We start from the raw sequence: 115,343 nt of genomic DNA on the forward strand, positions 1-115,343 counted from the left end.
AGTGCAGTGTAAAATGTCGTATTTTACATGTGTCTATTTATTGGGGGCTTGACCACAGGCACCGAATTAAACCGCCTTCCTCTGAATATACATCAATCCACTCACAAAAAAGATGATGAAGCCAAACGTAATAGCGTAGATGATGGATTCGAATGAGACGAAAAAGCCTCCCCAGGAGCCTTCTTCTTTTGGGATCATTGTAAGGAATGGTTGGACCCATGGGTAGTAGGGTGCATATGTTTCTGAATTCGCAACAAGTATATTTGGCATTGTGAAGAAAACGTTAAACGCAAGTGGTGCTGCAAAACTTGACCAAGCCATTGAAACTAAAAGCATAATGGCAGCTAATGGTAGTGTTGAAATCCATCCCCCGAGAATACTTTTAACAATGATCTCCATAGGAAATGGATCTGTAAATCCTTTCGCAAGTCCAACTACTATCCAGCCTCCCATAAAAATAAGTTGATTAAGAGCAATTAACAGCATCACAAATAGAAACTTTGACATATACACATGTGTACGTTTTACAGGTAAGCTTAATAGCTGTTTCCACCCACCATTTTTATGTTCGTAACGACAGATAAAGCTTGTGAAAACGCCTATAATTAAAGGTAAAAATAAAATAGTGTGCATCGGTGTCATGATGAGTAACGTTAGTGACCATTCATTTGCTGCTTCCTCGATTGGTGGATTAGCGGCTAGAGCGGCGACTGTTGCAAGAAATGGACTAACAAACAATAAAAGCCACACATGAGTTTTTCGCATTTTCAGAATTTCTGATTGTAGTAGATGAATAAACATTATTTCACATCCCTTTTTTCAAAATCGATCATTCCTATTAAAAGGATGATGATTCCGAGCGTTGTTCCTGCTGTTACATACCAAATCGGCTCATGCTCACCAAATAATAAAGGCCATTTCCAGATCACCCAATCAGGAGCATAAAAAGCAAACATTGAAAAAACAGCTCCGAAAATGCCAACGCTCAATGATACTGCTTGATTTTCGATCGTAATAGACAACCATATTTGAAGAGCTAAAATCGGTAAACCAGCTAAAAGTGGATAAAAGCTATTTCTCAAAATATCTGTTAGGGGCATGCCTGAATCGAATCCAAGACCAAGTCCTAATAAAATGGTTCCAACAAACAATAAAATTGAAGAAATTAACAGCATCATAAATGTCACGAAAAATTTCGATGAAAACACAATTCGGCGTTTTATAGGTAAGCTGAGCAGTTGTTTCCATGAGCTTTGCTGGTGCTCAATGGTGGCAATTTGTGATGCTAAAATGGTTATCCCAAGAAGAAGGGCAGGGCAAACAAACATATTCACGTTTGCAATCAAATCCTGCCAGACGTTTTGGCTATTTTCTACTAAATAATCATAGCGAACACCGTAATTCACCATCTGCATGGCAATCACACCAAATGGTCCTAGAAAAACAAGGAACCAAAACCATTTTCGCTTAATTTTTAATAAATCAGCTTGAAAGACTGTTAGCATGTTTCAGACCTCCCGCACTTGTTAGGTCGAGGAAAATATCTTCTAATGATTTACGTTTTTCCTCTACACGATAAATCGAGTGACCACCTGTAACAAGTAGTTTTATCATTGCAGCAATTTTTTCATCAGACATATCGTGAGAAATTAATCGATCTTCTACAACCTCAGTTAAAATACCCTTTGATAAAAGAAGTGCTTTCGCTTTTTTCGTATCTTGAACTTTTACTGTAATTTCAGCTTTTGCCTTACTACGAAGGTTTTCAATTGAATCCTGAAAAATCATTTTTCCGTTTGAAATAATTCCAACTTGTGATGCCATTTGATCAATTTCACTAAGAAGATGACTGGAAATTAGTATCGTAATTCCAAATTTTGTAGGCATTTTTTTAATTAAATCGCGAATTTCATGAATGCCTGAAGGATCAAGTCCATTTGTTGGTTCATCTAATATAAGTAATTCTGGATTTCCTAATAAAGCAGACGCAATTCCAAGACGTTGCTTCATCCCAAGTGAATATCCCTTCACAGCTCGGTCGGCGTCCTTCGTTAAACGAACAATTGATAATACCTCGTCAATACGACTCTTCGGAACCTGAAGGATTCTGCGAAGTGCTTCTAAATTCTCTCGTGCTGTTAAATGTCCATAATAAGATGGAGATTCTACTAAAGAACCAATTTTCTTAAGTGCTTTGATTTTATTAGCTTTTGCATCTTCACCAAACAATTCAATACGGCCACTTGTTGGTTTCATTAACCCGAGCAACATACGAATCGTTGTTGTTTTTCCCGCACCATTTGGACCAAGAAATCCGTAAATTTCTCCTTTATTAATCGATAAATTGACTTTGTCTACAACTGATTTTCCTTTAAATTGCTTTGTTAAATTATTTGTTTTAATAATTTCATTCATGATTAATCACCTCAAGTTAAAGCTTAGACGGCTAGGGTTAAAATGAGGTATTTGTTTTGTTTAAATTTTGTTTAAAATTTCCTTTACATAAGAAAAAACACCCAATAAGCAGGTGTTTTACACTTTTTTATGATGTTTTATTGTAATCGTTGTTCCTTGATCACCAGTTTCAATCGACCAAGTTAACTTCATTTCCTTTACCATCACATCAACAATTGTTAAGCCGATTCGGGCACCTTGTTTTTCACTTTTTTCATTAAAACCTTTGCCTTTATCTATGATCACAAGTTTATCAGCATTTTCTTCACTAATAAGAGAAATTTCAATATATTTCCCCTCTGCTGCATGGCGAATCACGTTTTGAAGAAGATTATCTAAAATTCGCTCCATCCACTGTGGATCAATATCCCAGTATATCTGTTCAGGAATTGTGTTAAGCTGAATAGCAAAATTTTTCTCCTCAAAAACTGGATACCACTGGGCAATTATTTTTCTAATAAAACGATTTAGTTCTGTTTTTTCTGGATGAAATGGATATTTTTTTGAAGATAAAAGTGTGTACGATAATAAGTTATCAATAAGACTACCAAGATAATCAATTTTGTGATCGATAGAAGATAGTGCTTCAATTCCTTTAATTGTTTTGACTTCTTCCTTCACATGATCTAGCTGAGCTCGAATTGTTGTTAGTGGAGTTCGCAGATCATGTGATAAATTGGCGATAAGGTTTTTGCGCAATTCCTCTTGCTTTTGTTCACGCTGATTGCTTTGCTCTAATTCCTGAATCATTTTGTTAAAGCTATCCTCAAGCTGACCAATTTCATCTGTTTTTGAAACAATTACCGTTTGAGGAATACCATTATCACCTTTATTTTCCATAGCATGTGAAAGTCGAAGTAGTCTTTTATGAATGCTTTTGAAAAATAACCATGATAGAAAAATGAATAGAAGTAGTATAAGGATGTTTACAAAAATAAAGATATATGTGTAATGGTCGCCTAAACGTTGAATTGGTGGTTCAAGTAAAATTCGGTCAACTTTAATGACCATAAATCCATTGTTCGGGTTGTTTTCAAAAAAGGCAACAACTGTGAACGGATCTGCATCATAGGCGTCCTTCATAAACTGAATGGTGTAAGAAGAAGACCATTTTTCAGGAAGTTTATTCTCAACAGAATAAGTGTCACGAGTGACCCCATCTGAATCAACCCAAAATAGCTCTGCTTCAGGATGCTTTTTTTTGATGCTTTGTAACTTATCACGTATTTCATTTTCGTTTTCCTCTGATAAAGATTTTGCCTCTTTATGCCACATCTCCTCTAAATCTATAGAGCCTGAAAATGATGATTTCTTCGCAGGATCTTCTACAACTAGTGCTGGAATATAAACTAGTAACGAGATAAAAGGGACGGAGATCGGGAGGATTGCCATAGCTAAAAAAATGATCATCAAGTATTTAAATTGTAATGATTTTATCCATTTCCATTTCATGCTTTCACCCGGTAACCAATTCCACGAATGGTTTCGATAATTTCTGGCTTGGAAGGATTGAGCTCAATTTTTTCTCTAAGAAAGCGAATATGTACCATTAAGGTTTTGTCTCCTTCGATATAGGGCTCCTTCCATACACCCTCATAAAGTTGCTCCTTCGTTAAAATTTGGTTAAGGTGCTGTAAAAAGAAGGCGAATATATGGTGCTGCTTTCCTGTTAGAAGTATTTCTTCACCAGTCTTGGTATTCGTTATCACATGATTAGTGGTATCTATTTCTAGATGCTTAATTTGCTTTTTTGTTGTGGTTTCTTTATTAAATCTACGTAATAAAACTTCGATTCTTTTTGTGAGCTCCTGTGGATGAAAGGGCTTTGTCATATAATCATCTGCAAACTCTAAACCCTCAAGCTTATCTTCAAGAGTAGAACGTGCTGATAACATAATGATCGGAATATCACGGCCGTTTCTCTTTATCCTCTTCCCAATCGAGAAACCATCCAGCCCAGGTAGCATCACATCCAAAATCACAATAGAAAATTTGCTCAAATCACTAGGCAAATCAATACCTGACGTTAACCAACTCACATCATAACCTTCAGCAACTAACTCGCGCTCAACCCACTGACCAATCTCCTGATCATCTTCAATATATAATATCGAGTTCACTTTTACAGCACCGCCCTTATTTATTTCGGGCGGTGCCTGTCACCACCCGGAATTTGTCGAAGAAATTGACCGATTCGTATTCGTATCTATTTTGATAGTACTTGGAAATTTGGTGCCTGTCACTACCCGGTTTTTGTCGAATGGTAGTATCTTGACGAGAAGTCTGATTTCAAATATATTTAAAGCGAAAAACATATATTGGAAGGGAAAGGTGATTAAGATCAAGTTATCAGTAGTAGATTGTTGTTTGAGGATAAAGTCAATAAAGGGTCAGCTTTTTGCCCTGGAGAAAAGTAGTTTGAAAGTTTCAAGTTATAGCCCGCAAAATTCTTCCTGCATTTGCTGTTGTAATAGATAGGATGGGAAGAAAACCACGTAATTTATCACCTCTATATTTTTATCACATCGTTTGTCGTGGAAATCGCCGCGATCCGCTTTTTATGGATGAAAAAGATATTCAAGCCTTCATATTTATTCTCAGAAGAATTCATGAAAGATTCCCCTTTGAAATTGCTTCCTTTTGTTTGATGACAAATCATTATCATCTTCAATTAAAATCTCAGGAACACTCCATCTCGAAAATTATGGCACTTATTAATAAACAGTATGCGAATTACTATAACACACGATATAACCTTACTGGACATGTGTTTGAGAAAAGGTTTTATGATAGCGTTATTCTTGCTAAAAAAGGAATGCTGGAGGTTTCTCGGTATATACACCTGAATCCTGTTGAGGCAAATATTGTGATGAGACCAGAGGATTATCTTTGGAGTAGCTATCATTTGTTTTTTATAAACGATGAGGAATATGATTATTTGCCGTTTTTTAATCCGGGGATTTTATTAGACGAAATGGAAGGGGAGACGTTAGAAGAAAGGAGGGAGGAGTTTCGTATTTTTCATGGTCCAAGGGATATTGAGTTTGATATTTATAAAAATGATTTATGAAACCAATAGATAGTAGTAATGAATGTGGCGTGAAAAAGAGAATTTAATTAAAAGAATAAATAAGTAGTTTCTAGTCAAAAGTGTGGTTACACAAGAGCTAATTAAACTAATGTCTTCACATGTGAATGCCACATTTTCTCGGATACTTGATAGATAGTGTTCATAGGGACTACTGGTTTTTTATTCTCTAGGATAATTGCGGGGACATAATTAATGCTTAAGATAAATTAAATGAGATATACATAGGTAATTGAAATAGCTAAAAAGATGATCTAAACTATAGTGATTTAATTCTACTTCACTTCATGCTTTTTCACCCCCTCAATGAATAGCTTTTCCCAAGCTCCTTAATATAGCTGTTTTTTGAAGGGGGGTGATTTCTTCGCCAGTTTGAGTTTTCGTGGATGACATGAAATTTTTACATCTATTTCTAAGTGATTTAATTGTTCTAACCTGCTACCACACAGCGGTCAAACCTTCTAAAAGTAATTCATCTCGTTTTATTAACTCTTTTGGTAGAAAGGTCTTTGTAACATTTAATTATTTGCAATCTAAATTCCTTCAGGCTTGTCTTCAATTGATGATTCGGCTGATATTTTAATAATTGGAACAGTAGGATTCACTCTTTTGATTCTCTTCCCTTAGGAATATCTAATCTAGGAAGCGACGTCTAAGGTAACAAGATTATAAGCTTCAAAAGTTTTTGGTGAATTTGGGTTTTCTGTTAACCAAATAAACACTATAGCTTTTCTCTCTCTCAATTTCTTCTCACATCACTCGTCTTTTTCTTTATCGTTTCTATGAAGAGAATTTTTATTATTTTTTCATTATTATGTGGATATGCAAGATATCTTGTATTTTGTCGAATTAATATCGAAATCTTAAATTGCAATATTATATTGTGCGATAATTTGTGGGGGGTTTGGAGTTAAATTATTAGATACTGGTCAAAAAATTTTTCTCTTCATTTTTAATAATAAAAAGTAGATTTTATATGAATAAAATTACCATTATGATTATTTATAGATAATTAGAGATCATTTGTTTTAAGGATTATAGTCAAAAAGTTGCAAAGAGATCAACAATTAATGTTATCTAAATATATTATTAAGAGAATAGTTTTAGAATTTTTTTCTACATTATGTTAATAAAAGTGAAGTTAAGTTAATTTGGCGTTATTTGTCAAATGAACAACATTTCACAATATTTAAATATAAAATGGTGAATTTTAGTTCTATTTACACTTGTGTAAAAACTTGCTAATATAAGATAGATTTTACAATTAAGGGCTACTTTGTAACTATTTAGAAATGAGGTGATAGTCAATAAAAAGAATTATATTCACATTATTGTTTGTTGTTAGTTTTTGTGTTGCTGTTTATTCAGTTTATATTTTATTTGTGAATTATAATAAGTATCAGCAATCTGCAGGTAAATATGAAGATGTCAAGAAGTTATATGAGGAAGCCAATGTAAATGAAGTGAATACTAGTAAGCAAGAGAATTTGAAAGAGATTAATAGTGACTATGTAGGGTGGATTAGCATTGCTAATACAAATGTTAATTATCCTGTTGTACAAGGGATTGATAACTTTTTTTATCTATCACATAACTTCTATAAAGAAGAGGATTTTGTTGGGTCTATATTCTTAGATGAGAGAAATTCATTAAACCCAGTTGATCAACATCTGATTCTCTATGGACATAATATGAAAGATCGAAGTATGTTTGGGTCATTGAGGAATTATTTAGATGAGGAGTTTTATCGAAGTCATAAGTTTATAACTTTTGATCTCCTAGATACTACATACGAGTGGGAAGTATTTTCAATTTATAAAACGGAAGATGTAGATTGGATGAAAACATCTTTTGAAAAGGATTCAGACTTTGAAAAATTCGTCAATAACCTTAAGCAGCAATCGATTGTTCCTATTGAAGTAGAAGTGAAGAAGGAAGATCGAATTCTAACATTATCGACTTGTACAAATGCAACAGAAACTGAACGTGTGATTGTTCATGCGAAGTTAAAATAGTTGGGGGACAAATGAATACATGAAAAATAAGTGGACTTTATCTTTATTTATTGCTGTTATATTATGTTTATTTTTACCACAAAATCAGATCGTACAAGCTGAGGGAAACTTCTCAAATCTAGATGTTACAGTATCAACAGATAAAGAAAGCTATGATGTTGGGGATGAAATTGTCTACACACTCGATATAGCGAATTTAGTTGGCAGCAAAGGGAAAGATATTGTAGTAACGACTACTTTACCAGAAGGGCTTGTAGTTGAAAGTACAGATGCTGAATTAATTGATAACAAACTAGTTTGGGATATTAATAGTATTGAAGAGTTTGGGAGTGTGATAGTTAGCTTTACAGCAAAAGTGACAGAAGCAACTCCAACGGCTCCGCCTATTGACCCTGAAATTGAAGATCCTAAGGAAGATGAGAAAGAAGAAAAAAATGAAGATAAAAAGGAACAACAGAAAGATGACGCACAAGATGAGGCACCAATCGTTGTAGAAAAAGTTGGCAATGATAAGGATGGTGCATCAAAGGACAAGGATCCTTCACTTTCACCTCAAACAGGCGATAGTACAAATCTTATGATTTATATCGTTGCTCTTATTTTGTCCATCTTAGTAATGTTTATTGCGTATAGAGAACTCAAAAAGAAACGTTTGAAAAAGGAAGTAACGTTCTTAGTCGTATTAGCCATGCTTATTCCTTCTTTTTCTCTAGCAAATGCAGAGGAACAAAAAGAAATCATTGAAAAAACACATAAGATTGTTATCGATGGTGAGGAATATGAATTAACGACAACTGTTGAAGCGGTGTTAGATGTTGATACGACGTTAATGTTGAAAGCTAGTAGAAGTTTTGGTTTTTCTACGCTGAAATGGAATGCTGTTGAAGGTGCTGGTTATCAAGTTAAAAGAGGATTAACTCCTAGTAACTTAGATGTTATCGCAGAAAATGTGACTCAAAATTCTTATGTTGATGAGTCAAGTAAAGCAGATGAAACTTATTACTATTTAGTAACTGCCCAAAAAGATGGCAAGGAAATGTATCGTTCTACTTTAGTTATGGTGAAACCGTTTGTTGATCGTGATGAAGATGGGATTGCTGATGAAGAGGAAGCTGTTTATCAAACAGATGCAGATAATCCAGATACAGATGGAGATCTTTTGAAGGATGGAGAAGAGGTATACATTCATCAGACAAATCCAATTAAGAAAGATACGGATGAAGATGGCTTATCAGATGATTATGAGTTAAATGTTACAAAAACGGATCCTAATCTAGTTGATACTGATAATAATGGTACAAGCGATGCAAATGAAGATGTTGACCAAGATACGTTATCGAACCAAAAGGAACAAGAGCTTAATACTGATCCATATAAAGATGACACTGATCTTGATGATATAACAGATCAAGTTGAGATCAATAAAGGAACTGATCCTACAAAGTATGATACGGATGAAGATAATCTAAGTGATTCCCAAGAGGTTCCATTAGGATTTGATCCGACAAAACAGGATACTGATGGAAATGGAATAATTGATGGGAATGAAGTAATCCCGGTTCAAACAGAACCAAATAAATTTAATACAAATGAGTTTGTTGTTCCTTCCGTTACCATTCATTCAGCGGCTGAAGACGGTATGTCAACGACAATTACTAGCCTAGAGGGCGATGCAGTTTTAAATGACCAGATTCCAGGGTATATTGGACCTGCATATGAATTTAACTCAGATGTACAATTTTCTAATGCAGAAATGACGTTTACTTATGATGAATCTGTTGTTTCTGAAGACTTTAAACCGGAAATCTTCTATTATAATGAGGATTTAAAGCGTTTAGAAAGATTAGAAAATCAAGTTCATAATCCTGAAAATAATACAGTCACTACTACCGTTGAACATTTTAGTAAGTATATCTTGCTAAATGGACAAAAGTGGGATGAAGTGTGGGAAAAGGAAATAAGACCTCCAGATCTAGATGACAGTGGAAAGGTTAAAAATTTAGATGTTGTATTTTCAATTGACTCTTCAGGTAGTATGTCTTCCATGGATCCACAGGAACTAAGGAAATATGCTACGAAAAATTTTGTTGATGCATTAAGAGATACGGATCGCTCTGCTGTTGTTGATTTTGATGATGATGGCCGAATCACAATTGATCTTACAATCGAGAAGGAAAAAGTAAAAATGAAGATTGATGAGATTGATTCAAGTGGTGGAACTAATCTATACGATGGAATAAAAACGGCAGTTGATGCATTTGATGAACAATCCAAGGACCATACCAAGTATGTTATCTTTTTAACAGATGGTGATGGTTATTGGAATGAAGATGCTTTGGAATATGCTAAACAAGAAGGCGTTATTATCTATACAATCGGCTTAGGTAATGGAGTTAACAGAACCTTACTAGAGCGTATTGCAACTGAAACACAAGGTAAATATTATTTTGCAACGGATGCTAATCAATTAGACGAAGTATTAAAGGATACTGCTGGTGACACAGTAGACTATACGAAAGATGAAGATTTGGATGGTATACCTGATTATCTTGAAGAAGGTGGTTTATTAAGATCAGGTGAAGGAAAGACGTTTTTTGATAATACTAAAGATACTGATGGCGATGGATTAATGGACGGTGCTCAAGATATTGATTCTGATGGTGATGGATTAAATGACGGAGAGGAAATGACTACATTCTATGATGAAATAGATGATAAGATTTACTTCAAAATGTTTTCAGATCCATTACTAGTAGACTCAGATCGTGATGGACTAAATGATAAAGATGAAAAGCAAGACGAGAGAATGAAATATAATATTACTGCAAAACATTCACTCATGTTTAGTAAGCTTTCTTATGTTGACTTAGAAGGTAACATTGCTAGTGGTGTTTACTATGTGCCTGCAATGGCCTATCAACCAGATGATAAGGGTGCAGAAATTCGAAGTCACTTCCCTAGAAAATATGCGGATCCAGTTAGTGAGTTAACAGGTTGGAATTTAATAGCTGCAGACGATAATGACGCATTTACAGGTTTTAGTGCTATAGCATTACAACATACATCTAGTAACGAAATTGTGATTGCATATAGAGGGTCAGATTCTTTTGAAGATAAAACGGATCTAATTACAGATTGGTTATTTACAAATGTAGCGGGTAATTTATTTGGAGCATTTGACGATCAAGCAAATAAAGCGGTTGAATTTGCTGCGGAAGTAATACTAGATAATCCTGATTCTAAAATATATGTTACGGGACATTCTCTTGGAGGATGGCTTGCGCAGATAGCATCTTATCGATTACAAGAAAACACAGTTGATGAAATTTATTCTGATTTACCTTGGAACGAGAAGAAGAAAGAAAAAATTGAATCAGCACTTAACGATGGTAATTATGTTCTAACTAGAACATTTAACGCTGCACCTTTCTTTGGACCGAATGCTTTGCATGATCTAGGAAGTGATATTGCAACGTCAGTAACTCCAGTAGTCCCATGGGCTACAGTTAATGGTGATAATTATAATTCTAAAGTTTATAATCATCAAATGTCCTTTGATATTCTTCATGTAATAGATCACTATATGGACGCTGAAAAATTAGGAAAAGAGTTTGGAGCCTATGATTATGATGGAAAAGATTACAATGATTTTGATTATGAGTTTTTAACTAAAATTACTAAGTTATATGAAGACGAAAAATGGGATTATTCTGAAACGTATTGGGATTTACTGTTATACCAATATAAATTGACGTTCAAGGATTTCTTAGATGAACTAGCTGAAACTGATACACAAATAGCTAAAGAGAAGGAAGAATTCTTTGACGCTGCTGGTGAAGCGGCAGAAGCACATTCTTTAAATAATTTTTATGATTATCTTCATGATATAAGAGTGAATGAAGGTATTTAGATAATTGCTTTTTGAATGTGAAAGAATAAATTAATTCAAAAGTTAGGGCGAAGGAAACCCGCCCTAACTCTTTTTTATTAGGGGGAATACTTATTAAAGTTGTTTATATATACCTTATATGTAATATTACTTTCATCCCTTTTTACTTTTTTCTATCCTTAGTAGAGGGCTGGAGAAGTATATTGATTTATCCAAAAGAAAATTCATATAGTTATGTAATAGAAAGTTATTTCCAGGCATTAATACCTAATATAGTATTATTTTTAGTATTAATGATCTTTAGTCGAAAATGGAAACTAAATAAAAAAATTAATATTGCTTCATTTATAACTATATCGGGTATTCTCCTGTTGCTAACATTCTTAGATTTATTCTAGTTCTGAGTGGTGCCTGTCACCACCCGGAATTTGTCGAATGAAAGCATCTTGACTATTTACTCAAACTTACCATATTCTTGTAGCGAAAAAGATAGGCGGAGAATTGATGGTTCGTGTTAATTTTAGTTTTGTAAAGTATGTGTTTTTATCAAGTATATATCTTGAAATAAGTTTAGTAGACTTGATGCGGTTTATTTTATTAAGGGCAGCAAATGTAAGCTTTTATAAGAAATTAAGGAAAGTATTGTATGGGGAGAAAACCTAGAATCTAGGGGCCTCATTATTTTACCATCGTTTGTCGTGGGAACCGCCGCGATCCCTTTTTAATCGATAACAGAGATTTTCACACCTGCTTTTATATCCTCAAAAAACTCTATGAGAAATATCCTTACGAAATTGCATCCTATTGTTTAATGACAAATCATTATCATCTCCAGCTTCGATCACAACAACATTCCATTTCTAAAATCATGGCACTCACCAATAAAAAATGCGTGAATTATTATAATATTCGTTACAACCTTACTGGTCATGTATTCGAAAAGCGTTTTTTGATTCTGTTATTGTTTCAAATAAATCTAAGGTGGAAGTATGTGGATATATTCATTTATATCCAGTTGAAGCAAAAATGGTAGAATTCCCTGAGAACTATCCATGGAGTAGCTATGACCTGTTTTTAAGACGCAAAAAGAAACCTTAAGCTCTGCCCTCTTTCTATCCACACAACCTTTTAAATGAGATGGAAGGGAGGTCGACAGGAAAAAAGGAGCAGTTTTTTCGTGTCTGTCACGCCCCGAAAAATGACGAAATTGCAATTCGTAAATAGGTGAAAAAATAAGTAGCTACATAGGTAGCTACTTATTTTTTTGGTTCTATTCGACAAAATTCGGGTGGTGACAGGCACCGTTTACGAAGCAGAATGATACTGCTTAGGAACAGGGATTCCTTGTACTAGTCGGAATTTCAGTGATTTATGTACGTTCTTTTTAGTTTCGAAGCTTACAAGAGGGCTGTCATAGATGTACTTGTATGCTTCTCTCATACGGTTGAAGTATTTTGTTGTGTATGGTACCCATAGAACAGTTTTCATACTCTTGTGAAAGTGAAGCGCATCGTCTTCTGTGATTTGGTCAAGGCGTCTCAGCTTTGACAGGGAAAGCTTAATTTTAATTGCGAAAACAATTTGCATAGGAATGAATAATGCGAATAAAAGTCCAAATAAACCACCAACTACTGCTTCCATCATTGATAACCACCTTTATCTTTTTAAATGGCTTTTTTCTGGTAGGTGTTGTTATAGTGAAATGCAGCGAACTCACTTCTACGGAAATAACCGTTAATAACAACAAGCTATGGAAAAAGCTCTCTATATAGTTCTTATCGACTATAAAATGAAAATTTTTAGGGTTTTTGTAAAAAATTGAAACAAAAAATCTATATTAATATATATTTTTAGGACGAAAATCAGTCGTAATTTTAGCCTCTAATGCGGAAGTCCTTTCAACAAATTCCTCAAATGTTTATAACTGGTAAAATATCGACTTTCTTTCCCATAAAATAAAAATCGATTCTTTTTTACAATTTTTTGGTATGGTATAATTTACGTTATAAGTATGATAAAAGTATTAGGAATTTTTGATTAGGGGAGAAGGAGTGGGAGAATGAGTTTTATCAATAATAGAAAAAAGAAAGTTCAAAATGAACAGCCTGATTTCATAGATTTAAATGAAAATGATACGCAACAGAAAATAGACGAAACTATTCTTGAAAAACAATCGAGTACGAAAATGAAACCTACCATATTTGATCAGATGGCAGATGAACAATCTGCATCTAGTACAGAACCAATCACATGGGATCCTGAGCCTTTTACAGAGAATAACCCAGTCCCAAACCCTCGCAACGACCATGAAAAAATAAATGAAATTGAAGACGATCATAATGAAGATATCCACTTAAACGAACAAGATGATCGTGAAACCTTAAAACAAACCTCTGAAGACGTAACAACTTTTAATGAAGTGAAAAACGAAAATACATCAAATACATCTGAATCTATTGATCAGAATCAGAATTTAGCTGGAATGGATGGAGTTAAGACTGAGATTACTGGTTTAAATTCGTTGATCCAAGATAGCTTTGGTTCGGTAGATAAGCAATTAAATAAGTTAAGTAATGATTTTGAGACAAAATTAAAGTACGATCAGCATAAAGATAAGGTTATTGATAATTTACATAAAGAATTACAAATGTATAAGGATAATAGTTTTCAAGAAAGATTAACGCCTATTATTATGGACTTAATTTTATCTATTGATCGTACGGGTAAAATTCTCAAAGGTCTTCCACAAGATGAAGAATTTAAGAAGTTCATCAAAGTGATCAAAGAATCAATTATGGACCTGGAAGATATTCTTTATAAGCAAGGTGTTGAGGCGTATGAAGAAGAAGGGGAGACGTTTGATTCAAATCGTCAAAAAGTTGTGAAAACTGTTAAAACGGATCAACCTGAGCTAGATAAGCAAATTGCAGAACGTCTAGGCAAAGGCTATGAAAGAGAAGAACGAATTATGCGCAAAGAATTAGTAACTGTTTATGTATACGAAGAAGCTAGTAATCAATAGAATGATAAAATTTTAGGAGTGTTTATTTATGTCAAAAAAAGTTTACGGAATAGATTTAGGAACAACGTATTCATGTATTGCTTATATGGATGAGCATAACAAAGCAGTCGTTTTAAGAAACTCAAATGGAAATTTAACAACACCTTCAGTTGTGTTTTTTGAGGATGAAGGAGATACAACAAATATTGTCGTAGGAGAAGCTGCTAAAGAGAGCGGAAAACTATATCCAAATGATGTTGTTTCTTTTATTAAACGCCAAATGGGAACAGATTACGAATTTTTCAATAAAGAAGAAAAATATCGTGCAGAGGAAATCTCAGCATTAATTCTAAGAAAGCTTGTTAAAGATGCTGAAGACAATGTTGGTGAAGAGGTTAAAGATGTAGTTATTACAGTACCAGCTTATTTTGGAATCAACGAACGTGAAGCAACAAAGCGTGCAGGAGAAATTGCTGGGTTAAACGTGATCGATATTATCAATGAGCCAACAGCTGCTGCAGTTGCATACGGAATTTCTCGTGATACAACAAAGCGAGTATTGGTTTATGACTTAGGTGGCGGAACATTTGATGTTACGTTAATTGAAATTACGCCTAACTCGATCGAAGTTGTTGTAACAGGTGGAGATCATAACTTAGGTGGTAAGAACTGGGATGACGCGATCATTAATTATTTAGTTGATCAATATCATGAGCAAACTGGGAACACTGATGATATTTTAGAAGATCCAGAAACAGCGAAAGATCTAGAAGTAAGTGCTGAAAATGCAAAGAAAACATTAAGTGATCGTAAAAAAGCTCCAATTCGTTTTGTACATGGCACAGAAAGCGTTCGTGTTGAGTTAACGAGAGAGAAATTTGAAGAAATTACAGAAATTTTAAATGATCGTACGGTTGAATTAACAAAGCTAATGCTAGAAGATGCAAAGAAAAAGGGTGAAGGAAAAGACTCGTTTGATGAAATCATCTTAGTTGGTGGATCAACACGTATGCCACAAATTGAAGCACGTATTATTCAAGAATTTGGTGTTCAACCAATCAAATTTGACCCTGATGAAGCGGTTGCAAAAGGTGCAACGATTTATGGTATGGAAAAATCGGTTCGTGATTGGGTGCAATCAAAGAAAGAGGAAGTTGGCGGAACAGATACACCTCTTACAGTCGAGCAGGAAGAACAAATTACTCAAGAAGCAGAGCAGCTTTTCCGAATTAGCTCAAGCACAGTCAAACAAATAGCTGAAACAAAAATTATAAATGTAAGTAGTAAGAGCTTTGGTATTGTTGCAAGAGTTGAGGAAAACGGTGAAAGTGTTGATCGTGTTGTTAACCTTATTTTTAAAAATGATGCACTACCTAAAGAGCATACTTCCAGATTTGGTACAGTTGAACCTAACCAAGAAGATGTATTGATCCAAATTATGGAGAATGAATTTTCAGATGAGCTTCTAAAGGAATATGATGCAAACAAGCTTGGTGAAGCAACCTTACTGTTACCATCAGGGTTATCTGAGGGATCTCCAATTGATATTACTTTTACATTAAATGAAAATGGTCGTCTTGATGTTAAAGGTGTTGAAGTAACAAATAACGGTGAAATCAATACAACGATTGAAACAACATCCGTTATTAGTGAGGAACAAGTAGTGGAAGCTAAAGAAAAATCAAAAGCTCTTGTTGTAATGTAAGAAAGGGTTTTAAAGGAGATTCGTATTAGTATGTCATCATATAGCTTAGGAATTGACTTAGGAACAACATATTCGGTCATGGCGATTGTTGATGAATCCGGTCGCCCTACTGTCATAAAAAATCTTGAAGGAAAAGCAACAACACCATCTGTTATCTATTTTGGTGATGAAAGTCCAATTGTTGGTGATGAGGCAAAGGATCAGCAAGCATTTGGATCAGTTGAAGTTGCGTCATTCTTTAAAAGAGTGATGGGTGATCCTCATTTCACCTATGATTTTAATGGGAAAACGTATGACACAATTGAACTTTCATCTCTTATTTTACAAAAACTAAAATCAGATGCAGAAGAAGAGCTTGGACAAGAGATTAAAAATGCAGTGATAACAGTACCGGCTTATTTTAATAATAGCCAGAGAGAAGCAACGATAAAGGCAGGGGAGCTTGCTGGATTTCATGTTTTACGTATTATTAATGAACCAACAGCTGCAGCGATTGCTTATGGATTAAATGAAGTAAAAGATACCAGAAATATAATGGTTTATGATTTGGGTGGTGGTACCTTTGATGTGACCATCGCTAATATAAATGAAGATGAAATTAAAGTGTTGTCGACAAATGGAGATCATTCTTTAGGTGGGAAGGATTGGGATGACCGTCTTGCTGCACATTTCTGTGAGCAGTTTGAACTAGAGCATGCTATGGATCCTTTGGAAGATGAAGATGCTTTAAATGAAATTTTAGTAGATTGTGAGAATGCTAAAAAGAATTTAACAGATTTATCGAAGTTGAATTTATCAATTGTGTACAAAGGTAATAAAAGCACGTTTGAATTAACACGTGAATCCTTTGAAAATCTTACAAGTGACTTAATCGAGAGAACATGGGATTTGGCTGGTTTAGCACTTTCTGATGGAAACCTTTCATGGAATGACATTGATGATGTGATCCTAGTCGGTGGTTCAACTAAAATGCCAATGGTTTCTGCTTTTATTGAGCAACAAATCGGTAAACCGCCTTTAAAAGGGTTAAATGTTGATGAAGTAGTAGCTTGTGGGGCTGCGATCCAGGCTAAAATTGAAATGGACAAGCTAAACCCTAAAATTACTTATTCTTTAGGAGCTTCTTATAAAAAAGTGCAAGATGTGATGAGTCATACTTTGGGCATGGTGGCAATAAATGAGGAGTACACACAATATGTAACTAGTAAAATTATTCCTAAAAATAAGCCTATTCCAATTACAGAGCAAAGACCATATCAACTAAAAACATCAGCTCATAATGAAAATACTCTTGAAGTGTATGTAACACAAGGTGAAAGTAATCTGCCTTTAGAATGTAATATTCTCGGTAAATATACTGTTTCAAATATTAAGCATATTCCACAAGATGCTGTTTCGATCGATGTTGCTTATTCATATGACGAAAATGGTGTTGTTGCAGTGACAGCGGTTCAGAAAGAAACGGGTAAGACCCTAAATGTTATAAAAGAACCTGTCCCAGATGACATTTCATGGATGGGAAGACCACCTGTTGAAGAAGTGAATATGGTTGAACCGATATCAGTAGTGATTGCAATTGATTTGTCAGGTAGTATGGCTGGTACTCCACTTAAAAAGGCAAGAGCTGCGGCAGCTGATTTTGTGAGCAAAATGGATTTAAGTTATACGCACATTAGTATTATGGGTTTTGCTAATAAAGTTCGGGTAACAGAGCCACTTTCACAGGATCAATCTAGGCTTGAAGCAGGTATTGAACAACTTCAAAGCCTTTATGACAGAACATCACTTGGAATTGGCAATAATGCAGAACCATTTACAGAGTCATTTAAATTGCTTCAACCAAGAGTTGGCGTGCGCTATGTGATTGTTTTAACTGATGGTGTTTGGTATGACCAAGATCATGCAATCAAAATGGCAAAAAGATGTGAACGTGAGGGTATGGAGATTATTGCAATAGGCTTTGGAAAAGCAGATTCAAGGTTTCTTGGAAAAATAGCTACATCTGATGAAAATGCTCTTTTCACCAACGTTAATGAGCTACAACAATCATTCTCAAAAATCGCACAAGAAATTAATACAAAGGTTTCTGCACTAACTTTTTCGAAAAAGTAAAATCTCCTTTTAGAAGAACGTTATACAAAAATCATACAAATAAATTTACTAAATAAGTAGGAGGAGTAGTTATTTGCTCCTCCCTTTTTTAAAATCTGGTAGGTAGGAATAACAACTTACCTGTTATATCACTTTCCGAGAAGTCTAGATAAAGAGGTGAAAACATAAATGGAAAGTAGACCAAATTTTTATCTCTTATTAGATTTACCATATGATCCTCCAGAAGAAAATGAAGTGGTCATTAAACAGGCATTAGATAAGAAGAAAATTGAGTGGGGTAAAAAAAGAAATCATCCACGTGATGCGCAAAAGATCAAGTATTACTTAGGCTTGTCAGAGCAAATCTTAGATGTGATGTTAGATGAAGATAAACGAAAAGAAGAAGCTACTGAAGCTAAGGAAATAGCTCATAAAGAGAGATTAAAGAAAGAAAAGGCAATAAATAAAAGAGTAGATGGAGTTATTAAAGTACTTTCAGCAAAAGGATATATAACAAAAGTAGAATTAGCTTCTGTTGAAAAAGACACAAAAGTTGCTAAAGATCTTATTTTAAAAAGAATCAATGTTCCGATAAAGGATGATAAAGATGGTCCAACTACATCCTCCACAAGCAGTAAACAAGATGTGCTTAATCCAGAGAAAATAAAACAAATCCTTCATTTACTCGATCAATTAGATATCGAGGCTAAAATTGGTTCTATCCCAACTTTATACGATTTATTAGAGCAACCTACGACGGCAGATATTAAAACTTTATCCAAATTATCACAGGAGCTGTATCAACGCTATCAGAACAAAGGTGTTAGTACAGATGCAGCAGAATATAAAAAACAGCTGTATTCTATTGCGAATGGAATTTTCAAAAATGATAGTGAACGAACAAAATATGATAACTCTCTTCAAGAAAAGCGATTTGAAACAGTTGTTGAGTATATAAAAATTGCTTCCATTCATGGGAAAATTGATTATACCGTTTATAAGGAATTAGTGAAAGAAGCTGTTAATGAAGGTTTAGGTCAAGATGTGGCAAAGGATAAAATTAAGAGTTATTGCCAGCAAAATGGAATTCTTCTTCTTACTAGTAATATTTCAAAAGAAACAGAGTTAGATCTGCATCAATGCCATTTTTGTGGTGTTGTTAATGTGAAAAACTCTTCACATTGCAAAGGTTGTGGCTATTCGTTACGAAACAAATGTAGTCACTGCCAAGGATTAATAGAAAGTGGTTCAACTCATTGTACAAGCTGTGGTCAGTCTGTTATGGGGTTAGTTTATCACGATAAATTACTTAAAGAGGGCTACTATGCTCTTTCTAGGAAAAATATTATTCTCGCCGAGGAATGCTTTTTAAAGGCTGAATACAATTTTAAAAGCCAAGAAGTGATAGTAGCTCAACAAAAGGTTTCAGCATATAAGAAGGATATTCAACAGCAAATTAAAAAAATCGAAGCTGAGATGAAGAGAAAACACTACTATCAAGCAGAAAAAGAGCTTCTTTTGTTAAAAAAACTTAACCGTGAAGCAGTAGAGAGCATCCATTTTGAACGGGAAATTACGACTAAATTATCAATTGCCGAAAATTATCTAAAACAAGCCTCTGCAGCTAAAGATCTAAAAAGTGCTGCTTCTTATTATATAGAGGCATTAGATTGTAGTGCAGATTGTCAAAGAGCTCGTGAAAAACTAAATCAGTTACCACCAGATCCAGCTGAAAAGCTAGAATGTAGGCTTACTTCTGAAGCTATCGCTTTATCATGGGTACCTTCACCATCAACAGGGGAACTGGTGTATCGAATTATTCGTAAAGAAGGAGCTGCTCCAACACATACCCAGGATGGTGTTATGATCGGAGAAACTAGTTCCAATTCGTTCACAGATAAAGATACTGAAGCAGGAAAGCAATATTTTTATGCCCTTATTACAAAAAGACTGTCAGCCATAGCAAAAGCAATGACTCATGGAGATCCAATTATGAGAATGCTTGAAGTGGAGAATTTATCTGCAAAACCTGAAAACGGAGCAATTAAGATTACATGGAAAGCTCCTTTAAAAACAAAAATAGAAGTGTGGAAGAAAGAAAATGGTATTCCTCTTAAAAGAGGCGATGGAACTAAGCTAAATGGCGTAAAAGTAAATGAAGTGCTTGATCAAGATGTATCAGGTGACAAACAGTATGGTTATCTTGTGATTTGTCAGTATGAAGATGTTAATGGCAAGTTTATTTTGTCCAATGGAAAATCTGTTCTCACGATGGCGTTGAACATAGAGCCGATTGTTAATATTCTAGTAAAATACCAAAATCAAAAAGCTCTTATTAAAAATAACAATGTCATGGAAGGCGAACAAATTGTCTATATCTCACAAGCTCCTTTTACCGGGTTTAAACTAGGAGATTTTTATCTATACGAACAACTTAAAGGTGAAATGAACGGGAACATGCAACAACCTGTTTTGAGTAATGATTGGACTGAAATTTCTCTTACGGCTAATCGCCCAACGTATTTATTACCGGTATCAAAGCTTGGCAATGCTGCAGTTATCGGACAACAAAGAGTATTAAAACATATTAGAGATGTTTCTGAAATCAGTAGCACAACTGATGATAAAGGTGATTTGTATTTAAAATGGAATTGGCCAAAGGATGTTGAGCAAGTACTTGTTGTATATAGCGAAAAAGAATATCCAACAGATCCTAGGGATGCTGAATCAGTGCAACGTCATTGTTCAAAAGTATCTTATGAGGCATTTAATGGCTATAAAATAGATTCTATCAAAGCTTTTGATCATCTTTTTATTACAATTTATGTTGGGGAAGAACTAAACGGTCAGACAATTTACTCAGAAGGAACGCGTTATTTTTATACAAATGCAAAACCAATCGAGATCCAATATCGAGTGGAGTCAAAGGGATTCCTAAAGAAGAAAAATGTGATCACGATCAACAGCTCAGATATCACAGTAGGATCACCAGAGCTAATAGTAGTAAAACAGCAAGGAAGGCAACCACTTTCGAAAGATGATGGTACAGAGATTTATGTTATTCCAGAAGGAACAGATCTATCAAAATATGAAATTGATTTAACAGCTCATATGGACCGGAATGCGTATTTCAAACTGTTTTATGCTAATCAAAATGATCGAACTAGATTTTTATTAGAATCAATAGGTGAACTTACAACAGGTAAATAGGAGGAAAACAATGGCTACATTTAAAAGGGCATATGTATGTCCATATTGCTTTAACAAACATAAAATCGACGAAGTGAAATTTCGATGTGCTGACGAGAAGTGTGTAGAGGATGATGAACAATACTCTACATATTGGGAATATAATTACCGATTAAAGCTTCCAACTGTTACAGAACCAGAGATTAAAAGATCAGGGCTTTCCTGGTTAAAACCTTCTATGCCAGATCATGAAAATTGTCGATCATGCAGTACAACAACGTCTATTCGAATCTGTCCAACATGTCACTCAACACTGCCTAGCACCATTAGTGATTATGAGGATTATATTATTGCAGTTATAGGAGCAAAGCAAGCAGGTAAAAGTCATTATATTGCTGTTTTAATTGACGAAATTCAGAATAAAATTGGTAATGCTTATAATTGCTATTTGAAACCGGAAAATGATGAAACGATTCAACGATATAATCGCCAATTCAGAGACCCACTGTATAAAAATAAAACAACACTTGATGTAACACAATCAGCACGTGTAAATGCTGATGTGAAAAAGCCATTATTATTTACCCTTTCTTTTTCAGGAGAAGGAGTTTTTGGGACAAAGGTGATTACGTTAGCGTTATTTGATGCAGCTGGTGAGGATCTTAAAGAAGAGAAAAATATGCTAAAGCATACAAGATATATTTGTAACTCGGCAGGAGTCATTTGTCTTCTTGATCCATTACAATTACCGAATATTCGTGAGCAATTAAAAGCACAGTCACCAGATATTAACTTGCCACATCAAGATACAGAAAATGATGTTAATGATGTGCTTGTAAGAACAACGAACCTTATTCGAAATACCTTACAGATTAAAATGAAAAAGAAAATTGATATTCCAATGGCTTTAAGTTTTTCAAAAATTGATGCAATCCAACCTTTACTCGATCCTAGCAGTAAGTTAAAGCAAAATGGAAGACACACTGATACAAATGCCTTTGATGTGATTGATTTCCAAAGTGTGAATAATGAAATGAAATCATTAGTTCAAGGTTGGTCCAAAGGAAACATTACAGCCCTATTAGATCATAACTATAAAGATCATGCATTTTTTGGACTTTCGGCTTTAGGAAATAATCCAGGACAAAATATGAAAGTGGAGAGTGTTGAACCTTACCGAGTGGAAGATCCATTTTTATGGTTGTTATGGAAAAATGGAATCATTAAAAGTACGGAAAAAAGGGGGTAATCAAATGACCTATTTTCAGCATTATTACACCTCTGCCAAATCGGGCTTTGGAGGGGTATCAGGATTTCAGACTTATTCTGCTTCGGAAGGATTAGTTGAGCAAGATATTGAGGAGATTGAAAAATATAGTAAATATAATCGACCAGACAATATGCCTGCACAGCCAGAGAATGAATCTATGGCGAACTATCCAAAGGCCTTTACCTTTTTAAAACTTCCTAGTGGGAGATTTGGGCTAGCTTTTACCCAATATACTGGAAAAGATTATTCGGGCCGATTTGGTAATTCTTTTAGTCATACTATTGTTAGTGATGAAGATTACTTTCCTTTTTACCCTTTTCAACTGTATCAATCATCGATCTATAGAAATCGATTAACAGAAGAAGAAGAAAACATATCAAGTAGACCAGAGCCTTTACCAACACTTGAAAAAGTAACAATAGCTTCTGATTTATCTTTTGATAACATCCATGCTTTTCTTAAAGAAGAAAACCGGATTGTAGTACTAAAGAAAATGATCAATATCATTTTAAACTATGAGGAACATGGTAAAAGAATCTTAATTGTTGATGAAAAAGAACATGTACCAATGTGGTTAGCTGCAATACAGATGGCCTTTCCTGTTCGTTTGGCACACCATTTAACTTTTACAAGCTATACCTATGATCCTCTTCAAAGTAATGCATTTATAAATGCTACGTTACAGGAGGGGACAAGCTATCGAAATAATGAATCGATGTTAAATCACCAGTTTCATGTGTTTGATGTCCATTTTAATCGATATAGTCAGGTTGAAAAAATGTACTTATACACTGAATTTGTTACCTCACAAATGCTTGAAAATTGGAATGGACTACAACCTTTCTTTACGTTTTTAGAGAAAACAAATTATCAAAAGGTGAATGAGGAAATAGACGGTGCTGTTTCATTGTTTAAATTTATGAATGGCATGTCCATTAACAAAGAAGAATTACGATCAGCCATTTCTTTTGCTGATACATATTGTAACCAATCTCTTCAACAACAAATTGTTGAAACACTAAGAGATAATTTCTATTTTGATATTGAAAAGTGGCAAAATCTAATAGATGGACTTGATTTAGGATTAGCTAAATCGATGAGTCGTTTTCTATTTAATACTGTTTATATTGCAAGAAATCAAGAAAATAGTCGATTTGCATTTAAGTTTTTCTTTGATTCGTTTAATAAGCTTATGCTTAAAGCGGACCATGCAATGCTTAGTGAAACAATTGCTTATTTCCACCATATCAAAGCAATGAATCACCAAAATGGGGAGTTTCAAAAGTGGGCTTTGGGGTCGAATTTAAATGATGTTTTTTTACCACTTAGTAAAGAATCACATGAAGAAAAAATCAAGTTCTATGTATCAAATGTTTTTCAGCACTTAGCTGAGCTGAATGCAGGTGTGGAACACATTCAAAAAGAGCATTCACAATTTGTTCTACCGTTATTAGATAAAATGTTTACTAGTCAATCTAGAGATCACTATGTACAAATGCTGTTAAAAGAATATCCTAGTTATACTGAGAGATTTCTAGTTTACTTATCTAAGAAATATTCAAATGAAGTAGATTCCATTCTATTAGACGCAATTGAGAAAAATAGCTATAAACCAGGCGCAATTTTCACAACTAAAGAGGGATTACTTATCTTAAAAAGAGTAGCTGAGAAAGCATTAGAAGAGTCAAGATCACCAGCAACAACCCTTCTAAATTGGTATTCAAGTATATTAAAACCTGCATCGATTCCGACAAAAACAATAGCGGAGCTTGTTTGTACGGTCATAGAAAAAATCGAGATTATAGGTGAAAGAGATCGATTATTTGAACAAGCTGAAAAATTATTAAATTCGGAACTTATTGACTATCCGAGTAAACAGTACTTGGGGAGATTTATTATCTCTATTGAAAGAAGTATTCCATTAGATGATCGATACAAACAGCATATTCATTTACTTACAAGCATGAAGAAAGTAAAAGATAACGTAACAATTACAAACAATGCAAATATCTTCAATTTAATAGAGTTTGCCGAAGGATTAAAAGTAAAACAAAATGAAATACAGATAAAATTAATCACAAGAGATCTTAAGCATCTCTCATCTTCGAAATATCAAGAATATATGGTATGGATTTTACCATTACTTGCAAAGAGAAATGAAATAAGTGCGTCAATTATTCAATCTCTTGCACCGCTTAATTTGGTCGAGGATTTATGGATGGCTATTGAAAGATTACTAGAAGATAAGAAGGTAGATAAAAAACAAGCACCAATCTTAATTGAATCGTTTTTTACCTATTATCTTCACATTATTAAACATACTATTGACGATGGTAATGAACCAATCTATCATGAGTCAATTATTGTTTATTTAAAAGATAATAAATCCGTTGTTAAGCATTTAAATGAACAATTTCTTAAAAAGAAGAAATATCAAAAAGAATGGGATTTATTAAAGGACAAAATAGTCGAAGATCGTAATCTGCTTTCAAAAGTAAAAAACATTTTATCATTTAAGAAGTAGGAGGTCTTGTTACATATGGATACATATCTAGAAAAAGGCTTCCGTGTCCTAAATGGAATAGTCTTCATACTGTCTGTGTTAATATGGCAATTTAAGTTTGAATCATTTGCTATAAATAGTCTACTTGGTCTTGTTATCCCTGCATTTTTTATTTTAATGTGGGGACATGACAAAGTGAGACGATCATTTATATCATCAATTAGTTTTGCACTTATTGTGTTATCACTTACTATCCTCCCGCTTAATATGGACTACATATTATATAGTTTAGGGACTGTAGTAATGATCGTTATAGCATCTTTTATTCTACGACCAACATTAGAGTATATTGGAATCTGTCTTTATCTATTTTTTGGATTTTATCTATTCTTTTTCGTCCAATATGTCGGAGGGATAAAAGGATTATTTACGAGTGAAATACTTGCTTTGTTAAATCAATCTTATTATTCATTTGAATGGTTACCAACAATCATGAGTGCTAAGTGGGCTATTTTAATTATTGCTTATGCGATTTATTTAGCAAAAGCAGCTTTAACAAAAGAGTTTATTCGGATGAAACTTTTTCATATCGTGATGAGTGTTATTTCATTTCCGTTCCTGTTATTACCTCTGATTATTAGTGGTTATATTTACGCTTTATACAAGCATGTATTTAGTTATGCTACTATTTTCAGAAATACTGTTAAGGTTGAAAAAAATATATTATCAACATCAAGTCAACCTGCTTATGAAAAATATATTTTTAAGAAAGCATTTGTTGATGCAAAAAATGTTATGCAAACAGCTTTCAAAACAAATAGGCTACACGTGAAAGAAATTTATCATTCTATTAAAAAAAATAAGAATACTTATGGAAAAGCAATTCATTTATTTTTAAGTATTATTTCCTACTCTGCTATTTTTGCGACATTTACAGTAGGCAACGCTTTGATTGCAATTAGTGCAGCTATACACTTCTCTTTGTTAGCAATCTATAGTGCTCCTGTATTCGCCTTTTGGACTATTGTTTACTATGGTGACCAGACATATAGAAAAATCAATAATATTTCAACTGTATGTTCTACCTGCTATCATCATTCTGCTCTACCAACATACCATTGTCCTAGCTGCCAAACTGCACATACATTGATGGTTCCAAGTAAATTTGGAACTTTAAAAAGAAAATGTCAATGTGGACATAAAATCTCAACCTCGATCTTTAATGGTAGAAGTCAGCTAGATGCTAGTTGTCACACTTGTTCTACTCCTATTTATAGTAGTGAAGCAACAACATTACAAATACCTGTTATTGGTGGTACATCAGCAGGGAAAACAAGCTTTGTCATGTCATCGATGGCTTCTTTAATTAATGAATCAGAAAGTAAAGATTGGACATTTCGATACCCAAAAGCTGAGTTTAAAGATAGTATTGAAGCTTTTTATAGAAACCAGAGTGTTGGTGTTCGTCCAATAAAAACGCAAAGTCGTACACCAGAAGCACAATATGTAGGTATTACGACAAAAAAATCAAAGATTGAAAAAATTCTTTATCTTTATGATCCTTCTGGAGAAACATTTGAAACAAGTGGTGATTTCAAAAAACAGCGATATCTGGAACATTATGATGGTCTTGTGTTTGTTATTGATCCGTTTTCAATTGCAAATGTGAGAGAAAGATATCAACGAGAATATAACGTGAATGCTGTTAATCCTAGTTTTGCGGACTTTGAAAATATATTTGATCGTTTTCTAATTGAACTGCAAGAGAGTTATGGTATTAAAGCACATGAGAAGATTACTAAACCAATTGCGATCGTTGTGAATAAAATTGATCAAGTGTTAAAAAATGAAGTCGGAACAGAAACAGCTAAGCAACTTGCAGCAACAAGAGATGATATGAAAAATATATCAGATGCTACACATTTTCTATGTAAGGAATTCTTGGCAAGCGTCGGAATGAACAATTTCTTGAGAAAGGTTGATAACAAGCTATCAAATTATCAATTTTTTGCTTATAGCTCACATAAGAAGGAGCAAACGGTTGATCATACATCAGAGCCATTGCTATGGCTATTAGGTGAACTTCATAAGGATTTAAAAATTATTAATGATGGAAAGTAGTGTGAGAGATGCTATTAATTAAAAAATATTACTTTCAAGCCATTTGCTACTTAATCGTCATTCTGCTTCTACTTTTTAGTTGGTACCTCTTAAAATCTGAAATTCAAATGGCTTTTAAAGCTGTGTGGAATCTTTATAGTGGACAAACAGTATCAAGTTCTTCTAGTTTGCAAGCATTTAATGAAATGATTCAACAAGAAGTTACAGAAGAAAACCAAGAAGAAGGTCGAGCTGAACTTAAGCATATAGGATCTTTAGAAGTTACAACTGAAGGGGCAAATGTAAGAACCTCAACTGAAGTAAAAGATGAAACAGTTGCTTTTGTTGCTGCTAAGGGAGACCAATTCTACTATTATGAAGAACAAAACAGTGATGGTACCATTTGGTATAAAATAATTAATCAAGAAACACAGGAACAATTTTGGATTAGCTCAAAAACAGTTAAGATAATTGAGTAAGGCTCTTGAAAGATTGTTGCTATGTAATCAAAATATACAGTAGTAACAGTGGATTTTCGCATATAAAGCTACCTGAAGAAAAGATGCCACTAGACTTACTACTGTGCTGATTTCTCGAGTATATAAAAGCAACAAAGTTTGCGAAAATAACCTTGAGTGACAATAAAAATAAATGTGGCTAACCCCTAAAACAGAAAATGTATATTAAGCTGTTTAGGGGTTTTTGTAAATGAAGTATAAATCTAGTATGCCTAGTGACAGGTGTCAATCTAATGGTTACAATAAGTACAAACATACTTTGATTAGGAGATACAACATGATGTCGTCAGAGCCGAAGTGGTTTAAAATTATAATCAGTGTTATGCTTTTGATTGTTTTGAATCAAGTACTTCTTTATATTTTCCAAATGAAAGATATATTTTTACAAGTATCTTATGTGACGATTAATATTTTGACAGTTTTTGTTTTATTAGGATTACTGATTACTCTTAGAAAGACAACGAATGAGCTTAGGAAAAGTAATCAAAAGCTAAATAATATATTTGATTCATTAGATGTGGCAGTATGGGCACACGATTTAAAATCAGATAATCTTTATATTTCTCAGGGGATTGAGCATTTATATGGCTATAATTTAAATGAGTTTTATCATGATCACTATCTGTGGAAAAAAGTAGTCCATCCTGATGATGAAAACATCTTAACAGAAAGAGCAAAGCTTATTGATCAAGGAAAACCTGTGACAAGCATTTACCGAATACTTAGACCTGATGGTGATGTAAGGTGGATTCAAGACAGAGGTATTCCTACTTATGATGATAAAGGTAACTATAATGACTTTTCTGCCGTATTATTTGATATTACTGAACAAAAAGAAGGAGAAGAACGTTACCGTGGAATCGTGGAACTATCTCCAGATTTTATTGCTGTTATTAAAGATTGGAAGTTTAACTTTATCAATGAAGCTGGATGTAGACTTCTTGGTGTAGAAAGTTCTTTAGAGCTTTTTGGTAGATCAATACTAGAGTTTGTTTCTACTGCTGATGTGAGGAAGATCAGTGATGCTCTAACAGAGATGGAAGATAAGGCTAGAGAAATAAATAGATTTGAACTTCAGATCATTCGAATTGATAAAAAGAATGTTGACTTAGAAATGTCAGTCATGAGAATTCCTTATGAAGGAAGATTGGCAACATTAGTAGTAGGAAGAGATATTACAGAACGTAAAAAAGCAGATGAAATCATTCATCATATGGCTTATTACGATACGTTAACAGGACTTCCTAACCGAAATATGTTTAAAGAACATCTAAACAATCGTTTGTTTAATTCAAAGGATGAAAAACTAGCAGTGCTTTTTCTAGATTTAGATCGCTTTAAAGTGATTAATGATACAAAAGGACATTCAACAGGTGATCATGTTCTTCAGCTTGTTGCCAAGCGTTTATCTGAAGCAGTTTCTGATGAAGGATTAGTTTCTCGACAAGGTGGAGATGAGTTCTTAATTTTATTAAATGATGCAACAAACGATAAAATTGAGTGCATTTCAAAGCAAATTATTAACGATTTTTCACAGCCATTATATATAGAAGACGATGAATTCTTTGTTACAACAAGTATTGGTATTAGTATATATCCAGTTGATGGAGAGGATCAGGAAACACTGATCAAAAACGCTGATACAGCGATGTATTTGGCAAAAGATCGTGGGAAAAATAATTATCAATACTATAATCCGAAGCTAAATAACTATTCAACAAGAAGAATGAAATTAGAAGTAGAGCTACGAAAAGCATTGAATAAAGATCAATTAACAATCCATTACCAGCCGCAAGTAGAGCTTAGTACGAAAAAAATAATAGCAGTAGAAGCATTACTACGTTGGAATTCTCCAAAGTATGGAAGTGTTTCACCTGCTGAATTTATTCCAATTGCTGAAGAAACAGGATTAATTGTACCAATTGGTAGATGGGTGCTGCAAAAGGTTAGTGAACAGCAAAAACAATGGAAGAAAGCAGGAATATCTTCATTACGAGTTGCTGTTAACGTATCAGTTCGACAAATGCAGGAAAATTGCTTTGCACAGGATGTGAAGCAGGTGATCAAAGAGCATGACTTAAATCCAGTAGATCTAGAGCTAGAAATCACTGAAAGTATTATGCAAAATATCGAAAATTCAACAATTGTGTTAAATGAGTTGAAAAAGCTTGGTGTGACGTTATCTATTGATGACTTTGGTAAAGGCTATTCATCATTAAGTTATTTGAGGCATTTACCGATCGATACAATTAAAATTGATAAATCATTTGTTGATGATATTTGTGATACATCAAATAATGGATCTATTGCTAAAGCGATTATCGATATGGGTCATAATTTGGGCTTTACGATTGTGGCTGAGGGAATTGAACAAGAAGAACAAGCTGAGTTTCTGAAGGGGAATTCTTGTGAGTATGGACAAGGGTATTTCTTTAGTAAGCCACTGCCAGCTGAGGAAGTTTTTTTGTTGCTGGAAAAGGGATTGGATAGATAGGAAAAGCCTTGAAGAGATCATTATTTTCAAGGCTTTTTGGTTATCGCTTTTTAAAAAACTTGTTTTTAGAGGCCATTTTTGCGGGTAATTTGTTAGGAAGTATTAATTCCGTTTCATTTCGCTGCAGACACTCGCTTTCCGCGGGGAGGAAGTCAAGCCTCCTCGGCTGCGCCTGTGGGGTCTTGACCTTTCCTCTGCACCCGCAGGAGTCGAGTGTCTTCCGCTGCATTCCACTAGTTTATACAATGATCTTTGATGAAACAACCATTCTAGTAAGTTTTTGCTAATTGACTTAAATACCTGTGAAACACTGTGTTTTATCTCTTAAATATCCTTTTTGAATAAGGGATATACCATTTGCTTCAAATCACTAAAGTAACAAATTTTAATATGAACAGTTCTTACTAATCTCTCTGATAACTCATCATCATACCCAAAACAGCTCCAACAATTGCTGGTAGAAGCCAGCCAATTCCGATAGAGAAAAATGGGATATAGGAGAATAATTGATTAATTCCTTCTATATTAATGTTAGCTGCTTTTAATCCATCAACAACACTGATGATTGCTGTTGCGACTAAGCTGTATTGATAAACAATTGGTTTAATTCCAAATGCGTAATCAATAAATGATAATAAAATCAGTACGATTGCTATAGGGTAAATCGTGAATAATAATGGAATGGAAACCGAGATTAGCTGTGATAAACCAAAGTTTGCTATAGCTGTACTAAATAAAGATAATATGAAAATTAATAGCTTATAGCTTAATCTTGGTATAACACTTGATAGATAATTTCCACATGCTGATACTAAACCAACACTTGTTGTTAAACATGCAAATGTAATGGCTAGTGCTAGGACAATTTTCCCTAAAGGCCCAAATAATTCATGTGCAATACCAGATAGAATTGCCCCACCGTTATCTAAATAGCCGAGACTTGAAACACTAGAAGCTCCAATAAAGGCAAGTGATACATACACAAGAACAAGACCTATTGCTGCAATGATGGCTGCTTTTATGCAAACCTTAGCAATATCTATTTTTTCTGTGACACCACGTTCTTTGATAACTGACACAATCACAATTCCGAAAACTAGTGCACCTAAAGTATCAAGTGTTAAATAGCCCTCTAAAAAGCCCTTGAAAAATGCACCCTCGATATAATCTCCCTGAGATTGTTGAAATTTACCAAGTGGTGTTAGAGTAGCTTTTATTGTTAACATTACAAGAATGATCAGTAAAGCGGGAGTTAAAATTTTACCTATTCGATCAACAAGCTTACTTGGGTTAAGAGCAAGCCAAAACGTGATAACAAAAAAGATGATTGAATAGACCAAAAGTGTTAGTTGTGAATTTATTAGTGCTTCTGAAAGAAATGGTGTTATACCAATTTCATAAGCTACTGTAGCAGTTCTTGGAATCCCAAAGAACGGTCCGATTGTTAAATACAAAATAATCGGAAAAATCACTCCGAACATAGGGTGTACTTTGTTACCAATTGTACGAATATCACTACCTGCTAATGCAATAGCCACAATTCCTAAAAAGGGAAGACCGACACCAGTGATTAAAAATCCAATTGTTGCTAACCAAACATGTTCACCAGCTTGTTGTCCTAGTGCTGGGGGAAAAATCATATTACCTGCACCTAAAAATAGCGCAAATAACATTAAACCGATAACAAGGATTTCTTTACCGGATAATTGTTTACTCATATTGTCCTCCTGAAATTTAACTATTGTAAGATATAATTATTATTCTCGTTTTTTCGACACAAAAATCAGTTTAGCACATATTAATCGTGAATTAGTAGAAAAAAATAAATTTTATAAAAACTTCTTCGGTAAAAATGTAAAAATTTTAGTATTTTAGTATAAATTATAAATCAGAAAAATTTTAATAATCAAACATCTTTAACTTAACTAGCAATCAACCTTCTCCCTTGGTATAATTCACCTCATTATACTTAAGGAGATAACAAGAATGTTTAAGAAAAAAGAACTTATATTTATTAGTTTTATGCTTTTTTCCATGTTTTTTGGTGCAGGGAACTTAATTTTTCCTGCATTTTTAGGTCGTTCAGCAGGTGAAGATGTCTGGATTTCGTTAGCCGGATTCATCTTAACGGCAGTTGGACTGCCAATATTAGGCGTAATGGCGGTGGCAAAGGCTGGTAGCTTACACACATTAGCAATGCGTGTTCATCCTGGTTTTGCGTTTCTTTTTCCGTTATTGATTTATGTATCAATAGGACCTGGATTAGCAATACCACGCGCTGGTTCAATTTCATTTGAAATGGGACTTAAACCCTTTTTACCAGAATCTCTAATGAATCAACCATTCATGTTGTTAATGTACACAATCGTATTCTTTGCTATCACACTTTGGTTAAGTCTACAGCCTTCAAAGCTAGTTGATCGATTTGGTAAGCTGCTTACACCAATTTTGCTAGTGATGATTGTAGTGATTTTTGTCAAAGCAGTTTTCACACCGATTGGCTCGTTTGGACAAGCAACAGGAGTGTATGCTAATAATTCATTTTTCCAAGGCTTTTTAGATGGATACTTGACGATGGATGCTTTAGCTGCGCTAGTATTCGGTATTGTTGTCGCAAACACGATTCGCGCAAAAGGTGTAGACAGTCCAAAATTAATTTCAAGATATATGAGTATTGCTGGAATTGGCGCAGGAATTTTACTCGCTTCCATTTATGGGATTTTAGCATATCTTGGCGCTTCTAGTGCTACAATAGGTCAACCAGAAAATGGGGCACAAGTATTAACACTTGTGATGAATTCGTTATTTGGTCAAGGTGGCATCATTATGCTGGGCATGTTATTTACCCTAGCCTGCCTTTGTGTGTGTATCGGACTTATTATTGCATGTAGTCAATACTTTACAGGAATTTTCCCAAAGCTATCTTATAAAAAATGGGCAGTTATTCTAGCAGTACTTAGTCTTCTCGTAGCAAACTTAGGATTAACTCAAATATTAACCGTTTCTGTTCCAATACTAGGAGCAATTTATCCGATTGCAGTTGTGTTGATTACACTTGGATTAATGTCAGCAAAAGTAAGTAAGCAAGTTTACTTGTTCACGATCTTGTTTACAGGAATATTTAGTGTGCTAGAAACAATAAATCTTACATTTTTCGCTGGAGCAATGGATTCAGTTTTAGCTAATGTTCCTCTTTATGATCAGGGAGTAGGGTGGTTAGTGCCTGCAATAGTGGGGGCATTAGTTGGATATGTGTTAAGTACTATTATGAAATCTAGTAGTGATGTTGATTCTGATCTTGCTGCTTAAGTTGTGTGGAGTGAGGGTGTGTGCCCTTGCTCTTTTTTGTAAGGGTTTTGATTAGTCATTTTGTTAGAAGCGTAAACATGGTCGATAAAAGAGGCTGGATGGTTGGAAAGATGTAATTAATGGTTTGCAAGTGATCGAATGGCGTGGAAAAGTGAGAACATGGTCGATAAAAGAGGCTGGATGGTTGGAAAGATGTAATTAATGGTTTGCAAGTGATCGAATGGTGTGGAAAAGTATGGGAATGGTTGATAAAAGAGGCTGAATGGTCGGGAAAATGTAATTAATGGTTTGTAAGTGATCAAATGGCGTGGAAAAATGAGAACATGGTCGATAAAAGAGGCTGGATGGTTGGAAAGATGTAATTAATGGTTTGCAAGTGATCGAATGGCGTGGAAAAGTGAGAACATGGTCGATAAAAGAGGCTGGATGGTTGGAAAGATGTAATTAATGGTTTGCAAGTGATCGAATGGCGTGGAAAAGTGAGAACATGGTCGATAAAAGAGGCTGGATGGTCGGAATAATGTAATTAATGGTTTGCAAGTGATCGAACGGCGTGGAAAAGTGAGAACATGGTCGATAAGAGAGCCCGAATAGTTGATAAATCATTAAATAATGACTGACAAGTTTGTTAACATGACTTAAAGAAATATGGATAGGACGTTATACAAGTAAGCTTTGATTAATAAACCAAATATCAGTTCGTACTCCAATAAAACATGTATAAAATACCACTTACATCTTTGTAAAAATCCACGTTACATATACAATTATGTGTACAATTGTATAAATATGAACCCCTTTAATTACTCACTTCCAACAACCCCCACAATACAAAAAAGCCACCTCAAAAGGTGGCTCATCTTAATCTAGTTCTTAAACCAAACTTAACATTTTCTCTTCTGCATCTTTCGCCACATCAGCAACAATTTTGCCAAGAGATGATGATTTCTTCCCTTTATCTAACCATTTTGCTAATGCCTTGATTGTGCTTGTGAAGTCTTTGATCACGGTTTTGCTGATTGGATCGTAAAGAGATGGGAAATCAGCTGATAGAACTTGCTGCCAAAATTCTTTGTCACATTCATTCCAGCTTGTTTTTGCATGACCCTCTAATATTTCTCGTAAATCGAATAAACAGTTACGGTATTTTCTAACTGTTCCTTCTGCTTTTCCATCTGTTTTTTCTTTGAAAAATGTAACAAGATCTCCAGAATAGAAATTATCAACAGTGTTTGGTGCAAAGCCCAATAGCTCATACACTGGAATGTCTTCTTCATTTACAAGTGGTTTTTGCCTCGTTTCTGATAAAACAATAGGTGTGTAGATTGTGCTTCTATTTTCGCCACCTGTTACAAATGGTGATAATGGAAGACCTAGCTCTTTACGAACTGCGTTAAAATCGGCTGAAACAGGAACACTACCATAATCTTTCTCCACTTGCACATACATATTATATTCTAGTGATTGCAGATAAGTTTCTACCCTTTTTGTTTCACCAGATTCAATTAGTTCTTGAATTGATTTATCCCCTAACAATGGAATTTTAACATCTAACTCTTGTCTAATATCATTTTGTGCATATAAAGCAAAATACGGTGCAGTGCCTTCCTGGAAGGATGCTATTGTATTTTTTAGCTCCACTTGATATGGAATGGTTTGTGTATGAGTATCAACGGTAATAAATGAAATAGCTGATGAATCTAGTTCACTTTCTAGCATATCTTTAAATTCATCAACAAGATTTTTTTCAAAAGTATTAAACGTTAATTCATTATTTGTTTGTGAAATTGATCCAAGAACATTTCCGACTAAAACTGGCTTATTAAGTTCACTATCCTTATACTCATGCCAATCCGTAACCCAGCTAGCTAGCTTTTTCTCAAAGTTCCAACTATCAATGACAATCGCTTCTTGAGAGTGAACAAAGTTCGCTACAGCTGAATCATTCAATACATTGTATTTTAAATTGTAATGAGTAATTTCAGTAGGTTTTTGTGGTCTTTCTTCATTTGTAGTGAGAGCTGTAAGTATTTCTGGAAAGAAATCAACTAAAGCTTGTTCCGTACTGATTTTCTCAGCAGACACTATTTCTTCTAGTTTTTTTGCAGCACGTTTTATACTATCAGGATCTTTGAAAATTCTTACTCCATTAAAATAGTAAAACTGCTCAAATTTTTCTAAAAGGCCTAATGTACCAAACCATGGTACAAAGTTCGGAATATTTTCTTTAAACGTTGACACTGGATATTGCTGCTTCGTGATCACATCTTCAAATAAAATTGCTTCATCACTTTTGTTAACAGCTTGAATAAGCTTTGGTTTTAATGAAGCCCAGGTTGTAGCCATTTCCTTTTCAGATTGAGAAAGTCGTAATTCATTTTCATGAAGAAACCACTCAATTCCCCGGAATCCATTTTCAAATGTGTTAAAAAAGATTAACCAATAATCATATATCGCTTTTTCTGCACCTTTATCTTTAATAGAATGATTTGTCCTATTTTTAAATTCACTATGCAATTGATATAATTGACTTGTTGGAATAGCTTTCTCAATAAAATCTTTTACTTTAATAACAAGAACATGCTTTTGCTGATAAAAGCGCTCTTCTTTCACTTCATGTAACTGTATTATATTTTCTTGCAGCATACAGCATTTTTTATATTTCTTTCCACTACCACACGTACATGGATCATTTCGTTTTATTGACATTACTATCACCTAATCTGTATATGTATTTTTCGTTTATGTATAACAATTGTGATTTTAGTAGAAACTTTACATTTGTTCAAGTGGCTGTTTGTTTGATATAGATTCTGTTGTGAAGAAAGGTTCTATTAATATTGATTTTTTTGTTGTGAATTTTATAATCTGAATTCACTTTCGCCGGAGTGATATATCCAATCCTATCATCAATGGAAAACTATATTGATTTTTAAAATGTTCTCAAAAAGGTTTTGTATTATAAGTGTTTTAACTAGTTTTCACCACGAAAACTATTTCAGTTGATTGGAGCGGAAGGGTGCGAGACTCCTGCGGGAGCAGTGGGACAGGTGAGACCCCGCAGGCGTAAGCGCCGAGGAGGCTCACCGCCCACCCCGCGGAAAGCGAGCAACCCTGCAGCGCAAATCAACCAGCAACATGCTTAATATAAGGGTTTTCAAATAAATCTAACTCAATTCTTTTTCCTACAAGATATCGAGTATTCACAAATTATGATCTTTCAAAAATGAAACCTTCAACAACTTAAAACGTACTATATATTAGTAAGTTTTCTATAGGAGACGATAAGATGAAACAAACAGTGAATTTCTTTATTCAATCATCCGCAGCTCTTTTTTCAACAGTTATCATATGGACAATTGGTTATTTTCCATTAGATCAAAGCTATCTTCTAGCAAGCACATATGCTCTAGGTGGAGGAACAGCAGTCTTCTTTTCCGCCAAAGCATTAACGTTTCAGCAATTTCTAAAGCAAAACCAGCTTACTAGAAAAGAATATCGATATATTAAACAAAATCTAAAAGAAGCAAATCATAAAATCAAAAGATTACGTAAAGCCCTTTTTACGATCAGAAATGTTGCTTCAATTAAGCAAAATCTTGAGATTTACCGAGTGGTAAGTAAAATTTATTCGATTACGAAAAAAGAACCAAAGCGGTTTTATCTTGCAGAGCAGTTTTATTATTCTCATTTAGATTCAATTGTTGAGCTAAGTGAAAAATATGCATTTTTAGCTTCTCAGCCTAAGAAAAATAATGAATTGACGAACTCATTAAATGAAACCCGCAGGACAATATCTGATTTAGAAGAATCACTAGAAAAGGATTTACATGATGTTGTCTCGAAAGATATCAATCAACTGCAATTTGAATTAGATGTTGCAAAGCTCTCACTAAATAAATCAATTAAGAACGATAAATAGGAGGTATGAAGCATGAAAAACAACAATCAAAACGAGCTAGATGATCTTATTTCAAATCCATTTGGACAAGATGAGCTAGTTATGAATAACACAGATTTACCAAAGTCAAAATCAGCAAAATTAATCGATGTGTTACCAGAGGAAAATCGTCAAAAGGCTATACAGCTAGCAGAGCAGATTGATCCAACAAACCAACAGGCAATTGCTTTGTATGGTACTCAGGCTCAATCTAAGCTTATGAATTTTTCGCATTCGATGCTTGATCATGTGCAAAAAAAGGATACGGGTGAAATCGGTGAAATCATTGGTGATCTCATGAAAAAGCTTGAGCAGGTGAGTCCAGATGATTTAAAGACTGAAAAACGTGGCCTTATTTCAAAAATGTTTGGTAAAGTATCAAATTCAATTCAAGAGGTATTAACAAAATACCAAAAAACAGGTGTGCAAATTGACCGAATCAGTGTAAAACTGGATCATTCAAAAAATAGCCTACTAAATGATATTAACATACTTGAGCAGCTCTATGAAAAAAACAAAGAATATTTTCATGGACTTAATATATATATTGCAGCAGGAGAGCTAAAGCTCGAAGAACTAGAAACAAAAACAATTCCAGAGCTTAAGAAAAAGGCAGAATCTACTCAAGATCAAATGGCCTATCAAGAAGTAAATGACTTAATGCAGTTTGCTGATCGATTAGAAAAACGAACTCATGATCTTGTGTTAAGCAGACAAATCACGATGCAAAGTGCACCACAAATTCGCTTAATTCAAAGTGCAAACCAAGCTTTAGTAGAAAAAATTCAATCCTCCATCACAACAGCGATTCCACTTTGGAAGAATCAAGTGGCCATTGCTTTAACATTATTACGTCAAAAAGATGCAGTTGAAGCACAAAAGCTTGTATCAAAAACAACAAATGATTTATTGCTGAAAAATGCTGAAATGCTTAAGGTGAACACATTAGAAACGGCAAGAGAAAACGAACGAGGACTTGTTGATGTTGATACATTGAAAAAAGTGCAGGAGCATTTGGTATCAACACTAGAAGAAACACTTCGTATACAAGCTGAAGGCCGAGCGAAACGCCTTCAAGCTGAACAAGATTTGGCTTTAATGGAAACAGATTTAAAGAAAAAGCTTTCGGGGATGTAGAAATATAAATGGGGTCAGACACCAAGTCTGACCCTTTAATTCTTTACTATTGAAATAGCCTTCTTAAGCAATTCTGTTTTGCGTTCTTGTTTTTGCTCAATATAAATCTCTTTAAATTCTTCTGCAGCTTCCTCTCCGTAAGTAAGCTGTTCAAGCTTCTTTGTTAAGTCTTCATATAGTATGTAAAACTGCTGCTCTGTTTGTTCCTCAATAACCTGACCAGCGGAAGCGTATTTTTGATAAAAATCTACTAAAGAAGTTTTTTCTTGAGTTCTCTCCAAAGTTTGATATTCCTTTTTAGCTTCCTCTAATAAAGAATCAATTTTCACATTCGTATCTTCTTGTAGTTCTTCAAACTTCATTCTGTAATCAGCTTTTATTTCCTCGACTGCTTTTTCATTATTCACAATCGTTAATTCATCAAGTTTTCTATTTGAAAAAACAGAACTTGCAGGTAATGTTAATTCTCTCTCAATCTGTCGTTGTTCAGTATGTTCACTAGAAATCATCTTCTCGTCAATGATTACTTTACTTCCAATTATAGAGATCCCTATAAATAAAAAAGCGAATATCATTAAGCTTCTATTATTCAAAACCTTAACCTCCTCTTATCTCATTATTTTTGTCATTTTTGCAAAGTATTAAACAGATGATCATCAAGTTGGCATAAAGTTTTTTGTGCGATATGATATTGAGTAGATAATGGATAATTTTTCTAGGAGGGTGTAAGATGACAAATTCAGTGAAATTTGATTTGCATACACATCATCAACGTTGTGGACATGCAATTGGTACGATAGAGGATTATGTTAAACAGGCCATACAATATGATTTACAGTATATTGGTATTTCTGACCATTCTCCTTATTTTTATAGTGATGAAGATCATTTATTTCCAACAATAGCTATGCAAAAAAGTGAATTTATTCCTTATATTGAGGAAGTTCTTCGTTTGAAAAAAAAGTATGAAGATAAAATCCATGTATTGCTTGGTGTTGAAAGTGACTTTTTTCCAAAACATATTGATCTATATCGTAACCAATATATTAATCAACCCTTTGATTATATAATTGGCTCTGTACACTATGTTTCTGATGTGAATATCTTTAAAAAAGGACGTTGGGAAGGGCTATCGTCTGCAGAACAAAGAGGTGTGAAAGAAGAGTATTATTCACTAATTGAGCATTCAGCAAAATCTGGTTTGTTTCAAATATTAGGTCATATTGATGCAATGAAGGGATTTTATCCTGCTTTCTCAGAAATCCAAACAGATGTGATAGATAATACGCTAAAAATCATTGGTCAACAGGACGTGGCAATCGAAATAAATACATCTGGAAGTACAAAGGATTGTGGAGGCTGGTACCCTGCAGATGATATTTTAGAACGAGCGTTATTTCATGATGTTTCGGTTACATTTGGCTCTGATGCCCATACACCTGAACGAATTTGTGATGATTTTGAGCAGGTGCAAACAAGATTAAAGGAAATAGGGTATCGTGAATGGGTTTACTTTGTGGAGAAAAAACCAGTAAAAACATCATTATAAAATTGCCTTTAAATATTGATCTAACCTAAGTAGTACCAAAGTTCGACATAATATTTTAATTATCGGCAAATTATGCTAAATTAACTAGACTTTATACCCGTTCATGTAATAGAATGAAATAAAATTGGTCAATTAATTCCGATAATGGCAAACTTGCTGAAAAGTAAGGACGCAAAGCTACGAACCTACGGTAAAAAACTATGGTAGTCGAGCCCCCGAAGAATGGTTATAGAAAAGAGATATCTTTTTCCATTCGGTTAAAGATATCTCTTTTTCTCGTTTACATTAAATAGTAGAAAAAAGTCACTTTTACACAAAATCTATAAAACAACATTGGGTGGGCTAAAGAATGTTAATAAAGGATTTGATCGTGGAGGATAGTTATTTCCATTTTTATCAGCCAATAGTTAATATTGAGCATAATAAGATTATTGGGTATGAAGGATTAATGAGGTCGGAAGTTCATACTAATCCTGAGCAAATTTTTCTACAAGCTAAAAAGGAACAGCAGCTAGTTGAATTAGATTCGCGGTCCATTCAAAAAGCTGCTAAAGCCTATCAAAAAGCAGGCTATCGTATGCAAGATGGGTGTTTGTTCTTAAATGTTTTTCCAACAACACTACTAGATTCAAACTTTCTCATCTTTGTTAAAAAAATTATGATTGATGATCCCCAGCACTGTCAACATTTAGTGTTCGAAATTAGTGAATTAGAAGATATACAGAATCAATCTCGATTGATTGAACGAATTAAGGTGTTAAAGGAACTAGGATTTAGGTTTGCGATAGATGATGTGGGGAAAGGGTATTCTGATTTCCAAACAATTATTGAAATGGAGCCAGATTATATAAAAGTAGATCGATATTTTTCGCAGCAGCTATCACAATTTCCTAAAAAGCAATCTTTTATTCAATTAGTTAATGAATATAGTAAAAGAAATGGTTGTCAGCTTATCTTAGAGGGACTTGAAACGGTTGAGGACCTTGAGATGGCACGACAATTGGGTGTAGAGTTTGGTCAAGGGTATTTGCTTGGAAGACCTGAGCCATTGGTACAACTTAGTTGGGGCACATAGCAAGAAATTTTAAAAAGTCATGACTTCATTTAATACTAGGTCATGACTTTTATCTACATCGTAATATTCTTCTTGTTTTTAAGTTTCTTAGTAACAGCTTTTATAGCCACTACAAATAAAATGACGCCTAAATAAACTAAAAACAACACAATATAACCCCATAGCCCAATGATCGCATCAATAAAATCCATATTTCCTCTATTCGTAATTGCCTGCTGAATTTCAATAGCAAATACTAAAACGAACATAAACGTAAGTGTATATAAAAAGGCTATTAAGTGTATGCCTATCTTAAATTGTGATAGCCACTTTGAGATCATGTAAACAACAGCAAAAGTAATAATTCCGATAATACCCATAATCCAAAAATGCATATCTTTATCAGTAAGCTGTAATCCCAACATATCATTCAACAGCACAATTAAAACATCATGAACATTATTAACAATTTCAGCTAAAAACAAAATAATATCTCTCATATAGTTCCTTTCTGGGGTCAGACCCTTTCATATTTGTCCATGCCTGTGCATAGTTTGTATAAAGTAAGAAGACAGGCAAGCGAGGTGAAGATTGTGAGAAGACGATCAAATAAACTCCCATTAATACTTATCGTAATCGGACTTATCGTACTCATCATTATAGTATTTAAGTTTATACCGAGTCTAGGGGAAAAAGAACCCAGAGATGTTGTTGATGCCTTTTATCATTATGAACAAGAAGGGGACTTTGGAAGTGCATGGGAGCTATTTCATCCTGTGATGCAAAAAAAGTTCACTAAAAATGCCTATGTAACAGAAAGATCACATATCTATATGGGTCATTATGGTGTGAATACATTTTCATATAATATTAACGATGAAAAAGAAATCAAAAGCTTTAAAATGACAAAGGGCTCAGAAGCCTTTCCCACGGCAAATTCCATTTCAGTTGAACAAACCTTTAAAAGTAAATTTGGGACATTTAAAGTGCTTCAAGATGTTTATACGGTTGAAGACGAGGGTGAGTGGAAAATTGTGTGGGATTTTAAGTAGTAGGGGGTCTGACCCCAATCTAGGTATAAATCAAAACCCCTCCACGACACGAAGGGGTCTTTTGACTAAATTCCTTGGAAAATTAAGAAAAAGCCAACTGCGAATAATAATATCAGCAGTAAAATTAGGATTATAGCAATAATAAGGATAATCCAACCAGCTACTTTACGTCCTGTTTTAATAAAATAAATTCCGAGAACAATTGGACCGAATACAAAGCCAAGAATTCCCCAAAGCCATGGGTTCTTACCATGTTTAGGTGCATCGATTGCTAGGAAAATGGCAATCGCAATTGAGAGTATAAATCCAAATGAAAATTCCAAAATGAGTCCCTCCTATATATAATTTCTTTAAAGGATATGGAAGATGTAAGTATTTCATGCATTTTCAATTAAGTTTTTTATAAAATACCAATCTTATTATATATTAAATTAAACTCCCTAAATTGGAAATGGGAAACTTGAAATTTATATATAAACCAAAGAAAAAAAGCCAGTCTACATTGTGTGACTGGCTTTCGATCATTAGTTAGAAGTTGTAGCTGCTGTGTCAGTTGAAATCTCTAAATGCTGCTTCAACTGATTTGATAATGCTAAACGCTCTTCTTCAGCAACAATATAGTAGTAAATCCCACCAATTTTATCTCCTGTACCTTTTACCTGGAATTGCTCAAGATTTTGACTAGCTGCTTTATAGTTCGCTTGAATTTCCCACATTTCATCAAATGTTAAGTTTGTTGTTACATTATCGCGAACAACTCCAAACATATCCCCAAACTTTGTGATTGATGAGATATTGGCACCCTTTTTCATAACGCCTTCGATGATTTGGCGCTGACGTTCTTGACGACCAAAGTCACCTCGAGTATCTTTGTAGCGCATTCTCGTATAAGCTAATGCTTTTTCACCATCTAACGTAATGGTGCCTTCTGGAAAATCATAGCCCCCAGAACTGAAATTTAGTGTGTTATTGACCTCAACTCCACCAACTGCATCAACCGTATCTTTAAAGCTTTCCATATTAATTTTCACAAAATAATCAACTGGAACATCTAAAAAGTTTTCAACAGTTGCAACTGTCATATCGGTTCCACCAAATGCATAAGAATGGTTAATTTTATCTTGTATGCCTTTACCAACAATTTCCGTTCGAGTATCTCGAGGAATACTAACCATTTGTGTTGAATTTGTGTTTGGGTTAACCGTCATAAGAATTAATGAGTCTGAACGACCTTTATCTCCTTCACGCTCATCAACACCCATAAGAAGAATAGAAATAGGGTCTTTTTCTGTAAATGTTACTTTATCAGGTCGTTTGGGAGATTTGTCACGATCTAATTCTTCATGAATGCTAGCAACAGTATCTGTAGCAGATTTATACAAGTAAAACGCATACCCACCTGTACTTAAAACAAGTAATCCGATAATGCTAAGCGTAATCCATAGCCACGTCTTTTTCTTCTTTCTTGCTTCTCTCATTATCTATGTCATCCTTTTTATTTTAATTTTATTTTATGGCTCTGTTAAACTTTGTTGTTGATTTCCACTACAGGCATTTGCTTTCCGCGGGCGGTCCGGGAGCCTCCTCGGCGCAGGAGTCTCATGCCTTTCACTCCATTCACCAAATTGCTAATAATCAACATTAAGCTTTAACATAGCCTATTTTAATTATATTGAATCTATAAAGATTATAGTGCTCTACTACCCAAACTACAATGCTTTTTTTGTAAAATATTGTTTCCAATTATATTACGAAGGAAATTGATGAAAGGTTTCATAATTTGTAGAAATTTGTCTAATGAAATATGTATCTATATGATAAAATAAAAATTATAATTTATTTGACAAAATATAGGAATTTATAGGAGGAAAGACGAATTTGAACAAGCGTCTTGTATCAATATCACTAATTTTCACAGTACTTTTAACACTATTCACCCCATTTTCACAAAAGGTAATTGCATCAACCACTGACAATATCACTTTATTACCTGCTGTAAATACAGAAGATGGTGTACAACTACAATGGGTATCATCTTCATCAGTACAAGGAGATGAACATTTTACTCTTATAAAAAATAATGAGGAAATTCCGTTAGCATCAGTTGAGAAAGTAAACTCGACAGTTGGTGAAATTGGAGAAGTGATAAATACGTATCAATTTCTTGATGAACAGGTTGAGGTAGGTACACATTACACTTACTCTCTTAAAAAAGAAGGTAATAGCACGCTTCAGTCAGGACAAATTGAAGTACTGTATCAAAAGGAAGAGCTTGATTCAGAAATAATAGATCTACAAGTGACAAATATAACAGATAGAGAATTCAAGGCTGAATGGTCTACATTAGAAAACGCTGAAGCTTATCATTTATTAGTAGATGGTAAATTGCTTGGGCAATTTAAGAATGAAGTTTCATATGAAGTAAAAGAATTGGCAGCAGATACTAGTTATACTGTTAGCGTTCGTGCAATCAGTGATGGAGAAATTATATCTGAAATAGCAAAGACAGTTACAACAAAAACAGTAGAAACTTCTGAAGTACCTGTTGTAGAAGAAGAAGCTGAAGTGATTAAGGAAGAAGTAACAGTTTCAAAAGCTTCAGTACCAACTGGAGAAGTAGTATCAATTCCAGATTCATCATTAAAAAGAGCGATAAAAGGTGCTTTGAAATTAACAAGGGATGAAATTTACACATCAGATATGGAGAGCTTAACAACACTCAATGCTTCATATAGAAATGTAAAAGATTTATCAGGATTAGAAACTGCGTTTAATCTTACAAAACTAGATCTTTCTGGAAATGAAATTTCTTCTGCTGTAGAAATTAAACATCTTACACAACTTCAATATGTAGATTTGTCTTATTACTTGGGTTCTGACATTCAATTTTTAGAGCCCCTTACAAATCTAAAAACACTTATTTTAACAGATACAACAGTAACAGATCTTGAACCAATCTCAAGCCTTTCTTTACTAGAAACATTGGATATTAGTTTTGGACAAGTAACAGAATTAAATGATCTAGCATCATTGTCTAGTTTAAAAGATTTAAATATTAGTTATTTAGAAGACCTTGCATCAGTTGAGCCATTACAGAAATTAACACAATTAACAACATTATCGATGTATGGTGACTCATACTTCCGCTTGAAATCAGAGGTTGATCAGCTTGAACGTGAAAACCTTGAAATTTTTCATGATGAATCTTATTATCTATATTTTGATTCAATAAAAGTAAATGAAACTCGTGCTATTTTAAATTGGTCTTATGAAGGAGAAGTTGAAGTTGCATCCTACGAGGTTTTACTAGGGGACAAGTCATTTGAACTTGAAGCAACAGAAAATACTTTAACTGTTAATGATCTAATTGAAAATACCCAATATAATGTGAAAGTTAACGCATATGATAGTGAAGATAAAGTGGTTGGTAGTATTGAAACGACGATTAAAACATTACCAGCTGCTAGCGGTGAGAAGGTAATTTTTAATGATTCTCAGCTTGAAAAAGCAATAAAAGCTCACTTTGGACTAGAACGTGAAATCTATGTAAGTGACATGAAGGAATTAACAGAGCTATCGATTGAACGTAAAAGAATCAAAGATTTAACAGGTTTAGAGCATGCTACAAATTTAAAATATCTTTACGCTTCAAGAAATATAATTGAAGATATTTCATCAATTTCTGGTTTGAAAGCTCTTGAAGGGTTGTACCTTGATGGAAACAAAATAAGTAACTTTTCCGCTTTAAGTGAGTTATCAAATTTAACAACTCTTGGTTTAACAGCAACAGGAATAAAAGATTTAGCAGTTTTATCAGGTATGGAAAAGCTGAATGATCTAGCTTTAGATGAAAATGAATTAACAAGCTTATCAACTTTACCTGCACTACCTAGTCTTGCTTATCTTTCTCTTTATAACAACTTGTTGACAGACGTATCTGGTATTGAAAAATTAGTTAACATAGAGTCTGTATATCTAGATGATAATCCTCTTGAATCTTTAGAGGGGATTAATAACAACTTAAAATTAAACAGTTTAAGTTTAAGTAATACGAGCTTAGATGATATCTCTAATTTATTAAAAGTAGATTCTCTTCAATATGTTTCATTGTACGGTAATGGGATGTTAGATTTAAATGAAGGATCTGAAGCGCGCAAAGTGATTGCTCAACTTGAAGAGTGGGGTGTGTATGTTGAATATGATGATCAAGGTGAAGAAGAATGGTTTGAATCATATTTCAGCTTCATTACAGAAAATTCATTCCATGTACATTGGGATTATTATGGTGAAAAAGAATTAACAACGGTTGAGATTTATGTTAATGGTGATAAAAAAGCAACTGTACCTTTTGAGGATTATGAATTTATAATTGGTGGTTTAACTCCAAGTACAGATTATGAAATTGAAGTTAAGGCATTCAATAGTAGTAATGAGCTTGAATTTACGAGTTCCTTTACAGAAACAACGTGGTCAGAGCCAAGTGGAGATGTTGTTGAATTTAAGGATGAGACACTTAAAGACATAATAAAAGAGCAGCTCGGCATAGATCGTGATCCACAGGTTAGTGATATGGAAAGACTGGATTCAATCTACCTATTTGAAGCAAATGTCTCTGATTTAACAGGTTTAGAGTATGCGGTAAATTTATTTGATTTTAATGTATTCGAAAATACAGAGGTGCTAGACTTATCAGCGCTTAAAGAGTTGAAAAACCTTTATAGCATGAATATTACCAATTCTCAAATAAAAGATTACAAGATATTAGAAGAAATGAATAGTATTCGTTCATTAGCTATAGATGATAATGATCTTAAGGATATCTCCTTTTTAGCTGGTATGAAACAGCTTGAGGATTTAATGTTAATGAATAACAATATTAGTGATATTTCCGCTTTATCGAATTTAACTAAGTTATCTTTTGTTAACCTGGCAAACAATAATATTGAAGACATTCGTCCACTGCTAGGTTCTAAGAATGAAATGTATAGCTTAGATGTTAGTGATAATCCGATCGAAGATATTTCAAGCTTGTCACAATTTGAAAATTTATTTGATTTATATTTAGATGAAACATTAATTGAAGATCTCACACCTTTACTAGAATTATATAGCTTGGAGAGCGTTTCTCTATATAACATTCCAACTCTTGAATTACCAAATAATACAACGAATCAAAGTGTTATCGATGATTTGTTATATTATGGTGTTAAAGTAAATATCGACGTAGACCTCACGCCAGAGTTATACATTGATGAAGTTACTCAGAATTCAATTTCTATTTCTTGGGATCCGATGCTACCAAAAGGTGTTGGTGTGTATAATGTAACATTATATGAGAATGAAGAAATAGTTGAAGAATTCCAACTTGATAGTGTAGAAGCAAGCTACCAATTCACTGAGCTTTCTGCAAATACAAACTACTATGTTGAGGTATTTGTAGCAGAGGAAGTCGAAGAATATTATGGCTATTTATCCGCTGAAATTACAACTCTACCTGTTGAAGGCTCTATAAAAGATGTGAGCATGTATGTTCATAAAACAGAAGGTACACCTGAAGTAGAGGCAATGTTTGATCTTTATGGAATCGATGAGGATAATGAGGATCTATATTTTTATGGGGAGTCTGATGAAGATGGTAAGCTGTGGGATTATACATTAGACGAGCCTATTGATTTATTTTCGCTTCCTGTTGGGAACTATGGAATAACGTTTTTTACAGCAGATGAAGAAGAATTTAGCTTTGAGTTTGAAATAAAAGCTGATGAAGAATATATCAATGAACCGATTCTCTTTTTACTGTATGAAGAGGATGATGCTGTCACACCTCCAAGTAAGTATAATCCTGGAAAAGATTCGGGGAGCACAGATGGTAACAATGGTGAAAATAAAGGAAACTCACCTATTAAAGTAGATGAACCAAAAAAGGATGTTAAAGTAAAGGTAAAACCTGTTGAAAACAAAGAACTTCCTGAAACAGCAACAGATGTCTACAATCTTATGATGATTGGGCTTGTTATTGTTGGTTTCGGTGGCGCAATACTAGTTATTCGTAAACGTAAAAAAATGAATCATGAATAAGTAACACGCGAAGAGGGGCCTTAGCTCCTCTTTTTTTCTTTTGTTGAATTTTCATAGAAAAATCATCGAAGTTACTTAACTTCATTGAATATTTGCCGAAATAAATATAGTATCGTTATAAATATAAAAGATATATCTTTTATAGATTAAGGCTAAGGATAAAGGAGTTTGACTATGGTAGGACAGGAGTTAACACAACATTTACAGCATATGCAGAAACTACTCTCTACCTTAATGAACAGTTATAAAGATTATCAATCTAGAGAGAAACCTGTGGAAAGGCAAGATATTTCTTTATCAAAACATATGATTTATGTATTAGCAATCATTGTTATTGTTATCTTTTCAACCTATACAGTTAGTGCATTTATAATAGAAGCAAGAAAATTCATTCACTATATAGCAGTAGTGCAAATCTTGTTATCGGTTGGCCTTTATACTGTTTTTGTGAAAAAAATAGATAACTCTACATCGAAGGAAAAGAAACCACAACAGGAAAAGAAAGATTCTGAAATACCAATATTTGAACTTGATCAATTACGTTTTCGAATTCTTCAGGAACTAGCAGCATCTCCAATACCACAGAATTATATCTCCCCATTCATGATTTCTAAGATGCTACAGCTCGTTGAAAGTGGCATGTGTATAACGATAGATGAATGTATAGCAAATGTTAAGCTAGAAATGAACAATAAAAAACACGTGGAAGAAATAGAAATAATTCAATATCTACAAATTCATTCCTACCATTAAAAAAACAATGCGTTTTCACTTGGAAATAGTTTGAAGAAACTTGAGAATCATGTATAATTTTAGTAGCAAATGTCGAATATTGGGGGATTTAATAGTGAAGAAGCTTTTTGTCTTAGTCACACTTATTTTGTGTGTAGCAGCAATTATAGTTGGAAACCTTCATTGGAATCAAAAGATCACTGCGCAAGGTGAGAAAGAGACCAGTGCAAAAGTAATAAAGCCAGTGAGGGAAGACGAAAAAATAAAAGCGAACAAGGTCGATGTGTCGAAAATTTCTAGTAATCTGCCTATAGAATTACAAGATAAAATAAAAAGTGCACAAGAAAGTAAGGTACCATTGAGCTTTGTCATTTATGGATCATCAGAGATAGAAAGAAGCTGGTCTGAACAATTTAGTAGTGAGTTAAAGAAAGCCTATGGAGAGGACCTTTTTAATATAAACATATTGACTACTGGTGATAGTACAACACGTGAGTTAGTGAATTCCGAAGGGTATCAGGATGTGAATGAACTAAAACCAGATATTCTATTATTTGAAGCACCGATGCTTAATGATAATGGAGATGTAGGATTTGGTATTGATGAATCTCTTGATAATATTCAGATTATGATAGATTCTTGGTATGAAGCAAATAATAATCTTTTTCTAATGGTACAGCCATCACAGCCATTATACGGTGCAACTTTCTATCCAAGTGAGGTTTCCCAACTACAGGACTACATGGAGAAAAATGATTTCATTTATTTAAATCACTGGGAGAATTGGCCTGAGCTAAATGATGATGCGATGCTAGAATATCTTGAGGATAATGAAGTCAATGAAGAGGGTTATAAAATCTGGGCGGATTATAATGTTAAATATTTTGTTGCTGAGTAAGTACAGGGAAACCTGTGCTTTTTATTATGTTTATATTTGTAAATATAGATTCTGTGATGAATTGAATCATAGTAAAAAATATCATTATTATTGTGAAAAAAATGAATCTAATTACAAAGAACTACTACCATTATATAGGTCTTTTTGATTATAATAGGAATGTTGGTAAATTATTAAATATTTAGGAGGGAAATGTATTGCAAAAATACAAATGGCTGAAGATATTAGCTATCTTTACACTTATTTTTTCTTTATTCAGTCCGTTTGCAGCACCACATACAACAATTGCAGAAGAACTGAATGAAGTAAAGAATTCCATTCAATTATTTCCAGTTGAAGTTGAAAATGGTGTAGCAAACTTAACATGGGTGACAAATCTAGATGAAAATACCCAGTTAGATCGTTTTGAACTAGTGAAAAATGGAGAAACTCTTTCTGTTGATCCTATTGAACTAGAAACAGTTGTGGAAAATAACCGAACAACAACTGTCTATACTTTTTCAGATGAACAGGTGGTTGCTGGTGAAACATATACATACCAAGCGGCTGGTTTACATACTGAAAAAATGTTGAGTAACTCTCAGTCTATTACAATTGAAGAAGACGTAACTTCAGTTGAATCTGATACTCAGCAAAGTACGGAAGATCAACAGGAACCTGTTGATGAAGTAGTGGAAGAACCACAGGAAACAGTTGATAATACAACACAAGAAGTTATTGAGTTTGAGGATTTTTATCTTGAACGACAAATCAGATCTGATTTATCACTGTCAGAAGACGAACCTTTAACAAAGGAAAATCTAGCGACGATTACGAACTTATTTGCTCTAGATTCTCAGATTACTAGTCTTGTAGGTCTTGAGTATGCCGTTAATTTAAGGCAACTAACATTAGCGGAAAATAATCTAGCAGACCTTAGTCCTTTAAGTGGGTTAAAAGAGCTAAAACATTTAGATTTAGAAAACAGTCAAATTACTTCAATTGATGCTCTTAAAGAGTTAGATCTTCAAACATTAATAGTAAGTAATAATCCAATCACATCAATAGATGCGATTTCAGGAATGTCATCATTGAATTATTTATATCTAGATGGCACTAACATAACATCAATTAATAATCTCGAAGGATTAGAAAATTTACAAGAATTATATATCAGTAACATTACAACATTAGATCTTAGTGAAGAGTCAGAAGCATATCAAGTAGTTCAGCAATTACTAAATAGATATGTGCATGTACAATATGATGCTGGTGAAATTCCTATCACACTTGATGTGAAATCTTTTCAACATAATGATAATTCGATTACAGTTTCTTGGTCTTATATAGGTGACAAAGCTTTTGACCATTTTGTTGTAAATGCAAATGGTAGCATGATTGAAACACAGGAAACGGAATACACTTTAACAAATTTAGAAAATGGTGTTAGTTACCCTGTTTCAATTGATGTAGTAGATAAAAATGGTGATACGATCACATCTACTTCACTAAGTGTTGAGCTCGCTCCTACACCTGAAGGGGACATTGTCATTTTTAATGACGAAAATCTTGAACAAGGTGTAAGAAATGCACTAAGCATATTTGAGCGAGATATTTATGCTAGTGATATGGAATCGTTAGACTATCTATCACTTTCATACTCAAATATTAGTGACCTTACCGGTTTAGAATATGCGATTAACCTTAGAGAATTGTATATTTATGATAATCAAATTAAAGATATAACTCCTTTAAAAGGTTTAACGAAACTAGAGTACTTAGATATGGAAATTAATGAGGTTTCCGATATTAGTTCACTAGCAAATTTAACTGAGCTTCATACTTTATGGATTGACCGAAATCCAATAGAAGATATAAGCGTTCTTTCAAACCTTTCAAAGTTACGTACATTATATCTTCATGGAACAAACATCTCTAGTATTGATACTCTATTAGACGTACAGAGTTTAGAATTTGTTACAGTTTATGATAATTATTTGACATTTTCATCAGATTCAGCGGAGCTTGCAGTTGTTAATGAGCTTTTAAAGCGTGGAGTTAATGTGGAATATGATTTTGAGAGTGAACAGGATTATTTCTTTGATCTTGGTCAAGTAACAGCAGATTCTATCTCACTTTACTGGGAAGTATACACTGAGGGTGCAAGCTCGTATGTTGTTTACTTAAACGGTGAAGAAATTGATAACACAGAGAATAATTACTACAATTTTGAAGGTCTTAATCCAAGTACTGAATATCACATCTTAATTGATGTATTAAACAGTAATGGAGAAATAGTGAATTCGATAGATACATATGTGTCTACAGAGGAACAATTAGGTGAAGTAGTTTCATTTAATGATGAACAACTAGCTCAAGCTATTCGTGATGAGCTTGGATTATACAATGAAGAAATTTATGAACATACGTTAGAAGATCTTTATTATTTAAATATTTCAGGCTTAGGAATTACAGATCTAACAGGTTTAGAATTAGCAACCAATTTAGAGACGCTAAATGCTTGGGATAATGAAATAACAGATCTATCACCAATAAAGGACTTAAATAACTTAAATCGTATAGATCTAAGTGATAATAATATAGCTGATATACAGGCATTAAGTGGTCTTGAACTTTTACAGAGTTTATATTTGAGCAACAATCCACTGACTGACATTTCTTTACTATCTAATTTAAGTAATTTAGAAGAATTATCTGTTTCTAACACTGAAATAACAAATATAGATGTTTTGTTAGAGTTAGAAAACTTAACATATGTTGATCTTGAGGAAATAGGAATTACTATTGTTGATGAAGCATATGAAATTCTTCAAGCTTTAATAGATCGAAATGTTCACGTTTCTTATACAGATCCATATGAGAATTTTCCGATTTGGATTAATAAGAAAACAGAAAAATCAATAGAAATTTCTTGGAGCTACTATAATGAAGTATATCCAGAAAGTTTTATTGTGTATTTAAACGGTGAAGTACAAGAAGAGGTATCTGATTGGTACTATGCTTTTAAAGATCTAAAAGATAATACAAATTATGATATTCGCGTTGATGCACTTGATAAAGAAGGAAATGTAATAGCTTCTCACCCGGTTATGATTAAAACAGATGAGGTACCATCTGGTGAAACGGTTACCATTCCTGATAGCGAATTGAGAGACGCAATTGCTGAGGAACTAGGTATATATGGCCGTGATATTTATGAAAGTGATATGGACAAGCTTGAATACTTAAATATTTACTATGCGGAAGGCTTAGAAGAGTTAACAGGTCTTGAGCATGCTGAAAATTTAATATCACTAACCATTTACGAAAGTAATGTAACAAACTTAGATGCGCTCTCAAATTTGGTGAATCTTCGTTATTTAGATTTAGCAAATAATAAAATAAATGACCTTTCAGCTTTAACTAATTTGTCTAATTTAGAAGGTCTTTGGGTAAGCGGTAATCCAATTAAAGATATTCAGCCATTAGCAGGATTAAAGCTATTATCATCAATTGATTTGCATGACACAGAGGTAGCAGATCTTTCAGCACTTCTAGATTTAGAATCATTAAACTGGTTAACTGTTTATGGAGCAGCTCTAGACTTGTCTACTGATTCAGACGATATGTTAGCTATTGATGAGTTAACTTCAAAAGGCGTAGAAGTTCAGTATGAATATCATTCTATCTATATTGATTATACGAATGTTACTGAATACTCAGCGACACTAAACTGGGACTATGAATCTGATGTAGAACGTCTACATGAGTATGAAATCGTCGTAGAAAATATCGAAGAGTCTTTTAAAGTTGATAAGAATACTACATCATTTGAATTAACTGATCTTGATCCTCAATCACCTTATGGTGTAGAAATCAGAGCGTTGGATGAAAATGGTGAAATCCTTGCTTATACTGCAACAATTATTGTCACTCGTAGTGAACCAACTGGTGAGGCAATAGAGTTTGCTGATCAGAACTTAGAAACGGCTCTGAAAAACGAACTTGGAATCACACATAGAGATCTTTATAGTAGTGATTTTGAAGGAGTAACAAATTTAAATCTTTCCTATAATGATATTTCTGATCTTTCAGGAATTGAATATGCGACAGATGTTGAATATTTATCTCTTGATGGAAATGAAATTACTGATCTATCATCACTAGGTTCTCTAGTTTCTATAAGAGATCTATATTTAGATAATAACAATATTGAAGATGTATCGGTTTTGGCTGAGTTAACGAATTTAGAAGGTCTATTCATTGGTCAGAATCCAATTACATCTATTGATGGACTAGAAACATTACAAAATCTAGTTGCATTCTATCTTTATGAAACAGAAGTATCAACAATTGATGTTTTAACAGAATTACCTAACTTAAGAGAAGCAAATGTTTACGGTATCTCAACATTAGATTTATCTAAAGGAACAGACGCAAGAGCTGTTATTAAAGAGTTGATAGACCGCGATGTTATTGTTCATTATTCGTATGAAACATATCTTGATTTAGACGTAATGAACGTAACCGAAAACAGCATGGAGCTTAGCTGGTCTTTCGATAGCATTGCAGAAATACTAGAATATGTTGTCTATGTGGACGGTGAAGAGTTTGCGAGAGTTGAAGATTCATCGTATATCATTGAGGGATTAACACCATCTACTGAATACAAGATTGAAGTAGCTGCTGTTGATGAAGAAGGCTTTGAACTATCATCTCACCTAACATATATTATGACAAATGAACCTCCTGCTTCTGGAGAAGTTGTTACATTCTTAGACGAAAATCTTGAAGCGGCAATAAGAGATACATTATATATCTATGACCGTGACATTATGACGTCAGATATGACAAACTTAACTTATTTATATGCAAGAGATGCTAATATTTCTGATTTATCAGGATTAGAGTTCGCATCTAATTTAACTGATCTTGATCTTGCATTTAATACTTTGTCTTCTATTGAAGCTTTAGAAGATTTGCATTATCTTGAAAGCTTAACACTTTGGGGTAATGAAATAGAAGATTCAACACCAATTGCTAATTTAACGAATCTTACTTACTTAGATTTAGATGAAACGGCTGTTCATTCAGTTGAAGCATTAGTAAATCTAACGAATTTGGAAACTTTATATTTATCTAGCAATAGCATTGAAGATATAGCACCACTACAAAATTTACTAAACCTAAATTACCTATCACTAACAGGTAATCCACTTGATCTAAGTGAAGGATCAGATTCATTAGTAGCTATTAATAGCTTAATGAACCAAGGGACATTCGTAGACTTTGATCAAGAAATAGAAGTTGTTGATCGTTACATTTCAGTTAATGGTGTAACTGATTCAACAGGAACTATTGAGTGGGGAATAGATCTTGCAAATGAAGAGCTAGAATCTGTTGGTTTATATGTAAATGGAGAATATCAAGAGTTACCATTACAAGCATACTCTACATTTACAATTGAAAACTTAGCAGCAAACAGCTGGTACGAAATTATGCTAGAAGTTGTAGATACAAACGGAACTATGTATACAGCGTATACTAGCCTTCAAACAAATCGTGCCGCAGAAGAGGTTGCTAGTGTATCATTTGAGGCTACTACTGGTTCTAAAGAAGATAATCTGTCAGGATTAGAGTTCACGATTGAAGGTATAGAAGCAAGTAATGATGATGTATTCTTTTATGGTGATTTAACAAGTGATGGTTTATTTAGACAAAGCTATCGATCTGTTAGCGAATTTAATTTACCATACGGAACATATGAAGTGATTGTTCATGGGCGTGGAGCTATTCAAGACACGATTCAAGAAGTTATTGTTTCAAAAGAATCGTCAAATCCAATATCTATTAACTTAGAAAAAACTGAAAAAGAAACAGGTTCTGCAACGATTAATGTTGTAGATGAGAATGGACAACCGATTAGTGAATTAGAGTATTTGTCACTTCACAGTTCAACGATTGCAGAAGCATTCAACTATGAAGAAGGTTCATATTACGAATGGGGCATTGAAAATGAAGATGGTGAATACAGCTTTGAAAACTTTGTGTATGCAGATGACTACTATGTAAGCATAGGAGCAGAAACATACAAGGCTTATAATAGCGAGATAGCTATCAATAAAGATCATAACGAGATTACTATTACACTAGAACAAGGCTCAAAAATTGAGCTAGAGGTTGTAGATGCAGATGCAAACTCAAGTCTTGGTGCTTCTTATTATGTATATGGAAATAACTCTTACGCATATGGCGAGGTGTCAGCAGGAAGCTATACAATAGGTGGACTTGAAACAGAAGATCTAACTGTTGAAATTAGCATGACAGGCTATAAAACGGAGATTATTTCTGTAGAAGAATCTGAGTTTGCTGAAGGCTTAGTTAACCTAGGAAAAGTTGAACTGCAAAAAGAAAAGTTTATTGAAGGAAATCTCTTTAAAGAAGATCGAGTAACTTCAGCAACATACGTCTACATTTCTCTTTATGACGAGCAAGGTCAATATGCTGGCTGGACAAGAACAGATGCACAAGGATATTTCAAAATCCGTAATGTTCAAGAAGGTTCGTATATTCTAAAAACAGAGAGCTATGATTCTCCAAACATTGAAGAAGAAGTAAATACAGATGTTGCAACATACAACTTCTACTTACAAGAAAAAGAAGAAGGTCACTTTACAGGTGAAGGAAACTCGTTTGCTTCATCAACCCGTACGGTTGTTCCTGGAAAAACGATCAAATATCGTTATGATTACAAAAACAATGGTGATGAAACAGTTGCTAGTGCAAATGTAAAGTTTGAATTACCAGCTGGTGTTTCAATCATTAAAGAATCTGTCCTTGTTAATGGTGAGCCATACAACTATAACAAAGGGATAGATCTTACAAACATTTCTGCAGGTGCTACAGGTGAAATTACCTTTGAAGCAGAAGTTGCTGCAGATTATGTAAGTTCAGTGGTTTCAGCTAATTCCGTTTTATTAGTAAACGAAAAGGAATTTGTGAAAACAGCTTCAACAAATGTTCTTTTTGTCACAATAAATGCACCTGAAAAAACAGCATCATCTACATTAAAAGTGTACGGTGAAGCGAAATCAGGTGATCATGTTAAAGTTGAGATTTATGATGGAAATGTCAAGCTTGCAACAACTACTGTATCAGGTCGTTGGTGGTATGCAGATATCTCTCTTCCTGTTACAAAAGGTGAAGAAAGCAAACATAACCTATATGCAAAAATTATTGATGGAGAAACATCAAATGCAACGAATCCTATAGAAGTTTCTTATGAACCATCAATTCCAAAAGTTGAAGATGTAACAATCAATGCCGGATGGAATAAGGATATTAAACCAAATCCATATACTGGATTAGCGACATTTGCCATTGTTGAATTCACTCAAATTGATTTTGAAGTGAAATTTGATAAATCAGTTGAAAATGCGAAAATCCATTTTATCGGTGAAGAATATGAATTAACTTCAGAAGATGGCTTATCATTCCAAGGTCATATTCCGGGAGATTGGAGTTCATATGGCGAACAGTTAATGGAGATCGAATTTGATGGAATCAAACTTCCGCTAATGGAGGTTATCGTGTTAATTGATCCATCAGGCTTTGTATTTGAAGGAAGCTTAGATAACAAGCTACCAGGCGTAACAGCTGTTGTTGAGCAAAAGGTAGACAACACATGGAAAAACTGGAACGCACATGACTTTGGTCAAATCAATCCACAGCTAACAAAAGAAGATGGTAAGTATGGTTGGGACGTACCACAAGGGGAATGGCGTGTTATCTTTAGCAAAGATGAATATAATACGTACACTAGCCGTATTGTGACAGTACCACCACCAGAAACAGAATTAAATGTACCATTAGTAAGAACAGAAGATCCTATCGTTACAGGTGTAACACCTGCGATAGATTCTTTGGATGTGGAGGTAAATAGTAAGATTAAGGTTGACTTTGATCGATTAATGAATCAAGAAAACCTTGAAAATAACATCCAGGTTATTCATTCTGCAACAGGTGAAGCAGTAGATGGAGAATTCACATTCGAAAATCTAGCTGGCTATAAAAAGTCACAACGTGCAGATGGTTACTTTGACTATGTTGAGGACACAACAAAACGTCTATCAAGATGGTTTGAATTCACACCAGACCAGCAACTTGAGCAAGGTGCAACATATCAAGTTGTGATCAACGGATCTATTGCCGATTATGCAGGTAAAACAATCGGTGAGGACTATGTAACAACATTTACGACTGTTGTAGCTGAACAACCGACAGACGGAGAAACGCCAACAGACGGAGAGGCACCACCAACTGATGGAGAGGCACCGACACACGGAGGAACACCAACAGATGGTGAAACGCCAACAGACGGAGAAACGCCAACAGACGGTGGAACTCCTATAGCAGAAGAAAAAGAAATTTCACAAAAAGAAGATTTAGTAGTAACTGAAAATGGATATGTATTCAACCAACCTGCTAAATCCATTACAATAAATAAAGAAGTTCTCGAACAACTAGAGGAAAATAGTTCAATTCAACTAACAAACGGATTGGCAAAAGCATCAATCCCAGTTGCTCTCCTGTTAACGAATGGAGATGTAACATTTAGCTTTGGAGAAGTATCAGAGTCAGTTTTAAATGAAAATCGTGATGCATTAAGTGAGCTTTATGATTTCACAATCATCTCTAATGGTGAAGAAATTAGTGAATTTGGAGCAACGCCAATTACGTTAACATTTGAGATTGATCCAAACTTAGTTGAAGATTGGGATTTACTCCATGTGGTCTATATTGACAAAAATGGTGAAATGAAAGAAGCGGTACGAGCAGCCTATAATAAAGATACGAATGAAGTATCTGCACAAGTGACTCATTTTAGTATCTACGGGGTATTTAAAATTGTTGATGGAACACCTCACAATGGTGGAGAGCCAGATAATGGTGAAATTCCAGGTAGTGATAAAACACCAGACAATGGTGAAGCACCGGACAATAGCAAAGTACCGAACAATAGTCAAAACCCAAAAAATGAAGAACAACCAGTTATGAAGCCAGAAGGTGAAAAAGAAGCTGAGCTTCCAAACACAGCTACAAACACATTCAATATGTTAATGTTTGGTCTCGGGATCTTACTCTTGGGGGTTACTGGATTCTTCGCTGTACAAAAACGTAGAAGAGCTTAAAACAGAAGGGACTGGCATCTCTAAGATGTCCAGGCCCTTCTTCACTTCTTAATGGAGAAGATCGATATCTGGAGGGTGAATCATGAAGAAGATTGTATCAATTAGTTTACTAACAACCGCTTTACTAATAGCTACTATTGGTTGCTCGAATGAAGAAGAAGCAACAAATGCTAAAGAAAGTACAGAATTTAAAAAAGAGGTACAGGATTTAAAATTAGAAAATAGCCAGTTGAAGGCTGAGAATGTAAAATTGAAGAAGAAGATTGAGTTGTTGCAGAAGAGTAAGTAAAAAGAAAGTTTGAGAAGAAGTTAAACATAACAGTTATTATTAAGACAATAAAATAGAATAAAAAAATTCGTTATTAATATAAATTTGAGAGAAGATTACGAAATCGGAAATGAATGATCTACACGAAAAAGAGAGGTGTTATTTAGTATTTAATTGTTTGGTAGTAGGCATTTATACCAGGTAATAGACCTACCAATTTTTTGCTTTGTAAGATCTCTGTAATATTATAGTAAGTCTATAAACTCCTATTTTCTATATGAAGACAGTGTTCCCGAAAGTAAACTTTTTCCTTTAGTAAGCCGCACATTAGGGACACAAAAACCAAGGTCAGACTTACTCTAACCTTGGTTTTGTTGTTTAGAAGCTTTTAAATTAGATATTATTGATTAGAAATCTTGCCACGAAACTAATTTTCCATTTTCAAAGTATAGGTAACTTGAAGAATATAATGGATCTCCGTAAACCCACTGGTCAAAAGAACCATATTTATCACCATAATAATTAATTTCATTTGGGTAACCCCAAGATAGTAGAGTTTGTGTTTCTGTCATACCAACTTGGATTTCTTCATTCTTTATTAAATTCCAGATAGATGAAGAGAATTTGTACTTTTTAAATGGGTTTGTTGCAGTATAATAGGCAGATTGATTATATTTATCAACATATCTCATTGTATAATAATATTTTCCAACCTTTATTTTAACATTATAAAAAATAGGGTCTAATGGATCTGTCGTTTTATTCAAGATAATAGCTTCAGATAAGTTATACAGATTCACTTGATTTCCAGCATAATTTTCAATATCTATAGGGTTCCGTAACCAAACCCTATCTTTATCTAATACTTCAGTTAAAGATTTATGAGGAGTTTTGTAGGTGATAGAACTATGATGTTTGATATACTTCCCAGATCCAATTGCATATAAAACACCGTATTTCGTATCTTTTTTTGAGTATACTCCATATTCTTGCCCAGGTTTAGCTGTAGAAACCTTAACTAACTGGGATTTGTTCTTATCAACTCTATAAATATATACTTTTTTAGATAATGTTACTTTACCTACATGTGAAGAAGTTAATTTGATTTTCCCCCAGTTTACATTTGTTATTTTTTCTGCGTTTGCTGTATTTTCAGAAACAGCAAAAATTCCTAAAGTTAATGAGATGATAAAAAACATAGTGAATATCTTTTTCACTAAGATTCCTCCATTATTTGTTATTTTTGTAGATAGGAATATTTTACTCTAGAGGGGTAGGTGTGTCTACTAAATTTATAGTGATAGACTACTTTTTTGGTAGATAACTCGAGGGGATTAAGGATCTCCTTGGTATGTATTAGTAGTAGGTCTTAACAATAAATTTTTCCGAAGTTTTATTAGGTTTTGTTAAAGCTCAATGTTGTTGATTTTTAACTTTTTTAATTGGAGTGAAGAAAATGAGACCCAGCATAGAAAATTGTATCAAAGGGAGATCCCCAAACGCTTACGCTTAGAAGGCTCTCGTACCCTATGAAAAAGGGTCTTGTTTTATGGGAAAGTGAAGGCTTGTAACGAAAATCAACAACAAAGATTAACAAAGCCTAGTTTAAAGAAAAAACCTAAACATAGATCTATTCTCCTTCTAAGGTTTTAATGGGGTAAATATATAAATACTAAGTTAAGATAAATTTAAAAAATTTACAAAATATTAATTTTATGACAGGTAAAATAAGATAAAATGAGTATAAATAGATGGAAGGATAGGTCTCATTAAAGGAGAGGTTAACATGAAAATCAAAAAAGCTATTATTCCTGCTGCAGGGTTAGGAACGCGATTTTTACCAGCAACAAAAGCTCAACCAAAGGAAATGCTACCGATTGTTGACAAACCAACCATTCAATATATTATAGAGGAAGCCGTTGCATCTGGAATTGAAGATATTTTAATTGTAAGTGGGCGAGGTAAACGAGCAATAGAAGACCACTTTGATAAATCTTATGAATTAGAAGAAACATTGGCAAATAAAGGTAAGTGGGATATATTACAAGATATAAAAAACATCTCAGAATTAGCTAATATTCACTACATTAGACAAAAGGAACCAAAAGGCCTTGGTCATGCAATTTATTGTGCTAGAAGGTTCATCGGTCATGAGCCGTTTGCTGTTTTGTTAGGTGATGATATTGTGCAATCTAATACTACCCCTTGCTTAAAACAATTAATCAACGTTTATGACAAATATAATAGTACTGTAGTAGGTGTTCAAAGAATTGAACCATCTGAGGTTTCCAAGTATGGAATTGTGGGATTTGATGAAAAAGAATTGGATAAGGGTATTTACCATGTTAATGATATGGTTGAGAAGCCGATGATTGATGAGGCTCCTTCTAATAGTGCGATTATGGGAAGATACATATTAAGTCCAGAAATACTAGATATTTTAGCTGATCAAACGCCTGGTTCTGGAGGAGAAATACAGCTAACAGATGCATTAAAGAAGCTATCTATTGAACAGAGAATTCTTGCGTATCATTTTCAGGGAGTAAGATATGATGTAGGTGACAAACTGGGTTTCATTAAAGCGACAATAGACTTTTCATTACAGCGTGAAAATTTAAAGTATGATTTAATGAAATATTTAGAACAAGTTGTAGCTAACAAACAACACATATAATACTAATGATTCCTTTGGGAGGGAAGATCTTGAAAATCACTGTTGCGGGTACTGGGTACGTAGGTCTTGTTACAGGAGTTTCCTTAGCAGAAATTGGACATCAAGTAATTTGTTTTGATATAAATGAGCAAAAAGTGAAAGAGCTTCAAGCTGGTCGATCACCAATATATGAACCTGGATTGGAAGAAATGCTTTGTAGTAACATGAACGGAAAACGAATATACTTTACCTCAAATGCAGAATATGCTTATAAGGAGGCCGACTTGATAATTATTGCAGTTGGGACTCCAGAAAATGATGATGGTTCTGCTAATCTATCTTACGTACGTCTAGTAGCAGAGGATATTGCTAAGTATTCAAGACAAGAAGAGATTATTATTGTTACGAAGAGTACTGTTCCGGTAGGTACAAATGAGAAAGTAAAGAAATGGGTAGATGAAGAGTCATCTAAAAGGTTCAAAAAAATACATATTGTTTCTAATCCAGAGTTTTTAAGAGAAGGTTCTGCACTTTATGACACATTTAATGGAGACCGAATAGTTGTTGGAACTGATTGTAAAGAAGTTGCAATGAAGATGGATGAGTTATATGGGCCTCTTAATATTCCTATTATACATACCGATATAGAAAGTTCTGAAATGATAAAATATGCTTCTAATGCTTTTTTAGCGACGAAAATTAGTTTTATAAATGAAATAGCAAATATTTGTGAAAAGGTTGGAGCAAATATTGATGATGTATCAAGAGGGATTGGTATGGATCAGAGAATTGGTCCTAAATTTTTGCAGGCAGGCGTTGGTTATGGTGGCTCTTGTTTTCCAAAAGACACAAAGGCTCTTGTTCAATTAGCAGGTGACGTACATCATCGCTTTCACCTACTCGAAGCTGTTATTAATGTTAATAATAACCAGCCACTACTTCTCATACAAAAGGCAAGAGAGATTGTAGGTACCTTTGAGCATAAGAAAGTTGCTATACTGGGAATTGCATTTAAGCCTAATACAGATGATATTAGAGAATCTGCGTCATTGGTTTTAATTAAAGAACTTATTAATGAAGGAGCAATTATTACTGTATATGATCCGATAGCAACTTATTTAGCAAAACAGGTTTTAGGGGAAAACGTATTGTATAGTTCGTCAATTGACGATGCGATTAATGATGCTGACATTACCTTTATTGCAACTGAATGGAAACAAGTAGTTAATTATCCATTAAATAAATATGTAAGTTTAATGAAGGATCCAATTATTATTGACGGAAGAAACTGTTATCCTTTAGCTTCTATTAGAAAAGAGAACATTACTTATGTCTCCGTAGGAAGGGAAACACTTTATCGGGAAGACAAAATCGTAATCAAATAATCAGTGTAGATTAAGGCTGCCTCTTCAGGCAGTTTTTATTTTGTAATCTAGCATATATATAGGAAAACCAATAAAAAAATAATGATTCGACAGGTTTTTATTAAATTCGCGTTTACTTTTGTGATTAGTTATTATAGTTTTAGTAAGGAAGATTCTTTTGCATGTAAAAATTGGTAAGGGAGCTGACTCCATGTTTAAATTTGATGAGAATGTTTATGAAAGTAATTTACCGATACGATATGTATTTGAAGAAGGAATACAAAATACAGATTACTTAGTAGTTGTATTTTCAGGTTTTAATCCTCCCAATGCTAAACTAGCAAATAGTTATAACTATATAAGAACATTAAGAAACTTGGACTGTAATAAATTATTCATACTAGACAATTATGGTCCTCGAGGAAGTTATTATTTAGGTAATAAAGAAGATTTTCAAGTCGAATCTGCTATTGCATCATTAATTAGTCATTTTTCAATGAAATATGGAATAAAGCAGAGAAATGTGATAACTGCAGGTTCTTCAAAAGGAGGTAGTGCTGCACTTTATTATGGACTTAAATATCACTATGGACATATTATCGCTGGAGCGCCTCAAACAAAAATTGCTGACTATATTCAGAAAAACACAAAAGAAACGTATGAGTATATGCTTGGGGGAAATCCTGGAGAAGAAAACGTTAGAGAGCTTAACGAAATAATCTTTAAACAGATACATATCAATACTTTAACTAAAATATACCTTTTAACAAGTGAAAATGATATCCAGTATAAACGCCATATAGTTCCATTTGTAAATAATATGGATAATTATGGGGTTAGGTATCAGTTAGAAGTAAATAATCAAATTGAAAATCATAATGAGATAGCTGTTCATTTCCCTATGTATTTAATGAAAAATATGTCAAATATTATGTATGGGGTTAACATAAGTAAGCTAGAATTTAAGAAAGAAACTGCAACAAGATGGAAACTAAATGTGGATTATGTTGTCGATGATAATAAAGAAGTTTTAGTGAAAATAGTAGTGAAAAAAAAGAACGAACTTATATCAGAAATACCCGTTAAGGCAGAGACTTACTTTGATGTTAAGAATCTTAAATTAATTGGGTCAATGGTGCTAGATATTTTCTTTGTTATTGAAATAGATGGACAAGCTATTTTTAATTTACCTATGGATAACCTATTTATTAGTAACGGTACTGTACTAGAAGGAGTAGAGTTCTCAATTAAAGAAGATAAAATATATTTTAAAATTAATATAGAAGATTCACCTAGTACTCAGTATGCCTATTATATAAGGAAAAATAATGTTGTAATAGATAAATTGATGTATCAAAATTCCAGGGAACTAATTTATCCACTTAAAGATATAGGGAAATACCAAGTTCATTATTTCATTCGTACTGGTGATGGAGAGAAGTTTAGTGACCGAACAAAAGTGATTAGGTACGATAATTAGATAGAAATAGGAGTGTATGTTGTGAAGAAACCTATAGATCGAGTTAATGAAGCATATTCTGATGTTTTAGGAAATGCATTTGGAGAAAAAGTAAGAAAACGTATCAATTGGATATGTAGTAAAGTCAAGGGACCAAATGTACTTGATGTTGGATGCTCACAAGGGATTGTTTCCATATTACTTGCAAGAGAAGGGAAAAATGTATTAGGTATTGACTTATTACCAGAAGCGATAGAATATGCTAAGGAGGAGTTAGATAAGGAAGCACCTCCAACAAAAGAATTAGTGTATTTTGAAAATGCAAATTTCATTACTTATCCTTATGGAGAAAGAAAATTTGACACCATAATATTTGGAGAGATTCTAGAACATTTAACTGATCCCAAAGAATTTTTAATTCATGCTAAAAATATTCTATCATCAAATGGAAGAATAATCGTCACAGTGCCTTTTGGAATTAATGATTATTTTGACCATAAAGGCACTTATTATCTAGGGGATGTCTTGGAATTAGCTGACGGAGATCTTAAGATTACCGAAATAAAGTTTTTTGGGAAATGGATTGGAGCTATCTTCAAGAAGAATCCTGAAGAATTTGTTACTTTAGACTCGAATCTTATGAGAGAAGCAGAAAAAGCTTTTGAAAAAATTGAAAGAAAAGGTATTGAACAAAAGTTAGATCAGAATAGAGAGTTAGCGACTCTTAAAAATCTGATTAAAGAGAAAGATGTGCAAATAAAGGAACTGGAAGAGCTTAAAGCAAACAGTGTAAATCAACTTACAACTGAAATTGATCGACTAAAGGAAATAACAGAAAACTCCACTTTAGAGGACCGTAAAAGATTAGAAAGTGCAACAAACGCTCTTATAGAAGAAAAGAAGAGTAAAGTTATTCTTCAACAGGAACTAATTGACACTTATAAATATGAAGAGAAATTGATAAAATCCTATAAGAAGCTAAGTAAAAAATATAATGCATTAAGTAAGTCAAAGCTAGGGATTCTAGCTGTTAAGTATTGGCAATTTAAAAAGAGTTTGTTCAGGGGGAAGTAAAAATTGGATATTTCATCAATAGAAAATAGACTATTATTTGTCCAAGAAAAGAGAAGGCAACTATTAGAAAGTATTAACGATGAAAAAGAAATGATTAAGATTTTGGATTCAGGAAAAAAAATTGATGACTTTATGAATTATGTCCGAACTGGTACTACAGATACTATCAGCGGATATTTAGAATACCGTGATGAAGTAGCAGACAAGACATTTTTTGAAGATATAAAGCCAATTCTTGATCAGATTCCTAGTAGTAATGGGAGTCGTTATTATAACAAGCTAAACGTTAATATAGGAATAGTCGCAGATGAATTTTTATATTCATCATATAAAGATATTGCAAACTTCATTTATATAAATAGAGAAAACTATAAAGAGTATAAGGGGAAATTGGATCTTTTTATTTTTGCTAGCACCTGGCGAGGTCTTGACCAAAATTGGGAAGGTGTAGCAAATCTCAATTCTGAAAAGATAAGAAATGATCTTTTTGATATTCTAACTTATTATAAAAAAGATGGAGTTAAGACAATTTTTTATTCAAAAGAAGATCCAGTTAACTATGAACGTTTTATAGAAATTGCTCAGAAATGCGAATATGTATTTACTACTGCAAAGGAAGTTGTATCTACTTATAAAAAAGACTGTGGTCATGAGCGAGTTCATGTTTTAGAATTTGGAGTAAATCCCTTTTATCATAACCCAATAGGCATGAAGAAATTTCCGAAAAAGAAAGAAGTTCTTTTTGCGGGTTCGTGGTATCGGAAATATACCCACCGCCAGGAGGAAACATCGACCATTTTTAATGGAGTGATAGCTGGTGGGAAAGATTTGAAAATTATTGATCGTAACTTTAATCTGAACCATCCCAATTATTTTTTTCCAAAAGCTTATTTGCCATATATTTCTCCGTCTATTTCACATGATTATATACAAAAATTGCATAAACTTTACGACTGGTCAATTAATTTAAATTCAGTCACGTTTAGTGAAACGATGTTTGCGAATAGGGTATTCGAACTTCAGGCACTTGGAAACCTCATTCTTTCGAATTACAGCGTTGGAATTAATAACAAATTTCCTAATGTATTTATTATTAACAACGAGGAAGAAGTTCCGTATATACTAAATCATTATACGGAAGAGGAGTTGTATAAACAACAAAGCTATGGTATCAGAAGAGTTATGTCAAGTGAAACGACATTTGATCGATTAACTTCCATAATGGATCTCGTTGACTTTAAATATGAACCAATAGTTAGAAAAATTGCAGTACTAGCCAAAGAAATTACACCGGACCTTCAGCGTGAGTTTGACAATCAGACATATAAAGATAAATTCTTATTTGAAGAAAATGATTTTTCAGAAGAGATGGTCAATGAATACCAAATGATTACATTCTTCAATCCTGAGTATTCTTATCATGAATTTTATCTAGAAGATATGATTAATGGCTTTAAATACACAGATAGTGACTATATAACAAAGGATAGTTATAAAGATGGTAATGGGTATGTAGAAGGTGCTCAACATGACTTTGTTCGTGAAATGAAAGATAAATACCGTACTGTATTTTGGAGCAGTTCATTCAGTTATGAGACCCTAAAAGATTTAAACGCTCCTACTGTCTTGGAAAACGGCTATAGTGTTGATCCTTTTGAAATAGTTATGAGAAATCAAACGAATATTATCGAAGATAAATTAGAATATAATCTATCAGTTATAGTGCCAGTATATAACAATGGTCACCATTTATTTAATAAATGTTTTATGAGCTTGCGTCGTAGTTCCATGTTTGATCAAATGGAGATCATATTAGTGGATGATGGATCGTCGGACCAAGATACGCTTATGTATATCAACAGAATTTGTAGAGACTACCCAAATGTAAAGAGCTATTTCTTTAAAGACTCGGGTAGTGGAAGTGCCTCGAGAGCTAGGAACAAAGGATTTGAACTTTCTACAGCTAAATATGTCACATATTTAGACCCTGATAATGAAGCTGTAAATGATGGATACAGTAACCTTTATGAAATAATTAAGGAAGATAAATTTGATATGGTTGTTGGAGATATTGTTCGCTTGGATAATGAAAAGAAAATTAAACTACCTTTTCACCGAGTGGCAATGAGGTTCGCTTTAGGTGATGTGATTACAGAACCGAAAAAATTCTTGGTAGATTCAAATTTAAAAGCACAGAGCATACAGGCCTTAATTGTACACCGTGATATTATTGGTAAAAATAATATTAAAATGGTCATGAATGCTGCTGGGCAGGATACATTATTCTTCCATGAACTAATGCTCAATTCAAGTAGTATCAAGACAATTGATTTAGACATCCACATATACTATGCGGCTGTAACTGGATCTGTAACTAATACCATTTCAAAAAGATTTTTCGAAAAGTATCTAGTTCTTGAGCATTATCGAATACCATTCTTAGAAGAACAAGGTTTGATGGATGCATATATTCAAAAACGCTTTAACTACTATTTTAAACACTGGTATATGAAGCGTGTTACTCGAATTAATGAAGAAGAGTTAGAAGCAGCAATTGATAAACTATATGAAATATTCAATTTGTATAAAAATCAACCGAGGTTGTTTGATGATGTTATAGATAAATTTGATAAGCTTTATCAAAAGAGAGATTACAAGGGAATTGTGAACCTTGTTAAAGAAAAAATATAATGATTATCGCTATGGGGTTAAAGCAACAAATGCTTTAACTCAGAGTTTTTAAAAAGGCATTGGGAATGTTTTTATTCCTAATGCCTTTTTTGATTTTCTGTGTCAATTTAATTGAGATATAAGTACATGAGTCCTATGGATTATATAATTCCATTTAATGTTTTCTGGATTTGGTCGATATAAAATAAAAAAATAGAAGGTCTAGGTGTGGAGTATGAAAAAAATTTTATTAATTTTAGTTGTTTGCAGTTTATCATTAAATCCAATATTTACAAATGAAATAAAAGCTACTTCAAATGGAAAGAAAATTTGTATTGATCCTGGTCATCAAAAGAAGTGGAACAATGGAAAAGAGCCTATTGCTCCAGGTTCAAAGATGACAAAAACCAAGGTTTCATCAGGTACACAGGGGGTATTTACAAGTATTCCTGAATACGTATTTACACTCGATATTGGTCTGAAGTTAGAGAAGGAATTGAAAAAACGAGGCTATAATGTATTTTTAACTAGATCAAATCATGATGTGAATTTAAGTAACATTGATAGAGCTAAATTTTGCAATTCAGTAAAGGCAGACTTGACAATAAGAATACATGCTGATGGCAGCACAAATAAGAAAACAAACGGAATACATATTTTGTATCCAGAAGGTTCTTACACAAAAGCAATTAATAAACAAAGTAAAGAAGCTGCAATTAAAATTCTTGAGGAACTAATAAAATCAACAGGTGCGAAAAAGGCTAGTACTGATGGGCTTTCACCAAGATCTGATATTACCGGCTTTAATTGGGCTAAGTATCCTGTTGTTCTTCCGGAATTAGGTTATATGTCTAATGTAAAAGAAGATAAGAAATTAGCTACGCCTGCTTATCGAGAAAAGCTTGTATTGGGAATATCTAACGGAGTAGATAAATATTTTGATCTGAATATTGCAGCAAACCAGAAATACTTTAAAGCAAATAAACATTTACCTATTTATGATAATCGAAGTGGGGAATTAATTGAAGTTGGTAAAGTGTATAAAGGTCAAACGTATCCTATTATTAGCAGTAGCAATTACTGGTACAAAGTGAAATTTGCAAATTATAATGGGTATATTCGCAAATCAAATACAAGACTTGTTACAAATCATAATTTGCGTAACTTAAATGTAAAATTAAAGCCAAGCTCTAATAAGTTTGTAACGATAAAAGGAACGGCTGTAAAGGATAACTCATCGGGGAAACTTGTATCTTTTGTTACACTTCAAAAAGGAATAGAATATCCAATTATAAAAGAATATAGTAAATGGTATCAAATTGAAATACTTGGGAGAATTGGATATGTTGCTAAGTTAGATACACAAAAGCTTAGTGGAGGAAAATAAGCACTACTAAAAACATTTTTTAGAAGGTTCAGTTAACTTTCATAAAAATATTTACTCACTTTGTTTCTTAAGATTTGAATTTATAAAGTATGTTTGATAGTGAGAAATTCATCAATTAATGTATCAACTAATGAATTAAGGGGAAAATGTCGAATAAAGTTAAAAAATCACTAAAAGTATTTATTTTTTAATTGAACACATTATAATAAGTGGTATAATTAGAAATTGGTATTTAGTTAATTGAAAATGAAAAGTTTCCATACGTAAAAGGAAAGTGGGGATTTATAAATGAAAATATGTACAGTAGGGCTAGGTTACATAGGTTTACCTACGTCCATTATGTTTGCAAAACACGATGTTGAGGTAGTAGGAGTTGACGTAAAACCAGAGGTTATTGATTCTTTAAATGCTGGTAAGATTCATATAGAAGAGCCTGGTCTACAGGAAGCGCTAGAAGAAGTTGTCGCAAAAGGCACTTTCAAGGCTGCGTTGCAACCAGAAAAAGCAGATGCGTTTATTGTTGCTGTTCCAACACCAAATAACGATGATGAACATAAATCATGTGATTTGAATTATGTTCTTAGTGCAGTCAAGAATATAATACCATTTCTTAAACAAGGAAATGTGTTAATAGTTGAATCAACAATTGGTCCAAGAAGCATGGACGATTTTGTGAAACCGCTCGTTGAAGAAGCAGGTTTTGAAGTTGGGAAAGACATTTTCCTTGTTCACTGTCCAGAACGTGTACTTCCTGGTCAAATTATGCATGAATTAATATTTAATAACCGTATAGTCGGTGGTATTACATCAGCTTGTACTGAAGCAGGTGCTATGGTATATAGCACATTCGTTCAAGGAGAAATTATCCGTACAGATGCTAAAACAGCAGAAATGTCTAAACTAATGGAAAATACATTCCGTGATGTAAATATTGCATTGGCTAATGAACTAACAAAGGTATGTAATGAATTAGATATTAATGCCTTAGATGTTATTCAAATGGCTAACAAGCATCCACGTGTTAATCTTCATACACCTGGACCTGGAGTTGGTGGACATTGCTTAGCGGTCGATCCTTATTTTATCGTAGCAAAAGCTCCTGAAACAGCTAAGCTTATTAGTTTATCAAGAGAAATTAATGTTTCTATGCCACACTATGTTGTGGAAAATGTAAACTCTCTATTGGAAAATGTAAATGGTAAAGTGGTCACTATATTCGGCTTAACCTATAAAGGAAATGTAGACGATATCCGTGAAAGTCCTGCAATGGAGATACTTGATTTACTTAAAGCAGAGGGTAATTATGAAATCCGTGCATATGATCCGCACGTTGAAAAGGATTTTGTTACAGGTGATTTAGAAGAAGCAGTTCATAACTCTGATTTAGTGCTGATATTAACGGATCATAATGAATTTAGAGAGCTTGACTGGGAAAAACTCGGTGCTATGAGTACAAAACAAATTTTTGATACAAAGAATGTAGTCAAGAATGCAAGTGCTGAATTTAAATACATTAACTTTGGAAATCTGTACAGTGCATTGAAAAAGGAACAGAATAAAATCTACCAGTAATGGTAGGGACATGGACACCCAAAAATAGCGTGTCCATGTTTTGCTTATTTTCTTAAATAAATAAGGCAGCAGGAGTCTATCCTGCTTTTTTATATTATTGAGTTTTAATGGATACAATGGATTATTAAGTGATTAGATGATATTGTTATAATAAATATTAGAGATATATTATTTATTTACGTTAAATTTAAAAAAGTATTGTTTTAAGCTTTGAAAGTGGAAAATTAAACATAGGCTAGGGGAACTTTTTTTATGAATGTACTTAAAAAGTTTTTAACTGAAATGATTGAAAATAAAGATTTAATACGGTATTTAACAGTATTTGATTTGAAATCAAAGGTCGCAAGGACATACTTGGGGATATTATGGTGGGTATTAGATCCTTTACTATATATGGCAATCTTTTATTTACTAGTTCACGTAATCTTAGGGCGGGGTGGTCCAGATTATCCAATAATTCTATTTACAGCTCTAATCCCATTAAAATGGACAACTGCTTGTCTGGTAGATGCTACTACTGCTATATCTGGTAAAGGGAGAATTATTAAGCAAATTTATGTCCCTAAAGTAATATTTGTTATGATTAGGTTACTTGTTAATACTTTCAAATTCGGAATAAGTGCTGTTGTATTAATATTATTTTTACTCTTATATGGGGTACCTTTCCAAATGACGATGTTATATTTCCCTATTATTGTAATTGTGCATGCTTTAGTACTATTGCCTGTAATGGTCATGTTTGCTCATTTAGGAATTTATTTTAAAGATATTAAAAATTTTATGCAATATGTAGCTCGTATGCTTTTGTACCTTTCTCCTGTGTTGTTTACACTGGATTCAGTGCCTAAGAAATTTGTTTCAATTTTCTATTTAAACCCAATGACAACTTTTATTGAATCATACCGTAATGTGCTTATTTATGGTACTGAGCCGATGTGGGGGGCTCTTGGGGTAATTATATTAGTTTCATTTGTCATTTTGTACTTTGCTTTACGTCTGTTATATAAATACGAAAATGAATATGCTAAGGTGATGTAATGAGCGACTCAATTATTGAATTAAAAGATTTATGGGTTTCCTATCCACGCCAGCAAGAAGGACTTATTCGAAACCCATTTAAAAAGAGAGTGAAAAAACCAGATTTTTGGGCTTTAAGAGGTCTAAACTTTGAAGTGAAAAAAGGAGAGGTACTTGGGGTCATAGGTCGTAATGGATCTGGTAAAAGTACTCTTTTAAAAATACTTAGTGGTTTAATTATTCCTGATCAGGGAGAATTTATTCAAAATGGTAAACGACCAATTCTTTTATCATTAGGTGCTGGGTTTGAACAAGATTTAACTGGAATTGAAAATATTTACTTGAATGGGCTCCTTTTAGGACAAACAAAAGAACAGATTGATCAAAAGATGGATGAAATAATTGATTTTTCAGAGTTGGGTGATTTTGTTCATGAACCAGTGCGAACATATTCTTCAGGAATGAGATCTAGACTTGCCTTTGCTATTGCTATTACAATTGACCCGGAAATATTGTTAATTGATGAGGTGCTAGGAGTAGGTGACCAAGCCTTTAGAGAAAAAAGTAAAACAGCTATCTTAGAGAAAATTAAGCAAAATAGAACGGTTATTATTGTTACTCACTCACCTAGTTTAGTTCGTGAACTTTGTGATCGTTGTGTATGGATTCATGTAGGTGAGCAAAAAGCTGTAGGTGAAGCGAACCAAGTGGTTACAGACTACGTGAAATTTATGAATGAGGCTGCCAGAAAGAAATGAATGTTATTATGCTATTATTTAAGGACGTTATCTATGACGCTAGAGTACAAAGAGAAGCAATATCTCTTGCAGAAGCCGGTCATAAGGTAGAGATTATCTGCGTAAAGGAATATGAATTAACCTTACCTAAACTTCATGAAAATCTTAAGGTTGTTAGGTTAACTATATCTACAAAAGCAGTAAAACAAAAGTTAGTAAATTCATCTTCACGTACAAATGCATCTCAGAAAAGAAATATAGTGAAGAGTCTATTGTTTAAGCTTGTACAGAGACCGATTTTGAAGCTCTTAAAGGATTTATGGGCATATGATCAGTTTTACAAAAAATGTACTCAATATATTATTCAACACCAGAAAAAATTTGATGTCATTCACTGTCATGATTTAAACACTCTTTCAGCAGGTGTAAAATTAGCTCATAAATATCAACTATACGTCGTTTACGATTCACATGAATTATTCAATGAAATGGCTGGGAGAAATAAAGTCGATAGAATCTACGGCTATTGGATAGAAAAAAAATTAATGAAAAGAATCAATCATCTTATCGTTGTCAATCCTTACGTCGAAGTAGAATTTAAAAGAATGTATGGAAATACTATAAAGTCGACTGTTATTCAAAACACTCCTATTAATACTTTAGAAGATCATGAAACTCGTAATGTACAAAAGTTAAGAGAAGTTTATGGTATGAATAATGAGGATGTCTTACTTATCTACCAAGGTGGATTGACTCCATTTAGAGGAATTGAGCTGATTATCAAGACTTTAAAACACTTATCAGATAATTATAAACTTGTAATAATGGGCTCTGGTAGATCGTTATTAACCCTCAAGGAGTTAACAGACGAACTTCACTTAGGAGAAAGGGTGTTTTTTCATCCACAGGTACAAGCTTCAGATGTATTGCATTATACAAAACAAGCTGATATCGGCCTTGTAATGTATGAAAATATTAGTAAAAACAACTATTTCTCAACACCTAATAAAATTTTTGAATACCTTCTTGCAGGTATCCCAACGATAGCCTCAAAGCATCCTGGGAAAGAATATATTGTAGAGGTTGAGCAAACAGGAATTTGTACTGATGAAAATCCCTTATCAATAGCTGCAGCTGTAAGGGAGATTATGAGTAACTATGAAAAATATGTGGCTAATTGTCTTTCTAAGCAGGATAAATATAACTGGAATTATGAAAGACAAAAATTACAAAAACTATATCAAGTTATTGAAAGTGAACTATAATTTAAAAGTTAGAGTAAAAGGGAAGCTATTGCTTTCCTTTTTTATTAAATGGAGGGAAAGCTTGTGAAACCTCAGTTATTAGCAAAAGGGTTTCTTTTTACCTTATCTTATCACTATTACCCTGCACAGAATCGTTTGTTAAGGCTCTATCTCGAGAGTGGAAAACCTTTAAATAGAGGACTACAGCTTATTTCAAAAGTAATAAAGTCCAAAAAAAGTGAAGTATTCATAGAGGCAATTCGAAGGTCAATCAGTCTAAGTGATAAGGAAAAACGAATAATCCAAGCTCGTACTTATCTACAGCTAGAATTATATGAGTATGCTTGGAATTCAATCAAGTCAATATCATCAACAGAATCCGATATTTTCATTCTAAAAGAAAAGATACTGTTTCAAATGAGGGATATAGACGAGTATCTAATCTTATTAAAAGAGAAAAAAGAAGGTAGTAGTTTAACCTTAGAAGAAAAACAGGAGCTATTACTATTTGCAAGTCTTAAAGGGAAATGGGAACAGCGACATGATTTAGCCTTACTCTTTAAAATAGAGGAAATAAATCAAACTGGAGAAGTTTTATATCCAAATGAAAATCAAAGTATAGATCAGTACTTAAAGCTTTATTCAGGTATTCATAAATATCAAGCTTTTTCATACTTAATGCAAAAATACGAACTAAATGTTGATGTTTACAAAGAATTAATCCAATTAGCTATAAAAGTTAATGATGATAATACAAGTTCTTTCTTACCTACTTCATCTACATTTATTCATGATCTCTATGCTGCTGAAAATGCGATTTGTAAAAATGATTATCTCTTTGCTTTTAATAAGATTATTGACGCATTTGAAAAAGGTGAAAGATCCTTATATTTGAAAAGTATGTTACTTAAAGTTCTGAAACATCAAGGGACGGGAGCGCAACATCAACAGAAAATAGCAAGAATGATTCAGACGGGCTTCTTAGATATAGTAAATACTGACTTTATTGATGTATTATTAAAACAAGAATCATCTGCATTCTTATTTCAATATGTAAAGGTAGAACAACTAACAATTGAAAAATTCAATGTATTTATAGAGGGACTTGTTAAATCAACATCATCGATTCGGATAAAAGTAATAGAGGCCTTTTTAAATGTTTTATATCACTATGATTATCAACTACCACTTGATAACAAGTCTTTTGAGCTTCTTGAAGAGACCCCTTTAAAAAACCCACTCTATAAGGTTGTAAAAGGTAAGTGGTTAATTGATGAAAATAAAATAGATGAACTTGATTCTGTATTTAATTCTGGAAGAAAAAAATATTGGGTATATATGCAATTAATTGATTATGCTTTTGAAAAGGAAAAATACGGATTATCTTTAATGCTTGCAAACAAAGCAGTGAAAATCCGATCTTTTGACCCTATATTAATTAGAAAGCTCGCAAGTATACATCATCGAATCGGTAATCTACGTGACAAATTAACTTATTTAAAAAAAATTAGGTTTTTATTATTCGGTGCATTTCGTGCAGAATATAAGATAGCAAAAGATGAGATTTTACTATATGAAAAACTGTGGACTTGGGATCGACAAATTGAAAAAATTGATGTCGGAACGGAAATACTTCATGTATTGAATAAATCTTTGCCAGAAGTCAATGGTTATACCATTAGGAGTAAAGAAATTGTTCACCATCAAAAAAACTTAGGTCTGGAGCCGGTAGTTGTAACAAAATATGGTTGGCCAACAAAGCCAAGAGTTACAAGTCTTGAACATGAAATGATTGATGGGATTGATCATTATAGGTTACATTCTCCAAAGAATAGAATAAGATTAAATATTGTTCCTTTAAGTGACTATTTTTCTCAATATGCAGACGAATTCTTAGAATTGATTAGAAAGGTAAAGCCGAAAATAGTTCATGCCGCATCTAATTTTCAAAATGCATTACCTGCACTTATTGTTGCAAAAAAAGCCGGAATACCAAGTGTTTATGAAGTTAGGGGTTTATGGCAGGATTCTACTGCAAGTAAAATTCCAGAGTTTGATGGATCTGATCGCTATTTAATGCAACAAAAATATGAGTTATACTGCTGTGAAATAGCCGATCGAGTAGTTGTTATTGGTGATAGCCTAGCAGCACACCTAGTGAATTTAGGGGTAAACCCGGGGAAAATCGATATTGTACCAAATGGTGTGGATACATCGGTGTTTTACCCACAAGAAAAAAATGTTGAAATTATTCAAAAATATAAGCTAGAACACAAAACCGTTTATGGATTTATTGGCTCGATTACAAAATATGAAGGTCTAAATGATCTACTCTATGCCTTCGCATTATTAAAAAAAGAAAAAAATAATATTCACTTTTTATTAATCGGAGACGGTCCAGCATTACCTCAAATTAGAGAACAAGTAGCAACTCTAAAGCTTACAAATAACGTAAGTATTGTTGGAAGAGTTCCACATACTGAGGTAAAGGATTTCTATTCTGTGATTGACATTTTTCCATTCCCAAGAATTAATGCAAAAGTATGCCGCTTAGTAACACCATTAAAGCCATTTGAGGTAATGGCTATGGGTAAATTAGTAATGGTAAGTAATATTCCAGCTTTAAATGAGATGGTAATCCATGAGGAAACTGGCCTGATGTTTAATGCTGAAGATATACAAGCATTAAAAAGATGCCTTTCTCTAGCTCCCGAATATAAAGAATTAGGAATAGCTAGTCGAGAATGGGTAGTGAAGAATAGAGAGTGGTCAATACTAAGTAAGTTATATATTGATGTATATAAAAAAATTGAACGAAATTAGTTGTAAGACTAGTTGTTTAAAAAGGTTTAGTTAAAGGAATGCTAAGTAAGATATATCTTAGTAACCTGTAACCTTTAAATTGTATATGTTTATTTTATTCTTATGAAAGAGGTAGAAGATTACATGGTTTTTAGTAATTTAGTGTTCCTTTTTTTATTTCTGCCTATTGTTCTTACTGTTTATTTCATTTCGCCTCATAGGCTTAGAAATTCAATTTTATTAATTGCAAGTCTTTTTTTCTATGCTTGGGGAGAACCTAAGTATGTAGCACTAATGCTTTTTTCGGTATTCATGAACTATTTACTTGGTTTATTAGTGGAAGTAGCAACTTCAAAAAGGCGAAAGAAGCTTATTTTATCGTTAGCTGTGATTGGTAACCTTGTAATGCTAGGTTTTTTCAAATATATGAATTTTTTAGTGGCAAATTTAAACGCGCTTTTTAATTTATCAATTGAAATGGAGCCTATTCCATTACCTATAGGGATATCGTTTTTTACCTTTCAAGCAATGAGCTATGTTATAGATGTGTATCGAAGAGATGCACCTGCACAAAGAAATTTGCTAGATCTATCTCTTTATATAGCACTGTTTCCCCAACTGATTGCTGGACCAATCGTTAGATATAATACTGTTGCTGATCAAATAAAGAAGAGAATTACATCCTTCTCAAAATTCTCTGAGGGTGTTAGTCGTTTTATTCTAGGATTAGCTAAAAAGGTTCTTATTGCTAATCCACTTGGTGGTGTGGCTGATGAAATATTCTCTATGCCTGCTGAGAGTTTATCAACAGGAACAGCTTGGATAGGTATAATAGCTTATACATTGCAAATTTACTTTGATTTTTCTGGATATAGTGATATGGCAATAGGGTTAGGCAAGATGTTTGGTTTCGATTTTGAGGAAAATTTCAACTATCCATATATATCGAGAAGTATTTCTGAATTTTGGAGAAGATGGCATATATCATTAGGAACATGGTTTAAAGATTATTTGTATATACCACTTGGGGGTAATCGTGTAAGCACATTTAAGATATACAGAAATCTCCTCATTGTGTGGACGATAACTGGCTTCTGGCATGGTGCAAGCTGGACGTTTATGGCATGGGGATTTTACTATGGTATTATCATATCTCTTGAGAAATTAGGGCTAGAAAAACTTATAAAATCTTTATGGAGACCTTTTCAACACCTTTATGTCATATTGATTTTTATTATAGGATGGGTTTTCTTTAGAGCAGATAATTTTTCATATTCATTTGACTATTTGAGAATTATGTTTGGTGCTGGTGAAGTATTAATCAGTCAAGAAACATTACTCTATATGGCTGATTATTGGATCGTTTTATTATTAGGTGTATTGTTTAGTATGCCTATATATCCCTTTATATCAAAAGCTATTCAAAAATTCACCATGAGAAATAAGGGACTTCAATTTGTAAAAGATATTCTTAGTACATTCATGTATCTTGTATTAATGATTGTAATTGCTATGTATTTAGTAAATTCAACGTATAACCCATTTATTTATTTCAGGTTCTAAAGGGGTTTTCATTTATGAAATTAAAGTATTTATTGCTGCCAACAGTTTTTCTACTCTTTATCTTTGGACTAGGTTTCTTTTCGATTTCAACACCAGATAGAGAAATATCCAAATTAGAAAACCGTGGACTAACCCAATTGCCGGAGCTCACACAGACGTCAATTTTAACTGGAACATACTTTAAAGAATTTGAGGCATATTTTACTGATCAATTCTTTAACCGTGATAAGTGGGTAGAGCTTTATACAATTTGGGAAATGAAAATGGATAAAACATTTGTTAATGGCTATCACATCACAACAGATAATTGGATCATGCCACAGCCGTCAAATAGTTTTTACAAAGATAAATTGGAAAAGTCTGCCCAGTCATTAAATGAACTGGGCAGGGATCTTCAGCAACGAGGAACAGAGCTATATTATTTCCCAATGCCTGCGAAGGTCTTTGAAATGGCGGGTCTGCTACCTTCATATGTTCCAAAAGGAAAAGGAAAGGAAAGTACAGATTTTCTTTTATCAAACCTTGATCATAATGTTATAACAGGTGTGAACGTCTCAAAGAAACTAAATGAACAGATTTCCTTCGATGAAATGAAGAGTTATTATTTTAAAACAGATCATCATTGGAATATTAAAGGTGCATTCTTCGGGTACAAAATGATTCTAAATGAGATAAGTAAATCAAAACCAATTAAGTCTACTTTAAATATTGATGAGGAATATGATTTAGTCTGTGTTCAAGGTAGAGAATTAATTGGGAGTTGGAATCGGAATTTACATATGCTTGTAGATGCTTCAGATGATGTGCCTTGCTATTATCAGCCTAAAAATTTCTTCTTAGAAGATATGGAATATTACATAGGTGAAATCTTGAAGAAAAACAAGGTAGAGTTTAAAGATTATTATGCTTCTGGACTTCAAAAGGATATTAAAAAAATGGAGTATCATGATACTTATGCTAATAATTATGCTGAGTTAAATATAGTAAATAAAACAGTCGAAAATAATGTTAAGGCTTTACTTATTAAAGATTCATATGCAAATCCACTTGTTCCACATATTGCATCCTTATTTAAAGAAACAACGATCTTCGATCCAAGATATGATAAAAAAAGATCTACAATGGATCTACTGAAGAAAAGAAAATTTGATGTAGTCATAATTCTATATAACTCAAATAATTTAATTGGTGATATGTATAATTTTGATGAGCCTGCTAAATAAGGATACTATGGCAAACTAAATTAATTGTATTTTTTTGATTTGATTACTGTTTATAGGCTTTGCTAATCTGCTATCTTTAATGTTAATTATGAGCTGAAAATAAAGGGAGCCCGAGATATAGCGGTTCCCTTTGTTATGAATTTTTACTTTTCATACGGTAAGATATTCTACACCAATAGGATCAATAGATTGAATTTCTATTTTAATTTTCCTAGTAATTGTATTAAATGAACCTTTATATATCAAATTGATAAAGGCACTAAGCTCAATATTTTTAATGTTTTAGTGAGAACTCCTACATTTCAAAACTCCTATAAAAATTTTTCTTCTTATTTAAAACTAAATTTAAAATCCAAATGAAATTCATGCAACTTGAAAGATAAATTGTTTATGGTTAAAAACAAGTCTTTACTATTAATATAATAATATTATAATAGTATTTGTTATGTAAAAAAAGGAGGTATCTTGTAGGAATATGTCAAAAATACTAGTAAGACTTTTAATTTGCATCCTATTATTATCTAGTTCCATAACTGGAATCCCATTACATCTTGCTTCTGCTCAAGAAAATATAGATAAAGAAAGATCTCCAGTTTTTATTACATTAAGAGATGATACGCCAATTATTAGTGAGCAAAATATAAAAATAGGAGAAATAAGTAAAGGTGCAACAGTTTATGGTTTTCAGTTAGAGACTGAAATCTATATTGACTGGTTTGGCAATCTAGTAAAAATTGATTCCGATTACGTTGAAAAGGTAGATAACGGAATTGAAGAAATACCAGTTCAGGATCAAAGTGAAAATATGGTTATAGCTGAAGAACCTTTTCTAGTAATAGATGATGATGGTGTACAAATTGCCAAAGTAAATGTCGGTTCGAGCTTTCAGTATGTAGAGCAGTTTGATAGTTATTTTTCAAGCGTTTTATTTAATAAAAAGGTATCTCTATATAGAGCAGACGATAAAATAGAGAAAGTAGATAATGCTGAAGTGATAGTACCAGAATCTACTAAACCAAATGATAATGAACATAAAAAAGTTTCTGTAAGTTCTCAAGTTACATTTAAGAAGTCAGACCCTTATTTTAAAGTGACAAATAGTGAAGTACCCGTTTATATAAAGGATTCAGGGAAGCTTAAACAAGTAGCAATTTTGCAAAAAGGTCATGTCTTTGAACGCTCCAATGATCATACAAGCTGGCATGAAATAACATTAGGTGGAAAGACAGCATTTGTACATAAGGAAGGAACTACTCCATACCTCGGTGCAGCTGTTAATAATAGAGTAGGAACAAATAAATTCCTTAATCAACATATAACTTTTAAGGTGAATACTGCAGTATATGATAATTCAACTGGTAGAAATGTCCATTTCGGAACTGTGAATAAAGACTTAAGAATACCAGTTTTAAGAGAGTATACTAATTGGTATGCAATAGATTTATCCGGTCGTATTGGTTATATACAAAAGAAAAACGTTAATGCTGAGTTTTCTAGTAGTATAAAATATTTTGAAGTGTTAACCAATGATGTAGTTGGATATAAGAAGGTAAATGGAGGACTTGTTGAAGTAACAAAACTGATGAATGGACAAGTTTATCCTCGTGTTAACGATTATACGAGTTGGCATGAAATAAAGTATGGTAATGGTACAATCTTTGTGAAAAAAGAAGGGACACGTCCAGCATCTGAGGATATGATTGAAAATGAAAATAATAAATACAAAAATAGTCCTTTTTTTGTAACATTAACTAACAACACATTTGTTTATGATAATTCTTCATCTTCACTAGTAAAATTTGGAGAATTATATAAAGGAAATAAGTACCCAATTATTAGTGATCATGGAAAATGGATAAAAATCGATTTATCGAGTAGAATTGGTTATATAAAAAAGAGTGACACTTCGATAGAATTTTCTGAGGATATTCATTATTTCACATCAACTATTGCTAATGTACCTGTTTATGATAATAGTAGTGGACAACTAGAAATTGTTGGATACCTTCGTTCTGGTGAAGTATATCATAGAACAAAGGATTATACGAGTTGGCATGAAATTCAATTTAACGATAAGCTTGCATATGTAGCAAAGGATTTGACAATTCCTGTTACAAGTCAATCTTACAGGAATCCTTCGAATAAATATAGCTCTGTTGGTTCTTTCAAAACTACAAAATTAACTGCGATCTATCATTATGTTGGTAGAGATTTAGTTCCGTTTGCTACTATTGGTAAAAATAATCAGTATTCGTATGTTGAAGATCGTGGTAGTTATATTAAAGTCAACTTTGCAGACAGATATGGATATGTTAAGAAAAGTGATGTTGTAATTAACCTTCCTGTTGCGAAAGATTTAGTGAATCCTAGAGTCGTATATTCATATGAACAGATGCAAGCGGATATTAATGAAATTGTATCTGTTTATCCTGATTTAGCTAAAAAGGAAATAATAGGTAAATCTGTAGACGGTAGAAATATATACGCTGTGAAAATAGGTAAAGGACATACAGAGATACTGCTAAATGCTTCTCATCATGCCAGAGAATATCTTACTACAAATATTGTTATGGAAATGATGGATCAATACACTCAAGGATACGTAAAGAACACAAAAATTGACGGATACAATATTAAAAGTATACTTGATAAAGCATCAATTTGGTTTGTACCTATGGTAAATCCAGATGGTGTTACCTTAGTGCAGAAAGGTCATAAGTCAACGAAGAACCCTTCACAGGTGTTAGCAATAAATGGAGGGAAAACAGACTTTTCGGCATGGAAAGCAAATGTTCGGGGTGTTGATTTAAATCGCCAATATCCTGCGGGTTGGAATTATATCGTATCAGATCCGGGAAGACCTGCACCTCAAAATTATAAAGGACCAAAACCATTAAGTGAACCTGAAGCAAGAGCTATGTACGATTTTACAAATAGTAAGGATTTTAAAACATCCGTTTCGTACCATTCTTCTGGGGAAATTATATATTGGCATTTTAAGCAAGGTCAGGAAAGAACTAATCGGGATCGAGAGATTGGGGAAATGATACAAGATAAAACAGGTTATGCATTAGTTACACCAAAATCAAATCCAAGTGGTGGAGGATTTACGGATTGGTTTATTTCTGCTCATTTAAAGCCAGGATATACACCAGAAATATCACCATATGTAGGCCCGCGCCCAGTACCAATTAAGAGCTTTGACTCTATTTGGTCAGAAAATAAGACAATAGGGATTATGCTTGCAGATGAAGCATATAAGAATCGAAATAATAGGTAAGCCGATTCGGAGTCTAGTTAAAAACTAGGCTTTTTTTTGATATATTAAGTCTCTTTAGTGTAATTATTTAATTTGAGAGAAAAAATTCCAAATATAATAGGGAAATTTGTCTTGTTTTGTTTATAATCGTGACATAGTATAATAGATAGGTATTTAATGAAATTAAAGAGGAGGATAATGTGATACAGAAATTTTTTACTAGAAGTATAGTATGGATGTTAGTAACTTTATTAATGATATCTAGTTTCCCTCAAAATATGTTAGCTGGAGAAGAAAAACAACCGCATCTGATTAAAGTTATTACCGATACAGAAATCAAGTCGAATGATGGCGTCAATATAGGTAAAGTATATAAAGACACATTACTATTTGTATCAAATATCCCTGGTGATAAGGAGAATCTATCCTTTCACTTTGGAGAGAAGGAAGCAACAATTCAAGTTGAATCTACGGTTCAGGTAGAAACTAGTGACGAAATTTTAAAGCGTTACGAACTAGGCTTAAGCTATTCAGAATCTGTAGGGATGCTACTTTCTCATCAAAAAACGATTCCTTTTATGGATAATACAAATATTAATCGAGGATTAATTCAGCCTGGTGCTGAGATATTTGTACAAAAATTAGATGATTCCTATATCTATATTTTATTGGGTGGAATAGATTATATCGTTGACAGAACAGAATATGAAAGTTACTTTGTGCAACTAGAGTCTAATCTAAAGGATGAGAATTCAAGTGTAGTAGACTTAAAGGAAGAAAATAGTCATACTGATGAAACTCAAGTAGTAGAAGTTACGGAAGATTCCGATGCTATTGAAGATGATAAATTAGAAAACAGTGATACACTTGAAGAAAGTGAAGAAGATATTCAAGAAAAGGAAATAAAGGAAACTTTGGTAGAAGATACGGAAGTTGAAAATCAAAGCAGTCAACTACAATTAATGACTGCACCCGAAAATGAAATATTTACAAAGAATACAAAGTATTTTAGGGTAACTGATGAACAAGTTCCTATTTATGATAATAGATCTTCCTCACTAAAGCTTGTTGGGTTTTTATCTAAAGGACAGGTTTTTCCAAGAACAAGAGATTATACTAGTTGGCACCAAATATCATATGGTGATTATTATGCGTATGTCCCGAAAAATGGGACAGTGCCAAGTGAGAAATTGATTCAAAATGTTTATAGTACGTCATTACTAGTCACTAATACAAGAATGATTACCACATTAACTGATACACCAGTTTATGATAATTCAACTGGTAAGTTAATTCAATATGCAACACTAGTAAAAGGTTTACAGCATACAATTATAAAAGAATACACAAGTTGGTACAGTGTCTTAGTTTCAGGACGTGTGGGGTATATTAGAAAATCACAAGCTGTGTCATCCTTTTTAAGTACGGATAGCTTCTTTAAAGTTGTTGAGGAAAAGGGTAAAACACCGGTTTATTCTGATCTTGCTGATAACTCAAAAATAATTGGTTACTTATACAATGGTCAAGAATACCCTCGCTTAGAGCAGCATTCTGGATGGCATGGAATTAAATTCGGGAATGTTATTGGCTATGTTCATTCATCAGTAACTACCCCTGCAAATGGAAAGAGTATTAAGAATCTGAGTGATGATTCTGCTACAAATATTTCAATTACGCCTCGTTGGGATTCAGTTGTGTATGACAACACAAAGCCAGGTCCATTAGTTCCATTTGCTGTTGTTAGAGATAATAAATCCTATAAAATTTTAAAAGAATATACTAGTTGGTATGCCATTGAAGTAGCAGGACGACTTGGTTATATTAGAAAAAAGAATGCCATAAGAGAATTTACAGATTCTGATAAATTTTTTAAAGTTGAAAAAGACAGTATACCAGTTTATGATAATCGTTCTGGAACACTAGTTATGGTAGGAAGTTTAGTTAAAGATCAAGTATACGAGCGAACAGCTAATTATACTAGCTGGCATCAGATCCAATTTGGTGATTTCAAAGCATATGTACAAAAAGAAGGGACAACCCCTAGCTCAGATTCGGGGATAAAAAATTTAAATACGAAGTATCAAAATACTAAAAAGACTTTTACAGCTTTAAAAGACTTAGAAGTAAAGGATAATTCAACAAGTCCTTTAACGACTTTTGGCTTTATTAAAGAAGGGCAAAGCTATCCTGTTATAAGTGAAGGAGACAAATGGTGGGGGATTTTATTTGCAGGCCGTGTAGGCTATGTAAAAAGAGACTATGCACTAGGCGGTATTTATAAGGAAGTGTCTTATACTGATTATAATTATTCTCTAGAAACTATGATTAATAAACAGATGATGGTTAGTCCACAAACAGATAAATATAAGGTTCAATATGCATATGTTGCTGGCTATTTAATATCAGCTGTCGAAGAAAAGGATACGTATCCTAAATTAGCAACTGTTAAAGGAACATCAGGTGTTAATTTAAGATCAGCTCCGAATGCTAATTCAACGACATGGGTTTATAATAATGTACCATTTGGCAAAACGTTAACAATCGTTGATTATGCCGGAAACGGATGGTATAAAGTAGAATATCCGAGACATATTTTTGGTGGTTTTAGTAACGCGTACGAGTCAGATGTAAGGGAATACGTAGATCCGAATAATTTTGATATAAACACAAAGTCTATGTATCAATTTGTCTTACTTTCTAAGTTTGCTGGGGCCAATCCAACGGAGTTAAACAATCTATTGGATGGTAAAGGAATATTAGAAGGAATGGGAGATGCTTTTTCTAAAGGAAGTAAACTAGCGGGGATAAATGAAATTTATCTTGTATCCCATGCATTGTTAGAAACAGGAAATGGTAAATCTACACTTGCAACTGGCGTTAATTATAATGCACCAGATGGGAAAACATATAAAGTTTATAACATGTTTGGTATTAATGCAACAGATGGAAACGCAACTGCAAATGCTTCAAAATTTGCTTATGAAGAAGAATGGTTTACTCCAGAAGCAGCCATTATTGGTGGAGCAAAATTCGTAGCAAATAGGTATGTTTACAACGGTTATGGTCAAGATACAATTTATGAAATGCGTTGGAATCCTGCTAAACCTGCTACACATCAATATGCAACTGATGTAGGTTGGGCTGAAAAACAAACATCAAATTTTATGAATATGTATAATAAATTAACAAGTTATCAACTATATTTAGATATTCCTAAATATCAATAAGTAAAATAAACAGGAGCAACCATTTGGTTGCTCCTGTTTATTTTCTAACAAAACCAGTTCGACCAGCAATGTTAATTTCATACCAACTGGTATATCTTTTAACAATCGGATAAGTGACTCCTTTTTCTATTGTAAGGAATGGAATGAGTTTTCCTGTTGAATTATCATATACGGTCTTCTCATTTGTTGTTTGGAAATATCCAGTCTTGTTTAACTGACTAGCTGTTTTTCCATGGAGAGTATTAATTGGAATTGTTCCATGTTTTGAAACGTATCCATTAAAGTCACCAAATGATATTTGATGCCAGCTAGTGTAATCCTTTTCTCTTTTATATGTCTGACCCTTCTCTAAATATCCTACAATTACTAATGAGCCAGAGCGATTGTCATATACAGGTTGTGTTTCATTTGTCACCTTAAAATATTGATCTGATATGAGAAACTGAAGCGTCACCTTGTCCTTTTTAACATAACCAATTCGATCTGCAATAATAATAGATACCCAGCCTGAGTATTCCTTTACTATTGGAAGTTTTTCTCCTGCAAACAGAGTAGCAAAAGGAACAAGTTGACCTGATGTATTATCATAAACCTCTATATCCTCATTAGCAATAAAGGTTCTATCAATGCTGTAATTATTCCCTGATAAATTTTTTAATGAATGTGAGAAAGCAACTGTTGTATAATCTTTTTGAATGTATACTGATTTATTTCCATATTGTATTTCATGCCATTGGTCAATTTCTTTTATTCTTCTGTATACTTCTCCTTTATTTAAAACGCCAACCTTAGTATTAGAATCAAACCGATTAGAAAGTATAGGAACATGATCAGAACTTACTGTAAAGAACTGGTCTGAAGAATTAAATTTGATTGTAATATCATTCTTTTGAACATAGCCAATTCTTCCCCCAAAATTAACGCCTATCCAGTTAGTATAATTTGTTGATATTGCGTATGTTGTACCGGATTTAATTATTCCAAAAGGTACAAGAGAACCAGAAGTATTGTCCAAAACAATAGAATCATTTAAAGCTAAAAATTCACGGTTTGTTGTGTTTGATGTATTAGTTAAATTATTAAGATTATGACTAGATAACGGTAAAGTGTTGGTCTTCCTTACAAATGCAGAATAAGAGCCAAAACGAATTTGATACCAACTAGTATAATGCCTTTCAATTTGATAAATCTGACCTTTTTCTAAATAGCCAACATTGACGAGAGAACCAGAACGATTATCGTATACAGGTAGTTTATCTTCTAAAGCTTTAAAATACGGTGCATCTACTAGAATTGGTTCAGGATCTTTTTCTTCTGAAATAAAACTTTGAATAAGTCCATATCCATATACTGTATCACGACCTGTAACTCCAAGATCTTCAACATTTTTTAATAGTAACGATCTGATTTCTTCATTTGTTTTAGTAGGATGCTTTTCTTTTAGTAAGGCTAAATAACCTGTGACATATGGAGTAGCCATAGAAGTTCCGTCCATATATTTGTATTGGTTATTTAAATACGTACTTCTCACTCTAACACCAGGCGCAGTTACTTCAAGTTGAGAACCTGTATTGGAAAAATTAGCAAGCTGCTTCTTGATATTAACAGCACCTACTGCTATAACATTTCTATTATTAGCAGGGAAATTTATCGAATTCACACCTTCATTTCCTGCAGCACCTACTAGTAAGATATTATTCTTATACGCTTTATTTAAAAGCTCTGAGATAATAGGGTCACTGCCACTAAAGCCAAAACTCATGTTAAGAATGTCCATTTTCTGTTCTATGGCCCAATCAATGGCATTTGCTAGTTCTGTGGTTGATCCTTCACCATTAGCATCTAAAATTTTTAGTGCATATATACTAGAACTATAAGCAACACCTAATGTACCAATATCATTATTTAAAGAAGCAATAATACCCGCAACATGCGTACCATGACCATTTTCATCTTTATAATCTTCTGTATTGTCAATGAAATTTTTTCCACCTGAAACGTTAAGATCTGGATGGAATCTATCAATACCCGTATCGAGTATCGCTATTTTAATGTTCTTACCAGTTAATGAAGCCCTTTGCATTTGCGGTACACCTATAGCATCATGTCCCCAGTCAATTGACTGTGTTGAAGAGATAGTTATTCCTGGTTTATCGATATTAACTAGTTTAATATCTTGGTTTTTTCGAAGTGCCTCTATTTCATTTAATGTCAATAATGCAGAATAAGCTGGCAGGGTGTCAAAATAATAGGTTATTCTATCTGTAGGGATGAGTGTATGGTCAACTTTATCATTAAATAATACGGTAACCTTTTCATATTGTTCTTCAACTAATTCTTGTGCGTGCGTATTTGAGTACCCTAATGATAAAAGAATAAATATGATAATTGTTTGTAGAGAGTACTTTAAATGTGAGTGCATATTTGTATCCTCCTGCTAGATTAGAATGATATTTTAGTGCTTTTCTATTATAATAAGGTGACAGATCAAGTAAGTAGAAAACTGGAGGTACTAATGAAACGTTTATTTTATATTATTGCTTTAATCATTTCTTTCTTCTTTTCTTATCATTATAATGCTTTTGCGGCAGATAATCTTGTGACATTTACTGTAACTTCAGATACAGCAGACATATATGAAAAGAAAAACGGATCTTTAATAGTGATTGGAACATTAGCAAAAGACCAAACGTTTGCTAGTGAAGATGAATATTCAAGTTGGCATCAGTTCAGGATTGCAGGAAAAGAAATGTATATAAATAAAGGAGATACGACAACACAAACCAAACAAAAAAAATCAACACATATAAATCATACTGCAAGAGAGTTTACCCTTAACACTAATGTTACAGTTTACGATAATTCAGGAAGTACTTTAAAGCCAATGGGTGTATTGAATGCAGGTTCAAGTTATAAATCTTTAAAGGAATATTCAAGCTGGATTAGCATTCAACTATCAGATCGGATTGGTTATATTAGAAAATCAGAGGTATCTACAGGATTTACGGCAAAAGACTCTTACTTCAAGGTTCTTGAAGATCTTAATGTATATAAAAAAACTTCAAAAGGTCTTACTAAGGTAGGGATTCTTGAGGAAGGTCAAGTATATCCTCGTTTAAAAGGATTTACAGATTGGCATCAAATACAATTTAACCAAGGCGAAGCATATGTTAACAAAGATAATACTATCCCAGTTAGTTCTTCTACTTTACGCAATGAAGTAAATCAATATGGAGACTCGACTTTCTTCGTGTCTACCACAAAACAAACTGTTATATATGACAATACATCTGGTCGGTTAACTCCTTTTGCGGAATTTTTAGATAATGTGACACTTTCAGTAGTAAAGGAATATAGTGGCTGGTATGAAGTGGATTTTGCAAACCGTAAGGGATTTATTAAAAAAGAAAATACAAAATTACTTTTCAGTAACGAGATAGGTTATTTCAAGGCAAACGTTAATACTGGCATATATGTAAAAGGAAAATCAGGGCTTAAACATATAGGTACGATTCAAAAAGGGCAAGTATATCCAATTGAAAAACACTACAGTAGTTGGCTTGCTATTTCATTAAATGGAAAAATAGCATATATTCAAAAGTCTAAAACATCGCCAGTCCAAAATGGTTCATTAAAGAACGAAGTAAAACAAAAAGAAGTCTCTATTGGTACAATTAAAATGAATAAATCCACAATAGTTTATGATAATACGACAGGTAGTCTAGTTCCATTCGCTACTTTAAATAACTCAACAATAGTAAATGTGACTCAAGCTTACACCGGTTGGTTTAAAGTAGAAATAGCAGGAAGATACGGATACATTAATAGAGAGAATGCAATATTTGAAAGTCACTTTGACAAGTATTTGATTAGTAAGAATATCGATTCTAAACAAATTCTTGTTGTGGAGTCAAAAAATAGTTCTTCTATTTATGCAACATTGAGTATGTATGAAAAAGAAGGAGATTCTTGGCGGAGAACCTTGAAGACAAGTGCTGTATTAGGAAAGAATGGTTCTAGTGGAAATAAACGTGAGGGCGATGGAAAAACACCTATTGGTTTATATCCTTTAAGAGATGCATTTGGCATAAAAACTAAGCCTTCTAAAGTTAACTACCCTTATACTAAAACTACTAAAAATGATTATTGGGTCGATGATCCTACTTCATCTGATTATAATAAAGGAATAACATATAAAGGTGATCCTTCAACAAAGTGGAACTCTTTTGAAAGAATGTCAAACTCACTTTATCAATATGGAGTTATTATTGGTTATAATGATGATCCAGTTATTAAAGGTAAAGGTAGTGCTATTTTCCTTCATGTCTGGAGAAACTCTGCTAGCCCAACACTTGGATGTGTTGCTATAGCAGAAACCAAGCTAGTTAATGTCCTTCAAAATTTAAAGGTGGAAAAAAATCCACATATCTTAATTGGGACAAAAGCCTCAAACCCCACTGTATATACTGAGTAAGAGGAATTTGTAGAATATTGTAATTTGTGCTAATTTATGAAGAGAAACTTATTTTATAAAAATAAAAGGAGTATTTAATAACATGACTCGTAAAATAAAAGTAATGACAATATTCGGAACAAGACCTGAAGCAATTAAAATGGCACCACTTGTTCTTGAATTAGAAAAATATCCAGAAGAAATTGAGTCAATTGTGACGGTTACTGCACAGCATCGTCAAATGCTTGATCAAGTTCTTGAACTATTTAAAGTAACACCAGATCATGATTTAAATATTATGAAGGATCGTCAAACCCTAACAGGTGTGACAACTCGTGCTCTAGAAGGTCTTGATGAGGTTATGAAGGATGTTAAGCCGGACCTTGTCCTTGTGCATGGTGATACGACAACTACATTTGTTGCCAGCTTAGCGGCATTATACAATCAAATTGCAGTGGGTCACGTTGAAGCTGGGCTGCGAACTTGGAATAAGTACTCTCCATTCCCTGAGGAAGTAAATAGACAAATTACTGGGGTTATCGCTGATCTTCATTTTTCACCAACGGATAAATCAGAACAAAATCTACTTCAGGAAAACAAGAAGGCTGAAACGATTTACGTGACAGGTAATACAGCGATTGATGCATTAAAAACGACTGTTAACGATTCGTACACTCATGAAGTCTTAGATAAAGTAGGGTCTGATCGAATGATTTTGTTAACGGCTCACCGTCGTGAAAATCTAGGTGAACCGATGAGAAATATGTTCCGTGCAATTAAGCGCCTTGTAACAGAGCATGATGATGTTCAAGTCGTTTATCCAGTTCATTTAAACCCTGCTGTTCGTGAAGTAGCTGATGAAATCCTAGGAGATGATTCTAGAATTCATTTAATTGAACCACTTGGTGTATATGATTTCCATAACTTTGCTTCACGTGCTTTTATCATTTTAACAGACTCCGGTGGTGTACAAGAGGAAGCTCCATCATTAGGTGTTCCAGTGCTTGTATTACGTGATACAACTGAGCGACCAGAGGGAATTGAAGCTGGTACGTTAAAGTTAGCAGGAACTGATGAAGAGACGATCTATTCAATGGCTTACGAGCTATTAAATGATAATGAAGCATATAACAAGATGTCTAAAGCTTCAAATCCATATGGAGATGGAAATGCTTCAAACCGCATTGTTAGAGCGATTCTTCATCATTTCGGCAAGCGAGACGAAAAACCGGAAGCCTTCCGACCATAAAGAAAAAGACGACTTAGTTGATTTTTAACTGGTCGTCTTTTTTTGTTTTTGTAACTTTTTTCCTTATTCACCGTCTGTTTAAGTGTAAAAGGAGGAGATTAAATGAAAAAAATCGTATTCATTTTTATTCTTATATTTGGTTTAGTAGGTTGTTCAATTGAAACATCAAATACAACTAAAGATATAAAAAAACAACCAATTTTCTACGAAATAGAAAATAATGGACTTTTACTAAAAGCAGAACTCTCAACCAATACTCTTGAACCTAATAAGAATTTAAAGATCAAAGCAACAGTAGAAAACATAGGTGATAAAGCTGTTCATTATAACAGTAGGTGCGGTAATCCACTATGGATCTCTGCCGGATCTCCTACAGAACATTTGGGACTATGGGATGGCATTGAAAATAATACTGGGTGTAGAGACATCTATAATCCAGATGATATTGTGTCGTTAGAACCTGGTGAAATTCTATCTAAGGAAATTACCTATCATCCAAAAATCATGGTAGATCAAAAAGATCTACTTGATGCTCCTGAAGGGGATTACAATGTCACTTTTTCACTTGATACAGAGGAGAAAATAAATTTGAATGGTCATTATCCAATTGTAGTAAAGGATACTGATTTTCCTTTACTTCCAATAAAAGAAGCAATTGACGTAGCCAAACAACATCCAGAAGTGGTGAAGTGGATGAATCGAATAGACCAACAGTATGAAAGAGAAGAATCAATCCTTACTGAAGGGAAATGGCATATTATTTTTAAAAGCAATCATAGTCAATATGATCGAATCATTATTGCTGTAGACTATGAAACGGGTGAGGTGAGAAATATCCATGAAGAGTGAGAATCTTTTTACTCTTTTGTTTGTAGTGTGAAATGGACGCTTTTCCGTAGGTCATAATGAGGCTATTCAAAACAATTCATCAGCAGATAAGCCTACTAGTCTTACATTTAGAGTAAGCCATAAAGATAGTAGTATACAGGTAAAAAAAGATTTTGAGTATCCCTTTAGCTAAGAATTACCAAAAGAGCTTAATAATAGAAGTTATTAACCTATGATTTCGTCATAGTTAAAAAGGGAGGATATTTATGAAGAACATTCAAATGAAATTACTGTTATTTATAATCGTTATAACATCAATCTTTATTGCAGGTTATACTAATTCACAAAATAATTCTATGCCAGATGACTTTAATTTTAGTCTTAATTACGGAATAAATGGAAAACAAAAAATAGATACATTTAATAATGTTGTTGTTAAAGACCTTGTTGAAGATGGAACAAAAGAAGCTAACATTTTACTTACTAAACGAGAAAAACAAATAATTTATGATGAAATGATTAAACTGGATATAATGGGTGAATTAAATTTGGAGGAAGAAAAAGAGTGTGAAACACAGCCATCCTCCCTTTCGAAATGGAATATCCATATGAATGGGGAAACTAAAAGCTTTAATTATACAACTTTCTGTGAAATTCCAGATGATGCGCTAAATTTGATTAGACTTGAAGATTTTATTCACAGTATTATTTCAAATAAAGAAGAGTATAAGGAATTACCTGATGCTAATGGAGCATATATGTGATTTTTGTTGACCGGGTACGATAGGTGAAAATGAATGCGCCGCATTTTTGCTGTGCGATTTATGGTTGGGTAAAAATCGACAGATTTATCTAAATTTTTTAAACTAGTGGAATACTAATAAAAAGATTATAAAAGAATGTTAGTTGAGCTAAATTGGGTTATCACCTATCAGAGTGGAAATGGTGAAACGTATGAGTTATTTATACCAATTGACTCAGTAAAAGGGAAGATAGAGAACGTCACTGAAATTATGTCTTACTTAAAAAAGTTTGAGATCAACAATCTCAAACTTTTTTAATTGGTTATGTGTCTTGAAACTTCCTTTTGTTATTTGTCGTCAAATGCTCTAGAGTCTCAGCTAACTCATTCGCCTGAGTTTCCCGATTAAACGACTCCAGAAGCCGATTCTTAACATGCTGCTTTATTTCCTTTAATTGTTCTGGATGGCTTTGTGCATATTTTAATGCTCGAACAAATTCATCTGGATTTTCAGGCTCATAGTAAAATCCTGCTTTGTGCTTTTCAACAATTTCGCGAGCTTCACCATCTACACCGATCAGCATCGGAGTTGACATCGACATATAGTCAAAGACTTTAGAAGGTATCGTGATTTCAAACAAAGGATGCTTTTTCAGAGATACAATTCCAATATCAGCAGCTTCGTAATACCCTAAAAGCTCATCCTTTTTTTTGCTATCTATAAACATCACGTTTGAAAGGTTTCGAGATGTTGCTTGTTCCATTAGGGGCTGTTTCTCAACACCTTCACCGATGAACATAAAAGCAAATGTTGGGTCATCCTTTAGTAGTTCAGCAGCCATTATAACGGTTGACAAGCCTTGAGCCGCACCGATGTTTCCAGCATATAGTACAAGAAATTTGCCTTCAATATTATATTTCGTCTTTAAAGAAAGTGATCCTTGTGACTGTGGTAATGAGTCCGGATTTACTCCATTTGGTATGACCGTAATCTTTTCTTCTGGTATTCCTTGGTCAATAAGACGCTGTTTATATCCTTGTGTTACAACAATAATGTGGTCTGCTTTTTTATAAAGAAAGCTTTCAAGCTTTCGAGCAAGATTTAGAAGTTTTTTATTTTCGAACTGTCCTAAAAGTTCGGCAAAGTCTACCCACAAATCCCGAATTTCGAACACGAATTTTGTTTTGTGTACTTTGCTTAAAAAGTAACCTGTTACTCCCTGAAATAATTGAGGAGATGTTGCATAGATAACATCAGGTTTTTTTATGAACAAGCCTGATAAACAGCTAGAAACCATAAAGGATAAGTAATTTGCAAGTCTACGTATTGAGCTTGTTTTTGTATCTCTTATACGAAAAGATCGATAAACAGTTAGATGGTTAACCTTTTCCTTTTTAAATACCTTTTTTATCGGCTTTGAATTAGGGAAGGTTGTTAGCACATGTACATCATGACCTAAGTTTGCTAGATTTGAACTCATATCATAAGCTCGTCCTTGTGCCGCACCTATTTCAGGTGGAAAATGCTGAGTAATATAGACTATTTTCATAGAAGACCCTTTCCATAAAAAATTAGGAATTATCAATATTATAGTGTAAAGTATAAATGGAAAAGTTACAACTTGGATATGTAAAAGGATATGATATTATGACGAAAATTTGTGTTTTAACAACAGTTCATCATGCTTATGATGGACGAATTTACCATAAGCAATGTAAATCATTAAAAAATGCAGGCTATGATGTGACACTATTAGCACCTAAGCCTGACAGGGAAATAGCAAACGATGATATAAAGCTTGTTCCAATAGAGAAACCAAAGAAAGAGTGGAAAAGATTTTTACGTGCATTTACTGTTTTTCAAATGGCGAAGAAAACAAATGCCGATCTTTATCATTTTCACGATCCAGAGCTTTTGCCTGTTGGAGTATTATTACGTATTTTTACGAAGAAGCCAGTAATTTTTGATGTGCATGAACACTACCCTAATGCAATAATGAGTAAGAAGTATTTGAAAAAGTGGATAAAGCATCCTGTTAGACTGGTTTATGAGTTGATCGAGAAAATATCACTACCAATACTTTCAGGTGTGATCTATACAACTGAAGAAGTTGGTGAAAGATATCAACGGTATACATCATGTAAAATTGAAAACTATCCACTACCGGACATGTTTCCTCCTATTAAATCAGGATCCAAGGAGGAGGATTATATCTTATATTTAGGGGGTATTACCCCTATTAGAGGCATTGAAGAATTGGTAGTCGGATTTGCTCATGCTGTTAAGCTAAAGCCAGAAGCTAAGCTTGTATTTGTTGGAAGTTTCGAATCTACTGCCTTTGAAAAAAAAATTCATGAACTAGTTTTTGAAAATGGATTAAAAGATAAAGTTTTATTTAAGGGTAAAGTTCCTTATGAAAAGATTGAAGAGCATTTGGCTAAGGCATCTATTGGTATTATTCCCTATTTACCAGTACCAAACCATTTAGTTTGCTTACCGAATAAACTTTTTGAATATATGGCAGCTGGAGTTGCAGTTATTGCATCAGATTTTCCTCATTATCGAAAAGTGGTAGAATCGTCTAATAGTGGATTGATGATAAATCCTGAACGACCACAATCCATAGCAAAAGCTATTCTCACTTTATTAGAGGATCCAGAACAGGTGAGAGTATTAGGGGAAAGTGGAAAAGGAGCTTTCGCCGAAAAATATAATTGGGATATTGAAGAAAAAAAACTTTTAGCTTTTTATAAAAAACTTCTTAAATAGTAAATTTTTCTTACTCATGTTTCTTCAATATGTTTTTGTCCTTTTGTTCATGCTAATAATAAACTTAAGAAAAAAACAATTGAAAGTTAAAGAAAATTTGCTATGATGGAGGAAGTGTAAATTTCTCACTAAAGTGGGGGTAAACGATGCATTCTTATATTGACTATATTGTAGCATTTATTCTTTCCTTTGCTGTAGCTGTTCTTATTACACCTTTGGTAAAGAAAATTGCGATAAAAATTGGTGCTACAGATCAACCAAATACACGCAAAATTCATAAGGAAATTATGCCGAGAATGGGTGGACTTGCCATTTTCATTGGTGTAATTGCTGGTTTTTTATATTTAAAACCCCAATCACTATATATGACTGAAGTAATTATTGGGGCATTCATTATTATTTTGATTGGAATTCTGGATGATCGCTTCACATTACAAGCACGTTATAAATTTTTAGGGCAGTTAATTGCAGCAATCGTTGTTGCTTCATCAGGCTTATTGGTAGATAAATTTACAATACCTTTTTTCGGAATTGTTCAGTTAGATTTTTGGAGTTATCCTGTAACTGTTTTATGGATTGTTGCGATAACAAATGCCATCAATTTAATTGATGGTCTAGATGGCTTAGCTGCAGGTGTATCATCAATTGCTATGACGAGTATTCTTATTATGGCGTTTGCAGATTCTCAAATTGTTGTTATAGCTCTATGTACGATATTAATTGGTAGTTCATTAGGTTTTCTTGTTCATAATTTTTACCCAGCAAAAATATTTATGGGTGATACGGGCGCTTTATTTTTAGGGTACTCAATCTCTATTATTTCAATGTTAGGATTGTTTAAAAACCTTACATTATTCAGCTTTGTTATTCCAATTATTGTCTTAGCTGTTCCGATTTTCGACACAGTTTTTGCGATAATTAGGAGATTTTTAAATAAACGAAGTATAGCAGCTCCAGATAAGCTGCATCTCCATTATTGCCTTGTAGATCTTGGCTTCAGTCATAGAACATCTGTATTGATTATCTATTTCTTTAGCGCATGCTTTGGCTTTTCGGCGATAATCTTCTCAAATGCAACCTTATGGCTTTCATTGCTTCTTATGATGATCTTATTGCTTGCGATTCAGTTTATTGCAGAATTAGTTGGTTTAATTGGCATGAACCGTAAACCACTCATTAATACATTTAGAAGATTAACAGCTGACAAAAAGCCGGATAACTAAAAAAGCAGGTGAGACGATTTAGTAAAATCGTCCACCTGCTTTTCTTATTGCTCACTTGATGAAGTTGAATCAAATTCATCTGTTGGTTCAGTGTCACCTGATGATAAACCACTTGTTTGCATTCCTAAGTGTGATTTAAGGATATCTTGTGTTTCAATCACACTTTCTTCTTCAGGTAACCAATATGATATACCATCAATATACTCGCCAACACCATCTAATTTAATTGTTTCTATATTACTTGTGCTAAAGTTTGAATATTTTTGATAAAAACCTAACAGCTCTGACACTTTCATGTTTGTTTCGACATTTTTACCTACTTCATCAGTTAGTTGATCTACTTTAAAAAGTGTACCAGCAGAAGCAACCTCTTTAATAACTGCTTTGACAACCTCTTGCTGTCTTTCATTACGCCCAATATCGTTATTCGGGTCTTGCATACGCATTCTTGCATAAGCAAGTGCATATCTGCCGTCTAATTCCATAGGACCTTCATAAAATTCAAGAACTTCAGCTTTGCGATCATCGCTATTTTGAGTGAAGTCGAAAGGTACATTAACTGTTATGCCACCTACAATATCCACAATATTTTTAAATCCATCAAAGTTAACAGTTGCATAATAATCAATTGGGATTTCAAGGAAGTCTTCAACAGTCTCTATTGTTAATTCTTTTCCGCCCTTTGAGAAGGAGTGATTTATTTTGTCCAAACCTTCTTCTGGAATTTCGACTCGCGTATCACGTGGAATACTTAAAAGCTTCATTGATTGATCTTTAGGATTAAAGGTCGCGACCATTAATGTATCTGAACGACCACCTTTTCCTCCACTTGAATAATCTTCAACACCTAGAAGTAATATAGATACAGGATCATTTGAAATATTGACAGCATAATCACGAAGTTTGGATTTATCTCTGCCTAAATCATCATAAGAATCATTAGCGGCATCCATTGTTTGGTAAAAAACATAGCCGATATATAGGCCGACACCTATAAATAACAGAAGAAATAATCCTAAAATGCGTCTTAATATCGGACGTTTCTTCTTCTTTTTCACTTTCTTCATATCTTTTCTATTCATAAAATTTCTCCTCAGTTAATCAAATTTCTACCTGCTCCTCCAAATAAGTAACATCACCTTCAGAAATTTCACTTTTCCCATTCGTCAGCTCTGTCATCCATTCGAAAAAAGCATGCTTTTTCTCTTCTTCTACATAGGCTTCCACTTCAACGTCATTTAAATAATGAATTTCCTTTAACAAATATGTGGAAGAACGTAATTCATTTTCCACTTTCCCCAACCATGTATAGTCAATCTTCGTATGCATCACACGCATGAGCTTTCTTTCGACAATTCCTGCTGCTTGTAGTCCTTCTGAAACGGATTTACCATAAGCACGAATTAATCCTCCACCACCAAGTTTAATGCCACCGAAATAACGGGTAACAACTACTACTGTATCTTTGAGGTTTTTCTTTTTTAGAACCTCTAGCATCGGAACACCGGCTGTACCAGTTGGTTCACCATCATCATTCGCTTTTTGAATGGAATTATGTTCGCCAATTAAGTAGGCAGAGCAATTATGATTTGCATCATGATGCTGCTTTTTTATTTTTTGAATAAAGCTTATCGCTTCTTCTTCAGTTGTGGCCCTTTGTGTATAGCAAATAAAACGGGATTTCTGGATAATTATTTCATGCTCTCCATAGCCTTTTACGGTATAATAATGTGAAAGCATGCTTGTACACCTCCTGACAAGCAAGCAAATTTAGAATAGCATATTTCTTTATTATAAAACGACATTTTTTTTACTTCAAATGTTATTAATGTGACAAACTAAAAAGAGTGAGATTTTACGTCGGTTTTTTCGCGGTAAATCTCGAGTATCTTTTTATTATATACATACTAAGCGGAGGGAAAAAAATGAACTCCAACAAGAAAATGGATAGTAAAATACTTGATGAAGTCTTGGATAAAATGATTTCGACTGTTGATGGAAGTAAGGACGAAATTTTTCAAATAGGTGAACAATCTAGAAAACAGTATGAAGGATTAGTTGAAGAACTTAGAGATATAAAGATTCAGGTAGGAAAAGTCATAGAAGAAGGTGATAAGCTAGAGGTTCATGCTCGTTTTGCGCGAAATCGCCTATCACAGGTTAGTAAACACTTTAAGCAGTTTTCAGAAGAAGAGATACGTGACGCTTACGAGAAGGCTCATAAGCTACAGGTTGAGCACTCTATGCTTCAACAGCATGAAAAGCAGCTTAGAGACCGTCGTGATGACTTAGAGCGCCGTTTGCTTGGGTTACAGGAGATTATCGAAAGATCTGAGGCTCTTGTTAGTCAGATAACGGTAGTGCTAAACTATTTAAGTCGTGATTTACGTCAAGTAGGTTTGCTTTTAGAAGACGCACAACAAAAGCAAGATTTTGGTTTACGGATTATTGAGGCTCAGGAGGAAGAAAGAAAGCGAGTTTCTAGAGAAATTCATGATGGACCTGCACAAATGCTAGCAAATGTGATGATGCGTTCTGAATTGATTGAGCGTATTTATCGTGAGCGTGGTGCTGAGGAAGGCTTCAAAGAAATTCGCAACTTAAGGACGAATGTTCGTAATGCTTTATATGAAGTAAGACGAATCATTTATGACTTAAGACCAATGGCTCTAGATGACTTAGGGCTTATCCCAACCCTCAGAAAATATATGAACACGATCGAAGAATATAATGGAAAAACGAAGATTACTTTCCAAAGTGTTGGGGAATTGAATGATCACCGTTTACCATCAAGATTTGAGGTTGCTTTGTTTCGCTTAGCACAAGAAGCTGTTACAAATGCTTTAAAGCATGCTGAAGCTACAGAAATTACGGTTAAGGTAGAAGTAACAAAAGAAACCATCACGCTTGTGATAAAAGATGATGGTAAAGGTTTTGACATGAAGAAAAAAGTGGCAAATAAAGATAAGAAATCATTTGGCTTAATCGGTATGAAAGAGCGAATTGATCTTCTAGATGGAAAAATGACAATGGACTCTAAAGAAGGACTAGGGACTTTTATCATGTTTCAAGTTCCAAATCAAGTAGGATAAAGCTTATATCCGACATAATTTGGACTAAAGACATATTGACGGGTTTACTAGTAAATAGAATAGAATAGTACTGTGGGGAGGCATAACATGAAAACGAAAATAGTAATTATTGATGATCATCAGTTATTTCGTGAAGGTGTAAAACGAATTTTAGATTTTGAACCAAGCTTTGAGGTTGTTGCAGAAGGTGATGACGGTGAAGAAGCTTTAGCGATTGTAGAAGCTCATAAACCAGATGTTGTGATCATGGATATTAATATGCCAAAAGTAAATGGTGTTGAAGCAACAAAGCAGTTAATTGAAGCAGATGAAGATAACAAGATCATTATTTTATCCATACATGATGATGAAAATTATGTAACACATGCATTAAAAACAGGTGCAAGAGGTTACCTATTAAAAGAAATGGATGCTGATACACTTATTGAAGCTGTGAAGGTCGTTGCAGATGGTGGATCATATTTACATCCTAAGGTAACACATAATCTTGTGAATGAATTTAGAAGGCTTGCAACATCAAGTGGACAAGCTACCCCAACGCAACCTTTACAACCAGAAATTCGACGTCCATTACATATTCTTACTCGCCGTGAATGTGAAGTTCTACAAATGCTAGCAGATGGAAAAAGCAACCGCGGAATTGGTGAAGCATTGTTCATTAGCGAAAAAACAGTAAAAAACCATGTAAGTAATATTTTACAAAAAATGAATGTAAATGATCGTACTCAAGCTGTTGTATATTCTATTAAAAATGGCTGGGTTGAAGTGAAATAGATTTTAGACTACAAGGCAGACTCGGGTAATTAGGGTCTGTCTTTTACGTCTAGAAATTTGTAAAAGTAATTGGTGCTTCGTGACAAACTTGTGTCATAATAGAAAGGGAATGATACATATAATACGGAAATAGAAATGATTAATATGTACAAGGAAGGAATTTTACCATGAAAACGGCTATTGTAACTGATAGTACAGCATATATCCCTAAAGAAATTCGTGAAAAACATAATATACATATGATTCCTCTTAGCGTAATTTTTGGCGCAGAAACGTATGCGGAGGAAGTGGAAATTTCATCTGAGCAATTTTTTGCAGAAATGAGAGAAAAGCAAGAGCTTCCCACTACTTCACAGCCTTCTGTTGGTATGTTTGTTGAGTTGTTTGAAGACTTAGCAAAAGAGTATGATGCTGTGATTTCGATTCATCTTTCAAGTGGAATTAGTGGTACTTTCAATGGTGCTGTTACAGCTAGCGAGATGGTTGATACAATAAAGGTTTATCCCTTTGATTCGGAAATTAGTTGTATGATCCAAGGGTTTTATGCTCTTGAAGCAGCAGATATGGCGAATGAAGGAAAAACACCAGATGAAATAATGTCTCGTTTAAATGAAATGAAGCAGTCAATGCGTGCTTATTTTATGGTAGATGATTTGACGAACCTACAACGTGGGGGACGTCTTAGTGGTGCACAAGCGTTGATAGGAAGTATTTTACAGGTTAAACCAATTCTGCATTTTGAAGAAAAACTCATTACTCCTTTTGAAAAAATTCGCACAAAGAAAAAAGCATTAAACAGAGTGTATGAGCTTTTTCATGAAGACGCTAGTCTGGTTGTGCCAATGCGAGCAGTTGTTATTCATGCAAATCGCCCAGAGGAAATCGAAATCATTAAACGTGATCTTGAAGCGAAATATCCTCATGTTGAATTTATGACAAGCTATTTTGGTCCTGTTGTTGGTACTCACCTTGGTGAGGGAGCGATTGGGTTGGGCTGGTATAAGAAATAGTTCCTAGTTGGATGAATAGGGATATGAGAGGGAAGTACGAATGGTGTGGTACTTTCTTCCTGTATTTCCGTTAAATTATGGACAGGTCCTAAAACTTGCTTCATACTATTATTATAGACAGATTAAGGAGGTCCAACTCTAATGAATACTACTTCCAACAACACACTACAATCAAGTAAAGATGAGGTAAAACGTACATATCGTCATTGGACAACTCTTGAAGATCGCAAGCTTTTACAACTTCGTGCAAGTGGATTGAAGTTTAAGACGATTGCTGAGCAGCTTTGCCGTACCCCGATTAGCGTCGAAAAACGCTTTCGTAAAATTTATAACAAAAAATGAGGTGAAACATGCGTTTTCTATTGAAGGAAAATGTCCTCTCCCCCGTGTTTTCACATCATGATGGCTTACCAATATCAAAACATTCAAACATCCCTCAAATATCAATGCAACATCACTTTTCCTATTCAAAACAACTTCAAGAATTTCTCTGTGGGAAGGAGTTACTATCTACAGAAATTTCTTTCTCCTTTGAAGAATTATTTTCTCATTATCAAAATGGCTTTGTTCGGCTGAATTACGGTATTCTACTTGAAAAGGGCCGAAGAACATGCAACAGATGTGGTAATAAAGATGAATCATTTTTTGCCTTTTTTGATTGTGCAAAATGTGGAGAACCGAACTGTTATTATTGCAGAAAATGTGTGATGATGGGGCGTGTTAGTGAATGTACACCACTATTTAGCTGGTGTGGACCAAATGCTACAAGTTCCGAGAAGGTTAAACTGCAATGGAATGGCAGTTTATCAAAAGGGCAGACAAAAGCTTCTAATGCTGTTATCCAGACTGTTAATACAAATGGAGAACTTCTAGTCTGGGCAGTTTGTGGAGCTGGTAAGACAGAGGTGTTGTTCAAAGGACTTGAATCAGCATTAGGTCAAGGAAAGAAAGTTTGCATTAGCACACCTCGTACTGATGTTATTCTAGAATTAGCTCCACGTTTGAAAAAGGTTTTTCCGACTATTGAGATTTCAGCACTATATGGAGGAAGTGAAGATCGAAATAAACAATCATCCCTTTATATCTCTACAACACACCAACTCCTTCGATATAAAGAAGCCTTCGATTGCGTCATTGTTGATGAAGTTGATGCCTTTCCATATACAGCGGACACATCCCTTCAATTCGCTGTGAAAAAATCCCGAAAGCAAGAAAGCTCTCTTATTTATTTAACAGCAACACCATCTAAGCAATGGAAAAAAGAAGTGCAACAAAAGAAGCGCAATGCTGTGAAGATTCCATTACGTTATCACGGTCATCTTCTACCTGTACCAGAGTTTATGTGGTGTGGAAATTGGAAGAAGCGACTTATGAAAGATCTGCTTCCCAAAAATGTCGAGAAATGGTTGGTTAGTAGGTTGCAAAGTGAAAAACAGGCATTTTTATTTGTTCCGTCTGTTTTAGTTATCCCAAAGGTTGTAGGTATTCTTAAACAACTTGATGATCGAATTGAAGGAGTTCATGCAGAGGATCCTAATCGACGTGAAAAAGTAAATTTATTTAGAAATGGAACGATTCCAATCATAGTTACTTCAACAATTTTAGAAAGAGGGGTAACCATTCCAAACAGTGATGTTGCTATTTTGGGAAGTGAGGATGAAATTTTTACAGAAAGTGCTCTTGTGCAAATTTCAGGAAGGGTTGGCAGAAGTGCCTCTCATCCAACAGGTACGATAACATTTTTTCATTTTGGTAAAACAACAGCAATGATAGAAGCAAAAAAACATATAGAGAAAATGAATAAAGCAGCAAAGAAACAGTGACTATATTACCAAAAATTTGAAGATAACTTTTCAACTTTCCATTGTTGTGGCATAATAATCTAAAATTGCTTACAATTTGCGAAACTGGGGAGATCAAATGTAATGGTCATTAACGCAATGGAACGTATCATGAAGGACTTATTAGATGAATATAAAAATCGCTTACAATTATCCTGCACGTGTGACGAATGTTTAGATGATATTTTAGCTTTAACATTGAATAAAACCCACCCACGTTATGTAACAGATTCTGATAAGATAATGTATGTTAAGGCGGAGTTTGTTGACAAGCAAAATATGACATCTTTATTTGTTAAGCTTGCAGAATGTGCAAAAATTGTTTCAGACAAACCAACGTGTAAAATGACAACAAAAGGAGAATGAGAACTATTTTTTGTTTAATTTGTCATGAAGAATTTTCCCAGCAAGTAACTTGGACGAGCTTGCTTTTATCATCAGATCAGCAAATGTGTGGTGAGTGTTATGATTCACTGCAGAAAATAACTGGTTCTACTTGTTCGAGGTGTTTTAGACCGCAAGAAAGTGATGAAATTTGTAGTGATTGTCAGAGGTGGAACGCTGATGAGCAATGGCAAAACGTGATCCGAAAAAATGTCTCTGTTTTTCACTATAATGATGCAATGAAAGATATACTAGCAGCCTATAAGTTTCGTGGTGATGCAGAATTAGTGAAGGTTTTTCAAAAGGATTTTCTTGCTAGTTTTAAAAAATATTATTCTTCATATAAAATAGATGGAGCAGTACCCATCCCATTAAGTGAAGAACGGTTATATGAGCGTGGCTTTAATCAAGCAAAGTTGCTTGCGAACAAACTTCCCCTTCCACAACTAGATATCCTCCAACGAACACATCATGAAAAACAATCGAAAAAATCCCGCCAACAGCGAATAACAGCTTCAAACGTGTTTTCTCTAAAGAATTCAAGTAAAATAGGTAATAAGAAACTACTATTAATAGATGATATTTACACAACAGGTAGTACACTTCACCATGCTGCCAAAGTGCTTATTGATCATGGAGCGGAAACTGTTTATTCTCTTACATTAATTAGAAGCTAAAAATTCTCAAAAACATGCCGATATAATAACTAGATACCGAACCGGATAGGAGAATGAATATATGGGAGAATTAGCTAATTGCCCAAAATGTAATACGTTATTTATAGAAACACAATTTAGAACAGTTTGTGATGCATGCTTCAAGCAGGAAGAAAAAGATTATGAAACAGTTTATGCTTTTTTAAGAAAGCGTGAAAATCGTAAAGCACTTTTACATGAAGTAGTGGAGGGAACTGGAGTACGTGAAGAATTAATTCTGAAGTTTATTCGTAACGGAAGAATTCAACTGTCTAACTTTCCTAATTTAGGCTATCCTTGTGAAAAGTGTGGAAAAACGATAAGAGAAGAAAAACTCTGTGAAGGCTGTAAAAAAGATATTCACAAGCAGATTCATCAAATGGAGCAGGTCGAAATGATTAGTGAGCGAAATAAGGAGCACACTCCTAAGTCAACATATTACTCAAATAGTACTAAAAATAGATAAAAAACTAAATAAATTCTCGGGAAATCCGATAAAAACTATAGATAAATGTGCGATGGTAATGAAAGTGAGGGTTAATCATGAAAATTAATAATCTAGGTTCAATGGGTGTAAACCCTTATAAACGAAATTTAGAAAAAAGTGCAGATGCTGCAACAAAATCGCAGAAGAAGGAAGATAAAGTAGAGATTTCTTCAAAAGCAATTGGGCTTCAACAAACAAATGAAGTAACGAAAGCTAGACAGGAAAAGGTTCAAGCGATTAAGACTTCTTTAGAGAGTGGTAACTATACGATTGATCCAAAGGCGATTGCTAAAGGATTAGTTAATTTTTATAAGAACTAATAAGGTTCACCAATAAATGGAGGGTTATGAATGGTAGTAGAAAAGTTAATGAATACATTAGATAAACTGTTACAGCTACATGAAAATCTCTATCAAGTAGCCCTTCAAAAAACAGACTATCTAAAACAAAATAACGTAGAAGAGTTAAAAGAGCTGCTGAAAAAGGAGCAAATGTTTGCTCAAGCCATTAAACAAATTGAGACAGAACGGATTCAGCTATCAGCAGAATTTTTAAATCGTGAGCAAGACTTAACACTTTCAGCTTGTATTGAAAAAGCAGAAGGTAAACATAAAGAAAAACTTGAACAAGTTGCTAGTGATTTTTCGAAAACAATGGACAAGCTGAAAGCAGCCAATCAGTTAAATCGTGAATTAACACATCAAGCTCTTCAATTTGTTTCGATTTCATTAGACATGTTAATGCCTCAAGAAAATATCACAAACTATCAACGACCGGACGCAAGCAATGCACCATCAGATAAATTAAGACGATCATTATTTGATTCACAAGCATAACGGAGGGAGGAAAAACAATGACATCTACATTTTATGGATTAGAAACGGCAAAACGTGGAATGTTCACACAACAAAGTGCCTTAAGCACAACGGCACACAATGTGGCGAATGCAAATACACCAGGCTACACACGTCAACGCGTTAATTTTGTCCAAACAGAGCCGTATCCACCAACATCGAAAAACAGCCCGAATATTCCTGGTCAATTAGGAACAGGTGTAAAGGCTGGAACGGTAGAGCGTGTGAGAGAGGGCTTTTTAGACATCCAGTATCGAAGTGAAAATAATAAACTAGGATACTGGGATTCTCGTGCTAATGCATTAGAAAAAATGGAAGAAATCATGAATGAACCATCTGATACAGGTTTATCAATCACGATGGACCGCTTTTGGCAATCACTACAGGATTTAGCTTTAGATCCAACAAACGCTGGTGCACGTTCGGTAGTGCGTGAGCGTGGAGTTGCGTTAGCTGAAACATTTAACTATTTATCTACTTCTTTACAGTCAATTCAGGGTGATCTGAAAAATGAGTTGAATGTATCTGTAAAGGAAATCAATTCACTTGCAAACCAAATTAATAATGTAAACAAGCAAATTTCTGAAATTGAACCACATGGTTACTTACCAAATGATTTATATGATGAACGTGATCGCTTAATCGATCAGCTTTCTTCTTTAGCAAATATTAAAGTGACGAATACTCCATCAGGTGGTAATGCAATAGATATCGCAGAAGGTTCAGTAACGATTGAACTTGTTGATGATAATGGTAAGTCGCTTGGTACACTTGTCGATTCAAAATTTAAACGAGCGAATGAATTTAAAGTTGGATATAATGCTGACAATGGTCTAGTAGAATCTGTCACAATAGGTTCGAAAAAGATGGATATTTTAGAATTTAACAGCACTGGAAAAATTAGCAGCTTAATAGATTCTTATGGATATACGTATGAAAGCAACAACACTGTGTTTGAAAAAGGTCTATTTCCTGACATGGTAGGAAAGCTAGACACAATGGCATTTGAATTTGCTAAGCAATTTAATGAAACTCACCGTGAAGGTTGGAGTATTGAAGATTACAACAATGGAGCACAAACACCTGTTGATTTCTTTTCATTTGGTGCTACAACATTAACAAATCCGACTGGTGCTTCATCATTACTACAAGTATCAAAGGATATCATTGAGTCGACTGATCATATTGCAGCAGCATTTCCTAATTCAACAGGGAACGTGACGATTGGGAATAGTGCGAATGCTATTCGACTAGCGGAAGTGAAAAATAGTACCTTTAGGATTGGAAATGAAACAACTACATTCCAAAACTACTACGAAGGAATTATCGGTGGAATGGCAGTAGATGCTCAAGAAGCGGAACGTTTAACAACAAACAGCCAAACATTAAGAGATTCTGTAGATACTCGAAGACAATCAGTAAGTGCTGTATCATTAGATGAAGAAATGACAAACATGATTCAATTCCAACATGCATATAACGCATCAGCACGAATGATCACAATGCAGGATGAAATTTTAGATCGGATTATAAATGGAATGGGATTATCAGGAAGGTAGGTAAATTAACATGCGCGTAACACAAAGTATGCTAGCATCTAATTCGTTACGAAACTTAAGTAACAGTTATTCCAATATGGGCAAATACCAAGATCAATTAGCTACAGGTAAGAAAATTAACCGACCTTCTGATGATCCTGTTGTGGCGATTAAGGGAATGTTTTATCGGACGAACTTGACTGAGGTTGAGCAGTATAAGCGAAATTTGAATGAAGCTTATCAGTGGATGGAGAGTTCTGAGCAGGGAATTGAGCATGTAACTAAGGTTACTCAGCGTATTCGAGAGCTATTAGTTCAAGGGCAAAATGGTACCAACACTCCAGAAGGTTTAAAAGCGATTGCAGTAGAGATTGGTCAACTGAAAGAGGATATTGCTGGTGTAGCTAATACACAGGTTGCTGGAAGGTACATTTTTAATGGAACAATGACGGATGTTAAGCCAGTAGCTGTTAATGCAGATGGATCATTTACTCATGAAATGAATACCGAACCAATTAATGTTGAGGTTTCAAAAGGTGTGCAGCTTAAGGTTAATGTTAACCCAACAAAAGTATTCGATACGGATTTTTTTAATACATTACAAGCAATTGAAGATGGATTAAATAGTGGAAGTTTAGAAGGTTCTGATTTATTAAGTAAGCTAGACGGTCATTTTGAAAAAATATCTGCTGAACGATCAGAGATAGGTGCAAGATATAATCGCCTTGAAATGATTGATGCTAGACTTCAAGATCAAGAAATTATTGCAAGTAGAATACTTTCTGAAAATGAAGATGCTCATATAGAACGTGTGATATCAGATTTGACGATTCAAGAAAGTATCCATCGTGCATCACTTGCTGTAGGTTCAAAGGTCATCCAACCTACTTTAATTGATTTCTTACGATAAGAATACACTTTAACAACACTAACTTTTAGGTCTGACACTATATTTGAGTCAGACCTTTTTAATAGGAGTGAAATTCGTGAATATCCCTCAAATTCGTTTGCAAAGTGTATCAGCACAGATAGGTATACATACTACTAATGCAAAATTAAATATTGAACAAAAGCAAGCGAACCTATCTATTCAGCAAAAGCCTGCAGAAATACAAACCAAAACGACCCCATCAAAGCTGACAATCGACCAAACAGAAGCTTGGGCTGATATGGATTTAAAACATATTTTTAGAAGGATAGAGGATGCCGCACAACAAGGCTATAATGACTTATTATCTGGAATTAGTAGAAGGGTTCAAGAAGGAGAACAACTTATGGAAATTGAGAAAGGTGGCAATGCTATTGCTGACATTGCGAAGCAAAGGACTCAGGAGCAATCACCTCCAGTTAATATTCGCTTTATCCCAACTGCAGGAAGTGTGAAAATTAGTTATGAGCCGGCAAAAGTCAATATTAAAGTGAATGTAAATAAGCCGATAATTGATGTAAGAGTTAATAATCCAACTTTTGAATACCAACCTGGTTCTGTAATAGTAGATTTAAGAAGAAGAAATGATTTAACAATAGATTTTATATCAAATAAGGTAGGGGCAAAAGTTCTGTGAAAACTATTTAAAATCCACAGTAATCTCCTAGTTATTAGGAAGGAGGTCTCGCAATCGATCTTAACAATCATGTTAATGATAATAGTGTAGGTTAACAAGGGGAAGGAGATAAAACGACAATAGACTATTGTTATGTTCATTTTACACCTTGTTCATGTTTGGGCCAAGAGTCTCCCTTCGCCGGTTGTTGAAAATGCAAGGATTCTGCTAAACAAAAAGCTAAGCAGATCACTGTTCTAAATTCCATTTTAGAAATCAGGAATGTATTAACTCAATTGGGGTTTTATTGAAATTAATTCCTCTCTTTCTTAGTTATCGATTGAATTTTCCTTTGATAATACAAACAGTCATTATTTTTTCACTTGAAAAAGTGAGATCTATTCTATCTTTTAACTTTACATTTACAATAGCTTTTTAACTTGAGGCACTTTAAACCTGGTAGAATTCGAATTACCTGAAATTAAACTTCATAAATCCTATTTATTAGTTAATAATTGAGTTTGCAACTTGTTATAAACCTTTTGTAAGTTTTTGGTATGTGGTTGTTAACCGTGCTGTTAACCAAAAATCAGGGATGGCATTTTTTTTGCATTTAAATCCATTTAAATCAAGGGATTAGCCTATTAATATAAAAGTTTTGACAATATTATAAAGAAAAAGGAGAGTGACAAATGGTCATTCAAACGAAATATCATGGAGAAATGAATTTAGATGAAAAGGAAGTTCTCCATTTTCCATCAGGTATTCCAGGCTTCTTAGAAGAAAAAAAATTCGTACTAGTACCGTTAGATCACAATTCACCATTTGTTATTTTACAATCGATACGATCAGCAGATTTAGGGTTTGTTGTCGTAAATCCTTTTGATTTTACACAAGAATATGAATTTAAATTATCTGATGGAGAAAAAGAACGTTTACAAATAGAAGATAATTTTTCTATTTCAGTATATACAATCTTAACTTTAAAAGAACCTTTCGAAGAATCCACGGTAAACTTACAAGGTCCAATTATTATTAATGAAAACAAAAAGCTCGCTAAACAAATCATTTTAAGTGACTCTACCTACACAACAAAACATAAACTGTTCATAGAAAAAACAGCCAAATAAGGGGTGGAAGTATGCTAGTGCTAACACGGAAGATAGATGAAGCGATACAAATAGGAGATGAAATAGAAATTAAGATTCTATCTCTACAAGGTGATCAAATTAAAATAGGAATAAACGCCCCTAAGCATGTTGAGATACATCGGAAAGAAATTTACTTATCCATACAAGAATCTAATAATGAAGCTGCTACTGTTTCTCCATCGATTTTAGATCAAATGAAAAGCCAAGATTTTAACCTTAAGTGATGATACTTAAGGTTTTTTTATTGCAAAAAAAAATCTTTTTAAAAATAAAAAAAATTTAAGATTTCTATTAAACTTCTGCTAATCAAGTCGATATATATATTGTAAGGCAAACAAGCTAAAGGCGGCCGACTTTAGCTAATATATAACCACATGGATGTGGACAAACCTAATTTCAAGGAGGAAATATAAAATGATTATCAATCACAATTTAAATGCAATGAACTCTAACCGTCAAATGGGAATTAACAACAACTCTGCTGCAAAGTCTATGGAGAAATTATCATCTGGTATGCGTATTAACCGTGCTGGTGATGATGCTGCAGGTTTAGCAATCTCAGAAAAAATGCGTAATCAAATCCGTGGAATGGATCAAGCTAGCCGTAACGGACAAGATGGTATTTCATTAATTCAAACAGCTGAGGGAGCTTTGAATGAAACACAAGCTATGCTACAACGTATGGCTGAACTGTATACTCAAGCATCTAATGAAACTTTAACAGCTGATGATAACGATAAGATTCAGGCTGAAATAACACAATTACAAGGTCAAGTTCAAAATGTGGCTACTCAAACTAAGTTTAATACTAAGGAACTTTTGACAACGGCAGCTGCAACTACAGCTGTAGTATTTCAAGTAGGTGCAAATGCAGGAGAGACTATTTCTTTATCTCTATCGGATAATACAGCAGCTACTTTAGGGGTTGATGCAGGAACTTTAACTGCACTTGATGGTACAAATGCAGTTGCTTCTGCTAACTTAACAGCAGTTCAAACTGCAATTAATACAGTTTCTACAAATCGTGCAAACCTGGGAGCAGTTCAAAATCGTCTAGAGCATACGATTAAGAATCTAAATAATGGTGCAGAAAATCTTCAAGCAGCTGAATCTCGTATCCGTGATACTGATATGGCGAAAGAAATGATGGCCTTTACTCGTTCTAATATCCTTAACCAGGCTTCACAAGCTATGCTAGCACAAGCAAATCAACAACCACAAGCTGTATTACAATTACTTCGTTAATTTAGTAGGAGGACCTTAGTTAAACTAGGGTCCTTTCTTTTATATATGTACAATAATGTACTTGTATACACTACAAGAAAATAAGGAATTATATTAATCATAATAATATAATTTTAAAAATGAAACGGAGTCGTATAAGTATGAAACCATTTATTTCACTTTGTATGATAGTTAGAGATGAAAGCAAAGTATTGAGAAAATGCTTAGAGTCTGTAACTGGAGTTGTAGATGAAATTATAATTGTAGATACAGGTTCTGAAGATAATACAAAAGAAATAGCTAAAGAATATACATGTAACGTCTTTGATTATAAGTGGGATAATAGTTTTGCGAATGCAAGGAATTATGCTTCCACTTATGCTAAGGGAGAATGGATTCTAGTATTAGATGCAGATGAATATGTTGACCGAGAGAATCTTCATGAAGCAATTGAGGAAATTAAGCAAAAAAATAATAATTATGAAGTATTTTCTGTAAATGTTGTAAATTACACAGGTGCAACTGGAGAGGTAATAATTGAACATAAACCTACAAGAATTTATCGGAACTACATTGGGTTAAAATTTTACCGTTCAATTCATGAACAATTAAGAAATCAAGATAAATCAGATATTACTTATGGACTTTCTTCATTAAAAGTTTATCATACAGGTTATCTTACTAAGGTAGTGCAAGAAAAGAACAAGAGAAGCCGCAATATGTCTTTGTTACAGGAAGAGCTTAAATACGGTAGAGCATTTGACTTCTTCAATTTAGGAAATGAATTAAGGCAAAGTGGTGAATATCAAGATGCTTTAGAGGCTTATATAAATGCATATGACAAGAAAGATAATACATCTTTAGACTGGGTACCTTTCTGTTTATTTTATATGACAGAGTGTTTAATTGATTTAGCTAGATTTGATGAGGCATTAAAAGTTATCGTGGATGCTGAAAATTTATATAATAATACTGTAGATTTTACTTACTTAAAAGGACTGATGTTTTTAATTCAAAAACGTTATGATGATGCAAAAGGTGTATTTTTAGATATTATATACAATAGAATGGAAACTGATGGGATAATAATAAGTTCAGATTACAAAAGTTATTTACCAAATAGAAGATTAGGTTTTATCTTTGAACAAGAAGGAAATTATGAAGAAGCAATTAAGTATTACATTAATGCATTAAATTATAATAAACTATGTCTTGATTCTTTATATAGAATTCTTATTCTTATGAAGAAGTTTCATTCAGAATCTGAAATGGTTCATTTCTTTTCTCAAAATATAATCAATAATAAAGGTACAAATTTCATAAAAAAGATATTGATCTTGGCTCTAAATCAAGGATTAACTGAGTTTTCAAAACTTATCTCTTATTATTCAGAAGATTTTAAAAGTAACTCCATAATTAACACAAAGATAGATATAATAGATGGGAATTATAAAACCTTAACTTTAGATAAAAATTTGATATCAAATCTAAAATTAGCCTTAAATAGTTCTATAGTTGAGACTGTAGATTTGTTTATTTTATATTTAGAGATGGATGTTTCAGAGAATAGGATAAATTTGGAAGAAATCTTACGTGATACAGATCTAAGATTCTTAATAGATCTATTTAATCAACAATTAAGTGAAATTGAAGCAAATAATCTAGATGTTTATTTTTACGTAATGCAAAAATGTATCATTTTTAATAAGCTAAATATTATTGATTGGCTAGTAGGATTGAAAAAATTCTCAAATGTAAACATCGATAGGGAAATTGCGAATGTTTTTTTCTCTAATGGATATGAAGAATTGGGAATTGAATTTTATGAACATGCAGATGAAAATTATTTAAATGAGGATGATTATAATCAAATAGTTGAATGGTTAATCAAACAAGAAAATTATGAGGAAGCTTATAGAATTTTAATCAATGCAAACACCAGGTTTGAAAATGACTTTAGATTTTATAAGCTTTTGATTACCATTGGGAAAAAATTAAACAAAGATATTAAGAATATTTCAAAGAAGGCATTGGAGTTATTTAAAGAAAGTGAATGGTTATATTCAAATATTCCGAATAACATTCAATCTAATACTCAATTTGATAACAAATCTACGGGAAGTTTAGTCGAACTATTCAATAAGGCAAACGCATTATGTAAACAAAATAAGGATCTTGAAGCAACGGAAATTTATTTGGAATTGACAGCATCAAAGGAATTTTCTGCAGTTTCTTATTTTAAATTGGGAGAGATATTCAATCGTTCTGGACAAGTTATGGCTTCAAAAAAATACCACTTGAAAGCATTTGAAATGGATCCTAATTTAACTCAAAAAATTCTTAACCCTGATCATCCCGCACATAATTATATTTTTAATAATGTTGATGAGCACATAGTAGATTGCTGTCCCTTATGTGACAATCAAGGATCACCATTTTCATCATATAATGCGGTTACTAGTATTGACTTTTTAGAGGGTTTTAATCCAATTAGGTTATGGATGAGATGCGATGTTTGTCATCATCTTTATGCTAATAGTTATCCGAAGAACTTAGGTGAAATTCTCTCAAGATCTTCTTTCGATTTTAATTTAAATACTAACACAAACCTCTTTCCAATAATCGGTAATATAGTTTCTAAATTTAAGGAATTATCACCTGGTAATAGAATGTTAGAAGTGGGAGTTGGTGCGGGGGAGATGTCTGCCGTAGCAAAAGAGTTTTTATTT

79 protein-coding genes and 1 riboswitch (1 of these 80 running past the window's edge) are annotated in these 115,343 nt (G+C 33.5%); of the genes, 62 read left to right on the forward strand and 17 right to left on the reverse strand.

Annotation, left to right across the window (positions count from 1 at the left end; genetic code table 11):
- Window positions 1-66 precede the first annotated feature (66 nt).
- The 5 genes from FS935_RS08365 to FS935_RS08385 form a co-directional block, all read right to left on the reverse strand.
- Window positions 67-801, reverse strand: a complete 735-nt coding sequence (locus FS935_RS08365) for an ABC transporter permease (RefSeq protein WP_146947485.1) — start codon at window positions 799-801, stop codon at window positions 67-69.
- Window positions 801-1,505, reverse strand: coding sequence for an ABC transporter permease (locus tag FS935_RS08370; protein WP_146947486.1), 705 nt, complete (start codon window positions 1,503-1,505; stop codon window positions 801-803). Before FS935_RS08370 ends, FS935_RS08365 begins: the two co-directional genes overlap by 1 nt.
- Window positions 1,483-2,415 carry an ABC transporter ATP-binding protein gene (locus FS935_RS08375; RefSeq protein WP_146947487.1) on the reverse strand — a complete coding sequence of 311 codons (933 nt, stop codon included), beginning with the start codon at window positions 2,413-2,415 and terminating at the stop codon, window positions 1,483-1,485. Before FS935_RS08375 ends, FS935_RS08370 begins: the two co-directional genes overlap by 23 nt.
- A gap of 117 nt (window positions 2,416-2,532) precedes the next feature.
- Window positions 2,533-3,906 (reverse strand): sensor histidine kinase, encoded by a 1,374-nt coding sequence (locus tag FS935_RS08380; RefSeq protein ID WP_146947490.1) that lies wholly within the window; start codon window positions 3,904-3,906, stop codon window positions 2,533-2,535.
- On the reverse strand, window positions 3,903-4,574 hold the full coding sequence (locus tag FS935_RS08385; protein ID WP_146947493.1) for a response regulator transcription factor: 672 nt from the start codon (window positions 4,572-4,574) through the stop codon (window positions 3,903-3,905). Before FS935_RS08385 ends, FS935_RS08380 begins: the two co-directional genes overlap by 4 nt.
- 359 nt (window positions 4,575-4,933) lie before the next feature.
- On the opposite strand from FS935_RS08385, the gene FS935_RS08390 reads away from it, so the two are divergent.
- From FS935_RS08390 to FS935_RS08405, 4 genes are all read left to right on the forward strand, one after another.
- Window positions 4,934-5,524 carry a transposase gene (locus tag FS935_RS08390; RefSeq protein ID WP_240050860.1) on the forward strand — a complete coding sequence of 197 codons (591 nt, stop codon included), beginning with the start codon at window positions 4,934-4,936 and terminating at the stop codon, window positions 5,522-5,524.
- 1,349 nt (window positions 5,525-6,873) lie between these two features.
- Entirely contained in the window at window positions 6,874-7,557 is a 684-nt protein-coding gene (srtB, locus tag FS935_RS08395) for a class B sortase (RefSeq protein ID WP_158638567.1), read from the forward strand.
- A 19-nt stretch (window positions 7,558-7,576) separates the two neighbouring features.
- Complete coding sequence (locus FS935_RS08400; RefSeq protein WP_146947497.1) at window positions 7,577-11,467, forward strand: VWA domain-containing protein; 3,891 nt, start codon at window positions 7,577-7,579, stop codon at window positions 11,465-11,467.
- Window positions 11,468-12,170: 703 nt separating this feature from the next.
- The gene (locus FS935_RS08405; protein ID WP_240050879.1) at window positions 12,171-12,479 is read left to right on the forward strand and encodes a transposase; all 309 of its coding nucleotides are present in this window, start codon (window positions 12,171-12,173) and stop codon (window positions 12,477-12,479) included.
- A 272-nt stretch (window positions 12,480-12,751) separates the two neighbouring features.
- Here FS935_RS08405 and FS935_RS08410 read toward each other — a convergent pair whose 3' ends face one another.
- Complete coding sequence (locus FS935_RS08410; protein WP_158638568.1) at window positions 12,752-13,090, reverse strand: hypothetical protein; 339 nt, start codon at window positions 13,088-13,090, stop codon at window positions 12,752-12,754.
- A gap of 415 nt (window positions 13,091-13,505) precedes the next feature.
- Here FS935_RS08410 and FS935_RS08415 point away from each other — a divergent pair, with 415 nt between their 5' ends.
- The 9 genes from FS935_RS08415 to FS935_RS08455 all read left to right on the forward strand — a co-directional run bounded on the left by FS935_RS08415 (window position 13,506) and on the right by FS935_RS08455 (window position 30,317).
- Window positions 13,506-14,468 (forward strand): nucleotide exchange factor GrpE, encoded by a 963-nt coding sequence (locus FS935_RS08415; protein ID WP_146947501.1) that lies wholly within the window; start codon window positions 13,506-13,508, stop codon window positions 14,466-14,468.
- A gap of 28 nt (window positions 14,469-14,496) precedes the next feature.
- Window positions 14,497-16,152, forward strand: a complete 1,656-nt coding sequence (locus FS935_RS08420) for an Hsp70 family protein (protein ID WP_146947503.1) — start codon at window positions 14,497-14,499, stop codon at window positions 16,150-16,152.
- 30 nt (window positions 16,153-16,182) lie between these two features.
- On the forward strand, window positions 16,183-18,264 hold the full coding sequence (locus FS935_RS08425) for an Hsp70 family protein (protein ID WP_146947505.1): 2,082 nt from the start codon (window positions 16,183-16,185) through the stop codon (window positions 18,262-18,264).
- A gap of 168 nt (window positions 18,265-18,432) precedes the next feature.
- Window positions 18,433-21,453, forward strand: a complete 3,021-nt coding sequence (locus FS935_RS08430; RefSeq protein WP_146947507.1) for a zinc ribbon domain-containing protein — start codon at window positions 18,433-18,435, stop codon at window positions 21,451-21,453.
- 10 nt (window positions 21,454-21,463) lie between these two features.
- Window positions 21,464-22,681: a TRAFAC clade GTPase domain-containing protein gene (locus tag FS935_RS08435; protein WP_146947509.1), complete on the forward strand. Its 1,218-nt coding sequence runs from the start codon at window positions 21,464-21,466 to the stop codon at window positions 22,679-22,681.
- Between the two features lie 4 nt (window positions 22,682-22,685).
- Window positions 22,686-25,226 (forward strand): GAP1-N2 domain-containing protein, encoded by a 2,541-nt coding sequence (locus tag FS935_RS08440; RefSeq protein ID WP_146947511.1) that lies wholly within the window; start codon window positions 22,686-22,688, stop codon window positions 25,224-25,226.
- 15 nt (window positions 25,227-25,241) lie between these two features.
- The gene (locus tag FS935_RS08445) at window positions 25,242-27,326 is read left to right on the forward strand and encodes a TRAFAC clade GTPase domain-containing protein (RefSeq protein ID WP_146947513.1); all 2,085 of its coding nucleotides are present in this window, start codon (window positions 25,242-25,244) and stop codon (window positions 27,324-27,326) included.
- Between the two features lie 8 nt (window positions 27,327-27,334).
- Window positions 27,335-27,784: a hypothetical protein gene (locus FS935_RS08450; protein WP_146947515.1), complete on the forward strand. Its 450-nt coding sequence runs from the start codon at window positions 27,335-27,337 to the stop codon at window positions 27,782-27,784.
- A 319-nt stretch (window positions 27,785-28,103) separates the two neighbouring features.
- Window positions 28,104-30,317 (forward strand): sensor domain-containing protein, encoded by a 2,214-nt coding sequence (locus tag FS935_RS08455; protein ID WP_240050862.1) that lies wholly within the window; start codon window positions 28,104-28,106, stop codon window positions 30,315-30,317.
- Between the two features lie 404 nt (window positions 30,318-30,721).
- On the opposite strand, the gene brnQ (FS935_RS08460) is transcribed toward FS935_RS08455, so the two are convergent.
- The gene (gene brnQ, locus FS935_RS08460; protein ID WP_146947517.1) at window positions 30,722-32,035 is read right to left on the reverse strand and encodes a branched-chain amino acid transport system II carrier protein; all 1,314 of its coding nucleotides are present in this window, start codon (window positions 32,033-32,035) and stop codon (window positions 30,722-30,724) included.
- 268 nt (window positions 32,036-32,303) lie between these two features.
- On the opposite strand from brnQ (FS935_RS08460), the gene brnQ (FS935_RS08465) reads away from it, so the two are divergent.
- Window positions 32,304-33,626 carry a branched-chain amino acid transport system II carrier protein gene (gene brnQ, locus FS935_RS08465; protein ID WP_168714477.1) on the forward strand — a complete coding sequence of 441 codons (1,323 nt, stop codon included), beginning with the start codon at window positions 32,304-32,306 and terminating at the stop codon, window positions 33,624-33,626.
- A gap of 873 nt (window positions 33,627-34,499) precedes the next feature.
- Here brnQ (FS935_RS08465) and FS935_RS08470 read toward each other — a convergent pair.
- A complete protein-coding gene (locus tag FS935_RS08470; protein WP_146947520.1) occupies window positions 34,500-36,335 on the reverse strand; it encodes an SEC-C domain-containing protein in 1,836 nt (611 codons plus the stop codon).
- Between the two features lie 580 nt (window positions 36,336-36,915).
- On the opposite strand from FS935_RS08470, the gene FS935_RS08475 reads away from it, so the two are divergent.
- Window positions 36,916-37,548 (forward strand): 5-bromo-4-chloroindolyl phosphate hydrolysis family protein, encoded by a 633-nt coding sequence (locus FS935_RS08475; RefSeq protein ID WP_146947522.1) that lies wholly within the window; start codon window positions 36,916-36,918, stop codon window positions 37,546-37,548.
- Window positions 37,549-37,560: 12 nt separating this feature from the next.
- On the forward strand, window positions 37,561-38,703 hold the full coding sequence (locus FS935_RS08480; protein ID WP_146947524.1) for a toxic anion resistance protein: 1,143 nt from the start codon (window positions 37,561-37,563) through the stop codon (window positions 38,701-38,703).
- 35 nt (window positions 38,704-38,738) lie between these two features.
- Here the strand turns inward: FS935_RS08480 and FS935_RS08485 are convergent, their stop codons facing one another.
- Window positions 38,739-39,296, reverse strand: a complete 558-nt coding sequence (locus FS935_RS08485; RefSeq protein WP_146947526.1) for a hypothetical protein — start codon at window positions 39,294-39,296, stop codon at window positions 38,739-38,741.
- Between the two features lie 137 nt (window positions 39,297-39,433).
- Between FS935_RS08485 and FS935_RS08490 the strand changes: the two genes are divergently transcribed.
- Entirely contained in the window at window positions 39,434-40,252 is an 819-nt protein-coding gene (locus tag FS935_RS08490) for a histidinol-phosphatase (protein ID WP_193559354.1), read from the forward strand.
- Between the two features lie 136 nt (window positions 40,253-40,388).
- Window positions 40,389-40,472: riboswitch (cyclic di-GMP riboswitch) on the forward strand.
- Window positions 40,473-40,601: 129 nt separating this feature from the next.
- On the forward strand, window positions 40,602-41,327 hold the full coding sequence (locus tag FS935_RS08495) for an EAL domain-containing protein (protein WP_146947528.1): 726 nt from the start codon (window positions 40,602-40,604) through the stop codon (window positions 41,325-41,327).
- Between the two features lie 53 nt (window positions 41,328-41,380).
- Here FS935_RS08495 and FS935_RS08500 read toward each other — a convergent pair whose 3' ends face one another.
- Window positions 41,381-41,806, reverse strand: coding sequence for a hypothetical protein (locus FS935_RS08500; RefSeq protein ID WP_146947530.1), 426 nt, complete (start codon window positions 41,804-41,806; stop codon window positions 41,381-41,383).
- 93 nt (window positions 41,807-41,899) lie between these two features.
- Here FS935_RS08500 and FS935_RS08505 point away from each other — a divergent pair, with 93 nt between their 5' ends.
- Window positions 41,900-42,358, forward strand: a complete 459-nt coding sequence (locus FS935_RS08505) for a nuclear transport factor 2 family protein (RefSeq protein ID WP_146947532.1) — start codon at window positions 41,900-41,902, stop codon at window positions 42,356-42,358.
- Between the two features lie 65 nt (window positions 42,359-42,423).
- Here FS935_RS08505 and FS935_RS08510 read toward each other — a convergent pair whose 3' ends face one another.
- Window positions 42,424-42,681 (reverse strand): hypothetical protein, encoded by a 258-nt coding sequence (locus FS935_RS08510; protein ID WP_146947533.1) that lies wholly within the window; start codon window positions 42,679-42,681, stop codon window positions 42,424-42,426.
- 201 nt (window positions 42,682-42,882) lie between these two features.
- Window positions 42,883-43,839 (reverse strand): polyisoprenyl-teichoic acid--peptidoglycan teichoic acid transferase TagU, encoded by a 957-nt coding sequence (gene tagU / locus FS935_RS08515; RefSeq protein WP_146947536.1) that lies wholly within the window; start codon window positions 43,837-43,839, stop codon window positions 42,883-42,885.
- Between the two features lie 397 nt (window positions 43,840-44,236).
- On the opposite strand from tagU, the gene FS935_RS08520 reads away from it, so the two are divergent.
- The 5 genes from FS935_RS08520 to FS935_RS08540 all read left to right on the forward strand — a co-directional run bounded on the left by FS935_RS08520 (window position 44,237) and on the right by FS935_RS08540 (window position 59,525).
- Window positions 44,237-48,436: a leucine-rich repeat domain-containing protein gene (locus FS935_RS08520; protein ID WP_146947538.1), complete on the forward strand. Its 4,200-nt coding sequence runs from the start codon at window positions 44,237-44,239 to the stop codon at window positions 48,434-48,436.
- 174 nt (window positions 48,437-48,610) lie between these two features.
- The gene (locus FS935_RS08525; protein WP_146947540.1) at window positions 48,611-49,189 is read left to right on the forward strand and encodes a hypothetical protein; all 579 of its coding nucleotides are present in this window, start codon (window positions 48,611-48,613) and stop codon (window positions 49,187-49,189) included.
- 94 nt (window positions 49,190-49,283) lie between these two features.
- The gene (locus FS935_RS08530; protein WP_146947542.1) at window positions 49,284-50,066 is read left to right on the forward strand and encodes an SGNH/GDSL hydrolase family protein; all 783 of its coding nucleotides are present in this window, start codon (window positions 49,284-49,286) and stop codon (window positions 50,064-50,066) included.
- Between the two features lie 197 nt (window positions 50,067-50,263).
- Window positions 50,264-59,236 carry a leucine-rich repeat domain-containing protein gene (locus FS935_RS08535; RefSeq protein WP_146947544.1) on the forward strand — a complete coding sequence of 2,991 codons (8,973 nt, stop codon included), beginning with the start codon at window positions 50,264-50,266 and terminating at the stop codon, window positions 59,234-59,236.
- 82 nt (window positions 59,237-59,318) lie between these two features.
- Window positions 59,319-59,525 (forward strand): hypothetical protein, encoded by a 207-nt coding sequence (locus tag FS935_RS08540; protein WP_146947546.1) that lies wholly within the window; start codon window positions 59,319-59,321, stop codon window positions 59,523-59,525.
- A gap of 386 nt (window positions 59,526-59,911) precedes the next feature.
- On the opposite strand, the gene FS935_RS08545 is transcribed toward FS935_RS08540, so the two are convergent.
- Entirely contained in the window at window positions 59,912-60,721 is an 810-nt protein-coding gene (locus tag FS935_RS08545; protein ID WP_146947548.1) for a hypothetical protein, read from the reverse strand.
- A gap of 569 nt (window positions 60,722-61,290) precedes the next feature.
- Here FS935_RS08545 and galU point away from each other — a divergent pair.
- The 15 genes from galU to FS935_RS08620 all read left to right on the forward strand — a co-directional run bounded on the left by galU (window position 61,291) and on the right by FS935_RS08620 (window position 86,755).
- Entirely contained in the window at window positions 61,291-62,178 is an 888-nt protein-coding gene (gene galU / locus FS935_RS08550; protein ID WP_146947550.1) for a UTP--glucose-1-phosphate uridylyltransferase GalU, read from the forward strand.
- 29 nt (window positions 62,179-62,207) lie between these two features.
- Complete coding sequence (locus FS935_RS08555) at window positions 62,208-63,542, forward strand: UDP-glucose dehydrogenase family protein (RefSeq protein WP_146947552.1); 1,335 nt, start codon at window positions 62,208-62,210, stop codon at window positions 63,540-63,542.
- A 190-nt stretch (window positions 63,543-63,732) separates the two neighbouring features.
- Window positions 63,733-65,001 carry an accessory Sec system protein Asp2 gene (locus tag FS935_RS08560; protein WP_146947554.1) on the forward strand — a complete coding sequence of 423 codons (1,269 nt, stop codon included), beginning with the start codon at window positions 63,733-63,735 and terminating at the stop codon, window positions 64,999-65,001.
- Between the two features lie 21 nt (window positions 65,002-65,022).
- Window positions 65,023-66,054 carry a methyltransferase domain-containing protein gene (locus FS935_RS08565; protein ID WP_158638569.1) on the forward strand — a complete coding sequence of 344 codons (1,032 nt, stop codon included), beginning with the start codon at window positions 65,023-65,025 and terminating at the stop codon, window positions 66,052-66,054.
- A gap of 3 nt (window positions 66,055-66,057) precedes the next feature.
- Complete coding sequence (locus FS935_RS08570; RefSeq protein WP_146947558.1) at window positions 66,058-68,745, forward strand: glycosyltransferase; 2,688 nt, start codon at window positions 66,058-66,060, stop codon at window positions 68,743-68,745.
- Between the two features lie 214 nt (window positions 68,746-68,959).
- Window positions 68,960-70,111 (forward strand): N-acetylmuramoyl-L-alanine amidase, encoded by a 1,152-nt coding sequence (locus FS935_RS08575; RefSeq protein WP_146947560.1) that lies wholly within the window; start codon window positions 68,960-68,962, stop codon window positions 70,109-70,111.
- Window positions 70,112-70,399: 288 nt separating this feature from the next.
- On the forward strand, window positions 70,400-71,683 hold the full coding sequence (locus FS935_RS08580; protein WP_146947562.1) for a nucleotide sugar dehydrogenase: 1,284 nt from the start codon (window positions 70,400-70,402) through the stop codon (window positions 71,681-71,683).
- A 252-nt stretch (window positions 71,684-71,935) separates the two neighbouring features.
- On the forward strand, window positions 71,936-72,721 hold the full coding sequence (locus tag FS935_RS08585; protein ID WP_146947564.1) for an ABC transporter permease: 786 nt from the start codon (window positions 71,936-71,938) through the stop codon (window positions 72,719-72,721).
- Window positions 72,721-73,458: an ABC transporter ATP-binding protein gene (locus FS935_RS08590; protein WP_146947566.1), complete on the forward strand. Its 738-nt coding sequence runs from the start codon at window positions 72,721-72,723 to the stop codon at window positions 73,456-73,458. The genes FS935_RS08585 and FS935_RS08590 overlap by 1 nt, the downstream gene beginning before the upstream one ends.
- Window positions 73,455-74,702: a glycosyltransferase gene (locus FS935_RS08595; RefSeq protein WP_146947568.1), complete on the forward strand. Its 1,248-nt coding sequence runs from the start codon at window positions 73,455-73,457 to the stop codon at window positions 74,700-74,702. Before FS935_RS08590 ends, FS935_RS08595 begins: the two co-directional genes overlap by 4 nt.
- Before the next feature lie 63 nt (window positions 74,703-74,765).
- Window positions 74,766-77,504 carry a glycosyltransferase family 4 protein gene (locus tag FS935_RS08600; protein ID WP_158638570.1) on the forward strand — a complete coding sequence of 913 codons (2,739 nt, stop codon included), beginning with the start codon at window positions 74,766-74,768 and terminating at the stop codon, window positions 77,502-77,504.
- Between the two features lie 123 nt (window positions 77,505-77,627).
- Window positions 77,628-79,046: an MBOAT family O-acyltransferase gene (locus tag FS935_RS08605; RefSeq protein ID WP_146948415.1), complete on the forward strand. Its 1,419-nt coding sequence runs from the start codon at window positions 77,628-77,630 to the stop codon at window positions 79,044-79,046.
- Window positions 79,047-79,060: 14 nt separating this feature from the next.
- On the forward strand, window positions 79,061-80,269 hold the full coding sequence (locus FS935_RS08610) for an alginate O-acetyltransferase AlgX-related protein (RefSeq protein WP_146947573.1): 1,209 nt from the start codon (window positions 79,061-79,063) through the stop codon (window positions 80,267-80,269).
- 475 nt (window positions 80,270-80,744) lie between these two features.
- Entirely contained in the window at window positions 80,745-83,549 is a 2,805-nt protein-coding gene (locus tag FS935_RS08615; RefSeq protein WP_146947575.1) for a M14 family metallocarboxypeptidase, read from the forward strand.
- Between the two features lie 179 nt (window positions 83,550-83,728).
- Window positions 83,729-86,755: a glucosaminidase domain-containing protein gene (locus tag FS935_RS08620; protein ID WP_146947577.1), complete on the forward strand. Its 3,027-nt coding sequence runs from the start codon at window positions 83,729-83,731 to the stop codon at window positions 86,753-86,755.
- A 37-nt stretch (window positions 86,756-86,792) separates the two neighbouring features.
- On the opposite strand, the gene FS935_RS08625 is transcribed toward FS935_RS08620, so the two are convergent.
- Complete coding sequence (locus tag FS935_RS08625; RefSeq protein WP_146947579.1) at window positions 86,793-89,177, reverse strand: S8 family peptidase; 2,385 nt, start codon at window positions 89,175-89,177, stop codon at window positions 86,793-86,795.
- Window positions 89,178-89,270: 93 nt separating this feature from the next.
- On the opposite strand from FS935_RS08625, the gene FS935_RS23865 reads away from it, so the two are divergent.
- The 4 genes from FS935_RS23865 to FS935_RS08645 all read left to right on the forward strand — a co-directional run bounded on the left by FS935_RS23865 (window position 89,271) and on the right by FS935_RS08645 (window position 94,049).
- A complete protein-coding gene (locus FS935_RS23865) occupies window positions 89,271-91,229 on the forward strand; it encodes a L,D-transpeptidase family protein (RefSeq protein WP_240050864.1) in 1,959 nt (652 codons plus the stop codon).
- Between the two features lie 82 nt (window positions 91,230-91,311).
- A complete protein-coding gene (gene wecB / locus FS935_RS08635) occupies window positions 91,312-92,457 on the forward strand; it encodes a non-hydrolyzing UDP-N-acetylglucosamine 2-epimerase (protein ID WP_146947581.1) in 1,146 nt (381 codons plus the stop codon).
- Between the two features lie 102 nt (window positions 92,458-92,559).
- Window positions 92,560-93,306 (forward strand): COG1470 family protein, encoded by a 747-nt coding sequence (locus FS935_RS08640; protein WP_146947583.1) that lies wholly within the window; start codon window positions 92,560-92,562, stop codon window positions 93,304-93,306.
- Between the two features lie 245 nt (window positions 93,307-93,551).
- Window positions 93,552-94,049 carry a hypothetical protein gene (locus FS935_RS08645; RefSeq protein WP_146947585.1) on the forward strand — a complete coding sequence of 166 codons (498 nt, stop codon included), beginning with the start codon at window positions 93,552-93,554 and terminating at the stop codon, window positions 94,047-94,049.
- A 301-nt stretch (window positions 94,050-94,350) separates the two neighbouring features.
- Here the strand turns inward: FS935_RS08645 and FS935_RS08650 are convergent, their stop codons facing one another.
- Entirely contained in the window at window positions 94,351-95,577 is a 1,227-nt protein-coding gene (locus tag FS935_RS08650) for a glycosyltransferase family 4 protein (RefSeq protein WP_146947587.1), read from the reverse strand.
- A 56-nt stretch (window positions 95,578-95,633) separates the two neighbouring features.
- Between FS935_RS08650 and FS935_RS08655 the strand changes: the two genes are divergently transcribed.
- Window positions 95,634-96,797, forward strand: a complete 1,164-nt coding sequence (locus tag FS935_RS08655) for a glycosyltransferase family 4 protein (protein WP_146947589.1) — start codon at window positions 95,634-95,636, stop codon at window positions 96,795-96,797.
- Window positions 96,798-96,943: 146 nt separating this feature from the next.
- Window positions 96,944-98,020, forward strand: a complete 1,077-nt coding sequence (locus FS935_RS08660) for a glycosyltransferase family 4 protein (RefSeq protein WP_146947591.1) — start codon at window positions 96,944-96,946, stop codon at window positions 98,018-98,020.
- Between the two features lie 44 nt (window positions 98,021-98,064).
- On the opposite strand, the gene FS935_RS08665 is transcribed toward FS935_RS08660, so the two are convergent.
- Window positions 98,065-99,102, reverse strand: coding sequence for an LCP family protein (locus FS935_RS08665; protein WP_146947593.1), 1,038 nt, complete (start codon window positions 99,100-99,102; stop codon window positions 98,065-98,067).
- Between the two features lie 19 nt (window positions 99,103-99,121).
- Window positions 99,122-99,760, reverse strand: a complete 639-nt coding sequence (locus FS935_RS08670) for a YigZ family protein (protein ID WP_146947595.1) — start codon at window positions 99,758-99,760, stop codon at window positions 99,122-99,124.
- Between the two features lie 185 nt (window positions 99,761-99,945).
- Here FS935_RS08670 and degS point away from each other — a divergent pair, with 185 nt between their 5' ends.
- The 17 genes from degS to FS935_RS08755 all read left to right on the forward strand — a co-directional run.
- Window positions 99,946-101,112 carry a two-component sensor histidine kinase DegS gene (gene degS / locus FS935_RS08675; protein WP_146947597.1) on the forward strand — a complete coding sequence of 389 codons (1,167 nt, stop codon included), beginning with the start codon at window positions 99,946-99,948 and terminating at the stop codon, window positions 101,110-101,112.
- An 87-nt stretch (window positions 101,113-101,199) separates the two neighbouring features.
- Entirely contained in the window at window positions 101,200-101,886 is a 687-nt protein-coding gene (gene degU, locus FS935_RS08680) for a two-component system response regulator DegU (protein WP_146947599.1), read from the forward strand.
- Window positions 101,887-102,053: 167 nt separating this feature from the next.
- Window positions 102,054-102,896 (forward strand): DegV family protein, encoded by an 843-nt coding sequence (locus FS935_RS08685; RefSeq protein ID WP_146947601.1) that lies wholly within the window; start codon window positions 102,054-102,056, stop codon window positions 102,894-102,896.
- Window positions 102,897-103,037: 141 nt separating this feature from the next.
- Complete coding sequence (locus FS935_RS08690) at window positions 103,038-103,238, forward strand: helix-turn-helix domain-containing protein (RefSeq protein WP_146947603.1); 201 nt, start codon at window positions 103,038-103,040, stop codon at window positions 103,236-103,238.
- An 8-nt stretch (window positions 103,239-103,246) separates the two neighbouring features.
- On the forward strand, window positions 103,247-104,719 hold the full coding sequence (locus FS935_RS08695) for an ATP-dependent helicase ComFA (protein WP_146947605.1): 1,473 nt from the start codon (window positions 103,247-103,249) through the stop codon (window positions 104,717-104,719).
- Window positions 104,720-104,821: 102 nt separating this feature from the next.
- A complete protein-coding gene (gene comFB / locus FS935_RS08700; RefSeq protein WP_146947607.1) occupies window positions 104,822-105,103 on the forward strand; it encodes a late competence protein ComFB in 282 nt (93 codons plus the stop codon).
- Window positions 105,100-105,798, forward strand: coding sequence for a ComFC family protein (locus tag FS935_RS08705; protein WP_146947609.1), 699 nt, complete (start codon window positions 105,100-105,102; stop codon window positions 105,796-105,798). The genes comFB and FS935_RS08705 overlap by 4 nt, the downstream gene beginning before the upstream one ends.
- Window positions 105,799-105,859: 61 nt before the next feature.
- A complete protein-coding gene (locus FS935_RS08710) occupies window positions 105,860-106,282 on the forward strand; it encodes a TIGR03826 family flagellar region protein (RefSeq protein WP_146947611.1) in 423 nt (140 codons plus the stop codon).
- A 77-nt stretch (window positions 106,283-106,359) separates the two neighbouring features.
- Window positions 106,360-106,623, forward strand: a complete 264-nt coding sequence (gene flgM, locus FS935_RS08715) for a flagellar biosynthesis anti-sigma factor FlgM (RefSeq protein WP_146947613.1) — start codon at window positions 106,360-106,362, stop codon at window positions 106,621-106,623.
- Between the two features lie 30 nt (window positions 106,624-106,653).
- The gene (locus tag FS935_RS08720; protein WP_146947615.1) at window positions 106,654-107,139 is read left to right on the forward strand and encodes a flagellar protein FlgN; all 486 of its coding nucleotides are present in this window, start codon (window positions 106,654-106,656) and stop codon (window positions 107,137-107,139) included.
- Window positions 107,140-107,156: 17 nt separating this feature from the next.
- Window positions 107,157-108,716 (forward strand): flagellar hook-associated protein FlgK, encoded by a 1,560-nt coding sequence (gene flgK / locus FS935_RS08725; RefSeq protein WP_146947617.1) that lies wholly within the window; start codon window positions 107,157-107,159, stop codon window positions 108,714-108,716.
- Between the two features lie 10 nt (window positions 108,717-108,726).
- Window positions 108,727-109,605: a flagellar hook-associated protein FlgL gene (gene flgL, locus FS935_RS08730; protein WP_146947619.1), complete on the forward strand. Its 879-nt coding sequence runs from the start codon at window positions 108,727-108,729 to the stop codon at window positions 109,603-109,605.
- A 76-nt stretch (window positions 109,606-109,681) separates the two neighbouring features.
- Window positions 109,682-110,260, forward strand: coding sequence for a DUF6470 family protein (locus FS935_RS08735; protein WP_146947621.1), 579 nt, complete (start codon window positions 109,682-109,684; stop codon window positions 110,258-110,260).
- 671 nt (window positions 110,261-110,931) lie between these two features.
- Complete coding sequence (gene fliW, locus FS935_RS08740; protein ID WP_146947623.1) at window positions 110,932-111,369, forward strand: flagellar assembly protein FliW; 438 nt, start codon at window positions 110,932-110,934, stop codon at window positions 111,367-111,369.
- An 11-nt stretch (window positions 111,370-111,380) separates the two neighbouring features.
- The gene (gene csrA / locus FS935_RS08745) at window positions 111,381-111,614 is read left to right on the forward strand and encodes a carbon storage regulator CsrA (RefSeq protein WP_146947625.1); all 234 of its coding nucleotides are present in this window, start codon (window positions 111,381-111,383) and stop codon (window positions 111,612-111,614) included.
- Window positions 111,615-111,804: 190 nt separating this feature from the next.
- Window positions 111,805-112,635, forward strand: a complete 831-nt coding sequence (locus FS935_RS08750; RefSeq protein WP_146947627.1) for a flagellin N-terminal helical domain-containing protein — start codon at window positions 111,805-111,807, stop codon at window positions 112,633-112,635.
- A 140-nt stretch (window positions 112,636-112,775) separates the two neighbouring features.
- A protein-coding gene (locus FS935_RS08755; RefSeq protein WP_158638571.1) for a glycosyltransferase crosses the window boundary here: on the forward strand, window positions 112,776-115,343 show its 5' portion. The gene runs 414 nt beyond the window's last position; only the first 2,568 of its 2,982 coding nucleotides appear in the window; the start codon lies at window positions 112,776-112,778; the stop codon falls past the right edge of the window.

The sequence above is a fragment of the Metabacillus litoralis genome (assembly GCF_007994985.1).
In the GTDB taxonomy this organism is placed as follows: domain Bacteria; phylum Bacillota; class Bacilli; order Bacillales; family Bacillaceae; genus Metabacillus; species Metabacillus litoralis.

Excerpts from the sequence above, each read along its gene's own strand:
- FS935_RS08365 (WP_146947485.1), bottom strand. The coding sequence starts at position 801 with ATGTTTATTCATCTACTACAATCAGAAATTCTGAAAATGCGAAAAACT.
- FS935_RS08370 (WP_146947486.1), bottom strand. The coding sequence starts at position 1,505 with ATGCTAACAGTCTTTCAAGCTGATTTATTAAAAATTAAGCGAAAATGG.
- FS935_RS08375 (WP_146947487.1), bottom strand. The coding sequence starts at position 2,415 with ATGAATGAAATTATTAAAACAAATAATTTAACAAAGCAATTTAAAGGA.
- FS935_RS08380 (WP_146947490.1), bottom strand. The coding sequence starts at position 3,906 with ATGAAATGGAAATGGATAAAATCATTACAATTTAAATACTTGATGATC.
- FS935_RS08390 (WP_240050860.1), top strand. The coding sequence starts at position 4,934 with ATGGGAAGAAAACCACGTAATTTATCACCTCTATATTTTTATCACATC.
- FS935_RS08400 (WP_146947497.1), top strand. The coding sequence starts at position 7,577 with ATGAAAAATAAGTGGACTTTATCTTTATTTATTGCTGTTATATTATGT.
- FS935_RS08410 (WP_158638568.1), bottom strand. The coding sequence starts at position 13,090 with ATGATGGAAGCAGTAGTTGGTGGTTTATTTGGACTTTTATTCGCATTA.
- FS935_RS08415 (WP_146947501.1), top strand. The coding sequence starts at position 13,506 with ATGAGTTTTATCAATAATAGAAAAAAGAAAGTTCAAAATGAACAGCCT.
- FS935_RS08420 (WP_146947503.1), top strand. The coding sequence starts at position 14,497 with ATGTCAAAAAAAGTTTACGGAATAGATTTAGGAACAACGTATTCATGT.
- FS935_RS08425 (WP_146947505.1), top strand. The coding sequence starts at position 16,183 with ATGTCATCATATAGCTTAGGAATTGACTTAGGAACAACATATTCGGTC.
- FS935_RS08430 (WP_146947507.1), top strand. The coding sequence starts at position 18,433 with ATGGAAAGTAGACCAAATTTTTATCTCTTATTAGATTTACCATATGAT.
- FS935_RS08435 (WP_146947509.1), top strand. The coding sequence starts at position 21,464 with ATGGCTACATTTAAAAGGGCATATGTATGTCCATATTGCTTTAACAAA.
- FS935_RS08440 (WP_146947511.1), top strand. The coding sequence starts at position 22,686 with ATGACCTATTTTCAGCATTATTACACCTCTGCCAAATCGGGCTTTGGA.
- FS935_RS08445 (WP_146947513.1), top strand. The coding sequence starts at position 25,242 with ATGGATACATATCTAGAAAAAGGCTTCCGTGTCCTAAATGGAATAGTC.
- FS935_RS08450 (WP_146947515.1), top strand. The coding sequence starts at position 27,335 with ATGCTATTAATTAAAAAATATTACTTTCAAGCCATTTGCTACTTAATC.
- FS935_RS08455 (WP_240050862.1), top strand. The coding sequence starts at position 28,104 with ATGTCGTCAGAGCCGAAGTGGTTTAAAATTATAATCAGTGTTATGCTT.
- brnQ (WP_146947517.1), bottom strand. The coding sequence starts at position 32,035 with ATGAGTAAACAATTATCCGGTAAAGAAATCCTTGTTATCGGTTTAATG.
- brnQ (WP_168714477.1), top strand. The coding sequence starts at position 32,304 with ATGTTTAAGAAAAAAGAACTTATATTTATTAGTTTTATGCTTTTTTCC.
- FS935_RS08470 (WP_146947520.1), bottom strand. The coding sequence starts at position 36,335 with ATGTCAATAAAACGAAATGATCCATGTACGTGTGGTAGTGGAAAGAAA.
- FS935_RS08475 (WP_146947522.1), top strand. The coding sequence starts at position 36,916 with ATGAAACAAACAGTGAATTTCTTTATTCAATCATCCGCAGCTCTTTTT.
- FS935_RS08480 (WP_146947524.1), top strand. The coding sequence starts at position 37,561 with ATGAAAAACAACAATCAAAACGAGCTAGATGATCTTATTTCAAATCCA.
- FS935_RS08490 (WP_193559354.1), top strand. The coding sequence starts at position 39,434 with ATGACAAATTCAGTGAAATTTGATTTGCATACACATCATCAACGTTGT.
- FS935_RS08495 (WP_146947528.1), top strand. The coding sequence starts at position 40,602 with ATGTTAATAAAGGATTTGATCGTGGAGGATAGTTATTTCCATTTTTAT.
- FS935_RS08500 (WP_146947530.1), bottom strand. The coding sequence starts at position 41,806 with ATGAGAGATATTATTTTGTTTTTAGCTGAAATTGTTAATAATGTTCAT.
- FS935_RS08525 (WP_146947540.1), top strand. The coding sequence starts at position 48,611 with ATGGTAGGACAGGAGTTAACACAACATTTACAGCATATGCAGAAACTA.
- FS935_RS08540 (WP_146947546.1), top strand. The coding sequence starts at position 59,319 with ATGAAGAAGATTGTATCAATTAGTTTACTAACAACCGCTTTACTAATA.
- galU (WP_146947550.1), top strand. The coding sequence starts at position 61,291 with ATGAAAATCAAAAAAGCTATTATTCCTGCTGCAGGGTTAGGAACGCGA.
- FS935_RS08560 (WP_146947554.1), top strand. The coding sequence starts at position 63,733 with ATGTTTAAATTTGATGAGAATGTTTATGAAAGTAATTTACCGATACGA.
- FS935_RS08575 (WP_146947560.1), top strand. The coding sequence starts at position 68,960 with ATGAAAAAAATTTTATTAATTTTAGTTGTTTGCAGTTTATCATTAAAT.
- FS935_RS08580 (WP_146947562.1), top strand. The coding sequence starts at position 70,400 with ATGAAAATATGTACAGTAGGGCTAGGTTACATAGGTTTACCTACGTCC.
- FS935_RS08585 (WP_146947564.1), top strand. The coding sequence starts at position 71,936 with ATGAATGTACTTAAAAAGTTTTTAACTGAAATGATTGAAAATAAAGAT.
- FS935_RS08590 (WP_146947566.1), top strand. The coding sequence starts at position 72,721 with ATGAGCGACTCAATTATTGAATTAAAAGATTTATGGGTTTCCTATCCA.
- FS935_RS08595 (WP_146947568.1), top strand. The coding sequence starts at position 73,455 with ATGAATGTTATTATGCTATTATTTAAGGACGTTATCTATGACGCTAGA.
- FS935_RS08605 (WP_146948415.1), top strand. The coding sequence starts at position 77,628 with ATGGTTTTTAGTAATTTAGTGTTCCTTTTTTTATTTCTGCCTATTGTT.
- FS935_RS08610 (WP_146947573.1), top strand. The coding sequence starts at position 79,061 with ATGAAATTAAAGTATTTATTGCTGCCAACAGTTTTTCTACTCTTTATC.
- FS935_RS08615 (WP_146947575.1), top strand. The coding sequence starts at position 80,745 with ATGTCAAAAATACTAGTAAGACTTTTAATTTGCATCCTATTATTATCT.
- FS935_RS08625 (WP_146947579.1), bottom strand. The coding sequence starts at position 89,177 with ATGCACTCACATTTAAAGTACTCTCTACAAACAATTATCATATTTATT.
- FS935_RS23865 (WP_240050864.1), top strand. The coding sequence starts at position 89,271 with ATGAAACGTTTATTTTATATTATTGCTTTAATCATTTCTTTCTTCTTT.
- wecB (WP_146947581.1), top strand. The coding sequence starts at position 91,312 with ATGACTCGTAAAATAAAAGTAATGACAATATTCGGAACAAGACCTGAA.
- FS935_RS08640 (WP_146947583.1), top strand. The coding sequence starts at position 92,560 with ATGAAAAAAATCGTATTCATTTTTATTCTTATATTTGGTTTAGTAGGT.
- FS935_RS08645 (WP_146947585.1), top strand. The coding sequence starts at position 93,552 with ATGAAGAACATTCAAATGAAATTACTGTTATTTATAATCGTTATAACA.
- FS935_RS08650 (WP_146947587.1), bottom strand. The coding sequence starts at position 95,577 with ATGAAAATAGTCTATATTACTCAGCATTTTCCACCTGAAATAGGTGCG.
- FS935_RS08655 (WP_146947589.1), top strand. The coding sequence starts at position 95,634 with ATGGAAAAGTTACAACTTGGATATGTAAAAGGATATGATATTATGACG.
- FS935_RS08660 (WP_146947591.1), top strand. The coding sequence starts at position 96,944 with ATGCATTCTTATATTGACTATATTGTAGCATTTATTCTTTCCTTTGCT.
- FS935_RS08665 (WP_146947593.1), bottom strand. The coding sequence starts at position 99,102 with ATGAATAGAAAAGATATGAAGAAAGTGAAAAAGAAGAAGAAACGTCCG.
- FS935_RS08670 (WP_146947595.1), bottom strand. The coding sequence starts at position 99,760 with ATGCTTTCACATTATTATACCGTAAAAGGCTATGGAGAGCATGAAATA.
- degS (WP_146947597.1), top strand. The coding sequence starts at position 99,946 with ATGAACTCCAACAAGAAAATGGATAGTAAAATACTTGATGAAGTCTTG.
- degU (WP_146947599.1), top strand. The coding sequence starts at position 101,200 with ATGAAAACGAAAATAGTAATTATTGATGATCATCAGTTATTTCGTGAA.
- FS935_RS08685 (WP_146947601.1), top strand. The coding sequence starts at position 102,054 with ATGAAAACGGCTATTGTAACTGATAGTACAGCATATATCCCTAAAGAA.
- FS935_RS08690 (WP_146947603.1), top strand. The coding sequence starts at position 103,038 with ATGAATACTACTTCCAACAACACACTACAATCAAGTAAAGATGAGGTA.
- FS935_RS08695 (WP_146947605.1), top strand. The coding sequence starts at position 103,247 with ATGCGTTTTCTATTGAAGGAAAATGTCCTCTCCCCCGTGTTTTCACAT.
- comFB (WP_146947607.1), top strand. The coding sequence starts at position 104,822 with ATGGTCATTAACGCAATGGAACGTATCATGAAGGACTTATTAGATGAA.
- FS935_RS08705 (WP_146947609.1), top strand. The coding sequence starts at position 105,100 with ATGAGAACTATTTTTTGTTTAATTTGTCATGAAGAATTTTCCCAGCAA.
- FS935_RS08710 (WP_146947611.1), top strand. The coding sequence starts at position 105,860 with ATGGGAGAATTAGCTAATTGCCCAAAATGTAATACGTTATTTATAGAA.
- flgM (WP_146947613.1), top strand. The coding sequence starts at position 106,360 with ATGAAAATTAATAATCTAGGTTCAATGGGTGTAAACCCTTATAAACGA.
- FS935_RS08720 (WP_146947615.1), top strand. The coding sequence starts at position 106,654 with ATGGTAGTAGAAAAGTTAATGAATACATTAGATAAACTGTTACAGCTA.
- flgK (WP_146947617.1), top strand. The coding sequence starts at position 107,157 with ATGACATCTACATTTTATGGATTAGAAACGGCAAAACGTGGAATGTTC.
- flgL (WP_146947619.1), top strand. The coding sequence starts at position 108,727 with ATGCGCGTAACACAAAGTATGCTAGCATCTAATTCGTTACGAAACTTA.
- fliW (WP_146947623.1), top strand. The coding sequence starts at position 110,932 with ATGGTCATTCAAACGAAATATCATGGAGAAATGAATTTAGATGAAAAG.
- csrA (WP_146947625.1), top strand. The coding sequence starts at position 111,381 with ATGCTAGTGCTAACACGGAAGATAGATGAAGCGATACAAATAGGAGAT.
- FS935_RS08750 (WP_146947627.1), top strand. The coding sequence starts at position 111,805 with ATGATTATCAATCACAATTTAAATGCAATGAACTCTAACCGTCAAATG.